Consider the following 115,343-nt stretch of genomic DNA (forward strand, 5'->3'; position numbering starts at 1 on the left):
ACAATGTCCGGCAGACGGGGTATCAACATATCTGGCGTTGATTTTTGGCACGCTGTTGAGTTCTCAAGGAACGGACGCTTCCTTTGTACTCACCCAAGAACTTCTTCTCAGGCTTTCCTCCGGGCAGTTTCCCTTCGGTCTTGCGTTTCCAACCTTACCAGATCCGTTTTCCGTTCCGTTTCCGGTCGGAATTCATTCCCGGTGGCCGCTGGAGGGCCTTGCCTAATTGATTGCCTTGCGGCTTTCTTTCGGCGAGTCCGACTTTATCAGAAGTTTTTGACCGGACTGGCCGGCCGTTCGTTCCGAATCATCGGGTGGGCTCACTCGGGAATTTACTTTCACGAGCGGCCGATAGATTTTCCCTGCGCCCTGGGGTATATCCACCTCTAGGCAACTGTTCTAATCTACCTCCCCACACGCACCGTGTCAACGGCTCTTGTGGGAACGACGAGGAGACTAACAGCCCGGCAGGGGTGGACGCACATCAGGCTGCCGTGGGGACCGTGGCGCTGCGTTCGTGCTCCTCCACATCGCCCGTGTCACCGGCGCGGACGGCACGTCCGCCCAGGACATAGACGTAGGCCAGGAAGGCGAGTTCGGCGAGGACGCCGATGCTGATGCGAGCCCAGGTGGGCAGGCCGGAGGGGGTGACGAAGCCTTCGATGGCACCGGACACGAACAGGACCAGCGCCAGGCCTATCGCCATGCCCAGGGCGGCTCGGCCCTCCTCGGCCAGGGCCACGCGCCGGGTGCGGGGGCCCGGGTCGATGACGGTCCAGCCGAGACGCAGGCCGGTGCCGGCGGCCACGAAGACGGCGGTCAGTTCCAGGAGGCCGTGCGGAAGGATCAGGCCGAGGAAGACGTCGAGTCGGCCGGCCGAGGCCATCAGGCCGATGCCCACACCCAGGTTCAGCATGTTCAGGAGCAGGATCCAGAGGACCGGCAGGCCCAGGAAGATGCCCAGGACCAGGCACATCGCTGCGGCCTGGGCGTTGTTCGTCCATACCTGGGCCGCGAAGGACGCGGCGGGATGGCTGGAGTAGTACGTCTCGTACTGGCCGCCGGGGCGGGTCATCTCCCGCAGGGCGTCGGGAGCCGCGAGGGATGCCTGGACCTCCGGATGGGCGCCGATCCACCAGCCGAGGAGCGCGGCGACGAGTGTGGAGAGCAGGGCGGTGGGGACCCACCAGTGCCGGGAGCGGTAGACCGCGGCGGGGAAGTGGTGGGTCAGGAATCGGGTGACGTCGCGCCAGGAGGCCCGCCGGTTGCCTGTCACCGCGCTCCGCGCGCGTGCCACCAGTCGGCTGAGACGTCCGGTCAGCTGGGGGTCGGGTGCGCTCGACTGGATCAGCGAGAGGTGGGTGGCCGTGCGCTGGTAGAGGGCGACGAGTTCGTCGACCTCGGCGCCGTCGAGCCGGCGCTGGCGGCGGAGCAGGGCGTCGAGGCGGTCCCACTCGGCACGATGGGCGGACACGAAGACGTCGAGGTCCATCGGGTGTGCTGCTCCTCGTCCCTCTGCAAAACCGCGTGTCGGCTTGTCGTACTGGTCTCACTGGTCGTACTGCGGCGCGATCTGTCCTCAGCTTGGCAGACTGGCCACTCTCGGGGCAGGTCAGGGCAGGAAACCGGAAGGACTACGGGTGTGAGTGAGCTGGTGACGGGCGAGGCGGTGGCTCTGGAGCTGCGTCCCGCGAAGCTGCCGAGCCGGGCGCTGGCCGTGCTGCTCGACCTGGTCGTGGCCGTGGTCGTGTATCTGGCGGTGGTCCTGGTCCTGGTGCTGTCGACGGCCGGCCTCGACGAGGCCGCCCAGATGGCGATATCCATCGCGAGCTTCCTGCTCGTCCTGGTGGGTGGGCCGATCGCGGTGGAGACGCTGAGCCATGGGCGTTCGCTGGGGAAGCTGGCGTGCGGGCTGCGGGTGGTGCGGGACGACGGGGGACCGATCCGGTTCCGGCACGCACTGGTGCGCGGTGCGGTCGGGGTGGTCGAGATCCTGATGACGTTCGGGGTCGTCGCGTGCATCGCCTCGCTCGTGTCGGCGCGGGGCCGGCGGCTGGGTGACGTGTTCGCGGGGACGCTGGTGGTGCGGGAGCGCGTACCGGCCGGGCAGACGGCGTTCGTGCCTCCGCCACCGCCCTGGCTGGTGGGGCGGTTCTCCGAACTCGACCTGTCCGCCGTTCCCGACGGGCTGTGGCTGGCCGTCCGCCAGTACCTCACGCGGATGCGGCAGCTGGACCCGCACGTCGGCGCGGCCATGGCGGAACGTCTCGCCACGGACCTCGCGGCGCGTACGGGGGCTCCGCCGCCGTACGGGGTGCCGCCGGGCGCGTATCTGGCGGCCGTGGTCCACGAGCGGCAGGCGCGGGAGGCTCGGCAGGCGTTCGCGGGCACGGCCGGGACGGCGGGCGTGCCGGGGGCGCCGGCCGGTGGGCCCGGCTGGGGTGAGCCGGGGACTCCCGCGGTCGCTCCGGCGTACGCGGCGCCCGGGGGGTACGTGAGCCCCGGCACGACCGCTTCTGCGGCACCGGCGGCCCCCCGGCCACACGCGTCGAACCCGTCGCAGCCGCCCCACCACGTACCGCAGACCCCCGAGACACCGCAGTCACCGCAGTCACCGCCTGCCGAACGGCCCGGCACCGGGTTCGCGCCGCCCGCGTGAGTCCTCCCCCGAGCGCCGTTCCGCTGTCGGCCGCGCGGCGCTCTCAGTCGAACGTCGACGGCGGTGTCTCCAGGTGTTCCAGCTCGATCCCGGGGGCCGCGAGGACGACGTCGCCGGCGAGGTGGACGGTGTGCTGCTCGCCCGTGTCCAGGGCTGTGACCTGGTAGGTGTCCACGGTCAGGGGGCCGTTGTCAGTGGCGTGTGCTTCTCTTTCGATCAGCGCCCAGGACTGGTCCAGGGTGCGGGGGGCCAGGACCGGGTCGGTGAAGGCCACGAGGCGTAGGCGCGTGGCGGGCGCGGAGGGGGTGAGGCGCAGGAGGCGGGCGGTGGCGATCAGGAAGGCGGGGGAGGTTCCGGTGAAGGCGTGGGCGCGGACGTTGCCTTCGGTGGCCTCGGTGCCCGTGGGGTCGGTACGGACCCAGGTGACGCCGTCGAGGGCGGCGCCGCGGACCTGCCAGCTCGCGGCGTGCAGTTCGAGGCGGATGGGGCGGCCGAGTTCGTCGAGGGCGAGGTCGACGGATCCGGCGTGATCACCGGACGGGGTGGTCCGTTGGGAGACATAGCGCCAGCCGGACGGGCCGGGCGCGCAGTGGAAGTGTTCTTCGGCGAGGGGGGTGTGGTCGTGCGGGTCGTGAAGCGAATACCGGCCGCGGGGCATGAGGGTCCTGGGTCTTGACGGGTCGGCCCGGTCCGGTGCGGGGCACGGGCCGAACGGGCAGGCCCCCGGCACGGGGGTGCGGGGGCCTGCCTGGGAGCTTCTGCCGGGACGGGTGCGTCCATGTACGTCCGTGCGCGGACGCACCCGTCGTCGGGCGGATCAGTAGCGGTAGTGATCCGCCTTGTACGGGCCCTCGACGTTCACGCCGATGTACGAGGCCTGCTCGGGGCGGAGCGTGGTGAGCTTCACGCCGAGCGCGGCGAGGTGCAGCCGGGCGACCTTCTCGTCGAGGTGCTTGGGCAGCGTGTAGACCCCGGTGGGGTACTCGGACTGCTTGGTGAACAGCTCGATCTGGGCCAGGGTCTGGTCCGCGAAGGAGTTGGACATCACGAACGACGGGTGACCGGTGGCGTTGCCCAGGTTCAGCAGGCGGCCTTCGGACAGGACGATGAGGACCTTGCCGTCGGGGAAGGTCCACGTGTGGACCTGCGGCTTGACCTCGTCCTTGACGATGCCCGGGACCTTGGCGAGGCCGGCCATGTCGATCTCGTTGTCGAAGTGACCGATGTTCCCCACGATCGCCTGGTGCTTCATCCTGGCCATGTCCGAGGCCATGATGATGTCCTTGTTGCCGGTCGTGGTGATGAAGATGTCGGCCGTCTCGACGACCTCGTCGAGGGTCGTGACCTGGTAGCCGTCCATCGCCGCCTGCAGCGCGCAGATCGGGTCGATCTCGGTGACGATGACGCGGGCGCCCTGTCCGCGCAGGGACTCCGCGCATCCCTTGCCCACGTCGCCGTAGCCGAACACGACGGCGGTCTTGCCACCGATGAGGACGTCGGTGGCGCGGTTGATGCCGTCGATCAGGGAGTGGCGGCAGCCGTACTTGTTGTCGAACTTCGACTTCGTCACGGCGTCGTTCACGTTGATCGCCGGGAACAGCAGGACGCCGTCACGCTGCATCTCGTACAGGCGGTGGACGCCGGTCGTGGTCTCCTCGGTCACGCCGCGGATCTCCGAGGCGAGCTGGGTCCACTTCTGGGAGCCCTCGGTGATGGTGCGGTTGAGGAGTTCGAGGATGACGCGGTGCTCCTCGTTCTCGGCGGTGTCGACGGCGGGAACCTTGCCGTCCTTCTCGTACTCGACGCCCTTGTGGACGAGGAGCGTGGCGTCACCGCCGTCGTCGAGGATCATGTTGGGGCCGCCGGTGGGGCTGTCCGGCCAGGTCAGCGCCTGCTCGGTGCACCACCAGTACTCCTCCAGGGTCTCGCCCTTCCAGGCGAAGACCGGGACGCCCTGGGGGTTGTCCACGGTGCCGTTCGGGCCGACCGCGATCGCGGCGGCGGCGTGGTCCTGGGTGGAGAAGATGTTGCAGGAGGCCCAGCGGACCCGGGCGCCGAGGGCGACCAGGGTCTCGATGAGGACGGCGGTCTGCACGGTCATGTGCAGAGAGCCGGTGACGCGGGCACCGGCGAGAGGCTGTGCCTCGGCGTACTCCTTGCGGATCGCCATCAGGCCGGGCATCTCGTGCTCGGCGAGGGTGATCTCCTTGCGGCCGAACGCGGCCAGGGAGAGATCGGCGACCTTGAAGTCCTGCCGGTTGTCGACAGTCGTCATGAAGAGCTGCTCCTCGGTTTCGGGTCGAGGGTGGTCAGGGCTGGTCTGCGCGGCGGCGGACACAGGGGTGCCCCGAAGAGGACACAGGGATGCCCGCGTGCGCGCAGCGCAGTCCGTCGGAGGCCCTCTCTCCCTCGGCCGGTCCTCGGTGGGACCGCCCGACCGCCATCAGCAGCGACGTCTGGCTCCGTCCCAAGCTACACCGGTCGGCCCTGCCTGCCCCAGTCCGCCCGGGTACGGATTGAGCCGAAGCCGGGGTCGGCACCGGCGGCGTCCGGGGCCGAGGTCCTCGTCCGCCGAGCCCCGGGTGGGGTGGGGCCGGGGACGGGAAGGGCCCGTCGCGCGCGTGCGCGACGGGCCCTTCCCATTGTCTGCCGGCCGGTGTGGCCGGTGGGTCAGTGTCCGGCGGTGGGGGCCGGGCCACCGGGGGCGGCCTCGGGGTCCGCGCCCCGAGCGGCCTCGGTCTCGCTGTAGATGTCGGGTTCGAGGTAGATGACGCGGGCGATCGGGACGGCCTCGCGGATGCGGGCCTCGGCGGCGTCGATCGCGTGGGCGACCTCGGTGGCCGTCTCGTCGTGCCGGACGGCGATCTTGGCGGCGACCAGCAGTTCCTCGGGGCCGAGGTGGAGCGTGCGCATGTGGATGATGGCGGGGACGGTGTCGCCGTCGACGATCGCGGCCTCGATCTTCCTGACCTGCTCCGCGCCGGCGGCCTCGCCGAGGAGCAGGGACTTGGTCTCGGCGGCGAGGATGATCGCGATCAGGATGAGCAGGACACCGATGCAGAGGGTGCCGATGCCGTCCCAGACCCCGTCGCCGGTGAGCAGGGCGAGGCCGACGCCGCCGAGCGCGAGGACCAGGCCGACGAGGGCGCCGAGGTCCTCCAGCAGGACGACGGGCAGCTCGGGAGCCTTGGCGTGACGGACGAACTCGGTCCAGGACTTGCTGCCGCGCAGTCCGTTGGACTCCTTGATGGCGGTCCGGAAGGAGAAGGTCTCGGCGATGATCGCGAAGACGAGGACGCCGACCGGCCAGTACCAGTGCTCGATCTCGTGCGGGTCCTTGATCTTCTCGTAGCCCTCGTAGATGGCGAACATGCCGCCGACGGAGAAGAGGACGATGGAGACGAGGAAGGCGTAGATGTAGCGTTCGCGGCCGTAGCCGAAGGGGTGTTGCGGGGTCGCCTCGCGCTTGGCCTTCTTGCCGCCGAGGAGGAGCAGCCCCTGGTTGCCGGAGTCGGCCAGGGAGTGCACCGACTCCGCGAGCATCGATGACGAGCCACTGAAGACGAACGCCACGAACTTCGCTGCCGCGATCGCGAGGTTGGCGGCGAGTGCCGCCACGATCGCCTTGGTGCCGCCTGACGCGCTCATGTGTCCGAGGTGTCCCTTCGCCTACGCGTGTGTCCGTGCGTGGACATGGGTACCCACGCTTCCGTCCGTCACCGGCCGGGCTTTGCCCGCCTTTTGCAGGGGGCATTGTTGCAGCCCGGCCCGGCGTCGGCGCGCCGGGCCGTGGATTCGGCACGGGTTCACCCCGCTCGGACGGTTCACCCCGCTCGGACGGTGCGGTGCCGCTCGGACGGTGCAGTGCCGCTCGGACGGTTCGGTGCCGCTCAGGCGACGACGGTGGCGCGGAACAGGGTGCCCGGTCCGGACACCTCCGCCTTCTCGTCCGCCGGTACGAAGACGGACTCGCCGGGGGCGAGCGTGTGTCCGCCCGCGCGGACCGACCCGGCCGTGCAGAGGAGGATCTGCGGGGTGGCGCGGGTGAGGTCGTGCGGGGCGGTGGCCTCGGGCAGGACATAGCGGGAGAGGCGGAACTCGTCGATGGGGGTCTCGTAGAGCTCCTCGCCGTCGGGGGACGCCTCGGGACGCAGGACGCCGGGGTCGGTCGCCTCGAAGCGGACGACGCGCAGGAGTTCGGGGACGTCGACGTGCTTGGGGGTCAGGCCGCAGCGCAGGACGTTGTCGGAGTTGGCCATGATCTCGACGCCGAGGCCGTTCAGGTAGGCGTGCGGGATGCCGGCGCCGAGGAACAGGGCCTCGCCGGGCTGCAGGGTCACGTGGTTGAGGAGCATGGCGGCGAGGACGCCGGGGTCGCCCGGGTAGTGGTGGGCGATGTCGGCGTACGGGGCGTACGCGCCGCCGAGGCGGGCGCAGGCGGCCGCGGCCTCGGTGACCGTGTGGGCCGTCTCCTCGGGGTCGGCGCCCAGGATCGCGGTCAACACCTCGCGCAGCGCGGCCTCTTCGGGCTGGGCGTGCAGGAGGTCGACGTACGGCTTGAGGGAGTCGACGTCGAGACCGGCGAGCAGGTCGGCGGCCTGCAGCGGGTCACGGAAGCCGCACAGGCCGTCGAACTCCGTGAGGGCGCAGATGAGTTCGGGCTTGTGGTTGGCGTCCTTGTAGTTGCGGTGGCCGGCGTCGATCGGGATGCCGCGCCGCTCCTCGTCCTCGTACCCCTCCCGGGCCCGTGCGAGGTCGGGGTGGACCTGGAGGGAGAGGGGGGCGCCGGCGGCGAGGAGCTTGAGGAGGAACGGGAGGCGGGGGCCGAATCTGGCGACCGCCCGGGACCCCAGCTCGCGTTCCGGGGCCGCGTCGATCACCTCGGTGAGGGGTCCGCGCCCGGTGCGGGAGGGGGCGCCGGGGTGGGCCCCCATCCACATCTCCGCCTGCGGCTCGCCGGTGGGCGCCACGCCGAGGAGCTGCGGGATGGCCGTGGTCGAACCCCAGGCGTAGGGGCGGACGGTGTTGTCGAGGCGGTCCATGCTGTGAGTTTCTCCGTACGTGGGGAGCCTGCGGGGCCCGGCCGGGGCCGGGCTGCGGTAAGGATCAGGCTCCGGAGGCGAGCGACAGGTAAACGGCGGTGAAATCCGTGATGGCGATCATCTCCGCGAGGGTCTCCAGGTCGCTGCCCTCCTCCGGTTCCAGCTCGCTGATCGCGGTGTCGTGGCCGAGGGCCAGCTCGCGGGCGGCCGGGACGGCGCTCAGCCCACCGGTCGGACGGTCGCGGAGCAGCACCACGCGCGCGTGCATGACGGGTGCGTCCTCGACGCGGTCGCGGAAGAAGTCGTCGGGGTCGGCGTTCGCGGCGAGCGGGCCGCTGAGCAGCACCGTGTGGGCGGCGAGGGCCTCCGGGAGCTGGGCGGCGAGCGCCGGGCGGCCCGCGAGATCGGCGAGCGCGGAGGCGAAGCGGCGGCCCACGGGTCCCGCCGCCTGGCCCTCGGTCCAGATCAGCGGGAGCGAGTCGGCCAGCTCGGCGGCGAGCGTCTTGGCCGGGTTGCCGTAGGTGGCGATGGCCGGGCCGCAGCGCTCGGCGACCTGGTCGAGGCGGTCGGCGACCTTCTGGAGGGCGTCGGGCGGGGCGGTGACCACACCGGTGCGGTCCAGCAGCGCGAGCATCGGCGTGAGCAGGGCCCACAGGACGCCGGGGGCGGCGGCGCCGAGCGGCACCTCCTGCTCGTACGGACTGGTGGCCATCGGTACGAAGAGGCCGTGGGCGCGTTCCATCGCCTCGGCGACGGGGGTGCGGGCCGGGGCCACGGCGACCACCGTGCTGCCTCGGCGGTACGCCTGGTCGACGAGGAGGGAGAGGCCGGGCTCGCTGCCGTCCGCGGTGGCGATCAGGAGGAGGTCGACCGGGCCCGCCCAGCCGGGCAGTTCCCAGCGGAGGGCGCCCGCGGCGGGGGCGACACCGGTGGGATGGAGACGGGTGAGGGGGCAGTTGGCCCCCGCGAGGGCGCCGAGCAGGTCGGCGACGCCCGCGGACGCAATGCCGGGGCCCGCGACCAGGAGGGCGCGAGGACGCCCGTCCGGTTTCAGCTGCGGGATGCCTGCCTCGACGCCGAGCCGGATGGCCGTACGGACCCGGGCGCCTGCCTCGGCGGCGCCGCGCAGCAGGTCGCGGCGGTCGGCCTCCGACAGGGCTTCGGGGGTGTCTAGCAGCGATTCGTCCAGCATGGGCGGCAGCCTCCGATTCGCCGGGTGCCCGGGTACGCCTTGTCGCCTGTTCGCCGGGTTTCCCGGCTCGTGCGGGTCACGCCTCGTGCGAGAGCCTGATCGCGCGGGTCACGCGGGGCGGCGGGCCTCGTCGACGAGGAGTACGGGGATGCCGTCCCGGATCGGGTAGGCGAGGCCGCAGTCCTGGCTCGTGCAGGTCAGCTCGGTGTCCTCCTCCGTGAGGGGGGCGTGGCACGCCGGGCAGGCGAGGATCTCCAGGAGGCCGGCTTCGAGCGGCATGTCGGGTCCCTTCGGGGGCGGATTCGTGCGGTGCGGCCTGGTCAGAGTACCGCCGCGCGGGGGTCGGCGTCGGGGTTGGGGCCGCCTGGCGCCGCCGGCCGGCGCTCACGCCCTGATGATCCCCAGGACCTCGTCACGGATCTTCGCCATCGTCGCCTCGTCCCTCGCCTCCGCGTTCAGCCTCAGCAGCGGTTCCGTGTTGGAGGGGCGGACGTTGAACCACCAGTCGGCGGCCGAGACGGTGAGGCCGTCGAGGTCGTCCAGGGTGACGTCCTCCCGGTCCCCGTAGGCGGTGCGCACCGCGGCCAGGCGGTCCGCCTGGTCGGCGACCGTGGAGTTGATCTCGCCGGAGCCGGCGTAGCGGTCGTACTGGGCGACGAGGGCGGAGAGCGGGCCGTCCTGGCCGCCGAGGGCGGCGAGGACGTGGAGGGCGGCCAGCATGCCGGTGTCGGCGTTCCAGAAGTCGGCGAAGTAGTAGTGGGCGGAGTGCTCGCCGCCGAAGATCGCACCGGTTCTGGCCATCTCGGCCTTGATGAACGAGTGGCCGACGCGGGTGCGCACCGGCGTGCCGCCGTTCTCGCGCACCACCTCGGGGACGGACCAGGAGGTGATCAGGTTGTGGATGACCGTGCCCTTGCCGCCGTGTCTGGCGAGTTCCCGCGCGGCGACCAGGGCGGTGATCGCGGAGGGCGGGACGGGACTGCCCTGCTCGTCGACGACGAAGCAGCGGTCGGCGTCGCCGTCGAAGGCGATGCCGAGGTCGGCGCCCTCCTCGCGGACCCGCTTCTGGAGATCGACGAGGTTCGCCGGGTCGAGGGGGTTGGCCTCGTGGTTGGGGAAGGTTCCGTCCAGCTCGAAGTACAGCGGGACGAGGTCGAGGGGCAGCCCGGCGAAGACCGTGGGGACGGTGTGGCCGCCCATGCCGTTGCCCGCGTCGACGACGACCTTCAGCGGGCGGACGGAGGTCAGGTCGACGAGGCCGAGCAGGTGCGCCGCGTAGTCCTCCAGCGTGTCCCGCCGGGTGATCGTGCCCCGCGTGGCGGCCGGGGCCGGCGCGCCCGACTCGCTCCAGCGCTCCGCCAGTTCGCGGATCTCGGTGAGGCCGGTGTCCTGACCGACGGGGGCGGCGCCCGCACGGCACATCTTGATGCCGTTGTACCGAGCCGGGTTGTGGGAGGCCGTGAACATCGCGCCGGGCAGGTTCAGCGCGCCGGACGCGTAGTACAGCTGGTCGGTCGAGCAGAGGCCGATCTCGGTCACGTCCACGCCGAGCGCGGCCGCACCGCGCGCGAAGGCACGTGACAGGCCGGGCGAGGAGGGGCGCATGTCATGGCCGGTCACGATGGCGTCCGCGCCGGTCACCCGCGCGAAGGCCGCCCCGAAGAGTTCGGCCAGGGTCTCGTCCCACTGGTCCGGGACCACCCCGCGCACGTCGTACGCCTTCACGATCGTCGACAGATCAGCAGCCACGGGCACCTCCTCCATAAGTCCTCACCGGCCACCCAAACTACCCGGCGGCGCCGCCGGTGGGCCGGGTGACCTCCGGGAACACCCGGCCGCACGGCCCGTCGGCGGACGGGGCGGGCCGGACGCGGGAACGGCGACCCCGCGACGTGTGTCGACGGGGACGGCAACGGCCTTGCTCAGGGCGCCTGTTGGCGGAGAAGAGGGTGCTCAGTTGTCGGGGGAGCGCAGTACCCGGAGGTGGCCACGGCGGGCGACCTCCATCGGGTCCGCCGTGCGGGGACCGCCACCGGCCTCCGCGGCGCGCTGCTGCGGGCGGGCCGCCTCGCGCACGGCGTTGGCGAGCGCTTCCAGGTCGTCACCGCTGGGGCGCGCGGGCGCCGAGGCGTCCAGTAGCCGTACGACCTCCCAGCCGCGCGGCGCGGTGAGGCGCTCGGAGTGCTCGGCGCACAGGTCGTAGCAGTGGGGTTCGGCGTAGGTGGCGAGGGGGCCGAGGACCGCGGTCGAGTCGGCGTAGACGTACGTCAGCGTCGCGACGGCGGGGCGGCCGCAAGCGGTGCGCGAACAGCGACGTACAGGGCTCACGATGTTGGACGGTACCGCACTCTTGAGCGGGCCGCGACGACTCTCCACCAGGTCACTCCACCGTGTCGTGCTGTGAAACGCCCCACACCCCCCTCCGAACCCGGCACGTTGACCTGCGAGTAACCCCTCGTCCGGGATGCCGAACAGCGCGGAACGCGGTCAAGTCTACGTACAAACCATGCCAATTGGTGCGAGTTCACCGGTCTCGTAGAGATACGGAATCGAGCCCAACCTTGGCTGGAATGGTCAACCTCCGACACGGCCGACAACCCTCGGAAGACCGTCGCGCGGCGAGCCGGTTGGACGGGCCGAGCCGGCCGTGCCAGGTCAGCGGCGGCGGGCCGGTGGCGGCGCCGGGGGCGTGGAGCCGGGCGGCCGGGCCTCCCGGGGATTACGCTTCACAGGTGATGGACGACCTCGTACCGCCCCGCGCCGCCTTCGCACCCGGGCCCCGCCGCCGAGACCGGCACGGCAGGGGGATGCGCGGGCCCATCGCGCCGCCCCAGGTACCGCTCGCGGCGAGTCGCGCGGAGGTGTTCGCGGATCTGGTGCAGGACTCCGTGGAGCGGCTGGAGCGGCGGTTGCCGCAGCTGGCGGACATCGACTTCCTCGTGCTGGAGGTGCCTCGGCTCGACGGGCCCGGGGACGGGGCGTGGAACGACGAGGCCGTGCCGCTCGGGGGGACCGTCGCGGCGCGGGAGGGGCGGCCGGCCCGGGTCGTGATCTACAGGCGGCCGGTGGAGATCCGCACCAAGGGGCGCGACGAGCGGGCCGCGCTGGTGCACGAGGTCGTGGTGGAGCAGGTGGCCGAGCTGCTGGGGCTCAATCCGGAGACCGTGGACCCCCGGTACGGGGAGGACTGACGCGGAGGGATGTGCCGGGGGGTTCCACCCCCGCCGCCCCCGCGGGCCCCTGCCCGGGTCCGTGTCTGCCCCTGGCGGTCCCTGGCCAGGGGCTGCGCCGCTTCGATCCCCGTCCGCGGGGCCGGCGGGGGCTGTTCGCGCAGTTCCCCGCGCCCCTGGAGAAGCAGGGGCTTCCTCCCTGCTTCTCCACCCTTCCGGGTACTACCTCTGCAGGATCGACAGGTCCTGTCGCGCCTTCGGGACCGCCACCGTTCCCCGGTCGTCCGGGAGGGTCTGGATCGTGAAGGCGGGGACCGTGTCCAGCTTGGATTCGAGGGTGCGGGAGGCGTAGACGGGGGCGCCGGACGTGGATTCGACGGTGAGGGCGTAGGTGCCCTTGAGGCCGCTCGGGGCCGGCATGTCCACGTGCTGGGTGGTGCCCGCCTTGATCGTGAAGGTCTTGGTCGTGGCCTCGCCGCCGCCGCTGCCGGCGGATGCGGTGACCTTGACCTTCGCCGTGCCGGTCGGGGCGGTGAGGGCGAGGGTCGTGCCCTTGGCGCGGTTGTCGGCGACCGTGGCGCGCGCGCCGACCGGACGGGTCGCCGGGATGAAGGCGGTCTCCCGGTTGTCGCCCTTGCCGCGGACCACCCGGAGGGCGGCCACCACCGGGACCGGCCGCCCGGTGGGGGCGAGGAAGAGGGAGCCCTCCTCGCCACGGGTGATCTCGCCCAGGTCGGCCGTGGCGGTCATGCCCGCCTTGATGTGGAGCGTCTCGTTGCCGGCCGGGGTGATCGGACCGTTCGGCGAGGCGAGGCGGAGCTTCAGGTCGGCGTCCGTGTCGCCGGGGGCGAAGGCCACGAGGGTCACGGAGGTCGCGTCCTTCGGGATGCCGGGGAGGACGAGGCTGCCGGCCGGGTCGGCCGCGGTGCCGAGCCAGTCGCCGCCCAGCTTGTCGTCGAGGGCCTGGAGGGCGGCGGCGACCCGGCCGCTGCGGACGCTGACGTGGACCGTGAGGTCGGCCTCCTTCACCGCCGAGAGCGTCGACAGCAGGACCGGCTCGGAGGCGCGCGGCTGGACCGTGATGCCGTCCCCCACCGTCGACTTCAGGACGCCGTCCTTCCCGTACAGCTCGATGTCGACGACGGCCGCCGAGTCGTCCGGGTTGACGAGGTGGACGTAGTCGGTGCGGCCCGCGGCCGTGCTGGCGCCCGGGAACCAGAACTCCGTGTCCGGGGCCGCGCAGTTGACGCCGAGCAGGCCGCGGCCGGTGCCCGCGGCGACCTCGGTGGTCTCCTGGACCGTCCAGCCGGGGGCGAACTTCCCCTCGGCCGTACCGAGCAGCGCGGGGGAGTCGCCGCCGTCGGTGCTGCCGGTGACGGGCCTGCCGGGCTCCTTGGCCTCGATGACGGGCTTGGCGGTCCTGCCCTTGCCGTCCTTGCCGTCCTTGTCGCCCTTGCCGTCCTTGTCGCCCGCGTCCGTCGACTGCCCGCCCGCCGCGACGAGTTCGGCGCCGCCTTCGCCGCCGGTGTCCTTCGTGACGGGAGTGAAGGACGTGTACGCGGTCTCCGCCAGGTCCGAGGTGCTCGGCTGCGGGCAGAGCAGGCTGGTGCGCTGCACGGGCAGTTGGGCGGCCGCCTTCGCGGTGGTGTCACCGCCGGCGGTGTCGGGGCCGCTGATCACGGCGAAGCCGGTGACGGCGGCGAGGGCGGTCGCGCCGGCGATCAGGGACAGGGTCTGGCGGTTCACTGCTGGCTCCCGTCGCGGCGCTCGCTGTCGGCGCCGGTGCCGTGCGACGGGTCGTACGTCGCGTCGTAGCCCTGGGTGTACGTCTGGTCGTACGAGGCCGTGGTGCCCCCGTAGGAGGCGTACGGGTCGTACTGGCCGCCCTGGTAGGGGTCGGACTGATAGTGCTGCTGGTCGTACGCGCCCGCCGGGTACTGCTGCTGGGCGCCCTGGTACTGCTGGTCGTACTGCCCATATCCGGCGCCCGCGTCCGCCTGGGCCTCGGTGTCCCTCCCCCAGGCTCGAACATCCTCGCCCGGGGGAACCCCCATCCCGTACGACTGCTGCTGCGGGACGGGAGCGGCGACCGGCACCTCCTGCGGAGGGACGGGCAGGTCCGGGTCGGTGGGCTGGTCGGCCTCGGCCTCGGCCTGGGCGCGCAGGCGGCGGGCGCGGCGGCCGTCGCCGGTGACGTCCTGGGCGGGGACGGCGACGGGCTCGTCGGGGAGGTCGTCGTCGACGTCCCGGCGGCGGCCCGGCAGGGCGAGGACCACGAGGATGACGGCGAGCGCGCCCTGGGCCCACAGCCAGCCGGTGTGGCTGACGGGGGCGTCGAAGGTGACGTCCAGCCGGCCGCCGTCCACGGGCAGTCGGAAGCCCTGGGCCCAGCCGTCGACCGTGGTCGGGGTGAGCGGCTTGCCGTCGAGGGTGGCGGTCCAGGACTCGTCGGCGGTGTCGGCGAGGCGCAGGACGCGGCCCGAGCCGTCGGCCGGCAGGGTGGTGTGCACCTCGACGGGTCCCGCGGCGACGGCCTTCGGGGCGCCGGAGCCGGTCTCGACGGTGACCCGGGAGACCTGGCGGTCCACCCGCCACAGGGCGCTGCCGTCCTGCTGGCTGAGGCGGCTCAGGCCGGGCGTGGCGTCCAGGACGCGGCTGACCTCGCGGGGGGAGCCGGGGCGGACGAGGACGTAGCGCACGGCGAAGCCGCCGAGTTCGTCGCTCTGGTCGGCGCCGGAGCCTGCGACGAGGTTGGCGACGACCTTGTCGAGCTGCTCGTTGTCCCCCGCGGCGGCCGTGAGTTCGGCGTCGCCGAGGCGGACGCCGGAGCCGCGGACCAGGGTGTAGCCGACCTCGGCGGTGGAGTCGCTGTCGAGGACCAGGGTGCGCGCCTGGTCGCGGGTGCCGCTCTCCTCGGCGACGAACGCGGGCACCTGGACGGGGTCGCGGCGCTCCAGAGGGCCGTCGGCGCCGCCGAGCACCCAGCCCGCGGCGGCCAGCAGCGGGCCGACGGCGGCGGCCAGCGCGATGAGCACGGCGACCGGCTGCCGCCAGCCGAAGCTCTGCTCGGCCACCCGGTGGCGGGCCCCGTCGGCGCCGAGGGTGGCGGCGGCGAGCAGGGCGATGCCGTAGACGAGGGTCGAGGGGCCGGCCCAGGTGGAGCCGTTGGAGAGGACCGCGAGGACGAGGGCCACCAGGGCGGCGGTCCAGGCGGTCCGGATCGCCGGCTGACGCTCCGCGCGGAGCAGGGCGGCCAGCGCGGCGAGGACGACGCCGACGAGGGTCAGCCCGCCGACCGTGCCGGGCCCGCCGGGGCTGATGCCGAGCAGATCGGTCGCCGAGGCCGGGCTCCCGACGTACTCCAGACCGGCCTCCTCGAAGAAGCCGAACGGCAGCAGGGTCAGCGACCAGGGGGCGAGCATCAGCAGCGGGGTGCCGAGCTGGGCGACGAAGCGCGGGCCGTAGGCGGTGATCTCGCGGCGGCGCACGACGAGGACCCCTAGGCCGAGGAGCAGCGCGATGGGCCAGACGACGGGCGTGAACGCGGTGGTGATCGTCAGCAGCAGCGCGTACGCCCAGGTGGCACGCCAGGTGCCGCGCGCCCCTGTGCGGTTGGTGAGGCCGCCGGCCGCGGCGCCCGCGCGGGCGGCGAGCGGCAGCAGGACCGCGAGGACGGCGGTGCCGATGCGGCCGGTCGCGAGCGCGCCGGTGACGGCGGGGAGGAAGGCGTAGACGACGGCGGCCCAGGCCCGCAGCAGCCGGGACTCGACCAGGGAGCGGGAGGCGAAGTACGCGGTGAAGCCGGCCAGCGGCACGGACGCCACCAGGAGCACGGTGACCGCGAGTCCGGCGGAGCCGAACAGGACGGAGCCGAGCATGGCCACGATCGCCAGGTACGGCGGCGCGGCCTCGGAGCCGCCCGCGCCGACCGGGTGCCAGCCGTCCAGGTAGCGCGACCAGAGCGCGGCGGAGTCGGCGGGGGCGGGCAGCAGGGTGCCGCCCGCGAGCGCGCCGCCGCCGAGCAGTTCACGGCAGGCGAGGAGCGAGGCGAGCAGCAGCAGCGCGAACAGCACGGGCCCGGGTGCGCGTGCGACGCGCTTGAGCCGGGCGAACCGCTCGACCTGGAGGAATTCGGCGTCGTCGTCCCCGGGACCCGACTCGACCGCGCCGCCGTGCCGTCCGGCCTGGGAGGTCTCGGCGTCGGAGCTGCCGAACAGGTCGCCGGCGACCTGTTCGACGGTGGCCCGGACGGTCGCGCCCGGGGGCGGGAACAGCGGGCGCAGCTCGCCCTTGTCCAGCCGCGAGCGGCCTCGTGCGCGGCGCCCGGCGATGATCCGCTCGGGCCGCAGCAATGTGCTCAGCAGTCCGCGGATCTCGTCGACGGCCTGTCCGGGGACCTTGCCGACGAGGTACGCGACGGTCCTGAGCAGGGTGCCGAGGACGATGCGCAGCAGCACCCAGGGGAGCTGTGCGGTACGGGAGTTGACGAGGAGGGTGTAGATCGCGCCCGCCTTGTCGACCATGTGCGGGGAGGCGGCGCTGCGGCCCACGCAGTCGACGGTGCGGCGCTCGCGCGAGGCGGCCTCGGCGTGCCGTACGACGGCTTCGGGGGCGACGAGGACGCGGTGTCCGGCGGTGGTCGCGCGCCAGCACAGGTCGATGTCGTCACGCATGAGGGGCAGGCGGCGGTCGAAGCCGCCCAGTTCCTCGAAGACGTCGCGGCGGATCAGCATGCCGGCGGTGGACACGGCGAGGCTGGGCTTGACGTGGTCGTGCTGGCCCTGGTCCTGCTCGCGGCGGTCCAGGCCGGTCCAGCGGCGGCCGGAGTTGGCGATGGTGACGCCGACCTCCAGCAGCTGACGGCGGTCGTACCAGCCGCGCAGCTTGGGGCCGACGACGGCGACGTCGTCGCGGCCCAGCTCGCGTTCGTTCTCCACGGCCCGCAGCAGCTGGGCGAGGGCGTCTGGCTCGGGGGCGCAGTCGTCGTGCAGCAGCCACAGCCACTGGACCGGCTCTCCGTGCGGGAGTTCCGGCATGTCGTACGCGTCGTCGCGCCAGCTGCGGGTCACCGGGTCCCAGCCGCTGGGGCGTCTGAGGTACGCCAGGTCGTCCTCGGTGAGCACGCCCGCGGTGCGGTTGGCCTCCTCGACGGCCTGGCCGAAACCGGTCCGCCGGGCGAGGTGAAGGACGCGGTCCGCGCCGAGGGCGTCGGAGAGGAGCTGGGCGGAGTCGTCCGCGCTGCCTGTGTCGGCCGCCATGGCGCTCTGCACGGGGCGCTCCTGGCCGAGCAGTCCGGCGAGCGCGTCGGGCAGCCAGCGGGCGCCGTCGTGCGCGACGAGGACCGCGGTCACCACATGGCGTGGGAACTCAGGAGCGGCGTCCTGGTGAGCTGAGGTGTGGCTGTGCACGGACATCGAGGTACGGGCCCCGGTTCGATGGACTGCGGTGGACGTCTGTGTCCGGCGGGGACAGCGGGACGTCTCGGACGAGGGCCCACACTAACGGCTGAGCAGCACGGCGGCCCGCCGCCTGTGGACAACCCACGTGCGACGGGCCGTACATGTTCGGTTGTTTCTGTTCGACTGCGCCCGGGACGGGTCGGGTGTTCCGGGACGGGTCAGACGGCGGCCTTCTTCAGCCGGCGGCGCTCGCGCTCCGACAGGCCGCCCCAGATACCGAACCGCTCGTCGTTGGCGAGGGCGTACTCAAGGCATTCGGAGCGGACCTCGCAGGCGAGGCAGACCTTCTTGGCCTCGCGGGTCGAGCCGCCCTTCTCGGGGAAGAAGGACTCGGGATCGGTCTGGGCGCACAGCGCGCGCTCCTGCCAGCCGAGTTCTTCGTCCGCGTCGTCGACCAGCAGTTGCTGCACGAGCTCGGTCATGTGCGCCCCTCGTCCGTCTTTCGCGTCCCCGTCGTGCGGCCGTTACCGATTTCGGCTGAACGACACGAGTGAAATTACAAGTGTGCTGCTACGGGCGAGTCAAGCCGAGATCTGCTATTGAGCCCCTTATTCACTCTGCGGAACCAAGGCTATGCGGAAAGTGTTCAAATCGGCATAAACCCTGACAGCAGCCTGACGGCAGGCGGGAGTTCCGGTGGGGGTTCTCTCTCCCTTACGGGAAGAGACGCCCAGGAGTTCGATCTCGTTCCGACTCGTTCGAGCCGGCCCGCTCCGGACGCGCCCACGACCGCCACGCGCGCGTGCCGACGGCTTGCCCGGTTGGACGCCATGTCTCCCCGAGACCCCGGGCACAAACCTTTCGTCGCGCGGATGCACCGAAAGAGGTGAACCGGCATCCACATACCGGACGGGAAGTTGACAGCGGAGGTGTGAACCGCTGTGCTTGTGGGCATGCTCGCGAACTTGGCACTCACCTCGACCCGCTCCGCCGGGTCCCTCGGTGCTGCTCGCTGTCGCTGTAGCTGTTGCTGTCCCAGCTGTTGAGCCCGACGCGCTCCGGCTGCCACTGAGCCCTCCGGCTCGGCCGCTGTTCCCCCTCGCCCGGAAGACCGGGCCCCCACCCCGCCCGCGACCCACGCGGACGGCAGGTGACACCCCGCCCTCCCCCACGCACTCCGTCGAGGACCTCCCCACTTCATGAACAGCGACAGCGACCTCCAGATCGCCGGCGACCTTCTCGAAGTACCGCACCTCCTCCAGGCGCCGCGCCAACACCCGGTCACCGTGGCCGAGTTCGCCGGACTGGCCCGTTCCCTCGCCGACGACCGCTCCCGGTGGGAGCACCTCGTCGAGTACGACGCGACCACCCGCTGGTACCACCGGCTGCAGACCGGCCCCGGGTACGAGGTGTGGCTGCTGTCGTGGGTGCCGGGGCAGGGCACCGGGCTGCACGACCACGGGGGCTCCTCCGGCGTACTGACGGTGCTCGACGGCACGCTGACCGAGCGCACCGACCGGGGCACGCGCGTGCTCGGCGCGGGCGCGCAGCGCGTGTTCGCGCCGGGTTACGCGCACGAGGTCGTCAACGACACGCTGGAGCCGGCCGTCAGTCTGCACGTCTACTACCCGGGCCTGACGGAGATGCCGATGCACGCGAAGTCCTGCGCGGCGCAGGCGCCGGCCGTCACGGCCTGACCGGGGACCGCGGGAAACCGGCCGTGGTCACGGGCGGGCGACCCGTTGTCGGCCCCGCCTGCGAGACTGCTTCCATGCGCATTGTGGTTCTGGCAGGCGGCATCGGTGGTGCCCGGTTCCTGCGCGGTCTGAAGCGGGCCGCGCCGGACGCGGACATCACGGTCGTCGGCAACACGGGGGACGACATCCACCTCTTCGGGCTGAAGGTCTGCCCGGACCTCGACACGGTGATGTACACGCTCGGCGGCGGCATCGACGAGGAGCAGGGCTGGGGACGGGCCGACGAGACCTTCCACCTGAAGGAGGAGCTCGCGGCGTACGGCGTCGGGCCCGAGTGGTTCGGGCTGGGTGACCGGGACTTCGCCACGCACATCGTGCGGACGCAGATGATCAGTGCCGGGTTTCCGCTGAGCGCGGTCACCGAGGCGCTGTGCGACCGGTGGAAGCCGGGTGTGCGGCTCATCCCGATGACCGACGACCGCGTCGAGACCCATGTCGCCGTCACGATGCCCGACAGCGGCTCGGGCACGGGGTCGGGCTCGGAGTCCGGCTCGGGCTCCGGCGAGCGCAGGGCGATCCACTTCCAGGAGTACTGGGTACGGCTGCGGGCCTCCGTGCCCGCCGAGGCGATCGTGCCGGTCGGCGCCGAGCAGGCGAAGCCGGCGCCCGGGGTGCTGGAGGCCGTGGCCGAGGCGGACGTGATCCTCTTCCCGCCGTCCAACCCCGTCGTCTCCATCGGCACGATCCTCGCGGTGCCCGGCATCCGGGAGGCGATCGCCGAGGCCGGGGTGCCGGTCGTGGGCCTCTCCCCCATCGTCGGTGACGCACCCGTGCGCGGTATGGCGGACAAGGTCCTCGCCGCCGTCGGCGTGGAGTCCACCGCCGCTGCCGTCGCGGAGCACTACGGCTCGGGGCTGCTCGACGGCTGGCTCGTCGACACGGTCGACGCGGGCGTCGTCGAACGTGTGGAGAGCGCCGGGATCCGGTGCCGGGCCGTGCCGCTGATGATGACCGACCTGGACGCGACGGCGGCGATGGCCCGCGAGGCGCTGGCACTGGCGGAGGAGGTACGGGGAGCATGAGCGCGGAGAGCGGGGAAGACCTGGCGCCCGGTGCCGGGTACCGGGTCTGGGCCCTGGAGGGCATCCCCGAGGTGCGCGAGGGGGACGATCTCGCCAAGCTGATCGCCGCGGCCGCGCCGGAGCTGGCCGACGGGGACGTGCTGCTCGTCACCTCGAAGATCGTGTCCAAGGCCGAGGGGCGCGTCGTCGAGGCGGCCGACCGGGAGGCCGCGATCGACGCCGAGACCGTGCGGGTGGTGGCGCGGCGCGGGGCGCTGCGGATCGTGGAGAACCGGCAGGGGCTGGTGATGGCCGCCGCCGGGGTCGACGCCTCCAACACGCCCTCCGGGACCGTGCTGTTGCTGCCCGAGGACCCCGACGCCTCCGCGCGGGCGATCCGGGACGGCGTCCGGGACGCGCTCGGCGTCGAGATCGGCGTCGTCGTCACCGACACGTTCGGGCGGCCCTGGCGCAGCGGGCTGACGGATGTCGCCATCGGTGCGGCCGGTGTGCGGGTCCTCGACGATCTGCGAGGCGGCACCGACGCGCACGGCAATCCGCTGAGCGCCACCGTCGTCGCCACCGCCGACGAGCTGGCCGGCGCCGGCGACCTGGTGAAGGGCAAGGCCGCCGGGCGGCCCGTCGCCGTCGTGCGGGGGCTGGGGCACGTGGTGGCCGAGGACGACGGCGAGGGCACGCGGGGCCTGGTCCGCGGGGCGCGGGACGACATGTTCCGGCTCGGCACCTCTGAAGCCGTCCGGCTGGCGGTGACGCAGCGGCGGACCGTCCGGGCGTTCACGGACGAGCCCGTCGATCCCGGGGCGGTACGGCGGGCCGTCGCCGCGGCGGTGACCGCGCCGGCGCCGCACCACACGACTCCGTGGCGGTTCGTGCTGCTGGAGTCCGAGGAGTCCCGGGTACGGCTGCTCGACGCCATGCGGGACGCGTGGATCGCGGATCTGCGGCGGGACGGCAAGAGCGAGGAGTCCATCGCGAAGCGGGTGCGGCGCGGGGACGTCCTGCGCAACGCGCCGTATCTGGTGGTGCCCTGTCTGGTGATGGACGGGTCGCACTTCTACGGGGACGCGCGGCGGGACGCGGCCGAACGGGAGATGTTCGTGGTCGCGACCGGCGCCGGGGTGCAGAACTTCCTCGTCGCGCTGGCCGGGGAGCGGCTGGGTTCGGCATGGGTCTCGTCGACGATGTTCTGCCGGGACGTCGTGCGGGACGTGCTGGGCCTGCCGGAGGAGTGGGACCCGATGGGGGCGGTCGCCGTGGGACACGCGGCCGTGGCGCCTGCGGCTCGGGGCGAGCGGGACGCGGGGGCGTTCATCGAGGTTCGGTGAGCGGCGGCCTAGGCTCATAGGGCATCGCGACTCTGCTTAGGACCTCCTCTTGGCCGGACGTTTCCCTCAGCGGCCCACCCGTACGACCGTGCGGGGTGGGCATGTCGTCGTGCCCGGTGGGGTTCCTCGGCAGGCCGGGGCCGCGGGGAAGCGGCGGACCTGGGTGCCGGAGGGACCGCTCGATCTGGGGCTCGTGCTGGGGCCGCTTCGGCGGGGACCCCAGGATCCGACCTTCCGGGCCGTGCCGGACGGGTCCGTGTGGCGGACGAGCCGGACGCCGGTGGGGGCCGGGACTCTGCGGGTCGCCGTGCGGGGCGGGGCCGTCGAGGCGGAGGCGTGGGGGCCCGGGAGCGAGTGGCTGCTCGACCGGGTGCCGGCGCTGCTCGGGGCGGCGGACGAGCCGGACGCCTTCGTGCCCCGGCACCGGGTCGTGGCGATGGCCTGGAGGCGGCGGCCGGGGTTGCGGCTGACGCGGACCGGGCTGGTGCTGGAGTCGTTGATCCCGTCGGTGCTGGAGCAGAAGGTCACGACGGACGAGGCGTATCGGGCGTGGCGGCTGCTCGTACGGAAGTTCGGGGAGCCGGCGCCGGGGCCCGTGCCGCCGGGGATGTTCGTGATGCCCTCGGCCCGGGAGTGGGCGTTGATCCCGTCCTGGGAGTGGCATCGGGCCGGGGTCGACGACAAGCGGGCGTCGACGATCCTGCGGGCGGTGCGGGTGGCGGGGCGGCTGGAGGAGGCCGTGGGGATGTCGCCGGTGGAGGCGCGGGCACGGTGGGAGCTGGTGCCGGGGATCGGGCCGTGGACCTCGGCGGAGACGGTGCAGCGCAGTCATGGTGCGGCGGACGCGGTGACCGTGGGAGATCTGCATCTGCCGGGGATCGTGGGATTCGTGCTGGCGGGGGACCGGGATGCGGACGACTCGGTGATGCTGTCGTTGCTGGAGCCTTATGCGGGGCAGCGGCATCGGGCGGCCCGGTTGATTCTGTTGTCCGGGCGGGGGCCGGCTCGGCGGGCGCCTCGGATGCCGCGGGGGGATATCGGGCGCCTGTAGTGGTTCGCCCCCGCCGCCCCTACCCGTCCCATCCCCCAGGGGCTGCGCCCCTTCGCCCCCCGTCTGCGGGTCCGGTGGGGGGTGTTCGCGCAGTTCCCCGCGCCCCTGGAAAGCAGGGGCTGCGCCCCGTGCGTTTCAGGCCCGCCGCCGGTCACGCTCTCAGGGCCACGGAGGGCCTGGGCTTTTAGGGGCGCGGGGAACTGCGCGACCGGCCCCACACGCCCGCGCCCGACGAACTCCCGGCGGTCACTGGTCCGACGAGAAGCGGAGCGCTCCCGTGGGGATCTGGGCGTCGCACCAGATCCGGACTCCCGTGCGGAGTTCGTTGTCGGCGCCGATGACCGCGCCGTCGCCGATGACCGCGCCGGTGAGGACGGAGCGTTCGCCGATGCGGGCGCGGGCGCCGATCAGGGAGTCGGTGATGACGGCGCCGGGTTCGACGACCGCGCCGGCCAGGACCGTGCTGCCGTAGACCCGGGCGCCCTCGCCGACGAACGCGCCCTCGCCCACCACCGTGCCGCCGGTCAGCTTGGCGTCGCCCGCGACCCGGGCGGTGGGCAGGACGAGGCGGTCGCCGCAGCGGCCGGGCACGGCGGGGGACGGGGCGCGGCCGAGGACCAGGTCCGCCGAGCCGCGGACGAAGGCCGCGGGGGTGCCGAGGTCCAGCCAGTACGTCGAGTCGACCATGCCCTGCAGATGCGCTCCCGCCGCCAGCAGGTCCGGGAACGTCTCCCGCTCCACCGAGACCGGGCGGCCCGCCGGGATCGTGTCGATGACCGAGCGGCGGAAGACGTACGCCCCCGCGTTGATCTGGTCGGTGACGATCTCCTCGGGGGTCTGGGGCTTTTCGAGGAAGGCGAGCACCCTGCCCGTCCCGTCGGTGGGGACGAGTCCGTAGGCGCGGGGATCGGTCACCTGGGTCAGGTGGAGGGAGACGTCCGCGCCGGTCGTCTCGTGGGTGGCGACCAGGCGGCGGATGTCCAGGCCGGTGAGGATGTCGCCGTTGAAGACGAGGACCGGGTCCTCGGGGCCGGAGTGGAGGTGCGAGGCGGCGTTGCGGATCGCGCCGCCCGTGCCCAGGGGCTCCTCCTCCGTGACGTATTCGAGGTGGAGGCCGAGGGCGGAGCCGTCGCCGAAGTGGGGTTCGAAGACCTCGGCGAGGTAGGAGGTGGCGAGGACTATGTGGTCGACACCCGCGGCTCTGGCTCTCGCCAACTGGTGGGTGAGGAAGGGGACTCCGGCCGCCGGGACCATGGGCTTCGGAGTGTGCACCGTGAGCGGACGCAGCCGGGTGCCTCTGCCGCCGACCAGGAGGATCGCTTCTGTCACCTGTCGTCTCTGCTTCCTGCCGGGACCGGCCGAACTGTCATTCGACCGGCCAGTGTATGCAGACCGTTCCACTGCGCCTTCGCGGCCGTGCGCCGGGCCGTCGGCGTGCGGCGAGGCGCGCCGGCGGCGGAGTTGCGTCGAGGGCGCGGCGAGCGCGCCCTCGGGTCGTGCTGTCTTCCGGGTGCGGGGGCCTCCGGCCGGCCACCGGATCTCCGCCGGGGCTCGCACCCCGGCCTCCCCTGCGCCCTGTGGCCGCGCTATCGGCCCTGATAGCGGGCGGCCTCCGTGCGGGCCGTACCGAGCTTTCCGTAGAGGCGTCCCCCCGGGCACTCGGTCGCGAACCCGTCCCGGTGACCGGAGATCACATGCAGTTGTACCTTCTTGCCCTTTGCGTAGAGATTGCCACCGCCCGAGGTGAGGTAGGTCTTGCCCTTGGGGTTCGCACCGTAAAGACCGAGTTTCCAGGCGGTTAGTTGCGCGATTCCCTTGACCGCCACCGCGGGCGGCTTGGTGGTGCCGTAGCTGCCGAGGACCGCGACGCCCATGCTGTTCGTGTTGAAGCCGAGGGTGTGCGCGCCCATGACGGGCTTCGCGACGCCACCCGCGCGCCCCTCGTAGATGTTTCCGCACTTGTCGACGAGGAAGTTGTAGCCGATGTCCCGCCAGCCGCTGCTCACGACGTGGTAGCGGTAGATACTGCGGATGACCGAAGGGGCCTGCGCGCACTTGTAATTGTTGCCGGACGCCGTGTGGTGCACGAAGGCCGCGCTGACCCGTGTGGTGTAGCGGAAGTCACGCTCGCGCAGCTTCTCGTCCGCGCCCCAGCCGGCGCGCGTGACGATGCGGGGGCGCGGTCCGATGTACGGCTTCACCCCGGGCGCCACGTTCGCCAGCCGCTCCTCGGTCTCCTTGCGCGACAGCGCCGGGATCGCGGTGGCGCCGAGCGGCGCGAGGTCGGCGTTGACGGCGGAGGCGGCGGCCGACTCGGCGGTCAGGGTGCCCAGCCGCGGCGCGTCCGCGGGGGTGCCGACGGGCGGGGGGTCGGCCGCGTGCACGGCGTTCGGCCCCGCGGCGCCCTCCAGGGTGCCGGAGCCCGGGTCGACCAGTTCGAGGCGTAGGCCGTCCGGGAGCATCTGGACGCCCGGCGCGGTCGTACGGCCCTGGGTCTCGGCGCGTACGCGCACCTCGACGCCGTCGGAGTCGCCGACCCACAGCGGGGCGGTGGAGCCGCGCACCCGGCCCGAGGCGCGCTCGGCGGTGTCGGGGTCGGCGGCGTGCTCGTGGTTGTGCGTCTCCACGTCCTGCCAGCCGGACCAGCGGGTGGTGTCCCGGGCGCGGGTGCGGACCTGGACGCGACCCTGGAGTTCGGTGTCCGGGTCGTCCCAGACGACACCGACCAGGGAGAAGGACCGTACGTCCCGCTTGCCCAGGCCCTGTTCGGCGGCGGCCGGGCCGAGGCTGCGGTCCGCGCCGAGAGGGAGGAGGGGGAGGGACTGGGTGCTGCCGGGCGCGGGCGCGAGCGCGAGCGGGGCGGTCGGGGCCGGGGTCCGCGCCGGGTTCAGGGCCGCCGTGGAGGACGAGTCCGTCGGGGTCGCCGCGGAAGCCGTCGCCGGAAGTGCCGCCGGGAGGGCGAGTGCCGCCGCGCAGGTGACGCCGATCGAGGACGCGAGGAATCGTGATCTACGCATGCGTCCGATCCTGGACATAGTCATACGTATCTGTCCATTGCGGAATTGACGGGCCGTCGGCTGCGCTCCGCCGAACCGGTGGCGATTGCCGTCCGCCCGGGGCCGCGGGCGGACGGGTCCCCGCGTACGCTTACACGGGTGAACGCCACCGACCGCACCCCTGCCGACCTGCTGCGATCCGCGCTGGCCGCGGATCCCGCGCGCCCTCTGGTGACCTTCTACGACGACGCCACCGGCGAGCGGGTCGAATTGTCCGTGGCCACCTTCGCCAATTGGGTGGCCAAGACCGCGAATCTCCTTCAGGGCGAGCTGTCGGCGGAGCCGGGTGACCGGGTCGCGCTGCTGCTGCCGGCGCACTGGCAGACGGCGGTGTGGCTGCTGGCCTGTTCGTCCGTGGGGGTGGTCGCCGAGATCGGCGGGGACCCGGGGGCGGCCGACGTCGTGGTGAGCGGGCCGGACACGCTGGACGCGGCTCGGGCGTGCTCCGGGGAGCGGATCGCTCTCGCGCTGCGGCCGCTCGGGGGACGGTTCCCGCAGGTTCCGGCCGGCTTCGCCGACTATGCGGTGGAGGTGCCCTCACAGGGGGACCGGTTCGTGGCGTACGCGCCGGTGGATCCCGAGGAGGCGGCGCTGATCGTGGCCGGTCGGGAGTTCAGCGGGGCGGAGGTCGTGGAGCGCGCCCGGGCGGAGGCGGGGGGTCTCGGGCTGACGGGGCCCGGGTCCCGGTTGCTCTCGGGGCTGGGGTACGACACGTGGGAGGGGCTCTCGGCGGGGTTGTACGGGCCGCTCGCGAGCGGCGGGTCCGTGGTGCTGTGCCGGCATCTCGGGGAGCTGGACGAGGACGCGCTCGCCAAGCGGGTCGAGAGTGAGCGGGTCACTGCGACCGCGCGGTGATGCTGCGCGGCTGTGCGGCATGGCGTGACTCGGTCCTTGGCATGCGGCCCTCGGTGACGGGGCTCTCCGTGACGCGGTGACGCCGTTGGGGTGCGGTGGTCGGGCGGCCACAGGGGGTGGTGGGTTGCTCGCGCAGTTCCCCGCGCTTCTTTCGGGCGCGGCTGCCGCTCGGGCAGCGCGGCCCTCCCGCCGCTCAGGGCGCCGAGCAGCCCACCCCTCCCCCTCAACCACCCCAAAGACCCCCTCCCCCATTCGGCCCAGCCCCGGCCGCCTCCAGGACCCTCTCGCGCCATCGTCGTAGGTACAGCGACTCGCTCGTACGCCGTGAGGGGTGGCCGGAAGTGGACGACGTCGGAGGCAGGGCGGTGGGGCTGGGTCCCGGTGCGGGCGGATCGCCCACCGGGGTCGGGCCCCGGCGTCGGCGTCGGCGGTGGGTGCGGTGGGTGGCGGGCGGGGCGGGGCTGGTGGTCCTCGGGGCCGTGGGCGTGGGGTGGGCGGCGTACCGGAAGCTGGACGGGAACATCACGTCGGACCGGACGGCGGCGGACGAGCTGGCGCGGTTCGAGAAGGAACGGCCGACGGCGCTCGTGCGCGGCGCGCAGAACATCCTCGTGATCGGGTCGGACTCGCGGGCGGGGAACGGGAACGGCGAGTACGGGCGCGATTCGGGGACCGAGCGGTCGGACACGACGATCCTGCTGCACCTCGCGGCCGACCGGCGGAGCGCGACCGCCGTGTCGCTGCCGCGGGACCTGATGGTGGACGTGCCGAGCTGCCGGCGGGCGGACGGACGCCGTTCCGAGCCGGCGTTCACCATGTTCAACCACGCGTTCCAGGTGGGCGGTTCGGCCTGCACCATCCGGACGGTCGAGCGGATGACCGACATCCGGATCGACCATCACGTCGTGGTGGACTTCAACGGCTTCAAGGAGATGGTCGACGCCGTCGACGGGGTCGAGGTGTGCCTCGCCGAACCCATTCACGACGAACAGGCCGATCTGCGGCTGCCCGCGGGCAGGGTGAAACTCAGCGGGGAACAGGCACTCGGGTATGTGCGGGCCCGTAAGTCGCTCGGGGACGGCAGCGACACGGAACGGATGGACCGCCAGCAGCGATTCCTCGGGGCGCTGGCCGCGAAGGTGCGCGGCAATGACGTCCTGCTGAATCCGGTGAAGCTCTATCCGGTCCTGGACGCCGCCACGTCGTCGCTCACCACGGACCCGGGGCTGGCGAGTCTGCGCGGGCTCTACGACCTTGTGCGCGGTCTGCGCACGATCCCTATGGAAAAGGTGCAATTCCTGACCGTTCCCAGGAAGTCGTATGCGTACGACGCCAATCGTGATGAGCTCGTCGAACCGGCGGCACGGAGACTTTTCGCACGGCTACGTGCCGACGAACCCCTGGCGATCGCCCGGGAACTGCCCGGCGGGAAGCGGGAAGCGCGCGCGGAACGGCTTTCGGGAAGCCTGTCCGGGACGCCGGATCCGGTGCCGACTTTCCGCGGGAGTACGGCCGCGGAGGAGGACTGCGTGTGACCTCGAAGCGGTTCCGCAGGTAAAGCGCGCGTCAACACCAGGAACAAATGCTCTAGGAAATGGGCAGATTGCCCAGGTGTAGGGACGTGCAATTTGTCACCGCCGTCGCTTGACGCCTGATCGGGCGGCTAGTGTGAGCGATCCGGTGCGTCAGGCCTTCGGTCGCGCACCAGTTGTATCGAGACCCGAGCGTCCTTTGAGGGGGAAGGCGCCGCGTGGCCCCGACGGAGGAATCAGACAACCGTGGACGCGCAAGGCCGTGGGCGGGCGGACGACATCGACCCCGCAGACCAGTGGGTACTCAACCCGAGCACCGGTGAATACGAACTGCGACTGAGTCCTTCCGCACCGCAACCGGCGGTGCCGAGGCCACGCCGGGCGGCGCCCGCCACGGCGGGGGCCAGGGCGACGGCGGGCGCCTCCGCGCCCTCCGCGTCGGCGGGCACGGACACCCGGGAGATCCCCGACACCCTGCCGGGACCCCGGCGCCGTCGGGGCACGCCCGAGGAGGACCCGCTGCCGGGCCGCCGGGGCGGCCGGGGCAGGACCAAGGCCAAGCCCAAGAAGTCGAAGGGCAAGCGGATCCTGGTGTGGACGGGTGGCACGCTGGCCTTCGTGCTGGTCGGGGTGAGCGGCGCGGCCTACCTCTACTACCAGCACCTCAACAGCAACATCCAGAAGATCTCGGACGACGGCGCGGGCACCGGCGGCTTCAGCAAGGACCGGGCGATCAACCTGCTGGTGATCGGCACGGACAAGCGGACCGGCGCGGGCAACGGCAGCTACGGCGACAAGGACAGCGTGGGCCACGCCGACACCACGATCCTGCTGCACGTCTCCAAGGACCGGACGAACGCGACGGCGATGAGCATCCCGCGCGACATGATCGTGGACATTCCGGAGTGCCCGACGACGCAGGAGGACGGCTCGACGAAGGACATTGCGGCCACGCCCAACGTCCGGTTCAACACGAGCCTCGGCCAGTACGACCGCACCCCGAGCTGCACGATGCGCACGGTCACCGAGCTGACCGGCATCAAGCCCGACCACTTCATGGTGGCCGACTTCAACGCCGTGAAGACGCTCTCCACGGCGATCGGCGGCGTCGAGGTCTGCCTCGCCAAGCCCATCAAGGACTCCAAGTCCAAGCTCGACCTCTCCGAGGGCAAGCACACCATCGAGGGCGAGCAGGCGCTGGCGTTCCTGCGCACCCGCTACAGCGTGGGCCTCGGCAGCGACCTGAGCCGGATCGAGCTGCAGCAGCAGTTCCTCAGCTCGATGATCCGCCAGATGAAGTCCGAGGACACGCTCACCGACCCGACGAAGGTGGTGAATCTCGCTGAGGCCGCCACCAGCGCGCTGTCCGTCGACTCCAAGATCACCGACATCAAGAAGCTGGCCTCGCTCGGCCAGGAGGTCGGCAAGGTGAAGACGAAGAACATCACCTTCACCACCGTCCCGGTCGTCGACAACACCGACGGCGCGACCGTGCTGCCCATGCCGCAGAAGGCCGAGCAGCTGTTCTCGACGATCCGGAACGACATCTCGCTCACCGAGGTGAAGAAGCAGAAGAAGGAGAAGGAGGCGGCGAAGCTCAAGGGCGAGCGCGCCGACGCCTCCGAGGTCCGGGTCAGCGTCTACAACGGCGGTGCCGAGGCCGGCAGCGCACAGGCCACTCTCAGCTGGCTGCAGAATGATGTCGGCGTGACCAAGTCGAGCCAGCTCGGCAACGCCGACAAGACGTTGTCGAAGACGACCCTCGCGTACGACCCCGGCCAGGCCGACCAGGCGCGGAAGCTGGCCGACCTCATGGGTCTGTCCGCGTCGGCGCTGAAGCCCGGCAAGGGCAACAGCGAGACCAACGCCCAGGGGCTGCCCTCGATGGTGCTGACCCTCGGCAAGGACTTCCAGGGAGCCGGGGTGCCGCTGGACGCGACGTCCGCGGCGGATCTGGACGTCGAGAAGAACACCGCGGACAAGGAAAAGTGCGCCAGTTGATGACCTGAGGGGGTCATGGCGCGTCCTTCAGGACGCAAGTGCGGTCGAGAAGTCGGTGACTCACCGGGCGGGCGCGGGGACGCGCCCGGCCGGTCGGTTCTGATGTCGTCGTGATGCCTTGGGCGGCCCGTGCCGCCGTACCGACCCATGTCCGCGTGTCATCCGGTCGGAACGCATGACGCGTTCAACAGAACATGAGTACATCCGAGTCGGGGTCTCGACAGTCCAACAGGAGGCGGGGGCGGCCCCGTCACAGCAGGGTGGGGAGGGGCAGGGAGATGGTACGGAGTGACGTGCGCGGGGACGGGGGGCGACCGCGCGTCGAGGAACCCGGCGACCAGGAAGGGGACCTGGAGCCGCGGGGCGGCTCGGACGGCTCGGACGGCGACGCGGACGTCAAGGTCCCGCAGCAGCGCCGGGGGAACCGCGGCGACGGCGGTGGGCGGGGGCGCGCGAAGACGAGCGCGAAGCCCCGGCGCAGACGGGTGCTGCGCTGGTCGGCGACGGTCCTGGCGGTCGTGATACTCGGCACCGCGGGTGCCGGCTATCTCTACTACCGGCACCTCAACGGCAACATCAAGAAGGAGAAGCTGAACCTCGGCGACACGAAGATCGCCGAGCCCACGCCGAACGCGGCCGGGCAGACCCCGCTGAACATCCTGCTCATCGGCTCGGACGCGCGGGACACCCCGGAGAACCAGAAGCTCGGCGGCGCCCGGGACACCTTCGACGGCCCGCCGCTGGCCGACGTCCAGATGCTGCTGCACCTGTCCGCCGACCGCAGCAACATGTCGGTCGTCAGCATGCCCCGGGACACCCTGCTCGACATCCCCAAGTGCACCGACCCGGACAGCGGCGAGGTGTACGGGGCGCTCACCCATGTGATGACCAACCAGTCGCTGGAGCGCGGTGGCCCCGGCTGCACGGTCGCCACCTGGGAGAAGCTGACCGGCATCCGTGTCGACCACTTCATGATGGTCGACTTCTCCGGTGTGGTGTCGATGGCCGACGCGATCGGCGGTGTGCCCGTGTGCGTGAGCGCCAACATCTACTCGCACACCAGCGAGGGCAAGGGCTCGGGGCTGAAGCTGGAGAAGGGCACCACGTACATCAAGGGCAAGCAGGCCCTGCAGTGGCTGCGCACCCGGTACGGCTTCGAGGACGGCAGCGACATCGCGCGGGCCAAGGCCCAGCACCAGTACATGAACTCGATGGTCCGTGAGCTGCGCGAGAACGCCACGATCACCAACCCGAACAAGCTGCGCAGGCTCGCCGAGAAGGCCACCGAGTCCCTCACCGTCGACGAGGGCCTGGGTGACGTCGCCAAGCTCTACGACCTCAGCACGGAGCTGCGCAAGGTCGAGCCGGCCCGGATCACGATGACGACGATGCCGTTCACGTACGTCGGCGCGCGCGTCGTGCCGAAGGAGGGCGACGCGGAGAAGTTGTTCCGGCTGGTGCGCGAGGACATCGCGCTGGACGGCAAGGACAAGAAGAAGACCGCCATCGCGGAGGCGGCCTCCGACGACCCGGCGGCGGCGAAGGACGAGATCGGCGTGCTGGTGCGCAACGGCACCATGACCTCCACCCTCGCTCCCGTCAGCGGCCGTGCGCACACGGTGTCGCAGCTCCTCCTCAAGGAGGGCTTCGCCAAGTCCACGTCCGACGCGACCACCGCGGTCGTCGAGGACAAGACGGTCGTGCGCTATCCGAGCGCGGAGCTGGAGGGCGACGCCCAGGAGGTCGCCAAGGCGCTCGGCGTCCCGCTGGGCCAGGTGGAGAAGTCCACCGACGTCACCGGTGTCACGCTGATCGTCGGCGCCGACTGGCGCGAGGGCGACACGTACAAGGCCGAGAAGACGGACGACAGCACGCCGAAGTCGGCGGACGCGCTGAACGGGGCGAAGACGGACGCCTGCATGGAGGTCAGCCCGGGCTTCACCTGGTAGAGCCCGCACACGCCTCGGGCCCCTCGCGCGAAAGGGAGGGGCCCGAGGCGTACGTCCGTCGTGCTCAGCTCTCGGCGAGCACCGCCGGGCGGCGGGAGGCGATGACCTTGCGCGCCAGGGACCTGGGGCTGGTGAGGAAGCCGAAGCCCCAGGACATGTGCATGGTGGCGAGGGCTACGGGGATCTGCAGGCGGGCCTTGAGCGGCAGCCCCTTGCCCGCCGGGACCGACCCGGCCACGATCGCGGCGAGATAGCCGCCCGGAACGACGAAGCCCAGCGGGGTCAGCAGAGCGCCGACCAGGACACCGGCCGCGATCGCGCACACCGCGGCCGGCGGGGCGAGATAGCGCAGGTTGATGGAGCCCTCGTGGTAGCGGGCGACGACATGCCGCCAGCGCCCGTAGTCCTTGTACTGCTTGGCGAGCGCCTTCACGCTGGGCCGGGGCCGGTAGGACACCCGCAGCTCGGGCGAGAACCAGATGAGGCCGCCCGCCTCCCGGATGCGGAAGTTCAGCTCCCAGTCCTGGGCGCGGATGAACTCCACGTTGTAGCCGTCCTGCCGCTCCAGCGCCTCGCGCCGGAAGACGCCCAGGTAGACGGTCTCCGCCGGGCCTGCCTGACCGCCCGTGTGGAAGGCCGCGTTGCCGACACCGATCTTCGAGGTCATCGCGGCGGCGACCGCGTGCTCCCAGTCGTTCTCGCCCTCGGCGTGCATGATGCCGCCGACGTTCTGCGCGCCGGTCTCCTCCAGGAGCCGTACGGCGGTGGCGATGTAGTTCGGCGAGAGGATGCCGTGGCCGTCGACACGGACCACGATCGGGTGGCGGGATGCCTTGATCGCGGCGTTGAGCGCGGCGGGCGTACGCCCGGTGGGGTTCGGGACGGTGTGCACGCGCGGGTCCTCGGCCACGAGCTGAGCCGCGATCTCGTCCGTGCGGTCCGTGGACGGACCCAGGGCGATCACGACCTCCATCTCGCCGGCGTACTCCTGCGCGAGGATCGCTTGGACGGCTCCGCGCAGATGCCGCTCCTCGTCGAGGACGGGCATGATCACGGACACGGCGGGGAGCGGCACGTCGGGCTTGGCGTTCATAGAGGGCTCACGTTACCGCGAACGGGGGACACCGACGCGCGCCGCCCGGTCGCGTGGACGGGCCACCGATCCCGGGGCCCTACGGTGCTCACGGTTCCCTGACTCCCCTCACCGGTCTCGCGGAGGTGTCCCCCCGTGTCCACACCGCCCCGCCGCCCAGCCAGCCCGCAGCAGCCCCGACCTCCCGTGCCACCGCGGCGGCGGAGCTGGGCCATGCGGGCGGTGACCACGCTCTCCGTGGTGGTGCTGGCCGCCGCGGGCATCGGGCACGCGGTGGTGACCCGCCTGGACGGCGAGATCAAGCGGGTCGACGCCTTCAAGGACATGAAGAACCGCCCCGAGGCGGGCCACGGCATGAACGTGCTGCTGGTCGGCACCGACGGCCGCGACCGGATCAGCGAGGAGGAGCGGCGGAGGTACCGCCTCGGCGGCGCCCCCTGCCACTGCACGGACACGATGATGATCGTGCACATCTCGGAGGACCGGGAGCGCGCGAGCGTCGTGAGCCTGCCGCGCGACTCGTACGCCGAGACGCCCGCGCGGACCGACCGCGCCACGGGCAGGACCCACAAGGGCCACCCGATCAAGCTGAACGCGGCCTACGCGGAGGGCGGCCCGCAGCTGACCGTGCGCACGGTCGAGCACATGACCAGGGTGAAGATCGACCACTACGTCGAGGTCGACTTCACCAGCTTCATGCGCACCGTCGACGTCCTCGGCGGTGTCCGGATCTGTACCGCCCAGCCCCTCAAGGACTCCTACACCGGCCTCGACCTCACCGCCGGCACCCACGAGCTGGACGGCGGCCAGGCCCTGCAGTACGTCCGTTCCCGGCACGCCGACGGCTCCTCCGACCTCGGCCGCATGAAGCGCCAGCAGCGTTTCATGGCGTCGCTGATGTCCCAGGCCACCTCCTCCGGCGTCCTGCTCAACCCGATGAAGTTCCGGGACATCACACAGGCCGTCCTCGGCTCCGTCCGCGCCGACAAGGAGTTCGGCACCGGCGAGCTGATCGACCTCGGCCGCGCGCTGCGGAACCTCACCCCGGCCTCCTCCGAGTTCACCACCGTGCCCATCGGGCGCATGGGGTACGCCGTGGAGGGCATCGGCTCGACCCTCAAGTGGGACGACGCGAAGGCGGCCCGTCTGTTCGAGGCCCTGCGCGACGACCGCCCCCTCGCCCCCTACAAGGCGCGCGGCGGGCACGCCCTCGTCGAGGTCGCCCCCCAGCAGATCCGCGTCCAGGTCGAGAACGGCACGGCCCTCCCCGGCCTCGGCAGGAAGGTGGACCGCCAGCTGGCCGCCACCGGCTTCCGCACCACGAAGGCCCCGGTCAACGCCCCGCGGCAGGACGTCCGCCGTACGGTCGTCGTCTACGACCCCCGCTGGGACCGTTCCGCCCACTCCCTCGCGACCGCCCTCCCGGGCTCGGAACTGCGCCCGGTCCGCGCCCAGGGCCCCACCCTCCGGGTCGTCGCCGGCACGGACTTCCAGCAGGTGCGCAAGGTGCGGGCGGAGAACCCCGGGCAGGGCGAGTCGGGCGTGGTGCGGGGCGACCAGGTCTCGTGCCCCTGAGCCCCGCGATCGTCCGAAGCGCCTGGTCCCCTACAAAACCGTGCAATTTGTGTCGGCTTCGCAACAGCCCTGCCTTTGTTTTTCATCGACCCTTGTAAAGGGCATGGCCGGACCCGGCACACTTGGGCGCATGAACGATTGGCCCGAGGGATGGTCCGGCAACAACCGCGGCGGCGACTTCGCCCAGCCCGACGGTCCGCGTGTGATGCGCCAGGTCCGTCGCGGCCCGTCGGCACCCCCTCAGGGTGGTGTGCCCCAGCAGCCGTCGTACGGCGACGCCTACGGCAACAGCGGCCCCGACCAGTACGGCAGCGGCTACACCAGCGACTACAACACCGGCCAGGTCTACGGCGCCGGCGGTCCGGGCGGCCCCGGCGGCGGCCGGGGCGACCGTCCCGCGCCTGACTGGCGGCGTCGCATCAAGCTGACGGCGATCACGGTCACCGTGGTGGTGCTCGCGACGACGATCGGCACGTACTTCTGGGCCGACTCCAAGCTGAACCGCGAGGTCGACCTGTCGAAGGTCATCGACCGGCCGGAGGCGGGCGAGGGCACCAACTACCTGATCGTCGGCTCCGACAGCCGTGAGGGCCTGTCCGCCGACCAGAAGAAGGAGCTCCACACCGGGTCCGCCGACGGCAAGCGCACGGACTCGATGATGATCCTGCACACCGGATCGAACGGCCCGACGCTGGTCTCGCTGCCCCGTGACTCGAACGTCACGATCCCGACGTTCGTCGGCTCCGAGTCCGGCAAGACGTTCAAGGGCACCGGCCGCCAGGTCAAGCTGAACGCGGCCTACGCGGAGGACGGGCCCGAGCTGCTGGTCCGCACCGTCGAGGCCAACACGGGTCTGCACATCGACCACTACGTGGAGATCGGCTTCGCGGGCTTCGCGAACATCGTCGACGCGGTCGGCGGCGTGGAGATCGACATCCCCAAGGGCGGCCTGAAGGACACCAAGTCCGGCGCCAACTTCGAGGCGGGCAAGCAGACGCTGAACGGCGAGCAGTCCCTCGCCTTCGTCCGCACCCGCTACGCCCTCCAGCGCAGCGACCTGGACCGTACGAAGAACCAGCAGAAGTTCCTCGCGGCCCTCGCCAGCCAGACGGCGACGCCGAGCACGATCCTGAACCCCTTCAAGCTGTACCCCACGATGAGCGCGGGCCTGGACACCCTGATCGTCGACAACGACATGAGCCTGTTCGACCTGGCCGACATGTTCTGGGCGATGAAGGGCGTGACCGGCGGCGACGGCAAGTCCATGAACATGCCGATCTCGGGCAACGCCGGCAACGGCAACCTCCAGTGGAACACCGAGAAGGTGAAGCAGCTGGTGCAGCAGTTGAAGAACGACGAGACGGTGACGGTGTCGGACGGCTGACCCCTGCGACCGCGTGAGCGAGGGGCACCCCGTGGCGGGGTGCCCCTCGGCCGTGTGCCGTGCGGGTCAGGCGGTCGCGCCCGCCATCGTCCGGCACGTCTCGGAGCAGCGGCGACACGCCTCGGCACAGCGCATCATCTGCTGATCGTCCGGCATGGACATACACGCCTCCGCGCACATGTCACAGGCGCGGGCGCACATCGCGCACATCTCGGCGGACAGCGGCGAGCGCCGCATCATCATGTCCGCGCACATACGGGTCATCTCTGCGCAGTCCATCAGGGCGCGCATGATCTGCATCTGGGCCTGGCCGCCGGCCTGCATGCAGGAGCTCATGGTCTCCTCGCACATGCTGTGGCACGTCATGCAGGCGTTGACGCACTCCTGCATCTCCTTGCTCATGGTGGTCATGGCTCCGGCGTGCTGCGTCATGGCTCCTCCTGGGGGTGGGAGCGGGGTCCGGGGCGGACCCCGTGCACTTCCGTCCTACGCCCGACCGCCCCCGTCCGCCATCGGGCGGACGGAAACGATCCGCCCCTTTCGCCCCGGAAGGCGACAGCCCCCGGCGGGGTGCCGGGGGCTGTGTACGCGCTGCACCGAAGGGGTTACGGCAGGTTGCGGGCCATCACGATGCGCTGGACCTGGTTCGTGCCCTCGTATATCTGCGTGATCTTGGCGTCGCGCATCATGCGCTCGACCGGGTAGTCGCGGGTGTAGCCGTAGCCGCCGAGGAGCTGGACGGCGTCCGTGGTGACCTCCATGGCGACGTCGGAGGCGAAGCACTTGGCCGCGGCGCCCTGGAAGGTGAGGTCCTTGTCGCCGCGTTCGGACTTGGCGGCGGCCTGGTAGGTCAGGGCGCGGGCGGCCTCGATCTTCATGGCCATGTCGGCGAGCATGAACTGGATGCCCTGGAAGTCGGCGATCGGCTTGCCGAACTGCTTGCGCTCCTGGACGTAGCCCTTGGCGTAGTCGAGGGCGCCCTGGGCGACGCCGAGGGCCTGGGCGGCGATGGTGATCCGGGTGTGGTCCAGGGTCTTCATCGCCGTGGCGAAGCCGGTGCCCTCCTCGCCGATCATGCGGTCGGCGGGGATGCGGACGTTGTCGAGGTACACCTCGCGGGTCGGGGAGCCCTTGATGCCGAGCTTCTTCTCCGGGGCGCCGAAGGAGACGCCCTCGTCGGACTTCTCGACGACGAAGGCGGAGATGCCCTTGGAGCGCTTCTCCGGGTCCGTGACGGCCATGACCGTGTAGTAGTCGGAGACGCCCGCGTTGGTGATCCAGCGCTTCACGCCGTTGAGGATCCAGTGGTCGCCGTCGCGGACCGCGCGGGTCTTCATGCCGGCCGCGTCGGAGCCGGCGTCCGGCTCGGAGAGGCAGTACGAGAACATCCCGTCGCCCTTGGCGAGCGGGCCCAGGTACTTCTTCTTCAGCTCCTCGGAGCCGGAGAGGATCACGGGCAGGGAGCCCAGCTTGTTGACGGCCGGGATCAGGGAGGACGACACGCAGGCGCGGGCCACCTCCTCGATCACGATGACCGTGGCGAGCGCGTCGGCGCCGGCGCCGCCGTACTCCTCGGGCACGTGCACGGCGTGCAGGTCGTTGGCGACGAGCGCGTCCAGCGCCTCCTGGGGGAAGCGGGCCTCCTCGTCCACGGCGGCGGCGTGGGGCGCGATCTTCGCCTCGGCGAGGGCACGGATCGCGTCACGGAGCATGTCGTGCTCCTCGGACGGGCGGTACAGGTCGAAATCAGCCGATCCGGCCAAGGTCTCTCACGCTCCTGACGCTAACTACCGTTAAGTAACCCAATTTTAGTGGTCCGCCCACGCGAGTGATACGTGAGCTTGACGACAGGCCGCCACCCCGGGAGATCTGCCCGGTGAAGGGCTCGAACACGCCCCGACTATGCTCGTGCAGCGCCACGACAGAGCATGTGCGACACATGTTCGACACCCCCGGCCGCCGGACATCCCAGGAGCACCCCATGGCCCTCAAGATCACCGTGATCGGCACCGGCTATCTCGGCGCGACCCACGCCGCCGCCATGGCCGAGCTGGGATTCGAGGTGCTCGGGCTGGATGTCGTCGAGGAGAAGATCGACATGCTCCGGCGGGGCGAGGTCCCGATGTACGAGCCGGGGCTGGAGGAGCTGCTGCGCAAGCATGTCGCGGGGATCGAGGGGTCCACCGGACGGCTGCGCTTCACGACCGACTACGCCGAGGTCGCGGCCTTCGGTGACATCCACTTCGTCTGTGTGAACACCCCGCAGCGGCACGGCGAGTACGCCTGTGACATGTCCTACGTCGACGCGGCCTTCGCCTCGCTCGCCCCGCATCTGACGGGCCCGGCCCTGGTCGTCGGCAAGTCGACGGTGCCGGTGGGGTCCGCCGACCGGCTGGCCGCGTATCTCACGGAGCACGCGCCCGCCGGGACCGACGCCGAACTGGCCTGGAACCCGGAGTTCCTGCGCGAGGGCTTCGCCGTGAGCGACACGCTGCACCCGGACCGGATCGTGGTGGGTGTGCGCAGCGAGCGGGCCGAGAAGCTGCTGCGTGAGGTCTACGCGACGCCGGTGACCGAGGGGTCCCCGTTCGTCGTCACCGACTTCCCGACCGCCGAGCTGGTGAAGACCTCCGCGAACTCCTTCCTCGCCACCAAGATCTCCTTCATCAACGCGATGGCGGAGGTGTGCGAGGCGGCCGGGGGCGATGTCGCCAAGCTGGCGGAGGCCATCGGGCACGACGACCGGATCGGCAAGAAGTTCCTGCGGGCCGGGATCGGGTTCGGTGGCGGCTGTCTGCCGAAGGACATCCGGGCGTTCATGGCCCGCGCCGGAGAGCTGGGTGCCGACCAGGCGCTCACGTTCCTGCGGGAGATCGACTCCATCAACATGCGGCAGCGCGGTCAGATGGTGGAGCTGGCCCGCCAGGCGCTGGGCGGCGGCTCGTTCCTGGGCCGGCGGGTCGCCGTGCTCGGCGCGACCTTCAAGCCCGACTCCGACGACGTACGCGACTCCCCCGCCCTCAACGTGGCCGGGCAGATCCACCTCCAGGGCGGCCAGGTCACCGTCTACGACCCCAAGGGCATGGACAACGCCCGGCGGCTCTTCCCGACGCTCGGGTACGCCGACTCCGCGCTCGCGGCCGTGCGCAACGCCGACATCGTGCTGCATCTGACGGAGTGGCGCGAGTTCCGCGAGCTGGACCCGGCGGCGCTGGGCGAGGTCGCGGCGACCCGGCTCGTGCTGGACGGCCGGAACGCGCTCGACCCGCAGCTGTGGCGGCGGGCGGGCTGGACGTACCGGGCGATGGGCCGGCCGACGGCGTAGGGCCGTATCCCGGCCCGGCCACGGAGTCCCGAGGACAGGACGGGGCGACGCCGCTCCGGCCGAGGCTCAGTCGGCCGGAACGGCGTCTTCCCGCATTCTCCACGGTTCCGGGGGCCGGTGGGGGCGAAGCGCTTACTTCGCGCGGTAGCGGCGCATCTTCGCGCGGGCGCCGCACACCTGCATCGAGCACCAACGGCCCCGGCCGGCCGGGCTGCGGTCGTAGTACGCCCAGTGGCAGTCGGGGGCCTCGCATGCCTTGAGACGCTGCCAGGTGCCCGCCGTGAGGGCCTCGGCGACGGCCGCGGCGACGCGGGAGACGAGGGGCGCCGGGTCGGTGGCGGGGCGCAGGGCCGCGGAGCCGTCCTCGGCGGAGACCACGACGATCAGGGGCGCGGTGGCCAGCAGCGCCCCGAGCGGGGTCACCGGGCCGTGCGGCGCGTGCCCGGCGTGGGCCAGCAGCGTCGCCCGCAGGGACTCCCGCAGCCCGCGTACGGCGGTGAGGTCCTCGTCGGACGCCAGGCCGAGGCGGACGCGGCTCTCCGGGGTGTCCAGCACGTCGGCGCCCGTCTCCAGGTCCAGCGTGTTGACCAGGCTCTCGACGAGGGCCAGGCCGCCGGGGGCGGACGCTCTCGCACTCATACCGGGGACGTTACCTCTATTCGGCATGCATGAGGTAACCGTTACTGGTTACTCTCCTCTACAGGTAACCAAGTTCACGCGCAGCAACGAGCAGGGAGAAGGCCATGGCCATCGCCGAGCTGGATGTCGTCGTTCTGGACTGTCCCGACCCGGCCGCGCTCGCCGGGTTCTACGCCGAGGTGATCGGCGGGAAGGTCAGCGGGGAGGGGGACTGGGTGGATCTGGAGGTGCCGGGCGGGGGTGTGCGGCTGGCGTTCCAGCAGGCGCCCGGGTTCGTGGCACCGCAGTGGCCCTCGGCCGAGCGGTCGCAGCAGTTCCACCTCGACCTGAACGTGACGGACATGGACGCGGCGGAGAAGGAGGTGCTGGCGCTGGGGGCGACGGTGCTGGACGCGGAGGACCGGGAGCGGGGGTTCCGGGTGTACGCGGACCCCGCGGGGCATCCGTTCTGTCTCTGCCGCAGCTGAGTCTCGCGGTAGGGGGAGGGGGTGCGGGGAGCTGAACGCCGCGGGTCGTTCGCGGCTGGTCGCGCGGTTCCCCGCACCCCTGACGGGGGCGCGGCTGCCCCCGTCAGCCGTCCAGGTCGGTGATGCTCGCCGTCGAGGCCTCGCGGCGGTCCTTCGCCGCTCTGGCCGTGAAGTCGGCGGTGCGCAGGACCCGCTGGACGTTGCCCCAGGTGAGGAGCGCGAGGTCGGGTTCGGACCAGCCCCGGTGCATGAGTTCGGCGACCAGGCGGGGGTAGCAGGAGGCGTCGGTGAGGTCCTCGGGGTGGGCGGCGCCGGAGTCGTAGGCGCCGGACAGGCCCACGCACTCGGGGCCGGCGATCGCGCGCACGTGGTCGAGGTGGTCGGCGACATCGCGGACGGACGGGCCGGTCTGCTCGGCGGTGAGCGGCACCATGCACAGCCCCCGTGCCTCGCCCAGCGCGGCGAGGAGTTCGTCGGAGAGGTTGGCGGGGTGGGCCCGCAGGGCGCCGGCCGCCGAGCGGGTGCACACGACCGGGGCGCGGGACAGCGCGAGCGCCCGGCGAACGGTCGCCTCGCCGGCGCCGGAGAGGTCGGCGAGGACGCCGATGCGGTTCATCTCCCGGACCACCTCCTCGCCGAACCGGCTCAGCCCCGACTCGCCCGCCCAGGACGCTCCGGCCAGGGTGAGGGCCTTCAGGCCGAGCGCCTGCAGAGAGCGCAGGATGCCCAGGGAGTCGCCGATCGCCGGCGCTCCGGCGGGGCCGAGCAGCACGGCGACGCGGCCGCGGTTGCGGGCGTCGGTGGTCTCCCCCGCGCTGTTCACCAGCCGCAGGCCCTCGGGGTGGGTGTGGACGACCGTCCGGACCAGGTCCAGCTGCTCCAGGGTGGCGTCGACGGGCCGCTCGCCCGCCGGGCCCTCCGGGAGGTGCAGCGACCAGAACAGGGCGCCGATGTGGCCCTTGCGCATCCGCGGCACATCGGTGTCCACGCCGCCCTCGCCCAGCTCCAGGTCGTACCTGGGCAGCTGGCGCAGCACCCAGGGCAGTCCGCTGTAGCCGTCGGCCACCGGGTGGGCGACGAGGAAGGCGTGCGCCTCGGCCAGCTCGTCGGGGGGCTCGGAGGACTCCGAGGACGGCTCCGAGGACGGCTCGGTGGCGCGGCCGGAGTCCTCGGCCCGGCCGCCGTCGGGCCCGGCCTGCCTGCCGCCGGGGTGGCCGCCCGCCGTCCCTGTGTCGCCGGGGGCTATGGGCTCCGCGCCCGGCGGCCGGTGGCCGCGTTTCCCGGACCGGGCGTGGGTGTTGTCGGGGGGCGTGTCGAGTTCGCCGGCCTCCCCCGCGGCGTGCAGTTCGTCCTGCAGATCTGCCATGGCGGACCTCCGTAGCCGTTGGGTGATCGCAGTACTCGTCACCGTGGCACGGAGGCCGTCCGCCTTCCTGGTGGGTGGCGCGTTCGGGTTGTACGGCGGCGCCGGGGCCGCCGTACGCCACCCGGGTGATGCCCGGGCGGCGCCCGGTGTCACCCGTCCAGCTGTTCCGGCGTCGCGTTCGACGGGCCCGTCCGGGCCTGGAGGTCCCGGGCCACGTCCTCCGCCGCGCCCAGCACCCGGACCGCGTTGCGCCAGGTCAGCTTGGCCAGGTCGGGCCGGGACCAGCCGCGGTCGAGCAGCTCGGCGATCAGGTGCGGGTAGCAGGAGACGTCGCCCAGACCGTCCGGGGTGAAGGCCGTGCCGTCGTAGTCGCCGCCGATGCCGAGGTGGTCGACGCCGGCGACCTCGCGCATGTGGTCGAGATGGTCCGCGACCGTGGACACCGTGGCGACCGGGCGGGGATTGCGTTCCTCGAAGGTGCGGTGGACCGCCATGGCCTCGGGCGTGGTGGCGAGGTGGTGCAGACCGTGGACCCGCATGTTCTCGTCGGCGGCGGCCGTCCAGTCCACGGCGGCCTGGAGCACGAACTTCGGCACGAACGTCACCATCGCCACTCCCCCGTTGGCCGGGAGCCGCTCCAGGACGTCGTCCGGGATGTTGCGGGGGTGGTCGCAGACCGCCCGCGAGGAGGAGTGGGAGAAGATCACCGGGGCGACGGAGGTGTCGAGCGCGTCACGCATCGTGGTCGCGGCCACGTGCGAGAGGTCGACGAGCATGCCCTCGCGGTTCATCTCCCGCACGACCGCCCGGCCGAAGGCCGACAGACCGCCGACCGCCGCCTTGTCCGTCGCGGAGTCCGCCCAGGGGATGTTGTCGTTGTGGGTGAGCGTCATGTAGCGGACGCCGAGCGCGTACAGCGCCCGCAGGGTGGCGAGGCTGCTGTCGATGGAGTGGCCGCCCTCGGCGCCCATCAGCGAGGCGACACGGCCCTCGGCGCGGGCCGCCTCCATGTCGGCGGCGGTCAGCGCGGCCCGCAGCTCGGCGGGGTAACGGTCGATCAACTGCCGTACGCAGTCGACCTGTTCGAGGGTCGCGGAGACCGCCGCGGGCAGGAACGCCTCGTTCGAGGGCACGTACACCGACCAGAACTGCGCGCCGACCCCGCCCGCGCGCAGCCGTGCCAGGTCGGTGTGCAGGAACGCGCTCTGGTCGACGGCGATGTCCCGCGCGTCGAGGTCGTAGCGGACCTGTTCGCGCAGCGCCCAGGGCAGGTCGTTGTGCCCGTCCGCGACCGGGAACTCCCGCAGCAGCTCCCGGGCCGCCTCCAGCGATGTCATGGCCATCTCCCCCGTGATCCCCGTCATGTCCGTGATGCCTACTTCCCGAAGCCGAAGCCGCTGCCCGCTCCCTCGACCTTGGTGCGCAGGCGCTTGCCCTTCTCGGTCGCCTGGTCGTTCAGCTCCTGCTGGAACTCCCGCATCCGGCCGAGGAGTTCCTCGTCCTGCGTGGCCAGGATGCGCGCGGCCAGCAGACCGGCGTTGCGGGCCCCGGCGACGGAGACCGTGGCGACGGGCACACCGGCGGGCATCTGCACGATCGACAGCAGCGAGTCCATGCCGTCGAGGTACTTCAGCGGCACGGGCACGCCGATGACCGGCAGCGGGGTCACGGACGCGAGCATGCCGGGCAGATGGGCGGCGCCGCCCGCGCCAGCGATGATCACCTTGATGCCCCGGCCCGCGGCGTCCTCGCCGTAACGGATCATCTCGCGCGGCATCCGGTGCGCGGAGACGACGTCCACCTCGTACGCGATCTCGAACTCGTCGAGGGCCTGCGCGGCGGCCTCCATGACGGGCCAGTCGGAGTCCGACCCCATGACGATGCCTACGACGGGGCTCATTCTGTGATCGTGCCTCTCAGATATCCGGCGGCGTGACGGGCGCGCTCCAGCACGTCGTCGAGGTCGTCGCCGTAGGTGTTGACGTGACCGACCTTACGGCCGGGCTTCACGTCCTTGCCGTACATGTGGATCTTGAGCTTGGGGTCGCGGGCCATGCAGTGCAGGTACGCGGAGTACATGTCGGGGTAGTCGCCGCCGAGGACGTTGACCATGACGGTCCACCTCGCGCGCGGGCGCGGGTCGCCCAGCGGCAGGTCGAGGACGGCCCGTACGTGGTTGGCGAACTGCGAGGTGATCGCGCCGTCCTGGCTCCAGTGGCCGGAGTTGTGGGGGCGCATGGCCAGCTCGTTGACGAGGACGCGTCCGTCGCGGGTCTGGAACAGCTCGACGGCGAGGTGACCCACGACGTCCAGTTCCTTGGCGATGCGCAGGGCCATCTCCTCGGCCCTCAGGGCGAGTGCCTCGTCCAGGTCGGGGGCGGGCGCGATGACGGTGTCACAGACGCCGTTCACCTGCCGCGACTCCACGACCGGGTACGCGACGGCCTGGCCGTGCGGCGACCGCACGACATTGGCGGCCAGCTCCCGCACGAAGTCGACCTTCTCCTCGGCGAGGACCGGGACCCCGGCGCGGAACGGCTCGGCGGCGTCCTCGACGGAACGGACGACCCAGACGCCCTTGCCGTCGTAGCCGCCGCGGACCGTCTTGAGGACGACCGGAAATCCCTCGCCCTCGGCGGCGAACGCGGCCACGTCGTCGGGGTCGGCGACGATGCGGTGCCGTGGACAGGGCACGCCGATCTCCATGAGCTTCGCCCGCATCACCCCCTTGTCCTGGGCGTGCTGGAGCGCGTCCGGGCCGGGGCGCACGGGGATGCCGTCCGCCTCCAGCGCCCGTAGATGCTCGGTGGGTACGTGTTCGTGATCGAAGGTGATCACGTCGCAGCCCTGCGCGAACGCACGCAGCGTGTCGAGGTCGCGGTAGTCGCCGATGACGACATCGCCGACGACCTGCGCCGCGGAATCCTGAGGGGTGTCACTGAGGAGCTTGAACCTGATGCCGAGCGGGATGCCCGCCTCGTGTGTCATACGAGCGAGCTGGCCACCGCCGACCATGCCGACTACGGGGAACGTCACGCCCCCAGGGTATCGGCCATGGAATCGGCCACTCCCGGGTGCCCGTTCTCCCCGCTCGTTTCCCCCCTCGGACCGCCCCGGGACGGCCCCGGGACCTCCCCCGTGTCCCGGCTGTGAGCTTCCGCACAGGCATTGCCCAGGGGGGCTGGTTAGCATGGCGGAACCAGTGGATTTTCGACCGAAGATCAACTCATTTCGGACGGGCAGCGACCGGCCGACCACCGGCACGACACCGACCGGACCGAGCGACGGGGCCGCACACGATGGGACATACCAGCTCGGGGCCTGATACACGGCCCCACGGCGCCCTGCGCCGCCGGATCGACCTGCTCGTACGCGAGGTCGCCAAGTTCGGCGCGGTGGGCGGTGTGGGGCTGCTGGTCAACCTCGCGGTGTTCAACCTCGTACGGCACACCACCGACCTGCAGGTCGTGCGGGCCAGCGTCATAGCCACGGTCGTCGCGATCGCGTTCAACTACGTCGGCTTCCGCTACTTCACGTACCGGGACCGCGACAAGAGCGGCCGTACGAAGGAGATGTCGCTGTTCCTGCTGTTCAGCGCGGTCGGACTGGTGATCGAGAACGGGGTGCTCTACACGGCCACGTACGGCTTCGACTGGGACAGCCCGCTGCAGTCCAACTTCTTCAAGTTCCTCGGCATCGGCGTCGCGACCCTGTTCCGGTTCTGGTCGTACCGCACCTGGGTGTTCCGGACGCTCCCGGCGCGTGAGGCGGTGGCGAGCGCGGAGTCGTTCCTCGAAGCCGAGCCCGCCCACCCGCCCGCGGTCACGGGCAAGCGCCGCTGAAGGGTCCCACGGTCACGGGCAGGAGCCCCCGGCCATTCCACGGTCACGGGCAGTCGCTGTGACGGTCAGCGGACGGGCCGGTCGTCGCCGGACGGTGTGCGTACCGGCGTCCGCGACAGGAAGAGACCGAAGACCGGCGGCTGCGCCTGCAGCATCTCCAGGCGCCCTCCGTCGGCCTCCGCGAGGTCGCGCGCCACGGCCAGCCCGATGCCCGTCGAGTTGCGCCCGCTGATCGCCCGCTCGAAGATCCGCGCCCCGAGATCGGCGGGCACCCCGGGCCCCTCGTCGGTGACCTCGATCACCGCCTGGTTCCCGATGACGCGGGTGCGCAGGGCCACCGTGCCGCCGCCGTGCATGAGCGAGTTCTCGATCAGCGCGGCCAGCACCTGGGCGACCGCGCCAGGCGTGCCCACGGCCTGCAGGTGCCGCTTGCCCGAGCTGACGACGGCCCGTCCGGCGCTGCGGTAGGCCGGCCGCCACTCCTCCAGCTGCTGCTTGATGACCTCGTCCAGCTCGAAGGAGACGGCCGAGCCGTTGCGGGGGTCGCGGGAGTTGGTGAGCAGCCGTTCCACGACGTCCGTGAGGCGCTCGACCTGGGTGAGCGCGATGTGCGCCTCCTCCTTCACCGTGGCGAGGTCGTCGGTGAGGGTGATCTCCTCCAGCCGCATGGACAGCGCGGTCAGCGGCGTACGCAGCTGGTGGGAGGCGTCCGCCGCGAGGCGCCGCTCGGCGGTCAGCATGCGGCCGATGCGCTCGGCGGAGGCGTCCAGGACGTCCGCGACCCGGTCCAGCTCCGGGACGCCGTACCGCTTGTGCCGGGGGCGCGGGTCGCCCGAGCCGAGCCGTTCGGCGGTCTCGGCGAGGTCGGTGAGCGGCGAGGCGAGGCGGTTGGCCTGGCGTACGGCGAGGAGGACCGCGGCGATGACGGCGAGCAGGGCGACCGCCGCGATGATCAGCAGCGTACGGCCGACCTCGCGGCTGACCGCCGAGCGGGACTCCTCGACGGTGACGGTCTCGTCCTTCTCGCCCCTGGCCTCGTGGCGGATGACGTCACCGACGGGCTTCTCGCCGATCTCGATCGTGCTCTGGCCGGGGATCTCGATGCGGGCGTAGCGCTGGTCGCCGACCTGGTCCCGGAGGACCTCGGCGGTGATCCGTTCGTCGCCGATGATGCGGCTGTCCACGATGCTCGTCAGCTGGACCGCCTCGGACTCCACCCGCTCCTGGGCGCTGTTGCTGATCGTGCGGGTCTCGACGATGACGAGGGAGACCCCGAAGACGGCGATGACGACGAGGACGACGGCGAGGGTGGACTGGATGAGACGGCGGCGCACGCTTGCCCTCCGGACGGGGCGGGGTGTTCTGGGACCTTCGGGGCGGAGTGTTCTGAGACCTTCGATTGTGCGGCACCCGGGCGGGCCGCCGGGCCGGGGGCACGGACACCTGCCCGCGCGCGGTCCTCCGGGGAGGACGTATGCGGTTCTCCCGTCAGGGAAGCGGACGTGTGCGGTTCTCCCGGCCGGGGCGGACGCTCACCCGTGTCCGGCTCGTCAGGAGCGCGGACGCCCACCCGTACGCTGCCGCGTCAGGAGCGCGGACGCCCACCCGTGTGCCGCCGCGTCAGGGTGCCCGGGGAACCGCGCGGCCGGCGACGACCCACCGCGGCCGCCGCGGCACACTCCCCCGGGCCGCGGGGCGACCCGGCCCCACCGACCCGCTCAGTTCTTCTCGAACCGGAACCCGACGCCTCGCACGGTCGCGATGTACCGCGGATTCGCCGCGTCGTCGCCCAGCTTCTTGCGCAGCCAGGAGATGTGCATGTCGAGGGTCTTGGTCGACGACCACCATGTGGTGTCCCAGACCTCCCGCATCAGCTGGTCTCGGGTGACGACCCGGCCCGCGTCGCGTACGAGGACCCGCAGCAGGTCGAACTCCTTGGCCGTGAGCTGCAGCTCCTCGTCACCCATCCATGCCCGGTGCGACTCGACGTCGATCCGCACCCCGTGGGTGGCGGGCGGCTGTGCCGGCTCCGCGGCGCCGCGCCGGAGCAGCGCCCGGACACGGGCCAGCAGCTCGGCGAGCCGGAAGGGCTTGGTGACGTAGTCGTCGGCGCCCGCGTCGAGGCCGACGACGGTGTCCACCTCGTCGGCGCGCGCGGTCAGGATGAGGATCGGCACGGTGTGCCCCTCGGCACGCAGCCTGCGGGCCACCTCCAGGCCGTCCATGCCGGGCAGCCCCAGATCCAGGACGACCAGGTCGATGCCACCTTGCATGCCGGCGTCCAGCGCGGTGGGGCCGTCCTCGCGGACCTCCACCTCGTACCCTTCCCGGCGCAGTGCGCGAGCCAACGGCTCCGAGATGGACGCGTCGTCCTCGGCGAGCAGTACACGGGTCATGGGGTGATGGTAGTCCGACCAGAACCGCAGGTGGAGGGTGATCGGCAAGCAGGATTCACACCTTGCCCGAGGGTTCTCTCACCTTCCTCGCGCATGATCCACGGCGGCGGGCGATTCGTCCCGCCACCGGTGAAGATCCACACCACCGCGTGACGCCATGTGAAGAAGGCGCCCCGAGCCGGTGCGGATCGCGCGGGGGGCTCGTGGACATGACGCTCCGACGCCGCCGACACCCGTCCACCACCTGCGTCTACACACCCCGAACCCAGCTGGGACCTTCGAATACATGCTCATGGTTGCGCTCTTACCTGTGATCCGCCTCTCAAGCCCTTCCTTTTCGCGCGGCCTTCTGACGTATGGTGACGGAACGCCTGTAGCAACACGAGGGGACCTTCGGCGGCATATCCGCACGGAAGGTCTCTTTCCCGTGCGTAATGACATGTGCGTAATGACCTGTGGCCGGGCCCCGGACACGCGGGACGCATCGATGCGTCAACGCGCGTAGAGAGGCGTGGATCCCGGTGGTCGCCGTCCGCCGTCCCGTGACCCGGGGTGGACCCCCGCGTGGTGGGGCGGACGTTCCGGCCGTCCGGTGCCGGCCGCCCCACCACCGGGCGCGCGCCCCCACGTGCGCCGTCCCGATCTGCAAGGAACGACCATGGCGTCCAGCCTGACGAAGGACCCGGCCGGCCGGGGAACCCCCGGCACCGAGGCCACCTTCTTCGGCCACCCCCGCGGACTGGCCACTCTCTTCATGACCGAGATGTGGGAGCGGTTCTCCTACTACGGCATGAAGGCCCTCCTCACCGTCTACCTGCTCTCCGGCGGCCCCGACGCCGGCAAGGGGAGCATGGGCGGCGGCCTGGCCATGGACCTGGCCACCACCACCACGATCGTCGCCGTCTACTCGGCGATGGTGTACCTGCTCGCGATGCCCGGCGGCTGGCTCGGCGACCGTGTCTGGGGACCCCGCAGGACGGTGGCGATCGCCGCCGTCACGATCATGTCCGGGCACCTGGTGCTCGCCCTGCCGGGCGGTCAGGCACCGTTCTTCGTGGGCCTGGCGCTGGTCGCGGCCGGTTCCGGTCTGCTGAAGGCCAACATCTCCACGATGGTGGGCCACCTCTACGACGGCCCCGGTGACCCGCGGCGCGACGGTGGCTTCACGATCTTCTACATGGGCATCAACGCGGGCGCCTTCTTCGCCCCGCTGGCCATCGGCACCGTCGGCCAGGAGGTCAACTGGCACCTCGGCTTCGGTCTGGCCGCGGTCGGCATGGCCATCGGTCTCGCCGTCTTCCTCGCCGGCAGCCGGACCCTGAGCCCGACCAGCGACATCGTCCCCAAGCCGCTGGCGGCCGAGGAGCGTGCCTCCTGGCTGCGCAAGGGTCTGCTCTGGCTGGCCGTCGCGGCCGTCTTCTACGGCGCCGTCGGTCTCAGCGGCCACTTCACCCTGAACTGGGCGATGATCCCGCTGACCGTCATCGGTCTCGTCGTCCCGGCGGGTGTGCTGCTGCGCATCAAGCGGGACAAGGAACTGACCACCGCCGAGCAGTCGAAGATGACCGGCTACATCTGGTTCTTCGTCGCCGCCGCCGTGTTCTGGATGATCTACGACCAGGGCGCCTCCACGGTCCAGGCCTTCGGCTCGAACGACCAGAAGGTGGCCGGCTCACTGCTCGGTTTCGAGTTCCCGACCTCCTGGTACCAGTCGCTGAACCCGCTGTTCATCATGGCGCTGGCCCCGGTGTTCGCCTGGCTCTGGCTGTGGCTCAACCGCCAGGGCCGGGAGCCCGGCACGGCCGTGAAGTTCGCGATGGCCCTGGTGCTCATCGGTGTCTCGTTCTTCTTCTTCCTGATCCCGCTGGGCATGGCGGCGAACGGCACCCTGACCAGCCCGATGTGGCTGGTGGGCATCTACTTCATCCAGACCGTCGGCGAGCTGTGCCTCTCCCCGGTCGGCCTGTCGGTGACGACGAAGATGGCCCCGGCCAAGTACGCCGGCCAGATGATGGGCGTGTGGTTCCTCGCGGTCACAGCGGGCGACTCCGTCACCGGCCTGCTCTCCAACCCCGCCGTCGGCGGCTTCGACCTCAGCGGGACCGGCATGGTCGCCGTCGAGGCCACCCTGGCGGTCCTCGCCGGCTTCGCGATCTACATGTACCGCAAGAAGGTCAGGGCCCTCACGGGCGACGTCAACTGACCCCGGCTCCGGCCGATCCGGGCAGGGCCGCCGCACCTCCGGGTGCGGCGGCCCTTTCTCGTCCCGCCCCCTCGGCCGTGCACCCGCCGGTCTCAGGTGGGCGGGTCCTCCGGGGCCGAGGAGAGCGGGGCGCTGCGCGAGGCTGTCGGGGGGACGCCGGCGGTGTCGGGGCGCGTGTCGCGACGTGTGTCGGGGGGCGTGTCGCGACGTGTGTCGGGGATGGTTCCGCGGCCGGTGTCGGGGATGGTTCCGCGGCCGGTGTCGGGGGTGAACCACGGCAGGTTCGGGGCCGATGCCGGGACGGGGACCGTACGTGCGGGGGACGGCGTACGGGGTTGTGCGTGGGCCGCGTTCGAGGGGCTCGGCCGGGGCACCCACGCCGGCAGGCGCCGCCCGCGTCCCCGCCCCTCGGGAGCCGTGCGCGCCGGGCGCACCCGGTCCACCACCGCCATTCCCGTCCGGAACAGCACCGCCGGTACGACGAGGCAGAGCATCAGCCAGAAGAGGGTGACACCCCAGGGTCGGCCCACGGCCCACGGTCGTTCGGCGAGTACCCTCCCGCCGTACTTGAGGGAGACGGTGTAGTCGCCGTGCGCCCCGGCCGCGAGGTCCACGGGCAGCGTGATCCGGGCCCTGCCGCCGGGCCGGATCGTTCCGCGCCACCGCTGTTCCTCCCAGCGCGGGGCGAACACGCCGTGCGAGGTGCCGACCTGGAAGACGGGATTCCTGACCGGCGAGGTGCCGACATTGCCGACGGTGAGGACGAGCTCCCGGGAGGGTGGCGCCCCGAACCAGGTCAACAGCCCGTCGGAGCCCGCCAGTCGAGCGTCCGTCAGCAGCGAGAGCTGTCCGCCGGCGGCCTCCCTCGGCAACGGTTCGACCGAGTGCCCGGCGACCTGGAAGGCCGCGTCCGCCGCCGCCTTCGGGCCCGTGATGGTGGAGACGTGCACGACGCAGGGACACGGCACCGGGGGTTCGGACACCGGCAACTCCCGGCGGAAGCCGCCCTTGTCGTCGGCGGTGACGGCCCGCCCGTCGGCGTTGGCACAGGAGTCGGTGCCGCCGGGCACCCCCCGCGCCGGCGTGGACCGACCGCAGATGAGCACCATCAGGATCGCCTTCGGCCGCCAGCCGCCGCCGGTCACGGTGACCGAACCACCGGTCCCGGCCTGCGACTTGGACAGCTTCACCGTCGGCCCGTCCGCGGCCAGCGCGCTCCCGCCGCCGAAGGGCGCCGCCAGGAGCGCCACGACGAGGACGAGCACCACCGTGAGCGCCGAGGTGCGCGGGGTGGGGGGCTGTGCCGGGTGCGCCGCCGGGACCGGCCGCCTTCTGATCACGTTCCGGCTCCCGTCAGCGACGTACCGCCTGGTTCCTGCGTGTCACCCACAGGGCTCCCGCCGCGCCCGCGAGCAGTACCGTCCCGCCGAGCGTGCCGAGTGCGACCGCCGAGTCCAGGGGCCCGGTCTGCGGAAGCTCGCCGCCCGAGCCGCCAGTACCGCCGGAGCCGCCCGTGGCGGAGCCGCCGCCCGTACCGCCCGAGGCGCCCCCGCCGGCGGCGGTGACGTCGAGGGTGAGCGAGGGGCCGGGATCGTTCCCCGGTGTGCAGGTGGTCACCGTGCCGAGGGCCTTGATGGTGAGGACACCCGCGGTGAAGTCGACCTTGCCGGTCTTCTTCGGGGTGTACGTACCGCTCAGGTCATTGATCTTGATCGGCGTGTTGGGCGGGATCGCCTCCTGGTTCGCCGGCCCGGTCACCGTGAGCGTCCCGCTGTCGGCCCCGCCCAGCTCGATCGTGGCGCTCGGCGTCATCGCGCCCTTGCCCAGCTCGACCGGGCTGGACGACACGCCCTTCTGCCACGACATCGTGATCTTGTAGCCGTCGCCGCTCTCGACGCCCTTGATGTCGATCGGCGACACCGCGGACTTGTCCCCGATCGGCGTCTTGCAGTTGTACTCGACGTCCACGACCTCGGCATGGGCCACCGGGGCGGCCATCAGCACCGCTGAGCCGGCCAGGGCCGCGAGGGACGCGAGCGCGGCGGTTCGTTTCTGGTACGTCCGGTACGACACCTCGGCACCCCACATTTCTGACGGAACATCAGATCGGCGGCTCAAGGTACGCCGGGGCCCGTGGAGAAGGAAGACACACGCAGGTGTCGGATTGAGTGTCGATGCCCCGGGACGACCGCCCACCGACCGACGCGGCGGCCTCCACGGCGACGGCCCGTGGAGCCCGGGCATCGGCTCGTGCTGCACGGCGACGAGCCCGAGGGCGACATGCCGTGGTGCACGGCGCGACTCAACGGCCACGTCGGCTGCCCGTCGATCCATGACAACAAGCCTGCGGCCCCCGGCCCCACGGCCCAGCCCTACGGGCTCTCGGCGGCAGGCACACGGCCCACACCGGCGGGCTCACAGCCCTCACCGACAGCCCGGCGATCCACGACGACCGGGGCGGGGTCCACGCCGGCAGGGCTCACGGACCCGTGCCGACGCTCTCGCCCGGAGCGCCCCAGGGCTCGGAGCACCGCGCATCGGCCCTCACCAACCCGCCGGGGGCGTCGAGCGCCCCCGCTGCGGTCAGGCCGGAGCCCCCAGCTCCGCCCACACCGTCTTCCCGGACGCGCCAGGATCCCGTACGACCCCCCAGTCCAGACACAGCCGCTGCACGATGAACATGCCGTGCCCACCCGGGCGGCCCGCCCGGTGCGGTGTCCGGGGGGCCGGATTCCCCGTCCCCCGGTCGGACACCTCGATCCGCAGCACCTTGTTGTCGCACCCGATCCGCAGCTCGGCGGGTCCCTCGGCGTGGAGGCACGCGTTGGTGACCAGCTCGGACACCACCAGCAGGACGTCCTCGGCCGCCGCCCGCTGGTCCGCGGTCGCGGCCGGCAGCCACCCCCACTCGTACAGCGCCTGGCGGGTGAAGTCGCGGGCGAGCGGCACCACGCCGCTCTCACCCTCGAAGCTGAGCCGACGGGACCGACGCCCCGTGGCGGGGACCGCGGGCGGGTCTCCCCCGGGCGCCCCGGAAGCGCCGCCGGCACCCGGTTCCGGGCCGCGGTCGCCCGGCGAGAAGGGCCGGGTGGTGCTCATCAGCGCTTCACCTCACCGATTCACCAATACACGATTCAGGACTCATCAAGGGTGCGGGACACAGGCCCGCGCCACGTGCTGTTTTCTACTGTCATCCGTTGCGCCATCCGTACTTCCCGTCGCACTTCGCCGAACTTCCGAGTCACCGCCGAGCCGTCGCCGGGTCGCCGCGGCACCGCCGTCGAGCCGCCGCCGAGCCGCTGCAGGACCCGCGCCGTACACCCCACCGCCGTCCACGCCCCGCCACCGGGCTCTCCCGGGCAGCCGGCCCGTTCGCCGGCACGTTCAGGATGTCTCCTGCCCGAGCGAACCGTCAGAACACCCATGTTTTCGGCACAGAAGCTGTGACGCGAACAATCAGCCGGTCGGGCGGGTGCCGGAGACCGTCCCGCGGGCCGGGCGCCAGGCTCGACGGCTGCGCCGACCGGACCGGCGGCTCCCTCGGCGAGGGCCGCGGCCGACGGACACGGACCTAGTCCCCCAAGGCCGCGTCAAGGGTGTCGTGGACGGTGAACACCGCGTCCGCCCCGGTGATCTCGAAGACCCGCGCCACCGCCGGGAGCATGCCCGCCAGATGGACTCCGCCGCCCGCCGCCTCCGCCTTGAGCCGCACGCCCAGCAGGACGTTCAGCCCGGTGGAGTCGCAGAACTCCAGCAGCGAGCAGTCCACCACCAGACGCGCGAAGCCCTTTTCCAGGCAGCTCTCGAGTGGCTCGCGCAACAGATCGGCGGTGTGGTGATCCAGCTCACCCGCCGGTGTCACCACGGCACTGGAGCCCTCTTCCCGCACCTCGACCCGTAGCCGGCCCGACTGTGCGCTGCCGACCGTCCCACGGTCCATGCCGTCTCTCTCCCGACCGTCGTGACTGCTGACTCGGCCTCGAACACTACGCCTTCTCCACACTCTCCGACACCCGAACAATCCCCCGAAAAGGGACATTTCAGTACACCACGCACTTGCGACGACGTCCTGAAACCGGGTAGGGCTAGTAGTGCACCAAACGACACGGCCGGCTTTGGAGGCGCCGCACACCGCAGTGCACGTACAGGCATCGGCGGCCATATGCCGAGAACGATGGAGGACATCATGTCACCCCGGCTCGACGCATCGCATACCCAGAGGGCGACGTCGGCATCCGCCCCGGAAGAGAGTCAGGACGACCTCGCCCACGATCCGGGCGACGGACTCGCCGACCTGCCGGAGATCCCCCCGTACGACGAGGTGGGACCGGTGGACGCGCGGGCGCTGTCCAAGACCCTCTTCGAGCGGCTGGAGTCCCTTGAGGAAGGCACGTACGAGTACTCGTACGTCCGCAACACGTTGGTCGAACTCAACCTGGCTCTGGTCAAGTTCGCCGCCTCCCGGTTCCGCTCGCGCAGCGAGCCCATGGAGGACATCATCCAGGTCGGCACGATCGGCCTGATCAAGGCGATCGACCGCTTCGAGCTGAGCCGGGGCGTCGAGTTCCCCACGTTCGCGATGCCCACCATCGTCGGCGAGATCAAGCGTTTCTTCCGCGACACCAGCTGGTCCGTGCGCGTACCGCGCAGGCTTCAGGAACTCCGGCTCGACCTGGCCAAGGCCGGTGACGAGCTGGCCCAGAAGCTCGACCGCGCCCCCACGGTGGGCGAGCTGGCGGAGCGCCTGGGGCTGACCAACGACGAGGTCGTCGAGGGCATGGCGGCCTCGAACGCCTACACCGCCTCGTCCCTGGACGCCCAGCCGGAGGAGGACGACTCCGAGGGCGCGCTGGCCGACCGGATCGGCTACGAGGACCACGGGCTCGAAGGCATCGAGTACGTCGAGTCCCTGAAGCCGCTGATCGCCGGACTGCCGCCGCGCGACCGGCAGATCCTCTCCCTGCGGTTCGTGGCCAACATGACGCAGTCCGAGATCGGGGACGAACTGGGCATCTCCCAGATGCACGTCTCCCGGCTGCTGTCCCGCACGCTGGTGAGGCTGCGCAAGGGACTGACGCTGGAGGAGTGAGCGGACGGGCGCCGCCGGGCCGTCCGCGACGGTGCCCGTGACGGCGGCGTGGTGAATGGCGGTGACCGTGATGACGGTCACCGTATCGGTGACAGAAGACGGCCGGGTTCGGCAGGAGTTGAGACGACACTCCTCCCGAACCCGGCCGAATCGTTTCCGGCCTGCCGATCTTTCACCGCCTTACCGCAAGAAACCCCTTCCCTTCGGTTCACCTTCCGTCACTATGGTCACGCGCCAGACTGTTCGGTGTTCCAGAAGCCGACTGGCGGTCACGGGGGTGCGAGGAGGCACGAGGATGACTCGGGCTCGGGACGAGCGCCCCGGCGACGACGACAGCCATGAGTACCGGCAGGACACCGGCACGCCGGGCGCACGCCCCGACGACGGGTCCGAGCACCAGCACGCGAACGCGTCGGACGCACGGCTCACCGCGCTGTTGCGCACCGACTCGCCGATCGCGTACACGGCCCTGCGCGAGCTGCGTGAGCGCCATCACCCGTCGGTCCTCGCCTACGCCCGGCTGTGTGCCGCGAGCGAGTCCTCGGCCCTGGAGCTGGCGACGCAGGCGTTCACGACCGCCACCCGGGAGACGGCACGCGGCGCCGAGGCGGCCGTGCCCTGGCGCCACCAACTGCTGCTGCTGACCGTCCGCGTGGCCGCCACCTGGACCACGGACGAACACGCGACCGGCCTCGCCCCCGCCCTGCGCCCCGTGCTGGCCGCGGCGGGCCCCGAGGGCCCCGTCCCGCCCCTGCTCGCGGCGTTCCAGCTCATGCCGCCCCGGCCCCAGGGACTCATCTGGTACGGCGTCGTGGAGGAGGAGCCGGACGAGCGCACGGCCGTGCTGCTCGGCCTCACCCCCGACGACGTGACGTACAAGCGGGAGTCCGCGCTCCAGACCCTGCGCCAGGCGTGTCTCCGCGTGCGTCTCGCCGCCTCGGACGATCCGCGGTGCCAGGACTTCCGCCGGCTGATCGAGGAGTCCGTACGACCGGACTCCCCTCGCCACAGCGCCGATCTGCACGCCCACATGGAGTACTGCGACTACTGCGCCGGCGCCTACGAGGAGCTGTGCGCCCTGCGCGACAGCCCGCGCGCGACGCTGGCGGAGGGGCTGCTGCCCTGGGGCGGTACGGCGTACACGCGCGGCTCACGCGGCGCGCGGGCCGGGGCCGGCGGACGCGTGGGCGGTCGGCCGGGCGCCGGCGTGGAGGGCGCGGAGGACTTCTCGGAGTCGGAGGCCGAGAGGCCGGACGAGGCGACCAGGGCGCCAGGGACGTCCGGGACGTCCGGCGGGAGCTGGGCGGCGAGGACGGGGCCGCGGAGCGGGTCCGGGGCGGGCGCCAGAACGGGAGGGTGGGCCGAGGCCGCCGCCGCGACCGCCGCGGCGGCGGAGGCGTGGGCGGAGTCGGGCCTGGGCGGCGGCCCGGGCAGAGGCTTCCCGCCCGGGCCTGACACGCAGGGAGCATCGGACTCAGGTACGGGTACGGCGTCCGGGTCTGGCTCGGGCTCGGGGTCCGGCATTCGGACCGGGTCCGGCGTCGGCCACGGCGGTACCGGCGTCGACTCCGGTCACGGGTCCCTTCCCGGTTCCGCATCCCCTTCCGTTTCAGCTTCCGGATTCCCTTCCGGTGGCTCCGATTTCGGCTCCGACGGCGAGGATCGTCCCGTGGGCGGGGTCGCAGCGGTGCCTCGGGGCGGGCCCGGGCCGGCCGCCGGGGCCTGGGCGGCGTCGGGGAGCGACAGCGGGGCCGAGGTGCCGGACGGGGCGGCGGGGGCCAGGTGGTCGCGGTCCCGCCGGGTCGTGCTCACCTCGGTGGCCCTCGGAGTGGCGCTGGCGCCGCTGATGGCGTTCCTGGTGTTCTCGGGGTCGGTCGGCTCGTCGTCGTCCGACGACGCGGCCGGTTCCGGCGGTACGCCCGCGCTGCCTCCGTCGGGGGCGGCGACCACCACGGCCCCGCCGAGCCCGACGCCGTCCCCGACCCCCTCGGAGACCGCGAGCCCCTCGAAGCCCCCGCGGAAGGAGAAGCCGACGCGGAGCCCGAGCCCGAGCCCGTCCGACACGGGCTCGCCGACGCCGTCGCCGCCGTACGGAGGGCCGCTGAGCGGTGCCTACACGCAGGTGGTGAACGTCGCCTCGGGGCTGTGTCTGGACATCCGGGGCGAGTTGGCGGAGGGCACCGACGTCGTCACGGCCACCTGTTCCTCGCGCGCCACGCAGCGCTGGCGTCTCGACTCCGGGCGTGCCGCCCTCCAGTCGTTCGCCGATCCCGACCTGTGCCTGGACAGCCGTGGGGCGATCGACGACGGTGTGGGCGTCTGGGAGTGCGACTCGCTCGACGGGGACAACGGCGACAACCTCAGGTTCGAGGTCGACTCCCGGGGGGTGATCCGTCCGGCCATCGCAGAGCGGTTCGCCGTGACGCCGGACGCGCTCGGTTCCGTCGGCTTCGCCTTGGCGTCGGGGCGCGACGGGCAGCGGTGGCGGGCCGGGTCCGGACCGGCCCCTTCCTGAGACCGGCCCCGAACCCCCGGGGATCCGGGGCCGGTCAGACGACGCGGACGCCCCTGCGCCACACGCCCGTGACCAGGGGCACTCCCGGTCGGTAGGCGAGGTGGACATGGCTGGGCGCGTCCAGCAGCGCGAGATCGGCGTACGCGCCCGGCGTGAGCCGGCCGACATCGTCGCGGCGGAGCGCCCGCGCGCCCCCCGCCGTGGCCGACCAGACCGCCTCGTCCGGTGTCATTCCCATGTCCCGTACGGCGAGGGCGACGCAGAAGGGGACGGACGAGGTGAACGACGACCCCGGGTTGCAGTCCGTGGAGAGGGCGACGGTGACACCCGCGTCGAGGAGGCGACGGGCGTCGGGCCACTCGGCGCGGGTGGAGAACTCGGCGCCGGGGAGGAGTGTGGCGACCGTCCGGCCGCTCGCGAGGGCGTCCACGTCGGCATCGGTGAGGTGGGTGCAGTGGTCCGCGCTCGCCGCGTCCAGTTCGACGGCGAGCCGGACGCCGGGGCCGTACGACAGCTGGTTGGCGTGGATGCGCGGATGCAGGCCCCTGGCCCTGCCCGCCGTGAGGATCGCGCGGGCCTGGTCGCCGTCGAAGGCGCCCTTCTCGCAGAAGACGTCGATCCAACGGGCGTGCGGAGCGCAGGCGTCGAGCATCTCGCCGGTGACGAGCGCGACGTAGGCGGCGGGGTCCTCGGCGTGGTCGGGGGACACGATGTGGGCGCCGAGATACGTCACCTCGTCCGTGTGCCGGGCGGCGATGCGCAGGGCCCGTGCCTCGTCGTGGACGGTCAGGCCGTAGCCCGACTTCGTCTCGAAGGTGGTCGTGCCCTGACGGAGGGCCTCGCGGAGGTAACGGGTGAGGTTGGCCTCCAGTTCCTCGTCGGTGGCGGCGCGGGTGGCGGCGACGGTCGTCCGGATGCCGCCCGCGCTGTAGGCCCGGCCGGACATGCGGGCGTTGAACTCCGCGGTCCGGTCACCCGCGAAGACGAGGTGGGAGTGGGAGTCCACGAAGCCCGGAATCACCGCCCGTCCACCGGCGTCGACCCGATTGTCAGTGGCGGGTGCTTTGCTCTGATCACCGGTCCACGCGATGCGTTCACCGTCGATGACGACGGCCGCGTCCTGGATCAGTCCGAGAGGGGAACCGTCGCCGAGAGAGGGGTCGTTGGTGACCAGGGCAGCGATGTTGGTGATGAGCGTGCTGGCGGTGCTCGCCGAGTGGGCGGGGCTGTCGGTCGTCGGGCTGCTCATGGCGTCCTTGGTTGCCTGGTCGGCGGTCGGTTCGGATTCTGGGTCGGGGCGCCGGCTCGGGGGCGGGCCGGCCGGGGTCATCCGCGCAGTGCTGCGACGGCGTCCGCGAGGGCTTTCGGCACATCCGGCACGCGCGTGTGCGCCCCGTCCCGTACGACGTGCCGACCTCCCACCACCGTGTGCGACACGTCCGCTGCCGACGCGGCGAATACCGCCGTCTCCGCGCCGAGCCGTGGCAGCGGCCCCGCTGTCCTGACCGAGTCGAGCGCGATCGTCGTGAAGTCGGCGAGCGCGCCCGTCTCCAGGGTGCCGGCGTCGTCCCAGCCGATCGCCGCGTGGCCGTCGGCCGAGGCCGCCCGCAGGAGGGCCGCCGCCGTCCAGTGACCGCGTGTACGGGTGCGCAGGCGCTCGTTCAGCTCCATCGCGCGCGCCTCTTCGAGCAGGTCGATGACGGCGTGGCTGTCGGAGCCGAGGGAGAGCGGAGAGCCGGCCCGTTGCAGGGCGACGGCCGGTCCGATGCCGTCCGCGAGGTCCCGTTCGGTCGTGGGACACATACAGGTGCCGGTGCCGCTGCCGCCGATGAGGGCGATGTCCTCGTCGGTGAGGTGGGTGTTGTGCACGCCCGTCGTGCGGGGGCCCAGCACGCCGTGGTCGGCGAGGAGCTGGGCGGGGGTGCGGCCGTGTGCCGCGTGGCAGGCGTCGTTCTCCGCCGTCTGCTCCGACAGGTGCACGTGCAGCGGGGCCCGCCGTTCCTCGGCCCAGCGCGCCACGGTCGCCAACTGCCCGGCCGGCACGGCTCGTACGGAGTGCACGGCCGCACCGATCCGCGCGTGATCCCGGTCCTTGAGAACTGAACAGCGTTCCGCCCATGCCTCCGCCGTGCCGTCGGAGAAGCGGAGCTGGTGGTGGTCGGGTGCCTTGCCGAAGCCTGCGGAGAGGTAGGCCGTGTCGAGGAGGGTGATCCGGATGCCCGCCTCGGCGGCGGCCTCGACGAGGGCCTCGCCCATGGCGTTCGGGTCGGCGTACGGGGTGCCGCCGGGGGCGTGGTGCACGTAGTGGAACTCGCCCACCGCCGTGATCCCGGCCAGCGCCATCTCCGCGTACACGGCCCGCGCGAGGGCGCGGTAGGTGTCCGGGGTCAGCCGGTCCGCCACCCGGTACATGACCTCGCGCCAGGTCCAGAAGGTGCCCGAGCCGACCTGCACGGTGCCGCGCAGGGCCCGGTGGAAGGCGTGGCTGTGGGCGTTGGCGAGGCCGGGCAGGGTGAGGCCGCGCAGGACGACCGCGCCCGGCGGCGGGGCGGGCGTGCCGGTGCGCACGGCGCCGACGCGGCCGTCGGTGGTCACCGTGAGGGTCACGCCCGGCTCGACGTGCGTGCCGAGCCAGGCGTGTTCGAGCCAGTAGGTCGTCTCCGTCACCTGCGGGCCAGCCCTTCCAGTACGTCGGCGAGCGCGGTCACCCCGGCCAGGCAGTCGTCCTCGGCGGCGTGTTCGGCCGGGGAGTGCGAGACGCCTGTCGGGTTGCGCACGAACAGCATGGCGGTCGGGACGGTCCCGGAGAGGATCCCGGCGTCGTGTCCGGCACCGGTTCCGAGGACCGGCACCTTCAGGTCGGCCGTGTCCCGGCCCAGGATGCGGGCGATCTCGTCGCGCAGCGCGTGTTCGAACTCGACGACGGGCGTGAATGACTCCCGGACGACGTCCAGCTCGATGCCGTGCTCCTGGGCGTAGTCGCGGGCCGCCTCCTCGATCGCGCCGACGACCGTGTCCAGCGTCGTCTGGTCCTCGGCGCGGGAGTCGAGCCAGCCGCGTACGAGGGAGGGGATGGCGTTGACCCCGTTCGGTTCGACGGAGATCTTGCCGAAGGTGGCGACGGCGCCGGCCAACCGGGCCTCGCGGCGGGCGGCGAGCACGGTCTCCGCGTACGACAGCATGGGGTCCCGGCGGTCGACGAGCCGGGTCGTGCCGGCGTGGTTGGCCTCGCCGCGGAAGTCGAACCGCCAGCGCCCGTGCGGCCAGATCGCGCTGGCGATCCCGACGGCGTCCCCGGACAGGTCCAGGGCCCGCCCCTGCTCGACGTGCAGTTCGACGAAGGCGCCGATGCGCGCGAGGCGTTCCGGGTCGGCCCCGATGCCCTCCGGGTCGTATCCGGCGGCCTCCATCGCCCGGGGGAGGGTGACGCCGTCCCCGTCGGTGAGCCGTCCCGCCTGCTCGGCGGTCAGCTGCCCGGTGGCCAGCCGTGAGCCCACACAGGCCAGCCCGAAGCGGGCGCCCTCCTCGTCGCCGAAGTTGACGATGGCGAGCGGCTTGTCGAACCGGGCGCCCCGGGCGCGGAGTTCGTCGAGCGCGGCGAAGGAGGAGACGACGCCGAGGGGGCCGTCGAAGGCCCCGCCGTCGGGCACGGAGTCGAGGTGCGACCCGGTGACCACGGCGTCCCCGGCGGTGGGGTCGCCGAGCCAGGCCCACTGGTTGCCGTTCCGGTCGACCTCGTGGTGCAGGCCCCGGTCCTCGGCCTGCTCCTCGAACCAGGCCCGGCAGTCGGCGTCGGCGGCGGTCCAGGCGAACCGGCGGTAGCCGCCGGAGCCGGGGTGCCGGCCGATGGGCTTCAGGTCGCGCCACATCTCGTGGAAGGAGGCACCACCGGTGGCGGGGCGGGGGACGCGCTCATGCGCTCCCGCCTCGGTGCTGCCGTCGCGCCCCCCTTCGCGCTGGGTCACGCGTCCTCACCCTCGCGCATCGGCACCCGTACGCCCCGGTCGTCGGCGACGGACTCGGCGATGTCGTAGCCCGCGTCGACGTGCCGGATGACGCCCATGCCGGGGTCGTTGGTCAGCACGCGGCGGATCTTCTCGCCGCCCAGCTTCGTGCCGTCGGCGACCGTGACCTGGCCGGCGTGGATGGAGCGGCCCATGCCCACGCCGCCGCCGTGGTGCAGGGAGACCCAGGACGCGCCGGAGGCGACGTTCACCATCGCGTTCAGCAGCGGCCAGTCGGCGATGGCGTCGGAGCCGTCGAGCATGGCCTCGGTCTCGCGGTAGGGGGAGGCGACGGAGCCGCAGTCCAGGTGGTCGCGGCCGATGGCCAGCGGTGCCGCCAGCTCCCCGCTCGCCACCATGTCGTTGAACCGCTCGCCGGCCTTGTCCCGCTCGCCGTAGCCGAGCCAGCAGATGCGGGCCGGCAGGCCCTGGAAGTGGACACGCTCGCCGGCCATCCTGATCCAGCGGTGCAGGGACTCGTTCTCCGGGAACAGGTCGAGGAGCGCCTTGTCGGTCTTGGCGATGTCGGCGGGGTCGCCGGAGAGGGCGGCCCAGCGGAAGGGGCCCTTGCCCTCGCAGAACAGGGGCCGGATGTAGGCGGGGACGAAGCCGGGGAAGGCGAACGCCCGCTCGTAGCCGGCGAGCTGGGCCTCGCCGCGGATGGAGTTGCCGTAGTCGAAGACCTCGGCGCCGGCGTCCTGGAAGCCGACCATCGCCTCGACGTGCCGGGCCATCGACTCGCGGGCGCGGGTGGTGAAGCCGGCCGGGTCCTTCGCCGCGTAGGACGCCATGTCGTCGAAGTCGACGCCCACGGGCAAGTAGGCCAGCGGGTCGTGGGCGGAGGTCTGGTCGGTGACGATGTCGATAGGGGCACCCGACGCGAGGAGCTGGGGGAGGAGGTCGGCCGCGTTGCCGAGGACGCCGATCGAGAGCGGGCGGCGGGCGTCGCGGGCCTCGACGGCCAGCTGGAGGGCGTGGTCGAGCGAGTCGGCCTTCACGTCGAGGTAGCGGTGCTCGATGCGGCGCTCGATGGCGCGGGGGTCGCAGTCGATGCAGATCGCGACGCCGTCGTTCATGGTGACCGCGAGGGGCTGGGCGCCACCCATGCCGCCGAGTCCGGCGGTGAGGGTGATGGTCCCGGCGAGGGTGCCGCCGAACTTCTTGGCGGCGACGGCGGCGAAGGTCTCGTAGGTGCCCTGGAGGATGCCCTGGGTGCCGATGTAGATCCAGGAACCGGCGGTCATCTGGCCGTACATGGTCAGCCCGAGCTGTTCCAGCCGGCGGAACTCCTCCCAGTTGGCCCAGTCGCCGACGAGGTTGGAGTTGGCGATGAGGACCCGGGGCGCCCACTCGTGGGTCTGCATGACGCCGACGGGGCGGCCCGACTGGACCAGCATGGTCTCGTCCTGCTTGAGGGTCCGCAGCGTGCGGACCATGGCGTCGAAGGAGCGCCAGTCCCGGGCGGCCTTGCCCGTGCCGCCGTAGACGACGAGCTTGTCGGGGTGCTCGGCGACCTCGGGGTCGAGGTTGTTCTGCAGCATGCGCAGGGCGGCTTCCTGCTGCCAGCCCAGGGTGCTGAGTTCCGTACCGCGCGGCGCTCGAACGGGGCGGGGTCCTGACACGGTCTGCCTCCAGCTCTATACAGCAACTATTCACATCCTGACTTGCTGAATAGAGCTAGTCAATACAGCGGTAGGGCCAGCGGCGGCGCGCCGTGGGTGTTTGGCTGGACACACTGGGTCCATGGGCTCGGACGACGACACGACAGCGGGGGACGGGATGGGAGACGTGACGAACGGGACCGGCGGGGAGAGGCCCGCCGCCCGGCACGAGGAGGCGGCCGGGGACGGCGAGCCGACGCTGCGGCTGTACGACACCGACGGCGAGCGGGCCGCCCGGCGGGACGAGGCCGTGCGGGCGGCGGTGGAGCAGGGGCTGCTGTCCCCCGACACCCCGGTCGTCGCCCTCCTCGACGTCACCGGGATCCGGGCCTCGGCGGGAGCGCTGCGGACGGCGTTCGACGCGGTGACGGCGCCGGGGACGCCCGTGCTGCACGCGTTCGCGGTGAAGGCGACGCCGCTGGTGCCCGTGCTGCGGCTGCTGCGCGAGGCGGGGATCGGCGCCGAGGTCGCGAGTGCCGGGGAGCTGGCCCTCGCGCGGGCGGCCGGGGTGCCGCCGAGGCGGACCGTGCTGGACTCGCCCGCCAAGACCCCGGCCGAGCTGCGGGAGGCGCTGGCGCTCGGCATCGCGGTCAACGCGGACAATCCCCAGGAACTGGCCCGGATCGACGCGCTCGTCCGGTCGGCCACCACCCGCTCCCCCGTCGGCATCCGGGTGAACCCGCAGGTCGGCTCGGGCGCGATCGACGCGCTGTCCACGGCGACGGCCACCTCCAAGTTCGGCGTGGCGCTCCGGGACGAAGGCGCCCGGGAGTGGGTCGTCCAGGCGTACCTGGACCGCCCCTGGCTGAGCCGGCTGCACGCGCACAGCGGGTCCCAGGGGATGCCGCTGTCGCTGATGACACGGGCGATCACCGAGACGTACGAACTGGCGGAGGAGATCAACCGGCGGATCGGGCGGCGGCAGATCGACACCATCGACATCGGCGGCGGGCTGCCGGTGAACTTCGCGTCGGAGGCGGCGACACCGACGTACGAGCAGTACGCGCGACTGCTCGCGGAGGCGGTGCCTGGGCTGTTCGACGGGCGGTACGGGCTGGTGACCGAGTTCGGCAGGTCGCTGCTGGCGAAGCACGGGACGATCGTGGCCCGTGTCGAGTACACCAAGAGCGCCGGCGGGCGGGCCATCGCGGTCACGCACGCGGGGGTGCAGGTGGCGACGCGGACGGTGTACGCGCCCGGGTCCTGGCCGCTGCGGATCGCCGCGTACGACGCGAAGGGCCGGGCGAAGCACGGACCGGTGGCGGTGCAGGACGTGGCGGGGCCCGCCTGTTTCGCGGGGGACCTGCTCGCGGAGGGGCGCTCGCTGCCACTGCTGGAGCCGGGCGACTACGCGGCCGCGCTGGACACCGGCGCGTACTACTTCGCGCACCACTACGCGTACAACTCCCTGCCCCGGCCCGGGATCTACGGGTACGCCCCCGGGGACGGCCGCACCCGGTTCGCGGTGGTGCGGCGGGCGCAGACCGTGGAGCAGATCGTGGCCGAGGCGGGGGGAGCGGAGAGGTCGGGGCTGCTGGGGCTCTGACCGGCGCCGTGCGGTCCGGCCCGGTCCGGTCCGGTCCGGTCCGGGGGAACCGTGGTGCGGCGACCGCGGCCACAGGGCGTGGCCGATGGCCCGATGCCCCCCGCGCCCCGGGTCACCAGGGAGCGCCCGGAAGTACCCCTGGGCGCCCGGCCCATGGATGCGCACCACATGCACGCCCCTCGCGCCCCCCAGAATGAGGAACAGCCGGCGCCCCGCCCGCGCCCGGTATGCGGCCCGGCCGCATAGGCGCACCTCAGCGCGTCGGCGTACCGCCCGGCACCCAACAGCGGTGAAAAGCAGGCAAGTCGACCCACCTTAGTCACCTCTCCGCATGTTCCGCTGGAAAATGCCAGATCACTCACTCCTCACGCACACGTTGCGTAGCGTCTGCGTCACTCAACCGAACCGCAGGCAGGAGGGGAGCCACGGTGCCCGGAATCGACGAGTGTCTGGTGGAGGCCATGAGGCTGCCCGGTGCCCTGGGCGCCTCGGTGGTCGACTGGACCAGCGGGCTGGCCCTGGGCACCGTCGGGGACGCACCCGGCGGTGACCACGAGACGACCGCGGCGGAGGCCGCGGAGCTGGCACGGCTGGCGGCGGAGCACCGGGCGTTCGCGCCGGAGGAGGGCTCGGACTGGTCCGGTGCGGATCTGCCGGTCGAGGACCTGATCGTCAGCAACCGGGACACGTACCACGTGCTGCGCTTCGTGCGGACGACGTTCGACAGCAGTGTGTTCCTGCACCTGTGGCTGGCCCGTTCGGACGGCAACCTCGCGCTGGCCCGGATCCGGCTCGGCGAGATGGCGGGACGGCTGGTGTTGGCATGAGCGTGATCACCACACCGGCGCCCCCGCTGCCCGTGCGCGGCGAACACTTCCGGCAGGCCGTCTCACCGATGCTGAGCCGGCTCGCCGCCGAGCGGGCCACCGGCGTACTGCTGCGCGAGAGCGGCTCGTTGTACCTGTCCGAGGGGGAGGTCGTGCATGCCGAGAGCCCCCGCTCCCCGGGCCTCGACGTGCTGCTCGCCACCGGCGGCATCCTGGACCGCGACGGCTGGCGGGAGGCGGTCGACACCGCCGGAGCAGGGCTGCGGGTCGGGCGGTTCCTCGTGGACAGCGGCCGGGTCGCGCGGGGCGCTCTCGAACTGTGCCACGCGGGGGCGCTCTTCGACGCGGCGTACTTCGTGCTCGGCCCGGGCAGCGCGCCGGCCAGCTTCCGTTACGGGGCCGCGCACTGGCTGGGGCCGATCCGTCCGGTGCCGGTGGCCGCCGTGGCGCGCGAGGCCCGGCGCCGCCGCGACCTGCTGCACCGCATCTGGCCCGACGCCGAGACGGACGACGCGCCGCTGACCAGGTCCGCCGACCAGGGTGTGCCCCCGGTCCCGGCCCGCCAGGGAGCCGTGCTCGGCCAGGTGAACGGCCTGCGCACGGCCGCCGAGATCTCCCTCACCCTGGGACGCCCGGCCTTCCACACCCTGGTGGACGTACGGCGGCTGGCGGCCGCGGGGCTGATATCCGCGACCCGGCACTCCCCGGTGAGAACCCCACCGGCGCCGGCCGGCCCGGACCACCACTCCCGGGCCACCCACCCCGAGCACTCCCCCGCCCCGCACCCGGGCCACACCGCCCTGCCGGTCGCCCCGGCCCACACCGCACCACCGCCCGATCCGGGCGCCCTCACCCCACCGGCGGCCCTGGGCCCCCTCATCCCACCGGCCGCTCCGGGCCGCCACTCGGCCGCCGGCCCCGTGAGCGCCGGACCCGTGACCGCCGGACCCGTGACCGCCGGCGAGGTCTCGCCCCTCGCCCCACCTTGGCCGCTCACCACCACAGACCCCGACGTGGCTCTACTGCAAAGGCTCAGGGATGCGCTGGAGGCCCTTTGAGCGGCAGCGGGAGCGTCCCGCCGAGAGGAGACTGCTCATGGCCGCGGAGGCCGAAGTCCTCGACGAACTGCACCGGTTGAGGGCCCGTGTACCCCAGCTGACCGGCGCGCTCGCGGCCAGCGTGGACGGGCTCGTCCTCGCCCACGACACCCCCGGCGTCGAACCGGAGGGCCTCGCGGCACTCACCGCCGCCGCGCTCGGCGTCGCCGTACGGATGACGGACACCGCCGGCCGGGGCGAGCTGCGCGAACTGCTGCTGCGGGGTGACCACGGCTATGTGGCCACGTACGCGGCGGGCTCCTCCGCCGTGCTGACGCTGCTGGCCCAGGACCGGGTCAACGTGGGCCGGCTGCACCTGGAGGGCCGCCGGGCCGGCGGCCGGATAGGGGAGCTGATGGACGCCGTGCCCCGGCCGGACGAGACCGCGGCGGCCGAGGCCCTGCCTGTCACCAGGAACCCGGCCCGTGCGGTGGCGAGGACCACGAGCACGGCCACGCCCACGGCCGCCGCCGCGTCCCCGGCACCGGCCAAGGCCACGGTCAGGTCGACCATGCCCCGCCGCACTCCCCGTGCCACCCCCTCGCGCACCACCCCCCGAACCACTCCCAACGCACCTACCACCAGTGAGAGCTGAAAGGACACCGCACACCATGGCCAACACCGAGACCGCGTTGAAAGAGGCCCTCGCGTCCATCGAGGGCGCGACCGGCGCCGCCCTGGTCGACTACACCAGCGGCATGGCACTGGGCACGATCGGCGGCAGCAAGGGGTTCGACCTCACCGTCGCCGCCGCCGGGAACACCGACGTCGTCCGCGCCAAGCTGCGCACCATGGAGCACCTCGGCCTCAAGGGCGAGATCGAGGACATCCTGATCACCCTGTCCGACGCGTACCACCTGATCCGCCTGCTCACCGGCCGCGGCGGCAACGGCCTCTTCCTCTACCTGGTCCTCGACGCCAAGCGGGCCAACCTGGCCATGGCCAGGCACCAGTTGCGGCGGATCGAGGCGGAGCTGGAGGTCTGACCCGACCGAGACCGGGGCTCCGGCGGCGCACCCCACCCGGGGAGCGCCGCCGAGCACGTTCCCGGCACTGCCCGACCCCGGCCTCCGCCCGCACACTCGTGCGAACGCCGCCCTCCCTCTCCGCTACCGTGTCCGCCCTGGGACCAGGAGAAGAGGACGACGGTGGGCAGAGTGGTACGGGGGACGGTGCTGGCGCAGCTGGCGCTGCTGGCCGGGGTGCTGACGGGGTGCGCGGAACCGGCGGGGGACGGCGGCGGGAAGCCGTCGGCGAGCGCCGGCGGGTCGGCGCAGGAGCCGTCCGGGTCGGGGTCGTCGCAGGACGCCGTCAGGAGCGGCGGCAGCGTGGGCGCGGCCGGTTCCGCCTGCGAGCTTCCGGTCACCTTCGAGACCGCCGAGAAGTGGCGGCCGGAGGCCGTCGAGACCGGGGCACCCGGCGGCGGGAGCGGTTCCGAGGAGGACGAGCTCGCGGCCGAGCTGGCCGAGGGCCTGCTGCACCAGGGCCCGTTCACCGCCGCGTGCGAGATCGACGCCAAGCCGGCCGGGAACATCGGGTTCATCCGCGTGTGGACCGGCGAGGCCGGCGCCAGGGGCGGGGACGCGAAGGCCCTGCTCAAGGAGTTCGTGGCGGCGGAGGGCGACACCGGTGAGGCCGAGTACCGCGCGTTCCGCTCGGACTCCGGTGTCTCCGGCGCCGAGGTCGAGTACCTCTACACCAGCGAGGCCCTGGACGAGACCAAGAAGGAGCGGGCCTTCCTGACGGTCACCCCGAAGGGGCCCGTCGTCGTCCATCTCGGCGGCCTCGACACCCAGGAACACGAGGAGATGCTCCCGGCGTACGAGCTGGCCAGGCGGACCCTGAGCACCGTCTGAGGGGGCGCGCGGCCTACCGCCGTCCGCCCCCGGGTGCCGCGTCGCCCGCGCCGATCCCGGTGACCCGGTACCCGTCCACCCGCTTGCCCGCCGGCCCGCCGCCCCGCGCGGACAGCCGGTCCACCGGGACCCAGTAGAGGTGACCCGCGGTGCGTTCGCGGCGGCCGAGCCGGGCCGCCCTGAGGCGCAGGCCGGTGCCGACTCCGGCGAGGAGCAGACCGCCCGCCGCGGGGAGCACGAGGGACGAGCCCAGGGCGAGCGCGAAGGCGAGGAGCAGCCACCAGCGATGGCCCCGGCGCCAGTTGCGCAGGGTCACGGCACGGTCCTGGAGGACGTCGTGCTTGCCGGCGCGCACGGCCGCGCGCTCCGGCGCGAGGTACCGGCCGCGCCGGGCCCACGCCACCGCGCCGGCGGCGAGGAGGAACAGCGCCGCCCCGGCGAGCACGCCGATCCGCCGCCCGGTCAGCCCCGGCTGCACCGCGCCGGCCCCCGCCGCGACCAGTCCCAGCCACCACGACGGCCCCGCCCCGGCCCGCACCACGACGGCCACCCGAGCGAGCCCCTGCCCTCCGCGCGCCACGCTTGTCCCCTCCCGTGCTCCCGGCGTCGTCACGACGGTCGCGGGCACCGTATCCGGCGAACGTGAAACGCTCCTGAGAATCACCGGGATCTCCCGGCCGGCGGCCCTACTCGACGAACAGGCCCCTGCTCGCCGCCCTCGCGTCGAACTCCTCCAGCCGGGCCTGGGCCTCCGGCAGGTCGTCGCACATGGCCTCCAGGAGCACCCGGCCCAGCAGCATCGGGGCGCAGGCCGTGTCGAAGGCCAACCCGGTGCCGACGGCGGCGGGCAGCAGCAGGTCGGAGACCTTGGCGACGGGCGCGAACGCGGAGTCGGCGACGGTGACGACGAAGAGGCCAGCCTCCCTGGCGTACGCCAGGGTCTCGACGACCTCGCGCGGATGCCGGGGCAGCGCGAAGCAGAGCAGCGCGCTCGCGCCCGCGCGTACGGCCGCGTCGATGCGGTCGTGCAGCATGCTGCCGCCCTCGTGCAGCAGCCGTACGTCCGGGTGGACCTTGGCGGCGAAGTAGCCGAAGCCGTACGCCTGGGAGGCCGCGGCCCGCAGTCCGAGCACCGGGAGCGGGCGGGACGCGGCCAGCAGGCGCCCGGCCCGCGCGACCGGGCCCGGATCGGCGAGCACCTCGGCCAGATGCCGCAGGTTCTCGATCTCGGCCTCCACGGCCTGCTGGTACTCGTTGTACGCGGTGGTGTCCGGGGCCGGCTCGGCGGGCGCGACGTCCCGCAGGTGCCGGCGCAGCGCCGGGTAGCCGTCGAAGCCCAGCGCCACCGCGAAGCGCGTCACGGACGGCTGGCTGACCCCGGCCAGCTCCGCCAGTTCCACACTGGACAGGAACGGCACGTCTGCCGCCCGCCGCACCATGCTGTGGGCGATGCGCCGCTGCGTGGGCGTCAGCCGGTGCCCCTCGAAGAGCGCCTGCAGCCGCGCGGCGGGACTGTCCGTCACGCCCGTGCCCTTGTCCGCGCTCATCACGCGCTCCCCCTCGGTGGGTCAGCCTGGACGTCCGTCCAGATGTCGGTGAACCGGTCGAGCAGTACGGCCGCCGCGCCGACGTCCGCCGTCAGCGGCCGGTCGGCCGGGTCCGCGTCGAGCACGGTCTCGGCCAGTTCCAGCGCCCGCGCGACGGGCAGTCCGGGATCCGGCCGCAGGTCCCGCTGGCGCAACGCCCGCACTGCGGCGACCAGTTCGCAGCCGACGACCAGCCGGTACGGGCCGCACGCCCGCAGTGTCTGCCGGGCGGCGAGCGAGGCGAAGCTGGCCTGTTCCTCGACGCCCCGGGAGAGTACAGCGTGGCCGAGCGACGCGGGCGCCGAGAAGGCCCGCAGATCGCCGAGGGCGGCTCCGGCGGCGTACTCCAGGATCATCACGCCCGAGGAGGCGGGCACGTGGTCGGCGAGGAAGGGGCGCAGCCGGGTGTACGCGGGCTCGTTGAGCGAGGAGAGCCGGGAGGTCGACAGCCGGGCGACCTGGGTCACGGCGAGCCTGAAGTGGTCGAGGGCGAGGGCGAGCTGGGCCTGGTAGAAGCCGCCGTGGTGGTAGGCGGCCAGGTCCTCGGGGCAGATCAGCGGGTTCTCCGCCGCCGCGTTGATCTCGACCTCCAGGACGCCCTCCAGGGCGTCGGCCGCGTCCAGGGCAGGCCCGTGGATCTGCGGCAGGCACCGGAAGCCGTACGGGTCCTGGATCCGGCCCAGCGGGGGCGTGGGCCGGTCGGCCGCCCCGATCAGCCCCCGCATGCGCCGGGCCACTTCGCGCGACCCCCGGTGGGCGCGCGCGACGTGCACGGGCGCCGCGTACGCCTCGTGCGAGCCGTCCACGGCGAGCAGCGACAGCGCGGCCACGACCTGGGTGGCGGCGATCAGCCCCCGCAGCTCGTGGAGCGCGAGCGCGGCCTGTCCGAGCGTGAGCGCGTTGCTGCTGATCAGCGCGAGGGCGTCGTTGTTGTCGAGCGGCTGCGCCTCGGGGACCCCGGTGCCGGCCTCGAACCGCGCCCCGGCCTCCCCGCCGGCGCCCGGCCCCCGCCACGGGTGCTCCCCCGCCAGGGCCAGCCCCATCTGGGCCAGTGCCGCGATGTCGCCCGTCCCGACGGACCCGAACTCGTTCACCACGGGGTACGCCCCGCTCTCCAGCGCCTCGCAGAGTGCGGTGACCACGCTCGGCCGGAGTCCGGCGCCGCCCGCGAGCAGCTGGTTGGCGCGGACGGCGAGCATGGCCCGTACCTGGCGGGCGGGCAGTTCCTCCCCGACGGCACCCGCGTGGCTGCGCAGCAGCCGCAGACCGTGCTCCGCGGCGGCCTCGGTGGGCACGTCCTCGCTGCGGTTGGCGCCGACGCCGGTGGAGCGGCCGTACACGCGTCCGGTCGCCGCGATCTGCCGGGCCGCGTCCCAGGACTCCTCGACCCGCCGCATCGCCTCACTGCCGGGCACGGGCCGCGCGGTCCCGTCGGCGAGCCGGACGACGTCGGCGACCCCGACGGCATGCCCGTCGAGGACGACGAGACCGCCGCGCCCGGCGAGGGCGGCGGCGTCCGACGCACCCACGATCGGAGAGGACATCATCCGCAGCCTCCAGCCCCGCACGGACACCGGTGTTCGGCCACCGGTCGGTCGGCCACCGGTCGGTCGGCCACCGGTCGGTCGGCCACCGGTCGGTCGGCCACCGGATATTCAGACATGGAGAACTCTGCATGAGGCTATGCAGGCAGGGCAAGTGATGCCGCGGGTTCACCGACTCCGGGGACTTCAGCCGTGGCTTCCGCGAGAGGTACGGGGTCACGCCGCACGAGGAGGGGCGTGCGGCCGTGAGACGCGGGAGAACCGGTGCGACAACAGGGGGGCTAACCCCAGTGCCGGGCCGCCCTCGGCTCCCTACCGTGAACAGCATGACCGGTATGGACGCTCGTGACACCCAGCTCGGGGACACCGAGCTGAAGAAGGAACTCGCCGCGACCCTGCACGCCCGCCGAGAGCTGGGCGAGGACTACGAGTCGGCGCTCGTCGACTCGTTCCTGGAGAAGGTCGACCAGCGCATCGACGGCGCGGTGGACCGCAGGGTCCGGCGTCAGGTCGCCGAGCAGCAGATGGTGGTGGCCCGCGGCAGCCGCACTCCCAGGTCGACCGACAGCTGGGGCGAACGCTACGGCTTCGGCGTCGTCTCCCTCGTCGCCGCCATCCCCCTGTCCGGCATCGGCGGCGGCGTGGCCGACTTCCGGGGTCTCTTCGTCACCTGGGCGGGCATCGTGGGTGTGAACCTGGCTTGGGCCCTGCGCGGTTCGTCGGCCCTGCGCCGACTCGGGCGCAGGAGCGGTGACCCGGACTGACGGGGTGCCCCGGACTGACGGGGGGGGTGACCCGGACCGATGGGGGTGACCCTGACCGGCGGGAGTGACCCGCGCGGGGTCCCCGGAAGAGGTGTGCGCGGGGACCGCCGCACCCCCGTGTGACGGGGGGCGGGACGACGGCGGTCCCCGCGGGGACGCGGGCCGGGTCAGGACCGGGCTTGCGCGTCCGTGGCGTCCATGGAGGTCCGGGAGCCGCTCCGGAGGTCCTTGACGCCGTTTCGTCGTCGGCCGGGGCGGGGAGCCGCTCCCGCCCTGCCGACACCCATCAATGTGCCGGACCCGTGTTAAGCGAGTGCTGCGTGGACGTGACGCCCTCGTACCACTTCTGCGAAGCCAAACCCCTGCCTCGCAACAATTTTCGACGCAGGGGGCCCTTTGCGGGCATTTCGTCTCCGTACGCGCGTCCGGCCGGGAGCGCCGCCGGCGCTCCCGCCGCTACGCCCCGCCCTTGGCGAGGAACGCGAGCAGGTCCTGCCGGCTGACGACACCGGTCGGCTTGCCCTCGACCAGCACGATCGCCGCGTCGGCCCTACCGAGCACGGACATCAGGTCGCCCACCGGCTCTCCGGAGCCGACCTGCGGCAGCGGCGCCGACATGTGCTTCTCCAGCGGGTCGTCGAGCGAGGCGCGCTGGGTGAACAGCGCGTCCAGCAGTTCCCGTTCGACGACGGAGCCGACCACCTCGGCGGCCATGACGTCCGGGTGTCCGGCGCCCGGCTTCACGATCGGCATCTGCGAGACGCCGTACTCCCGCAGCACCTCGATGGCCTGGCCGACCGTCTCGTCCGGGTGCATGTGGACGAGGGAGGGGATGGCGCCGTGCACCTTGTCGTTCAGGACGTCGGCGACGCGGGCGCTCGGGCCCTCGTCCTCCAGGAAGCCGTAGTCGGCCATCCACTCGTCGTTGAAGATCTTGCTGAGGTAGCCGCGCCCGCTGTCGGGCAGCAGGACGACCACGACGTCGTCCGGGCCGAGCCGCTCGGCGACCTTCAGCGCGGCGACGACCGCCATGCCGCAGGAGCCGCCCACGAGCAGGCCCTCCTCCTTGGCGAGGCGGCGGGTCATCTGGAACGAGTCCTTGTCGGACACGGCGACGATCTCGTCGGCGACGGTCCGGTCGTACGCGGTCGGCCAGAAGTCCTCACCGACGCCCTCGACGAGGTACGGCCGCCCGGAGCCGCCCGAGTACACGGACCCCTCGGGGTCGGCGCCGATGACCTGGACACGGCCGTCGCTGGCGTCCTTCAGGTAGCGGCCGGTGCCGGAGATGGTGCCGCCGGTGCCCACGCCCGCCACGAAGTGCGTGATCCGCCCCTCCGTCTGCTCCCACAGTTCAGGGCCGGTCGAGTGGTAGTGGGAGAGCGGGTTGTTGGGGTTGGAGTACTGGTCGGGCTTCCAGGCCCCGGGGGTCTCACGCACCAGCCGGTCGGAGACGTTGTAGTACGAGTCGGGGTGCTCGGGGGCGACCGCGGTGGGGCAGACGACGACCTCGGCGCCGTAGGCCCGAAGCACGTTGATCTTGTCGGTGCTCACCTTGTCGGGGCACACGAAGATGCACTTGTACCCCTTCTGCTGGGCCACGATGGCGAGCCCCACGCCCGTGTTTCCGCTGGTGGGCTCGACGATGGTGCCGCCGGGCCGCAGCTCGCCGCTCTTCTCGGCCGCCTCGATCATGCGCAGCGCGATGCGGTCCTTCACGGAACCGCCGGGGTTGAAGTACTCGACCTTGGCCAGGACGGTCGCCTGAATGCCCTCGGTCACGCTGTTGAGCCTCAGCAGCGGGGTGTTGCCGACGAGGCTGATCATCGAGTCGTGAAATTGCACCGTTGTCTCCGGAGCCGCAAAAAGGGATGGTCGTAATGTTCCGCCAGCCTAAGCCCCACCCTCACTCTTCTCCTCCCTGTTCACCCGTCGTCGGGATTGGCCGAGGGCAGGTACGGGGCAAGGAGTGGGTACGGGAACGAGGAGGTGGCGGCGACGCATGACGAGCATGTCGAGAGCACGGGTGGCCCGCCGCATCGCGGCGGGCGCGGCATACGGCGGAGGCGGCATCGGGCTGCTGGGCGCCGCCGCCGTGGGTGTGCTGCTGGCCGAGGTACGGATGGCCAAGCGGGTCGTGGGCAACGGGCACAGCCCGCACCCGCCGAGCGCGGAGGGTGTGTACGGTCACACGCACGGCAGCCGGTACGGCCGCGCGTACGGCTACGGCTCGTACGGCAGTTCGTACGACGTCCCCGACGATCCCCCGCTCCGCCTCGTCATGCTCGGCGACTCCACCGCCGCCGGCCAGGGCGTCCACCGGTCCCGGCAGACCCCGGGCGCGCTGATCGCCTCGGGGCTGGCGGCCGTCGCGGAGCGCCCGGTGCTGCTGCGCAACGTCGCGCTGCCGGGCGCCCAGTCGGACGACCTCGACCGGCAGGTCGCGCTGGTCCTGGAGGATCCGGCCCAGGTCCCCGACGTGTGCGTGATCATGATCGGGGCGAACGACGTGACCCACCGGATGCCCCCGACCCGGTCCGTCCGTCACCTCTCGGCGGCCGTACGGCGGCTGCGGACCGCGGGGGCCGAGGTGGTGGTGGGCACCTGTCCCGACCTCGGCACGATCGAGCTGGTGCAGCAGCCGTTGCGCTGGCTCGCCCGCCGGGCCTCGCGGCAGCTGGCGGCCGCCCAGACGATCGGAACCGTCGAGCAGGGCGGCCGTACCGTGTCGCTGGGGGACCTCCTCGGCCCCGAGTTCGAACAGAACCCCCGGGAGCTGTTCGGGCCCGACAACTACCACCCCTCCGCCGAGGGCTACGCGACCGCGGCGATGGCCATCCTGCCGACGGTCTGCGCGGCGCTGGGCCTGTGGCCGGCGGACGAGGAGCGGCCGGACGTCAGCCGCCGCGAGGGATTCCTGCCGGTGGCCCGGGCGGCCGCGGAGGCCGCGTCCGAGCCCGGCACCGAGGTGACGGCCGCGATGCCGACGGGGCCGCGTGGGCCCTGGGCCCTGCTCAAGCGGAGGCGCCGGCGGCGGGTGCCGGCCACCGACCCGGCGCCGAGCGCTGCCGCGGAGGCGCAGCCGGGCGCCTCGTAGCCCGGGGCTGCCCGTGCGGCCCGGTGGGACTCCTCTCGCTGTTCCCCGCCCCGCAAAGCATCAGGCCCCGCGCCCCCGAAAGAATCGAGCCCTGCGGTCCTGAAAGCATCAGGCCCCGCAGTCCTGAAAGACCACGGCCCTGCGGCCCTGAAGGCGGCGGGGCCGCGGGTCGCACGGGCAGCGGGGCCGCGGCCCGGGAGGCAGCGGGGCTGCGGGTCGCACGGGCAGCGGGGCTGCGGCCCGGGAAGCGGCGGAGCTGCGGGGCGAAAAGCATGGGGCGCAGCGCCTGCTTCTCAGGGGCGCGGGGTACTGCGCGAGAAGCCCCACCGGGCCCCCACCCGCCGACGAACCGCCACCCCCGAGTCACTGGGCGCCCCAAGAAAAAAGCAAGCGCTTAGAAAAGTGCGGTCGGCGTCACACCCGACTACCCGTGACCCCGCCCATACGTACGGGTAACTTCCCCCACAGCCCTGCTTTCCGTCGCATGCCAATGGAGCCGTGATGCCCGAAGCCGTGATCGTCTCAGCCGCCCGCTCCCCCATCGGCCGCGCTTTCAAGGGCTCGCTGAAGGACCTGCGCCCCGACGACCTGACCGCCACGATCGTCGCCGCCGCCCTCGCGAAGGTCCCGGAGCTGGACCCGAAGGACATCGACGACCTGATGCTCGGCTGCGGCCTCCCCGGCGGCGAGCAGGGCCACAACCTGGGCCGTATTGTCGCCGTCCAGCTGGGCATGGACCACCTGCCGGGCTGCACCGTCACCCGCTACTGTTCCTCCTCGCTCCAGACGTCCCGCATGGCCCTGCACGCCATCAAGGCCGGCGAGGGCGACGTCTTCATCTCGGCGGGCGTGGAGGTCGTCAGCAGCACCGCGCGCGGCACCAGCGACATCCCCACCGCCCGCAACCCCCTCTTCGCCGAGGCCGAGGCCCGCACGGAGGCCGTCTCCAAGTCGGTCGGCGCCTCCTGGCACGACCCGCGCGAGGACGGCCTGCTCCCCGACCCGTACATCGCGATGGGGCAGACCGCCGAGAACCTGGCCCGCCAGTGGGGCGTGACCCGTGAGGACATGGACGAGTTCGGTGTCCGCTCGCAGAACCTCGCCGAGGAGGCCATCGGCAAGGGCTTCTGGGAGCGCGAGATCACCCCGGTGACACTGCCCGACGGCACGGTCGTCAGCAAGGACGACGGCCCGCGCGCGGGCGTCACCCTGGAGGCCGTGCAGGGCCTGAAGCCGGTCTTCCGCGAGGACGGCCTGGTCACCGCCGGCAACTGCTGCCCGCTGAACGACGGCGCCGCCGCCCTCGTGATCATGTCGGACACCAAGGCCCGCGAGCTGGGCCTGACCCCGCTCGCCCGGATCGTCTCGACGGGCGTCTCCGGCCTCTCCCCCGAGATCATGGGCTACGGCCCGGTGGAGGCGTCGAAGCAGGCCCTGTCCCGTGCGGGCCTGACCGTCGGCGACATCGACCTGTTCGAGATCAACGAGGCCTTCGCCGCCCAGGTGATCCCGTCCTACCGCGACCTGGACATCCCGCTGGACAAGCTGAACGTGAACGGCGGCGCCATCGCCGTCGGCCACCCCTTCGGCATGACCGGCGCCCGCATCACCGGCACGCTCATCAACTCCCTCCAGTTCCACGACAAGCAGTTCGGCCTGGAGACGATGTGCGTCGGCGGCGGTCAGGGCATGGCGATGGTCATCGAGCGCCTCAGCTGACCCGCAGCCCGCACGCGGAGCCGTGACTGTTCGAACGCGCACCGCGATGCCGTGGCCCGGAGTCCCGATTTCCCAAGGGCTCCGGGCCGTTTTGTGATCCAATCTCCCCCAGGATGTGACCTATCTCCCTTCGGAGAGGGATTTACGCAGCTCAGAGTGGTTTCACTACCAAACATCGGGCCCAGATTCCTGCCCGATTCGTGACGTTACGCACTGACAGCTGGTTAGTCCGCCCTTCAAGCTGATGTAGGAAGTCGGGGGTCGACTTTGAACCGGGAGTACGTCAGTGAGCGCCATGCCGATCGCCTTGCTGCTCACCACGGCCGCCACCGCGGCCGTGGGCGTCGCCGTCCTGCGCACCCTCACGGGGCTGCGCCGACAGGTCACCGCCCTGCGCGCCGAGCTGGCCGAGAGCCGGGCCGCGAGGGTGCGCGTGCCGGTACCGGCCGCCCGGCCGGCCGCCGACACGGAGGAGATACGCGCCGCCGTCGCCGAGGCGCTCGCCGAGGAGCGGGAGCGTGAGCTGGCCGAGGCGAGGGCTTTCTGGGCGGCGCAGGAGTCCCGTGACGTCTCCGACGCGCCTTCCCTGCTGGGGCTGCCCGACAGCGACCTGTTCCTGCCCCGGCAGTCCGACTTCGCGGGTCTGGAGCACCTGGAGCCGGTGATCGAGCCGAGCCTGGAGGGCGACGAGTACGCCCCGGACCCGGCGGAGCTGGCCGCGGCCCGCCGTCGGCACCCCTCGCACCCCGACTTCGTGCCGGTTCAGTCGCCCGTCGCCAACGACCACGAGCGCACGGTCGCCTGCCTGGAGGACCTCGCCGCCTCCCGCACCGAGCTGGCCGACGTCCGTCCGGGCCCCCTCGGCACCCTCGACGTCTACGTCTTCGCCGACGGCACCACGCTCTGTATGACCCCCGGCCACCGCGAGACCGCCGAGCGCCTGGCCACGGCCCTGCAGACCGGTGACACCCCGGTCCTCCTGGGCGGCTCGGGCATCTCGGGCGCGTACACCCTGACGTTCGAGTGCGGCGACGACATGGTCTACATCCTGGCGGACAGGGTGATCGCGTCGCTGTAGAGGCGACCGCGGAATCAGCCGCAGGGGTCACCGTGGGAAGTGGCGGCGCAGGCCCCTCGGACGTCACCGCCGGGCGTCACCCGGACGTCAGCGCCGAGCGCATCGCCGGACGCCACCACGCGTGAACGGCGCGCCCGCGCCCCGGGCTCACACACCGGCCCGCCGCTGAGCCTCCTCCACCAGCGCCACGGCCTCCGCCACCGCGCCCTCGTCACCGAGCACCAGCGCGAGATCGTTCCCGGCGACCATGACCTGATCGGCCGCCGCGAACATCCCCACGTCCGGCATCTCCCGGGCGTCCGTGCCCGGCGCCTCCAGCCCCTGGGCACGCCGTGCCATCTCCCTGGCCAGCGCCAGCGCCTCCGCGGCGGCGCCCCGCTGCAGACGGCTCTGCGGGGCGGCCCGCAGCCGGTCGGCGAAATGATCCACGGCACGGGTCAACGGCGTCGTATCAAGCACGCCGCGAGAGTACGCGCCTCCACCGGACTGTTGCCAACAGCCCGCCACTCAGGCAACGTGACCTGAAGGACCGGCTTACATTCCCTTTCGTCCGGAGGCGCCGATGTCCCAAGTCTTCTCCGAGGAGACCCACCGCAACCTGCTCGCCCGCATCCCTCACTGCACCGGTCGTGAAGTCTCCGACTGGCTCCGCAAAGTCGACGACGGCCCCGCTCTCCACAATTTCGAGGAGAAGGTCAGCTGGCTCCGGCACGAGTACGACCTCGCGTACGGACACGCCAAAGCGATCATTCACGAGTACGACCTGAGGAGGGCCGCGCGGAAGTTCCGCTGAAGCCGCCGAGAACCTACGAAGGGCCCCCGGACCGTGAGGTCCGGGGGCCCTTCATCGCCGGGGCGGGATCACTCCCGTCTCCTGGGCTTCACTCCTAGTCGTCGCCGCTGAAGATGGCGACCAGACGGAGCATCTCGACGTAGATCCACACGAGGGTCATGGTCAGGCCGAACGCGGCCAGCCAGGCCTCCTCGCGCGGGGCGCCGTAGGCGATGCCGTCCTCGATCTGCTTGAAGTCGAGGGTGAGGAAGAACGCGCCGAGCAGGATCGCCAGGATGCCGACGATCGCGCCGAGCGGGCCCATGCTGCGCAGTCCGCCGTCCGGGGCGAGCCCGAAGACGACGAGGAGCAGGTTGACCGCCATGACCAGGACGAACGCGATCGCGATGGTCATACCGATGCGGGCGTACCGCGCGGTGACCCGGATCCAGCCCGCCCTGTAGACCAGCAGCGTGGCGCCGGAGACGGCCATCGTGCCGAGCACCGCCTGGAAGGGCGCGCCTTCCCACTGCGTGTTGAACATCTCGCTGAGCACGCCGAGGAAGACACCCTCGAAGGCCGCGTACGTCAGGATCAGCGCGGGCGACGCCTTGCGCTTGAAGGACTGCACCATCGCCAGGACGAAGGCGATGAGCGCGGCGCCGATGGCCAGGCCGTAGCTCGTGGGCGACACCGGCAGGAGGGCCCAGGCGAGGACCGCGCCGACGACGACCGTGCCGAGCGTCATGGCCGAGCGCATGACGACGTCGTCCATGGTCATGGCGCCCGTGCGGGCCGGAGCCTGCGGCGGGACGCCGTGCTGCACGCCCTGCTGGGCGTACGGGTTCGTCGCGTACGGGTTGCCGCCCTGCTGGGCGTAGGGGTTGCCCTGGGTGCCGACAGCTGCTCCCCCGGCCTGCGGCGCGGTGTTGAAGCCCGCGTAGCCGTTGTCGCGGCTGAACCCCCGTCGCGAGAAGACCGGGTTGCTGCTCCTCATTTCACTCCTCCATGGCCACCCTGCGTGGCCTTGGCTCAAGAGTAATAGGTAGGCAAAGGATTGACTCTAGTGCTTGGGGAGGATCTTTCCCTGCCATGTCATCGAACACGCTACGCGTCTCCGTGATTCCCCGCGCCACACCTCACAACCCCTGACCAACCCGGTACGAGTCCGCGATCGTCCGGAGACCGACCACGATCGCGCCCACACCGTCACGCGCCTCTCGGGGCGCGGCTCGCCCGAGGGCGGCTTGTGAGAGTGTGGGCGAAAATGTTCGAGTTTGGTCGGAGGTGCCCGGAACCGGACTTGAACCGGTACGCCCGCGAGGGGCAGCGAGGTTTAAGCTCGCCGTGTCTGCATTCCACCATCCGGGCAGGCCATGGGCTCCGCGCTGAGCTTCCGAGCCTATCGGGAGGCTTCCCCCGAACAGTCGACCGGCGGACCGATGTTGTCTTATTTTATTGACGTCTGAGGGTGCATCAGCCCACGGAACACGCCATCCGCACTTGCCAATAGCCTTCCGGACGGCACGAACGGGCGTATGCGGAATGACGGAATTTCACCGCCCGAACGAGCGCCCCACCGAGGACACACGCGGTGACGCGGCGACTCTCGACGGTCATCGCGGCCCCGCGAGGGGATCTGACGGTCCCTCGAATCGGACAGGAAGCCTCAGCGCGCCGGCCACGCGGCCCGGCGCACGCCGGTGGTCCCGGCGGCCCGCTCCCCGGTCGTACGCCACCGTCATCCCCAGGTATGACGCACCGCCCGCCCGTCCGTCGGAAGTCTGCCCCCGGAACCGGGACAACGGCTGACTACACGGCGCCCTCGCGTCGGGACGATGGAGACATCCACGAAGCGACCGGCTTCCGGCATGCCGCGCGGTACGACCCGGCGCGCTCCCGGCCGTCTCTGCGCCTCCCGACCGTCGCCGCCCCGCAAGGAGTTCCCACCGTGACCACCACTCCCCTCGCCGACCGGGCCACCGTCGTGGCCGCCCGCGCCACGGAACTGTCGAAGGTCTACGGACAGGGCGAGACCCGGGTGGTCGCGCTGGACCAGGTCTCCATCGACTTCCGGCAGGCCCAGTTCACCGCGATCATGGGCCCCTCGGGCTCCGGCAAGTCCACGCTGATGCACTGCGTGGCGGGCCTGGACACCTTCTCCTCCGGCTCCGTCCGCATCGGCGACACCGAGCTGGGTTCGCTGAAGGACAAGCAGCTCACCAAGTTGCGCCGGGACAAGATCGGCTTCATCTTCCAGGCGTTCAACCTGCTGCCGACGCTGACCGCGCTGGAGAACATCACCCTCCCGATGGACATCGCGGGCCGCAAGCCGGACAAGCAGTGGCTGGACACCGTGATCCGCATGGTGGGCCTCGCCGACCGGTTGAGCCACCGGCCCGCCCAGCTCTCCGGCGGCCAGCAGCAGCGGGTGGCCGTGGCCCGCGCCCTCGCCTCCCGGCCGGACATCATCTTCGGCGACGAGCCGACCGGAAACCTCGACTCGCGTTCGGGCGCCGAGGTGCTGGGCTTCCTTCGCAACTCCGTAAGGGAGTTGGGGCAGACCGTGGTGATGGTGACCCACGACCCGGTGGCCGCGGCCTACGCGGACCGGGTCGTCTTCCTCGCCGACGGACGCCTCGTGGACGAGATCCACGAGCCGACGGCGGACTCCGTCCTCGACCGCATGAAGCGGTTCGACAGCAAGGGCCGTACGAGCTAGGCCGTGTCGGCCCGGGGGAGTTCGGCAGTCCTCCCGGCGGACACGCGCTCGGCCACCCTTCACCCTCACCCCTCCGACCCCTGACAGGGACCCCACTCATGTTCCGTACCGCCCTGCGCAACGTGCTCTCGCACAAGGCCAGGCTTCTCATGACCGTGCTCGCGGTGATGCTCGGCGTCGCCTTCGTGTCGGGCACGCTGGTCTTCACGAACACCATCTCGGACGCGTTGCAGAGGAGTTCGGCCAAGGGCTTCGACCAGGTGGACGTCGCGGTCCGGTCCGGGTACCGGCCGGACGAGGGCGACACCGTCGCCGAGCAGCCGAAGCTGACGCCGGGGCTGCTGAAGAAGGTCGAGGGGGTGCCCGGCGCCGAGTCCGCGATCGGTGTGGTGAGCGGGTTCACCGCCCTCGCCGACAAGGACGGCAAGCTGATCGGCGGCGGCTTCCAGTCGCAGGGCGGGAACTTCTGGGGAACGGACGATCCCCGCTATCCGATCCAGGACGGCGCCGCGCCGAAGGGCACGGACGAGGTCGCCATCGACGCGGAGACCGCGAAGCGGGCCGGGTACCGGGTGGGCGACACCATCCGGCTGTCCGTCGACGGCCCGGTCCTCACCCCGACCGTCACCGGGATCTTCACGACGGACGACGGCAATGTCGCGGCCGGCGGCAGCCTCGCCCTGTTCGACACGGCGACCGCGCAGAAGCTGTTCCACGACGAGGGCGAGTACGACGAGATCGCTGTGACCGCGGCGGCCGGCACCAGCCAGACCCAGCTGCGGCAGGCCATCGACAAGGTCCTCCCCGAGGACACCGCGGAGACGATCACCGGACAGCAGCTCGCCGATCAGCAGGCCACGCAGATCGCCACCCAGATGAGCGGCATGAAGAACGCGCTGCTGGTCTTCGCCGGGATCGCCCTGTTCGTGGGCACGTTCATCATCGCCAACACCTTCACCATGCTCGTCGCCCAGCGCACCAAGGAGCTGGCGCTGCTGCGCGCCGTCGGCGCCTCCCGCCGCCAGGTGACGCGGTCCGTGCTGATCGAGGCGTTCGTGGTGGGCACGGTCGCCGCGGTCACCGGCCTCGCCGCCGGCGTCGGCATCGGCGCCGGGATGCGGGCCCTGATCAGCACCCTCGGCGAGACCGTCCCCGACGGCCCGCTGGTGGTCTCCCCCGGCACCGTCGCCACCGCCCTGCTGGTCGGCGTGCTGATCACCATGATGGCCGCCTGGCTGCCGGGCCGCCGCGCCGCGAAGATCCCGCCGGTCGCCGCGATGAGCAGCGTCCACGCGAAGGCGACGACCAAGTCGCTCGTCGTACGGAACACTCTCGGCGCGCTGCTGGCGGGCGCCGGCGCGGCCACCGTCCTGTACGCCACCACGATGGACGGCTCGGACGGCCAGGCCCCGATGGGCATCGGCGCGGTCCTCCTGATCATCGGTGTCTTCGTCCTCACGCCCCTCCTCTCCCGCCCGCTGATCGCGGCCGTGGCGCCCCTCATGCGGGTCTTCGGGATCTCCGGCAAGCTCGCCCGGCAGAACTCCCTGCGCAATCCGCGCCGTACCGCCGCGACCGCCTCGGCGCTGATGATCGGCCTGACGCTGATCACCGGTATGACGGTGATGGCGGGCAGCCTGCAGCAGGCCATCGCCAGGATGGCCGCCGACGCGATCAAGGCGGACTACGTCGTCTCGATGACCAGCGGCAGCTATCTCTCCCCGGACGTGGAGAAGAAGCTGTCCACCACCGAGGGCGTCACCGCCGTCTCCCCGCTGCGCAACGCCGAGTCCCGCATCGGGGACGAGACCGAGTACCTCACGGGCGTGAACGGCGCGGCCGTCGGCAAGGTCACCGACCTGCCCCTCGACGACGGGACGTTCAAGGTCGGCGGCTCGGACGTCGTCGTGGACGCGGACACCGCCGCCCGGCGCGGCTGGAAGGCCGGCTCGGAGTTCACGGCCGGCTTCGAGGGCGGCGAGAAGCAGAAGCTGACGGTCGCCGGGGTCTACGAGAGCAACGAACTGATCCGGGGCATCCTCCTGGACAACACCACGCTCACCGAGCGGCTGCCGGCGTCCGCCGACCCGGCCGACATGATGGTCATGGTCAAGACCTCGGCGGGTGCCTCCGACGCCACCAAGGACCGGCTGGAGAAGGCCCTCGGCGACAACCCGGCGATCCAGGTCCAGAGCGGACAGGACGTCTCCGACGACATCGCGCAGATGTTCACGCTGATGCTGAACATGCTCTACGGCCTGCTGGCCATGGCCGTGATCGTCGCCGTCCTCGGCGTCATCAACACCCTGGCCATGTCGGTCTTCGAGCGTTCGCAGGAGATCGGCATGCTCCGCGCGATCGGTCTCGACCGGCGGGGCATCAAGCGGATGGTCCGTCTGGAGTCCCTCGTCATCTCCCTCTTCGGGGGTGTCCTCGGCATCGGCCTCGGCGTCTTCTTCGGCTGGGCCGCCGGCGAACTCCTCGCCAGCCGGATGCCGACGTACGAACTGGTCCTGCCCTGGGCCCGGATGGCCGTCTTCCTCCTGCTCGCCGCCACGGTCGGCATCCTGGCCGCGCTGTGGCCGGCCCGCCGCGCGGCGAAGCTCAACATGCTGGCGGCGATCAAGTCGGAGTAGCCGCGCGGGAGAGACGACGACAGGCCGAGGGGCCCCGTTCCGGTGGGGAACGGGGCCCCTCGCGCGCCCTCGTACGGCCGCTCACGCCCCTGTACGGGCGGTCAGGCTCCCCAGGTCCGGGTCCTGAGCGGGAGCCCCGACGCGCCCCCTTCCGAGGGCCGTACGGCCAGCACCTGGTTGACGCCGAGCCGGTTGCGTTCGAAGCCGAGGGCGCAGGCGGCCATGTAGAGGCGCCAGACGCGGGCCCGGCCGGGCCCGACGAGCGCGACCGCCCGGGCCCAGCCCGCTTCGAGGCGGGCGACCCACGCGCGCAGGGTGAGGGCGTAGTGCTCGCGCAGGGCCTCCACGTCCCGGACCTCGAACCCGGCGCGTTCGAGCTGGGTGACGGTGGTGCCGACCGGGGCGAGTTCACCGTCCGGGAAGACGTACGCGTCGATGAAGCCGTCGAGGGAGTAGGTGCTCTCGTCCTGCTGCGGACGGCGTGAGATCTGGTGGTTGAGCAGCCGTCCGCCGGGGGCGAGGAGCCGGTACAGGTCCCTGGCGTACTCCAGATATCTGTCGGCGCCGACGTGTTCGGCCATGCCGATGGAGGAGATGGCGTCGTAGGGCCCGTCGAGCACGTCGCGGTAGTCCTGGACGCGGATCTCGACGCGGTCGGTGAGGCCCTCGTCGGCGACGCGCTTACGGGCGTACGCGGCCTGTTCCTGGGAGAGGGTGACCCCGACGACGTGTACGCCGTACTCGCGGGCCGCGTGCACGGCCATGGAACCCCAGCCGCAGCCGACGTCGAGGAGCCGTGTGCCCGGGGCCAGGGCGAGTTTGCGGCAGACGAGGTCGAGCTTGTCGTGCTGGGCGGCTTCGAGGGTGGCGTCGGGGGCCGGCCAGTAGGCGCAGGAGTACACCATCGACGGGCCGAGCACGATCTCGTAGAAGTCGTTGCCCACGTCGTAGTGGTGGCTGACGGCCCGTCTGTCGGTGCGCCTGGTGTGCCGGTGGCGGGCTCGGACCTCCTCGCGGGGCGGTGCGGGCGGGACCAGGACGGCGGGGCCGGCCAGCCTCAGCAGACCCTTGACGGCCGCGCGGGCCTCCGGGTCGCGCAGGGCCCGGCCCAGGCTCCGGGCGTCCTCGTCCCGCTCCCACACATGGGCGGCCACGAGGTCCAGTACGGCGTAGAGGTCCCCGTCGACGCCGAGGTCACCGGCTACCCAGGCGCGGGCCAGGCCCAGTTCGCCCGGCTTCCACAGCATCCGGCGCAGGGCCCTGCGGTTGCGTACCACCAGGGCGGGGGCCTCCGGTGGGCCTGCCGTCGAGCCGTCCCAGGCCCGCAGCCGGACCGGGAGCGGTTCTCCCGACAGCTGCTCGAACAGGTTCTTCAGCCGCGACGCGGCGTCCTGCATGGCGCACACCTCCGTGACAGGAGATCCCGGAATGTCCAACGCCACGGTAATCACCTGCGGGGCTGTGCCGTATTCCCGCGGGGAGGTGTGTTCTTCGGGTGCGGGTCCGGTGAGGCTCCTCGCGCAGTTCCCCGCGCCCCCGAAAGCCCGGGCCCCCGCCGCCGAAAGCCCGGGCCCTGCGGGCCTGAGAAGCATGGGGCGCAGCCCCTGCTTCTCAGGGGGCGGGGAACCGCGCGACCAGCCCCCACTCACCCGCACCCGCCCACGCACCGAACCCCTACCCCCCCTCACCCCATGCCGTGCACGCCGAAGGGCCCCCCGCACCACGGATGGCGGGAGGCCCTTCGGACGGTGCCAGAGGTCAGGAGGCCTTGGCCTTCTCCGCGGTCTTGCTCGCGGCAGCGACCGGCGCAGGCGCAGGCTTGGCCGCCTCGTAGAACTCCTCGCGAGGAGTCTCGATGGCGCCCAGGGAGACCACCTCACGCTTGAGGAACATCGCGAGGGTCCAGTCCGCGAAGACGCGGATCTTCCGGTTCCACGTCGGCATCGCGAGGCCGTGGTAGCCACGGTGCATGTACCAGGCGAGACGGCCCTTGAGCTTGATCTTCATCTTGCCCATGACGATCATCGCGACACCCTTGTGCAGGCCGAGGCCCGCCACCGCGCCCTTGTTGGAGTGCGCGTACTCCTTCTGCGGGAAGCCCCGCATACCGGAGACCACGTTGTCGCCGAGGACCTTCGCCTGACGCAGCGCGTGCTGGGCGTTCGGCGGGCACCAGGCGTTCTCGACGCCGGCCTTGCGGGCCGCGACGTCCGGGACCTGCGCGTTGTCGCCCGCGGCCCAGATGTAGTCGGTGCCGGTGACCTGGAGGGTCGGCTGGGCGTCCACGTGACCGCGGGGGCCGAGGGGGAGGCCGTAGCGCGAGAGGACCGGGTTCGGCTTGACGCCGGCGGTCCAGACGATCGTGTTGGAGTCGACCTCCAGGCCGTTCTTCAGCACGACGTGGCCGTCGACGCAGGAGTCCATGGAGGTGTTGAGGTAGACCTCGACCCCACGGCCCTCCAGGTGCTCCTTGCCGTAGCTGCCGAGCTTCGGGCCGACCTCGGGGAGGATCTTGTCGGCGGCGTCGACGAGCACGAAGCGCATGTCCTCGCGGGACACGTTCTTGTAGTACTTCGCGGCGTCGCGGGCCATGTCCTCGACCTCGCCGATGGTCTCCGCACCCGCGAAGCCACCGCCCACGAAGACGAAGGTCAGCGCCTTGCGGCGGACGTCCTCGTCGGTCGTGGAGTCGGCCTTGTCGAGCTGCTCCAGCACGTGGTTGCGCAGGCCGATGGCCTCCTCGATGCCCTTCATGCCGATGCCCTGCTCGGCGAGGCCGGGGATCGGGAAGGTCCGGGAGACCGCGCCGAGCGCGATCACCAGGTAGTCGAAGGGCAGCTCGTACGCCTCGCCGACCAGCGGGGCGATCGAGGCGACCTTGCGGTCCTGGTCGATGGTGGTGACCCGACCGGTGAGAACCTCCGCCTTCGGCAGCACGCGTCGCAGCGGGACGACGACGTGCCGGGGGGAGATGCTGCCGGCGGCGGCTTCGGGGAGGAAGGGCTGGTAGGTCATGTACGACCGGGGGTCGACGACCGTGACGGTCGCCTCGCCGTAGCGCATCTTCTTGAGGATGCGCCGAGCTGCGTACAGGCCTACGTACCCACCGCCTACTACGAGGATCCTGGGACGCTCCGTGGTGCTCATGCCATCGAGTATGTACCCGCCATCCGGGGGTCGCTCGTGCGCCCCTTCACAAGCTTCCTCGCCCCCTCTGCTACACTGCGCGACCCCTTTGACCGGCCCCACGGCCCACCAGGGAACCGGCCGGTGGGTTTGACCGTTGTCAAGGCCGCGTGAACTGCCGTTCCGGTCTCCCGAGGGCTCTGGACCACCCCTCGGTTTCACACGGACGAGACCCCCGCGCCGACCCCTCGGGGACGCCCCGTTGACCCGTCGGAGCCCCGGAACGCTCTGCGGAGCCTCAAAACATCGCTCAACTGGGCCGATTCTCTTGTGAAGAACTTCACGAAGTTTCCCGGCGGACGGTCGGCGAGGGGCGCCGGAGCACCCCTCGGACGCGCTCATACGTTATCCGAACAGCTCAAGCGAGGCTACTGGCGAGTAGTAAAACAAGTGTGGTCCGACCTCGGAGCTAGGTGACGGACCAGGCGATTCCGTCCAGAATGTCGTGTTCGCTGACCACGACCTCCGACGCGCCGATCCGCTCCATGATCGAGAGCAGGACCAGGGCGCCCGCGGCGATCACGTCCACCCGCCCCGGATGCATCGACGGGACCGCCTGCCGCTCGGCGTGCGTGGACCGCAGCAGCCACTCGGTGATCTCGCGGACGCGGTCGTGGGAGACCCGGGAGTGGTGGATGGCCGCCGAGTCGTACGCGGGCAGGTCCTGGGCGATCGCGGAGATGGTCGTCACCGAACCGGCGAGCCCGACGAGGGTGTGCGCCTCCCGCAGCGGGACGTCCCGCTCGGCGAGGTCGAGGGCGGCCTCGATGTCGGCGCGGATCGCGGCGATCTGCTCCGGCCCGGGAGGATCGACGACGGCCCCGTCCCGGACGAGGTGCCGCTCGGTCAGCCGTACACAGCCGACGTCCACGGAACGGGCGCCCCGCACGTGGTCGTCCCCGACGACGAACTCGGTGGAGCCGCCCCCGATGTCCACGACCAGGTACGGCCGGGCCAGGTCGGCACGCCCCGTCAGCTCCTTGGTGGCGCCGGTGAAGGAGAACTCGGCCTCCCGGTCGCCGGAGATCACCTCGGGCTCGACACCGAGGATGCCGAGGACCCCGCGGACGAACTCGTCCCGGTTCTCGGCGTCGCGGGACGCGGAGGTGGCCACGAAGCGGACCCGCTCGGCGCCCAGTTCCTTGATGACGGCCGCGTACTCCCGGCAGGCCGCGAAGGTCCGCTCCAGCGCCTCGGGCGCCAGCCGTCCCGTACGGTCCACGCCCTGGCCCAGCCGGACGATGGTCATCCGCCGGTCCAGCTCGACGAGTTCACCGGTGGCCGGTTCGCAGTCGGCGACGAGCAGCCGGATGGAGTTCGTACCGCAGTCGACGGCGGCGACCCGGGTCACTGGCCGTCCTCCTTCGAGGGCTCCGGCGCGGGCACCACGCACGGGCCCTTCGCCCACCACTCGGGCAGCATCGCGATCGCCTCGTCGCCCAGCGGGTTGACGCCGGGGCCGGCGGCCAGCGAGTGCCCCACGAGGACGTGCAGGCACTTCACGCGGTCCGGCATGCCACCGGCGCTCGGGAAGCCCTCCAGGACCTCGATCTCGTCGCGGCGGGCGATGTAGTCCTCGTGCGCGGCCCGGTAGGCGGCGGCCAGTTCGGGGTCCGTCGCCAGCCGCTGCGTCATCTCCTTCATCACGCCGTTGGCCTCCAGCGTGCCGATCGCGGAGGCCGCGCGCGGGCACGTCAGGTAGTACGTCGTGGGGAAGGGCGTGCCGTCCGGCAGGCGCGGGGCCGTCTCGACGACGTCCGGCTGGCCGCACGGACAGCGGTGCGCGATCGCGCGGAGGCCGCGCGGGGGGCGCCCGAGCTGCTGCTGGAACGCCTCGACGTCGGCGTCGGTCGGTTCGGTGCGCTCAGTGGTCGGCGGAGGGGTCTGCATAACCTGCTACTCAAGTCCTCGGTGTGGCTCATCGGTCGACGGTCACGGAGGTGACCGTTCGGCTGTCGGCGGCGTCGGCCTTGTCGACCCCGTCCCAGACATTGGTGTACCAGGGGCGGTCGGCCGCCCCCTGGGTCGTACGGGACTGCTTCGCCGCGTCCGGGTCGATCATGGTGTAGCCGGTCTCGCCCGGCATCACATAGTGCAGCCGCTCCCGGATGCGCTGCTCGGCGTACGCGTCGTCCTGCCAGCGCGCCTTGAGGTCGCGCAACTCCTCGACCCGCTCGCGCGCCTCCTGGCGCTGCCGCTGCATGTCGGCGATCTCGGCGCGCTGGGAGACGTACTGCCTTATGGGATAGGCGAGCGCCACGATCATCGAGCAGAGGACGAGGGCGAGCAGCGCGGCCCGGCCGGTCAGCCGGGAGCGGCGGGCCTGGCGCTTGGTCTGCGAGCGGTAGACCCGGGCGGCCGTCTGCTCGCCGAGCACCTTCAGCCGGGTCGCGGTGGAGAAACGGTCCCGGTCCCGGTCCTTCACGGCCATGTCCCGCGTCCCCTTCCGCTTCTGCCTTCGCCGGCGCGCACGCGCGTACGTCCCCGCACACGGTACGGGACCGGTACGGGGACGTACGTACGACTGGCGCGGGCTGGGCCCTCAACGGGTCAGTCGGCGGCTCAGCCCTTGAAGCGCGGGAAGGCGCTGCGGCCGGCGTAGACCGCGGCGTCGTCGAGGATCTCCTCGATGCGCAGCAGCTGGTTGTACTTGGCGACGCGGTCCGAGCGGGCCGGGGCGCCGGTCTTGATCTGTCCGCAGTTCACGGCGACGGCGAGGTCGGCGATGGTGACGTCCTCGGTCTCGCCGGAGCGGTGGGACATCATGCACTTGAAGCCGTTGCGCTGGGCCATCTCGACGGCGTCCAGGGTCTCGGTCAGCGAGCCGATCTGGTTGACCTTGACGAGCAGGGCGTTGGCCGAGCCCTCCTCGATGCCGCGGGCGAGGCGCTCGGGGTTGGTGACGAAGAGGTCGTCGCCGACGATCTGGACCTTGTCGCCCAGCTTCTGGGTGATGGTGTTCCAGCCGGCCCAGTCGTCCTCGAACAGCGGGTCCTCGATGGAGACGAGCGGGTACGACGCGACGAGGTCGGCGTAGTACTCCGTCATCTCGGCGGCGGAGCGCTCCTTGCCCTCGAAGGTGTAGACGCCGTCCTTGTAGAACTCGGAGGCGGCGACGTCCAGCGCGAGGGCGATCTGCTCGCCGGGGGTGTAGCCGGCCTCCTTGATGGCCTCCAGGATGAGGTCCAGGGCGGCGCGGTTGGACTCCAGGTTCGGGGCGAAGCCGCCCTCGTCGCCGAGGCCGGTGGACAGGCCCTTGGTCTTCAGCACCTTCTTGAGGGTGTGGTAGACCTCGGCGCCCCAGCGCAGGGCCTCGGAGAAGGACTCCGCGCCGATGGGGGCGATCATGAACTCCTGGATGTCCACGTTGGAGTCGGCGTGCGAGCCGCCGTTCAGGATGTTCATCATCGGAACGGGCAGCAGGTGCGCGTTCGGGCCGCCCAGGTAACGGAACAGCGGGAGGTCACTGGCCTCGGAGGCGGCGTGGGCGACGGCGAGGGAGACGCCGAGGATGGCGTTGGCGCCGAGGGAGCCCTTGTTGTCGGTGGCGTCCAGGTCGAACATCGCCTGGTCGATCAGGCGCTGCTCGGTGGCGTCGTAGCCGACGAGCTCCGGGCCGATCTGCTCGATCACGGCGAGGACGGCCTTCTCGACGCCCTTGCCGAGGTAGCGGTTGGGGTCACCGTCACGCAGCTCGATGGCTTCGAAGGCGCCGGTGGAGGCACCGGACGGAACGGCGGCACGACCCGTGCTGCCGTCGTCGAGGCCGACCTCGACCTCGACGGTGGGGTTGCCTCGTGAGTCGAGGATTTCCCGGGCTACGACGACGTCGATGGACGGCACGAGCATCTCCTTCATGGGATGTGACGCTGGTTGCGCGGGGCCGCTTGGGCCTTGCGACTAGAGCCTAACCGCCCCCGGGCCGTCGGCAGCCGACCGACCGTCCCGTGGACAGACAGACCGTACCCATTGTTCCCGTCCGGAACAAAGAGGGGGTGGACAAGAGAAGTCGCCGACGGTGCAAAAAAGCCCCGCCCCGGTGCGTACGGGGGAATGCGCACCGGGGCGGGGAGCCCGTGGGGGCGGGGGGACGGCCCTCACGAGGTCTTCACTATGGAGGACACGGATGTGAGTGGGCTGTGGTTCAGCCGGGGAGCGGCCTGATTTCCGGCCCGGCTGAACCTGCCCCGCCTGCCCGGCCGTGGGGGCGGCCGTGGGGTCGGCAGGCGTGTGGCGGCCGTCGTGGTCGCCGTGGGTCAGCTCAGGTGGAGCTGCTGGCCCGGGTAGATGAAGTCGGCGTCGTCGATGATGTCCTTGTTCAGCTCGAAGAGCTTCTCCCAGCCACCCTTGACGTTCTTCTTCGCGGCGATGGCGCTGAGGGTGTCGCCCTTGACGACCTTGTACTCGCCGTCGCCCTTCTTGACCTTCTTGCCGGTCGGGGTCTCGACGGTGGCGCGCTCGGAGGAGCGGGAGGCGCGGTTGTCCTCGGTGCTCTTCTTGGTGCTCTCCTGCGTGCTCTGCGAGGAGGAGCCGGAGGAGTTGGTGTTGCCGCCGGAGGCGGCGGCACCGTCGTAGGAGGCGCCGGACAGGCCGGTGCCGCAGACCGGCCAGGCACCCTTGCCCTGACCCGCGAGGACCTTCTCGGCGATCGCGATCTGCTGGGCCTTGCTCGCCTGGTTGGCGGTGGAGGCGTACTGCGTACCGCCGTAGGCGGCCCAGGTGGAGGCCGAGAACTGCAGGCCGCCGTAGTAGCCGTTGCCGGTGTTGATGGACCAGTTGCCGCCGGACTCGCACTGGGCGACGGCGTCCCACTCGGAGGCGGTGGCGGCGGAGGCGCTGCCGGCGACCATCAGCGGGGCGGCGACGGCGGCGGCGCCGGTGACGCCGACGACGGCGATGGCGCGAGCGGCCTTGGACGGACGACGGTGCTTGCCCTTGCTGGAGAACAGCATGGAGAGATCCCCTCACCGACGCCTGCGAGGTGAGCTGTCGGGTTCGGGCCGGTTGAGTTGCCCGGCCGCGCACGCTCGCCTCTCGGCTCACGTCGCGCGGCTTCACCCCCAGCCGGTTCCGGTCGTGCGCCCCCGAAGGGCCGCAACCGCCGGACCCGGCACTTACCTTGGGTCCCCCGCTCCTGCCTACGGCGCTTGACGCGACGACTGTTCCTCACGGCCGATGGCAGGATTCGGCGTGCCGACCGGGAGGGCCCGCTGTGGCGAGCGGTCACGACCGTAAACAGGTGATTGCCCGAATTTCAAAGACGATCAGGGGGTCTGTGATTCATCTCCCACGGAGATCAAAACGGGCAATCGGGGTCGAACCATGACCCGAACTGCCGCTACTTTTTGCCCGTTTCGGCACCGACTTCGAGGGTCTGACCGGGAAGGATGAGGTCCGGGTCGGTTCCGACGGTGGTCTCGTTCTCGGCGTACAGCGTCCGCCACCCGCCGTCCAGACCCAGCGAGTTCACGATGCCGGTCAGACTGTCGCCCACATGGACGGTGTAGGCACCCTCCACTCCCTCGCGCGACGCACCGCCGTCCCGTGAGGCGTGCCGACCGGAGGAGGCGCCGTCGGCGCGCGAGCCGTCGCCGGCTTCCGCGCCGGAGCCGGTGTCCGCGCCGGAGCCCTCGTCGGCACTGGCGCCGCGGTGACGGCCCGTACCGCCCTCGCCGTCGTCGGTAGCCGTGGAACCGTCACTCCGGCCTGAATTGTCCGACTTCTCACCGTCGGACTTCCGGGAGTCGCCGTCGCCGGAGTCACCGGAGCCGGTGGAGTCCGCGGAGTCGGAGTCCGTGGCCGCCTTCGCGGAATCGTCGGCCGTGTCCGCGGACGAGTCCGGTGAGGCGGCCGACTTCCGGGATCCGTCGCCGGCATCGGCGTCGCCGTCGGTCGACTTGGCCGAGTCGGTGGAGCCGGCCGAGTCCGGCGAAGCGGAGGAATCCGACGAACCGGATGTGCCGGACTCGCTGCCGGAGTTCGACGAGTCGTCCGCGACGCCCGTGTCCACCTCGGCGGAACCGGCGTCGCCGCCGAGGTTGTGGAGCAGTCCGCAGGTGGACCAGACGCCGACGCCCTGGTCGGCGAGGATCTTCTCGGCGACGGCTATCTGCTGGGAGCGGCTGGCCCGGTCCGCGGTCGTCGCGTAGTCGAGGCCGCCGTACTTCTCCCAGTTGGCCTGGGTGAGCTGGAGGCCGCCGTAGCGTCCGTTGCCGGTGTCCGCGCTCCAGAAGCCACCGCTCTCGCACTCCGCCACCTGGTCCCAGGTGGTTCCGCTCGCCGCACTCGCGCCGGCGGCGCCGAGGAGCGGGATGGCGATGGCCGACCCCGTCACTCCCGCCGCGACGAGGAGAGCCGGAGCCTGACGGGGGCGACGGTGACGACCGTTCCCGGAGAGCATGCGGTTGCCTTTCACACGACAGCGATGGCCTGTGCGACGGGGCGTGATGACCCCTTCGCACTGACGTGTGAACGTATCGGCAGTCGATCAGTTGTCACAAGTTAATGCAGCGCAGATCACGTGAAGATCACAGAGTTGAGAGAGCGTCAACTTCTGGCGCGGAATGGGGTAGTACTACGGGCCGTCGGGGTATCACTACACGCCGCTCATGGCGTGATCATCGTGCACTCATCGCCGCTCCCGTGGGGTGAATTCCACCGGAAGCGTGCGCAATCCCCGCATGATGAGACCTCCTCGCCAGCGCAGATCGGCCGGATCCACGGCGAGTCGCAGATCGGGGAGGCGGGTGAGGAGCGTCGCCAGCGCGGTCTGCCCTTCGAGCCGGGCGAGTGGTGCGCCGAGGCAGTAGTGGATGCCGTGGCCGTAGCCGAGGTGCTGGTTGTCACGGCGTGAGAGATCCAGGGTGTCGGGGTCGTCGAAGCGGGCCGGGTCGCGGTCGGCCGCCGCGAGGACGACGAGGACGGGGTCGCCGGGGGCGACGTCCTGCCCGCCGAGGGTGAGGGGCTCGGTCGCGAAGCGCCAGGTGGCGAGTTCGACGGGGCCGTCGTAGCGCAGGAGTTCCTCGACGCCGGTTTCGAGCAGCCCGCTCTCCCCGGCGTCGAGGGAGGTCTGCAGCCGGGCGCGCTGCCCGGGGTGGGTGAGGAGGGCGTACGTGCCGTTCCCGATGAGGTTGACGGTGGTCTCGAACCCGGCGAACAGCAGGATGAACGCCATCGCCGCGGCCTCGTTCTCGGTGAGGTGCTCACCGTGGTCGGAGGCGCGGATGAGCGCGGAGATGAGGTCCTCGCCGGGGGCGGGGTGCTCGGTGAGCCCCTCCCGCTTGCGGTGGATGAGGTCGGCGAGGTAGCCGCGCATCTTCTTCACCGACCGCGCGACGCCGCCCCGCGGGCCACCGCCGTGCCGGATCATCATGCCCGCCCAGTCCCTGAAGTCGTCCTGGTCCTCCCGGGGGACACCGAGCAGGTCGCAGATCGCGTAGATGGGCAGGGGGAAGGCGAACTCGTGGATGAGATCGGCCTCTCCCCTGTCCGCGAACCCGTCGATGAGCCGGTCGGTCAACTCCTGGACCCGGGGGGCGAACTCGGCGACCCGGCGGGGCGTGAACGCCTTCGAGACGAGGCGACGGAGCCTGGTGTGGTCCGGCGGATCGATGTTCAGCAGATGCGTCATCAACTCGGCCTTGCGCTCACCGGGGATACCCGTCTTCCCCTTGGCGTGCGCGGGCTCGGCGTGATGCGCCGGGTTCTTCGACAGGCGCCCGTCGGCGAGGGCCTGCTTCGCGTCGCCGTAGCGGGTGACCAGCCATGCCTCCACACCGCTGGGCAGCCGTGTCCGGTGGACGGGGGCGTGCTCACGGAGCCAGGCGTACGCCGGGTAGGGGTCGGTGGCGAACTCCCAGGTGAAGAGATCGGGCGCGCCGGTTCCCGTGGGCATGGCGGAGCTGGATGCGGGCTGGTTGGTCACCCGCCGACGGTATCCGGCGCCGACGGGGCGCCCTGCCCGTACCCCGGCTGCCGCGGTGGCGACGGCGGCGGCTGCGGCAGCGACAGCGACAGCGACAGCGACAGCGACAGCAGGTCAGGTTCCGTCCGTCCGCGTGTCCGCGTCGTCTCCCGTCCGGTCCTCCGCCTCCGTCTCCGTCTCCGCCTCGGTCTCGGTCTCGGTCTTCTCGTGGTCGGTCGTCCCATGGTCGGTCGTCTCGCCCGGTTCTGTGTGGATGCCCTCCGCGATCCGGATCGCGTCCCGGTACGCGCGGGCCGCCGCCCGGAGCGCCGCCTCGGGGTCGATGCCGCGGGACTCCGCGTCGGCGGCGAGGGTGAGGAGTGCGTGGCCGAGATCGTCACCGAGGGGTATCGGGACGTCGAGGCCGGCGGTGCGGGCGCGGGAGGAGAGCTTGGCGGCGAGGGCGAGACCGGGCTGGCCGAGGGGTACCCCGTCGGTGACCGACTCGCGCCGCTTCTCGACGGCCTTGGTGCGCAGCCAGTGCGCCTTGACCTCCTCCGGGGTCGTGGCCGTCGCGTCGCCGAAGACGTGGGGGTGGCGGTGGATGAGCTTGGTGACGATGCCGGCGGCGACGTCGTCGACGGAGAAGGGGGTGTCCGGGTCGTCCTCGGCGATACGGGCGTGGAAGACGACCTGGAGGAGGACGTCGCCCAGCTCCTCGCGGAGTTCGTCGCGGTCGCCCTCCTCGATGGCCTCGACGAGTTCGTACGCCTCCTCGATGCCGTACTTGGCGAGGCCCTGGTGCGTCTGCCGCGAGGACCAGGGGCACTCCGCGCGGATCCGGTCCATGACCTGGACGAGGTCGAGGAGACGGGCGCCGGGGAGGTCGTAGGAGGCGGGCAGCAGCTCAAGGGACGGCATCCGGGCCCGGCCGGAGCCGGCGAGGCGGGCCAGGCCGTCGGTGAGGCGGGGTTCGCCCTCGGCGCCGGCCACCACGACCACCGTGCGGCCGCCGGCGCAGTCGTCCACCAGTTCCTCGGCCGTCGGGGCCGTCCGCTCGACCGTGATGCCCGCCTCGCGGAGATAGGGGAGCTGGGGATGCGCCCCGTCCGCGCAGAGAACGCGGTCGGCCCCGTGCAGTGCCTGCCAGGCCGGCCAGGAGAGCAGGCCGGGCGCGACACGGTGGCTGGTGGTGAGCAGGACGACCCGGCCGGGGCCAGGGGTGGGGGCCGTGCTCTCGGAGACCGCGGTGTCGGGGGCCGTGGTCGCGGGGGCCGTGGTGGCGGAGGTGCCGTCGGGGCGGTGTGCGTTCACACCACGAACGTAACCCACGGCACGGACGACCCCCGGAGTTGTCCACAGGCAGGCGCCCGGGGCACCGGCACCACCGCCGTCACGGGCGGCACCGGCACCGGCGCCGCCCCCGAACTCACCCCTGCGCCGGCTCCGGCGTCGCCGCCCGGGTGACCTCCTTCAGCCACGGTGTCTTCGCGTCCACCAGGCCGACCCTGCCGGACGACGGGTCGACGCCCCAGCTGCCGTAGCGGGGGTTGAGGTCCACGTCGAGTTCCTTCGACGCCTTGGAGAGGGCCTTCCAGAAGACGGCGCCGCCCTCCGGGGTGTTGAGGTCGGCGCCGAGGGCGGCGGAGAGTTTCTGGACCTCGACGTCGCTGCGGAGGCTCTCCTCCAGCTGCTCCGGGGCGACGCTGTAGCGCTGCAGGTAGGCCGTCTCCAGGGCCTCGGCCCCGCCGGCCTGCGCTTCCAGGTCGGCCCGGTACTTCTGGACCTCCTTGCGGCTGACGGTCACGCCGGCGTCCTCGAGAGCCTGGTCGAGGACCTTCTCCAGGACCATGCCGTTCAGGGTGTTGCGGGTGAGGGCGCTGCTCTGGGCGACGGCCTGCTGGTACTGGCTGTCGTCCGTGCTGACGGCGCGCTGGGCGGTGCGCACCTCGTTCACCCGGTTCTCCAGCTGCGCGACCGTGATCCGGTCCTGGCCGACGACGGCCGCCGCGCCGGGATGCGCGTCGTTTCCGCAGGCGGTGAGGAGCGGGGCCGCGGCGGCGATCGCTGCGGAGAGGAGGAGCGCGGAGCGACGGCGGCGGTGCAAGTGAGCCTCCCGAGGAGATTGTGCGGCGGTGCACAAAGTCTTGCGGTGATCGATGGTAGGCAGTGGCCCTGCTCTCGGCCAGCCATTCGACCAACGATTCACGCCGACTTCGGGCACCGGCGCTCGGGGAGCGCGCCACCACCGGCCCATTCCCGGCGTCCACGGCGTGCGCCGGGACGCGGCCCACCGCTCAGGACGAACGGCTTCGGCCCGGGCGGCGCGGGAATGAGGGCCGCCGTCCGCCTCAGCCGCGTACCTGCCCCAGCCACTGCAGTGTGCGCCGGACCTCGCCCGCGAGGGGATGGCCGGGGCCGCGCAGCCGTTCCACGTCGAGCAGCAGGCGGCCCAGGGTCTCGTGGGCGGCGCCCCGGTCACCGAGGGCGAGCAGCAGGTGGCCTATGCGGCGGCGGACGTCGAGGGCGAGTTCGGGGTCGCCGCCGACGTACTGGTTCTCGTAGTACGGCAGCAGGGAGCGGTACTCGGCGAGGGCCGCGGCCGGTTCGCCGAGCTGTTCGAGGCACTGGGCGCAGTCGTAGCGCCAGCGCAGGGCCTGGGGGTCTGCCTGGCCGGCCTCGGTGGCCCGCTCGTCGGCGAGGCGGCGCAGCTCGGGCAGGGCGCGGCGGTACTGGCCGTCGTCCATGAGGGTGGCCGCGTACTGCTTGCGCAGGGTGCGGACGACGGGTGAGTGTTCGCCGTGCTGGGCGGCGGCGGCCGGGAGGATCGCGCCGAGGATGTCGACGGCCTGGGTGATGCGGCCCTCGCCGAGCAGCCGCTTGACCTCGTCGACGGCGCCCGCCACATCGGGCTTGTCGACGGCGGGCACGGGGTCGGGCACGGCGGACGGCTGCGGCGCGGGGATACGGGCGCGGTCCGGCCAGGGGGCGTGCGGGCGCAGGAAGGGGCGCGTGGGGTCGAGCGGGGAGCCGGTGGGCATTCCGCGCGCGGGAAGCAGCGGGAGGAGCTGTTCGTACGTCTCCTGCGCGGAGGACGGACGGTGCTGCGGGTCCTTGGAGAGCAGCCGGAGGACCAGGGCCTCCAGGTTCTCGGGGACCTCGGGGCGCAGTCGGCGGACGGGTACCGGCGGCTCGTAGAGGTGGCGGTGCAGGACGCCGAGGGCCGTGGAGCCGGTGAAGGGGACGTTCCCGCTGAGCAGTTCGTGGATCAGCACACCGAGGGCGTACAGGTCGGTGTAGGGGCCGACCGCGCCGCCCATGGCCTGTTCGGGGGCCATGTAGGCGGGGCTGCCGATGGGCGAGCCGGTGTGGGTCAGGCGGGTGGTGTCGGTGTCCATCACGGACGCGACGCCGAGGTCGAGGACGGTGACCGTGCCGTCCTGCTTGACCATGACGTTCCGCGGCTTGAGGTCGCGGTGGATGATCGGCACGGCGTGCACGGCCGAGAGCACGGCGCACAGCTGCGCGGCGACCGAGACGGCCCACGGCCACGGGTACGGGTCGTGCTCGGCGAGGTGGTCGGAGAGGTCGGCCCCGTCGACGTACTGCATGACGAGGAACAGCTCCTCGCCCTCGCTGCCCGCGTCGTGCACGGTCACCAGGCCGGGGTGGTCGACCTGGGCCGTGACGCGGCACTCGCGCACGAAGCGGCGGCGCAGCTCGTCGGCCTCCTGGCCCGCGACCTTGTCCGGGCGCAGCAGCTTCACCGCCACGCGCCGGTCGAGGCGCTGGTCGTACGCCGTCCACACCTGGCCCATGCCGCCCTGACCGATGAGCGTGGACAGTTCGTAGCGGCCGGTGATCAGGCGTCCGGTTCCCTTCCCCTGGGTCACCGGTCTCCTTCGTGATTGCGGAGATAGTCACTGAGCTCGTCCAGCTCGGCGCGCACCTGGTCGATGCGGGCGGGCCCGGGGCGCTGCGGCTCCGGGGCGGTCCGGGGCTGCGGCGGGGGCTGGTGCTGGACGGGCGGCTGCGGGACCGGCGGCGCGGGGGTGTAGGGCTGGGGGACCTGGACGGGCGGGTAGCTGTACCCGCTCTGCTGGGCGTTGTAGCCGCTCTGCTGCGAGTACCCCGTGGTCTGGGCGTACGGCGACAGGTGGGCCGTCCCGGCGCGGCTGAAGTGGCGTATGTCCGCGTACAGGTAGTACGCGACGATCGCCGCGAGTCCGCCGAAGAGCAGTCCCATGCCGACGTCGCCGCGCCAGGTGGTGAACTCCTCCTCGCCCGGGTCGGTGCCGATGATGTACAGCGTCACGAAGATGTGGACGATCGACAGGGCGAACAGCCACCAGTCGCGGGGCCTGCGGGTCACCGAGGCGAGCCGCACCAGGCACGCCCAGGCGAGCAGGCCACAGCTCATGACCGCGACCACCACGAAGATCACACGGAGTGTGACCTGGCCCCCCTGGTCGGGGCCGGGGGGCGGTGTCGGCGCATAGCCGTGGCCTTGCATGGCTGCTCCTGAGGGCCTGGTGAGAGTGAACGCGCGATGTCGTCCCGAGGGTATCGGTCGACCACGACATGAGGTCCAGGGATGTGGACAACCGTTGTAGTACCGCAGTGCTGGTCACGCCGCCACGGGCGGAGCGGTTCCGTCCGTTAGCCGGGAACGTGGCGGGAGTTGGCGGGCCCGGGGCGGGAGTCGGCGGGCCCGGGCGGGCGCCCAGCGGTCTGCCGGGCGGTCTGGCGGCGGTCTGCCGAGCGGGGTTCAGTCCGGGGCGACGGTGCCGTCCGTCAGTCCGTCGTACATGCCCCTCACCAGGCGTTCGCCCAGGCGGCCGGCCTGGCGCAGGGCGTCCTCGAAGGCGGCGAGGGCGCGGAAGCGTTCGCCGTAGCGGCGCTGCTGGTCCAGGGGCAGCCGCGGCAGTTGGAGGCGCCGTACGTCGAGGCGGGTCGCGGTGGAGGCGTAGCTGCTGGCCTGGCGGCTGTTGGCGGTGCCGCGCAGGAATCCGGCGACGAACCACGCGTCCAGCGCGGCCCGGTCGGGGCGCAGCAGGGTGAGGTTGCGGCCGAGGGCGGCGCCCGCGGTCTCCTCGTCGATCACCCGCGCGACCCCGCCGCCGCCGAGGACGGGGACGACGATGTCGCCGGGTTCCACGAGCACGGGGTCCTCGCCCGTCCCGGGCAGGGTTCCCGAGGGTGCCGTGCCGGCCAGGACGTCGTGGTCGGTGAGCACGCGCGCGTGGGGGCCGCTTCCGCCGGTGCGCAGCACCAGGGCTCCCCCGCGCGCGAGTTCACCGACCGTGGTGAGCGGCCAGCGCGCGGGCCCCGCCTCCCCGGCGAGCGGGGGCGTGAGGTCAGCGGTCAGGCGGAGCGTCTCGCCGAGGCGCTCGCGCACGGCGGTCAGCTGCTCGGCGCCGCCGCCCGCCGCCGGGGGCGGCAGATGCCGGGCGGGGGCCAGGTCCACGTCGTCGTCGAGGAGTTCGATGACCGGCAGCGAGCGGCTGAGCCCCGGCTGTTCCGCCACCTCGCCGGCCCGGTCGAAGGTCCGCCAGGCGTCGAGCACGGCGGTACGGACCGCCGCCCAGTCGGAGCCGCTGCGCCCCTCGTGGACGAGCCGGCCGGTGTCGACGAGCAGCAACTCGGGCGGCACGGACGCCCTGCCGGGCCTGCGCAGCACCCACAGGTGCAGCGGGATGTTGTACGGGGGTGCCGCGCCGACCGGCAGGGCGATCACGGCGCGCAGCGCGCCCCGGCGCAGCAGGTCGGCGCGGATACGGCGCCCCGAGCGGCGGCTCGCGACGGCCGGCGGCATCAGCAGCACGGCGGTGCCGCCGTGCTCCAGGCGGGCCAGCGCGTGCTGCACCCAGGCGAGTTCGGACTCCGTACGGGCCGGGAAGCCGTACTCCCAGCGGGGGTCGTAGGCCAGTTCGTCATGGCCCCAGTTGCGCTCGTTGAACGGCGGGTGGCACAGGACGGCCTCGGCCCTGAGCCGCTCGTGGGCGTCCGCGCGGAGGCTGTCCCCCGCGGCGGTACGGACCACCGCGTTCCCGGTGCCGAGGGCGAGGCGCAGCGCGGTGAGCGCGGCCAGTTCGCGGGAGCTGTCCTGGCCGTACAGCTGCTGGCCGGGACGGGCGGCGACGGCGTGCAGGAGCGCTCCGGTGCCGCAGGCCGGGTCGAGCACCGAGCGCGCGGGCCCGGCGAGTTCGGCCATCAGCTCGGCGAGGTCGGCCGGAGTGAGCGTGTACTGCCGCGGGTTGGCGTCGAGGTGCCGGGCGAGCAGGAACTCGAAGGTCTGCCGTGCCCCCAGGTCGGCCGCGAGTTCGGTGGCGCCGCGCAGCAGTGGGATCGAGGGCAGCAGTCCGGCGGGCGTCGGCCGGGGCACGACGGACACGCGCGACTCACCCAGGCGCGGGGCGAGGACCTGCCACAGCGGCTCGGCCAGGTCCCGGGCCAGCTGCCCGTCGTCGGGGCAGGCGCTCGACTCCAGCCAGGCCAGGGGCCGGTCGTGGAGGTGGAGCAGGGCGCAGCCCACATGCACCAGGGCGGTGACAGGGCCCTCCGGGTGCCCGGCGACCTGCTGCCAGACACGCTCCTTCAGGGGCACCTCGGCGAGCTTGCCCTGGTGGCGCAGCCACTCCTCGACCTCGCCGAGCGCGAAGGCCGGACTGGTCTCGGTGCCGCCGACCGGTTTGGGGAAGTCGGCATGCCGTCGGCGCCAGTTGCTGACGGCGGCGCGCCCCACGCCGGCGAGCCGCGCGATCTCCGCGGCGGTGACCTCTGTTCCGTTCCCCTGCACGCGCCCGGCTCCCCTCGTACCTGGTGGTGTGACGTCGAGCATACCGACGCACGCAAGATCTACCCCTTCACGTCGTGTACGACCTCAACCTTGTGAACCGTGTTGACTCGGTTCACAGTGTCTGCTCTGATTGACCCATCGAACGGCGGACTGCCTCAACCGGGCAGTCACACGTCGTTCGTGCTGTCACACCGGGGGAAGGCCGCGTCGCTCCGCGCCACGCCACCGTTCGCTCCACGCACCTCACACCGATTTCCCAGGGGGGAACTCCCATGCGTCGCACCGCACTCGCCGCTCTCTGCATCGCCGCCGCGGCCACCTTCTCGCTCACCGGCTGCCTGCCCGGTGAGGACAAGGCGGACGGCCCGTTCGCCGGTCTGACCGGCGGCGAGATCGCCGACAAGGCCGTCAAGGCCACCTCGGGCGCCGACTCGCTCCGAATGAAGGGCGAGATCGAGGACGAGTCCGCCGGCGGCACGGTCCGGATGGACATGGCGATGAACAGGAAGGGTGACTGCGCCGGCACCATGAGCATGGGCGGCGACGGCCAGGCCGAGCTGATCAAGGTCGGCGACACCATGTACATGAAGTACGACGAGGCCTTCCTGCGCGCCCAGTCGAAGGACTCCTCCAAGGAGGAGGCCGACATGGTCGTCGACATGCTCGCCGGCAAGTGGACCAAGACGTCCGCGACCTCCGCGGACTCCAAGGACATGGCGAGCTTCTGCGACCTCGACACCGTCCTCGCCGACTTCAAGGACGTGAACTCCGACGCCACGCGCGGCAAGACCGCCGAGGTCGAGGGCACCCCCGCGATCGTCCTGAACGAGAAGGACGGCAAGGACAGCTACACCCTGTACGTCGCCACCAAGGGCGAGCCGTACCTCCTGCGGGTCGTCAGCAAGTCAGCGGAGGAGCCCGGCGACCTGGTCTTCACCGACTTCGACGAGCCGGTTCCGGCCAAGGCCCCCAAGGGCAAGGTCATCGACATGGACAAGGACTTCGGCTGACCCGCCGTGCCGCGCGGCGGCACCCCGAAGGCCTCAGTCCGCGTGGAAGCGGGCCGGGGCCTTCGTCGGGTTGCCGCCGGTGGGCAGCTTCTGCTGCGGACAGGCGCTCAGGACACGCTTCATGGCGGCCTGTTCGGCGGAGGTGACCCACAGGCCGTACTTCGTCTTCACGGCGACCTGGGCGGCCACATAGGTGCAGCGGTACGCCTTGTTGGGCGGGAGCCAGGTGGCCGTGTCACCGTCGCCCTTGCCGCGGTTGGTGCCGGAGTCGACCGCGAGCAGGTTGAGCGGGTCGTTGGCCAGGGCTATGCGCTTGCTGTCGTCCCACTTCTGGGCGCCCTTCTGCCAGGCGTCGGAGAGGGCCACCATGTGGTCCACGTCGATCTTGCTGCGGCCCCGTACGTACGGCACGTCCTTCCCGGTGTACGGGTCAGGGTCGAGCATCCCGGAGACCACCGTGCAGTCCCCGTCCCGGAACTTCACGTCGTCCAGGTCGCGTTTGAGTATGTCGTCGCGGGTGTCGCAGCTGTTGGAGTCCGTGTCGGCCCAGGCGCTGCCGAACTCGCCGCGGTCGTAGTTGTTCTTGGGCGCCCGCCCCTTGACGGTCAGCGCCTCCGCGGCGGCGTACGCGGCGCCCCCGCCCCCGGCGGGGTTCTCCTGCGGTCCGGCCGAACCGCCCGTGCTGTCCAGTTCGCAGCCGGTCGCGGCGGCCAGCACCAGAGCGACGACGGCGCCCCCACCCCTCAGACGTACCACGCGACACCCCTTCCCTCGTTGTGCGGCTCTTCGGCGGTCCCGCTCGGGGTTCCCCGTCCGGCCTGCTCGACACCGTAGCGGCCACCGGACGCACCGAGGACGGTGGCCCGGGCGGCACTCCCTGCCGCGCCGGGCCACTGCGCCCTTACGCCCTTACGCCGTTACGCCGTTACGCCGTTACGCCGTTACGACCCGAGGATCGAAGCCAGGAACTCCCCGGTCCACCCCAGCAGATCCCGGCCGAGCAGCGGCTTCCCGCCCACCTTCGCCGTCTTCGGGCGGGGCACCAGCACCTGGTGGGCGGCCGGCTTGATCACCGTGCCCGGATACAGGCGCTTCAGGCGCAGCTCCTGCGACTCGCGCAACTCCACGGGCGCGAAGCGGATGTTGGTGCCCTGGAGGACGATCTCGCCGACACCGCAGGCCCGGGCGAGCATGCGCAGACCGGCGACGAGCAGCAGGTTCTCCACCGGCTCGGGCAACTTGCCGTAGCGGTCGACGAGTTCCTCGCGCACCGCGGCGATGTCGGCCTCGGTGTTGACGGAGGCGATCGCCCGGTACGCCTGCAGCCGCAGCCGCTCGCCCGGCGCGTAGTCGTGCGGGACGTGCGCGTCGACCGGCAGCTCGATCTTCACTTCCAGCGGCGGCTCCTCCTCGATCCCGCCGCTCTCCAGCTGGCGCCGGTAGTCCGCGACCGCCTCGCCGACCATCCGCACGTACAGGTCGAAGCCGACCCCCGCGATGTGGCCGGACTGCTCGCCGCCCAGCAGGTTGCCCGCGCCCCGGATCTCCAGGTCCTTCATCGCCACGTACATGCCCGCGCCCATCTCCGTGTGCTGGGCGATGGTCGCGAGCCGCTCGTGCGCGGTCTCCGTCAGCGGCTTCTCGGGCGGGTACAGGAAGTACGCGTAACCGCGTTCCCGCCCCCGGCCGACCCGGCCGCGGAGCTGGTGCAGCTGCGACAGGCCGAAGGTGTCCCCCCGCTCCACGATCAGCGTGTTCGCGTTGGAGATGTCGATGCCCGACTCCACGATCGTCGTGGAGACGAGGACGTCGAACTTCTTCTCCCAGAAGTCGACGACGACCTGCTCCAGCGCCTGCTCCGACATCTGTCCGTGGGCCGTCGCGATCCGCGCCTCGGGGACGATCTCCCGCAGCCGGGCCGCCGCGCGGTCGATGGACTCCACCCGGTTGTGGATGTAGAAGACCTGGCCCTCGCGCAGGAGTTCACGGCGGATCGCCGCGCCGATCTGCTTCTCCTCGTACGGGCCGACGAAGGTCAGGACCGGGTGGCGCTCCTCCGGGGGTGTGGTGATCGTCGACATCTCGCGGATGCCGGTGACCGCCATCTCCAGGGTGCGCGGGATCGGGGTCGCGGACATCGTCAGCACGTCCACGTTCGCGCGCAGCTTCTTCAGCTGCTCCTTGTGCTCGACGCCGAACCGCTGTTCCTCGTCGACGATGACCAGGCCCAGGTCCTTGAACTTGGTCTCGGAGGAGAACAGACGGTGGGTGCCGATGACGATGTCGACCGCGCCCTCGCGCAGCCCCTCCAGGGTGCCCTTGGCCTCGGTGTCCGTCTGGAAGCGGGACAGGGCCCGGACGTTCACCGGGAACTGCGAGTACCGCTCGCTGAAGGTGCCGAAGTGCTGCTGCACCAGGAGGGTCGTGGGCACGAGCACGGCGACCTGCTTGCCGTCCTGGACGGCCTTGAAGGCGGCCCGGACCGCGATCTCCGTCTTGCCGTAGCCGACGTCGCCGCAGATCAGGCGGTCCATGGGGACCGTCTTCTCCATGTCCTCCTTGACCTCGGCGATCGTCGTCAGCTGGTCGGGCGTCTCCGCGTACGGGAAGGCGTCCTCCAGTTCGCGCTGCCACGGGGTGTCCGCCCCGAACGCGTGGCCGGGCGCCGCCATCCGGGCGCTGTAGAGCTTGATGAGGTCGGCGGCGATCTCCTTGACCGCCTTCTTCGCGCGCGCCTTGGTCTTCGTCCAGTCGGCGCCGCCGAGGCGGTGCAGGGTCGGGGCCTCGCCACCGACGTACTTGGTGATCTGTTCGAGCTGGTCGGTGGGGATGTAGAGGCGGTCGCCGGGCTGGCCGCGCTTGGCGGGCGCGTACTCCACGACCAGGTACTCGCGGGTCGCGCCCTGCACGGTCCGCTGGACCATCTCGATGTAGCGGCCGACACCGTGCTGCTCGTGGACGATGTAGTCGCCCGCCTCCAGGGTGAGCGGGTCGATGGTCTTGCGGCGGCGGGCGGGCATCCGGGCGCCGTCCTTGCCGGCCGCCTTCTGGCCGGAGAGGTCGGTCTCGGTGAGGACCGCCAGCTTCAGGGTCGGGTCGATGAAACCGTGGTCGATCGAACCGCACACCACCTGCACGACCGACGGGGAGATCTCCCCCAGCTCGGCCTCCAGCCGGGCCGGGACGCCCTCGCCGCCGAGGACCTCGACCGTGCGGGCGGCCGGGCCGTGGGCCTCGGTCACGAAGACCGTGCGCCAGCCGTCGGCGAGCCAGCCCTTGGTGTCGGCGAGGGCCTTGGCCGTGTCCCCCCGGTAGGTCTCGGGGGCGTGCATACCGAGCTTGAGGGTGTCGGAGTCCAGCTCCTCGTCGGCCGCGAACGGCGACACCGACCACCACATCATGTCCAGCTCACGGGCCCGGTCGCGGACGTCCGCGATGGACCGCAGGGAGGCCGCGCCGACGTCGATCGGCGCCTCGCCGCCCCCGGCGGTCGCCGCCCAGGACGCCTGCAGGAACTCCTGCGAGGTGGCCACCAGGTCCGCCGCCCGCGTCCGCACCCGCTCCGGGTCGCACACGATCGTCATGGCGCCCTTGGGCAGGACGTCGATCAGCAGTTCCATGTCGTCGACGAGGACCGGGGCGAGGGACTCCATGCCCTCGACGGCGATCCCCTCGGCGATCTTGTCGAGGAGTTCGCCCAGCTCGGGGTGGCGTTCGGCCAGGGCGCGGGCGCGGGCGCGCACGTCGTCCGTGAGGAGCAGCTCACGGCAGGGCGGCGCCCACAGGCCGTGCGCGGCGACCTCCAGCGATCTCTGGTCGGCGACCTTGAAGTACCGGATCTCCTCGACGTCGTCGCCCCAGAACTCCACCCGCAGGGGGTGCTCCTCGGTCGGCGGGAAGACGTCCAGGATGCCGCCGCGCACGGCGAACTCGCCGCGCCTCTCGACCAGCTCGACCCGCGAGTACGCGGCTGCCGCCAGGGCCTCGACCGTACGGTTCAGGTCGGCCGTCCCGCCCGTGCGCAGGGCGACCGGCTCCAGGTCGCCGAGGCCCTTGACCTGCGGCTGGAGGACCGAGCGGACGGGAGCGACGACGACCGAGACGGGGCCGGTCTCCGGGTCGTCCGGGCGCGGATGGGTCAGACGGCGCAGGACGGCGAGGCGGCGGCCGACGGTGTCACTGCGCGGGCTGAGGCGCTCGTGCGGGAGCGTCTCCCAGGCGGGGTACTCCACCACGCCGTCCGGGGGCAGCAGCGAGCGCAGGGCCGCCGCCAGGTCCTCGGCCTCACGGCCCGTCGCCGTCACGGCGAGTACGGGGCGGCCGGCGTCCCGCGCGAGGGCGGCCACGGCGAAGGGGCGGGCCGCCGGAGGGCCCACCAGGTCGATGTGGGTGCGGTGGCCGTCGGATGCGGCCCTGATCGCTTCCGCGAGGGGGGCGTCCTTGACTACGGCGTCTAGCAGGCCGTGGAGGCTCATTCGGGGCGTTTCCCGTCCGGGTGGGCAAGGGGTGGAGTCGAGGGTGGGGCTTCGGGTGGGGCGAGGTCTGGGGCAACACGAACGCCCGGACTCGTGTGACGGGCCGGGGGTGTCCAGGGTACGACGGGTGGTGCGGGGGCCGTGGACGACTTTTCCCGCCCCCGGCGCCCCTGCCCGTCCCAGGCCGGGGGCCGCGCCCCTTCGACGCCCCCGTGCGGGTCCGTGGGGGCTGGTCGCGCAGGTCCCCGCGGCCCCGAAGAAGCAGGGGCTTCGCCCGCTGTCTTCTCGGGGCCGCCTAATCTCTATGGGCGCCCCCTGTCCCCACAGGCGCCTCCTGTCCCCTGCCGAACGTGAGCCCCCATGGCATCGAGCGCCCCGTCCACGAGGCCGTCGGAACCGTCGCTCATACCGGAGCCGGTCACGGCGGCCGCCCCGCCCCGTGACCGGCGTCTCTCCCTCGTGGGCCGGGAGCCGTACGTGCTCGCGGTCCTGTTGTTCGCGGCGTACACGGCGGTGTCGGTCGGGCGGTACCTGCGGATGGGGACCCGTTCCTACGACCTGGGCATCTACGAGCAGACCGTGCGGGCGTACGCGCACCTCCAGGCGCCGATCGCCGAGCTGAAGGGGCCGGGGTACAACGTGCTCGGGGACCACTTCAGCCCGGTCACCATGCTGCTCGCGCCGTTCTACCGGGTGTTCCCCTCACCGATGACGCTGCTCGTCGCGCAGGCGGCGCTGTTCGCGCTGTCGGCGGTGCCGGTGACGCGTGCGGCCGCACGGGCGCTGGGGCGGGCACGGGGGCTCGCCCTGGGGGTGGCGTACGGGCTGTCGTGGGGGCTGCAGAACGCCGTCGACTTCGACTTCCACGAGATCTGTTTCGCGGTTCCGCTGATCGCGTTCTCCCTGGATGCGCTGCTCGCCCGGCGGTGGCGCGCCGCGCTGCTCTGGGGACTCCCCCTGGTCCTGGTCAAGGAGGACCAGGGGCTGACGCTGGCGGTCGTCGCGACCGTCGTCGCCCTCCGGGCCCGGCGGCACGGAGCGCCCCGGGTGGTGCCGTACGCCCTCGCGGTCGCGGCGTTCGGCGCGCTCGCCACCCTGCTCGCGTTCACCGTGGTCATCCCGGCCTTCAACACCGCCGGAACCTCCGACTACCTGGCGAAGGTCGGCGGCGAGGGCCCGCTCGACGGCCTGGACGTCAAGATCCGTACCGTCCTGTGGCTGCTGATCCCGACCAGCGGGCTGCTCGCCCTGCGCTCCCCGCTCGTCCTCGCCGCCCTCCCCACCCTGGGCTGGCGGTTCGTCGCCTCCGACCACAACTACTGGGGCACGGCCTGGCACTACAGCGCCGTCCTGATGCCGATGGTCCTTCTCGCGCTCGTCGACGCGCTCCCCGGCGCCCGTCACAGCCTCCGCCCGTGGCTGCGCTCGTACGCGCTGCATCTGCCCGCCGCCGTCCTCGCGGCCTCCGTCGCGCTGACGCCCTCGCTGCCCCTGGGCACCCTCACCGAGGGGTCCGCCTACCGTGTCCCGGCCGAGGTCGGGGCCGTGGAGAGACTGCTGGGCACCATCCCGGACGGAGCCACCGTCGAGGTCAACATCGGCCCCATCAGCCGGCTGACCTCCCGCTGCCGCGTCTTCTGGATCGGCCGGACCGGGGGCCTCGCGCCCGACTACATCGCCTTCAACAACCGCACGGGCTGGGTGAAGGACGTCCCCGCGTACGCCCGTCAGCTCCATCCGCGCGACACATATGTGCTGCGGGGCGTCATCCAGGGGTTCGTCCTGCTGAAGCGCACGTCCCCCGAGCGAGGGCCGGCCCAGGGCTCGGCCTCCTGAAGCCCCGTCCTGCCGGCGGCGTCCCCGGAACAGCCTCCCCTGAACGTCCTACGACGCGTGGAGCCCGGCGCCCGGAAGCCTCCGCTTCCGGGCGCCGGGCCCTCCCCCGGTTTCCCCCGTTCCCCCCGTTCCCCGGGCCCCCGTGCCCGGTGGCTACTCGGTGGCGATCGCGTTCAGGACGTTCATGCGGCCCGCCCGGAACGCCGGGACCAGCGCGGCGAACAGGCCCACGAAGGCCGAGCTGATGAAGACCCCGATGATCGTCGGCCACGGGATGTCGAGGACCTTCATGCCCTCCAGGGCGAGGAGCTGCTGGGCGGTGGCGCCCCAGCCCATGCCCAGCCCCAGGCCGAGAAGCGCGCCGAAGAGGGCGATGACGACCGACTCCAGGCGGATCATGCGGCGCAGCTGGCGGCGGGAGAGGCCGATGGCGCGCATCAGACCGATCTCACGCGTCCGCTCGACCACCGACAGGGCCAGCGTGTTCACGACTCCCAGGATCGCGACGATGATCGCCAGGGCGAGCAGGCCGTAGATCATGTTCAGGAGCTGGTCGATCTGGCCCTTCAGGGCCTCCTTGTAGTCGGTCTGGTCGCGGACCTCGTACTGCGGGTAGTCGTGCAGCGCGTCCTTGAGGGACGTGTACGCGGCCGCGTCCTGACCGTCCTTCGCCGAGGCGAAGAGCAGCTGGTCGAGGGGCATCTTGTCGGCGGGGACGTACGTGGCCATCGTGTCGATGGAGGTGTACATCGCGCCGGCGTCGATGACGACGTCACTGCTGGTGATCGCGCGGACGGTCAGGTCGGCCGTGCGGCCGTCCTTGAAGGCCACGGCGATCTTCGAGCCGAGCTTGATGTCGTGGTCCTTGGCGAACTTCTCGTGGACGGACATCGAGTCGGGCTTGTAGGCGTCCGGCAGCTTGCCCGCGACGACCTCGGTGGCGAGGTCGGTGGCGTAGCTCGGGTCGGCGGCGGTGATCGCCGTGTCCTTGAGCGTCTTGCCGTCGGGGGTGGTGAAGTCGGCCTGGGTCCACTTGTACTCGGTGAAGCTCTTGATGCCCTTCGCGGAGCGCGCGGCCTCGACGGCCTGCGGAGTGATCAGCTCACCGCGGTCGGACTGGATGATGAAGTCCGTGCCGACCGTCTTGTCGAGCTGCTCGGTGGCCGAGGCGACCATGGAGGAGCCGACGACGGACAGGCAGGCGACCAGGGCGAGGCCGATCATCAGGGCGGCACCGGTGGCCCCCGTGCGGCGGGGGTTGCGCAGCGCGTTGCGCTCGGCCATCCGGCCGACCGGGCCGAAGGCCCGCAGGACGACCGCGCCCAGCACCCGCACCACCGCGCCGGCGAGCAGCGGGCCGATGACGACGAAGCCGATGAGGGACAGGACGACCCCGCCGCCCAGCCACATCGAACCCTCGCTCGCCTTGGCGGCGGTGGACGCCAGGTACAGGCAGGAGCCGCCGGCACCGGTCAGCACGAGGCCGATCACGGCCCGGACGACTCCGGCCTTGGCGTCCAGCGGGGCTCCGGCATCGCGCAGGGCGGCCATCGGGGAGACCTTGCCGGCGCGCCGGGCGGGCACGTAGGCGGCGAGGACGGTGACGACGATGCCCAGGAGCAGGCCGACCGCCGGGGTGGTCCAGGCGATGGTGAGGTCGTCGGTGGACAGGTTCATGCCGGTGGCGCTCATCAGCTTCATCAGCCCGATGGCGAGGCCGACACCGCCGGCGACACCGAGGACCGAGCCGAACACGCCCAGGAGCAGCGCCTCGACGAGGACCGACCGGTTGACCTGGCCGCGGCTGGAGCCGATGGCCCGCATCAGCCCGATCTCGCGGGTCCGCTGCGCGACCAGCATCGAGAAGGTGTTGATGATGAGGAAGATGCCGACGAGGAAGGCGATCCCGGCGAAGCCGAGCATGGCGTACTTCATCACGCCCATGAACTCGCCGACGTCCTTGGCGTTGGCGTCCGCGACCTCCTTGGCGGTCTGCACCTTGTAGCCGCCGCCCAGTTCGGCGGAGACGTTCTTCTTCACCTGCGCGTCCGTGAAACCGGCGGCGGCGGTGATGTTGACGTTGGTGTAGACACCGGTCTCGCCGACGAGGGCCTTCTGCGCGGTGGCGGTGTCGAGGTAGAAGATCGCGGCGCCCGGGTTGGTGACCTGGAAGTCGGCGATGCCGGAGACCTTCGCCTCGTGCGTGCCGACCGCGCTGATCACGCCGATCTCGTCGCCGAGCTTCAGGTCGTGCTTGTCGGCGGTGTCCGCGTCGACCATGATCTGGTCCGGGCCACGCGGCGCCTCACCGGAGGAGATCTTCATGGTGCGGGCGTCGTTGGCGTTCCAGTTGCCGACGATGGTCGGGGCGCCGCTGGTGGGCGAGAGGCTGTCCTTGTCGGCGTCGACGACGGTGACCGAGGTGGAGAAGACGGTGCCCTCGGCCGACTTCACGCCGTCCGCGTCACCCGCCTTGTCCACGACGGAGGCGGGCATGACCGGCGGCTTGCCGGTGTCGGACCGCGTCTCCCCGCTGTCCGAGGCGCCCTTGGCGCTGACCGTGACGTCGGAGGAGGTGGCCGCGAACAACTTGTCGAACGTGGTGCCCATCGTGTCGGTGAAGACCAGGGTCCCCGTCACGAACGCCACCGACAGCATGACCGCGATGGCCGAGAGCGCCATCCGCCCCTTGTGCGCGAAGAAGTTGCGCATGGAGGTCTTCATGACAGTCATGACGTACGCCCCCGGGCGTCGAAGTCCTTCATGCGGTCCAGCACGGTGTCGGCGGTCGGCTTGAGCATCTCGTCGACGATGCGGCCGTCCGCCAGGTACAGCACCCGGTCCGCGTACGAGGCGGCCACCGGGTCGTGGGTGACCATCACGATGGTCTGGCCCAGCTCGTCGACCGACCTGCGCAGGAAGCCCAGGATCTCGGCGCCGGCCCGGGAGTCCAGGTTGCCGGTCGGCTCGTCGCCGAAGATGATCTCCGGCCGGGCGGCCAGCGCCCGGGCCACGGCGACGCGCTGCTGCTGTCCGCCGGAGAGCTGGGTGGGCCGGTGCTTGAGCCGGTCGCTCAGGCCGACGGTGTCGACGACCCGGCCCAGCCACTCCTTGTTCGGCTTGCGCCCCGCGATGTCCATCGGGAGCGTGATGTTCTCTATCGCGTTCAGCGTGGGCAGCAGGTTGAACGCCTGGAAGATGAAGCCGATCCGGTCCCGGCGCAGCTGCGTGAGCTTCTTGTCCTTGAGGCCGGTGATCTCGGTGTCGTCGAGGTGGATCTGGCCCGACGACACGGTGTCGAGTCCGGCGAGGCAGTGCATGAGGGTGGACTTGCCGGACCCCGAGGGGCCCATGATCGCGGTGAACTGCCCCCGCGCGATGTCCACGTCCACATGGTCGAGGGCGACGACACGGGTCTCCCCGGACCCGTACGCCTTGACGACCTGCCGCGCCCGCGCGGCAACGGCCGTAGTCCCTCCAGTACCCCCGTGCCTGGTGATGGTCACAGCCGATGTCACGGTATGTCTCCTAAGTCGGGCAGCGGATGGTTCCGTTGCTCAGTGGACGAGCCGTACGAAGCGTGGTGCCGGGCCGTACGCGGTGCTGTGCTGCTGAGTCTGGCCTGCGGAGGGGGCCCGGCGCGCTGGTGCCCAGCGCAGTCTTCTGCTGGGGAAAACCCCACCCCCACCGGTCCGGTACACCGCCCCCCAGCGGCGTAAAGCCAGGTTAAGGACGGCAGGTGCCCGATCTCCTCCTCCGCCGGTACGAACCCGCCCCCAGCCGTAGTGCGGAGGTACCCCTAGGGGTTGTCGCCCGCCGGGAGGAGACGGTCTCGGGGTCGACCTCCTCCCCGTGGTCCGACCATGCTGCACCCTGCCGCGGCGTGAGGGTCAATGGCATGGTGGTCGGCGGCAGATAGGTGCAAGGGGAAGGCATCCGGTGGACGACAGGTCGGCGGGCGGACATCCGACGGACGGCAACCCCTTGGGCGGCGATCCCCTGGGCGCCGCTCACTTGGGCGCCGCTCACTTGGGCACCGACCCCTCGGGCACCGATCCCTCGGGCGGCCGTCCGGCGGACGACGATCCGGTGGACGACGATCCGGTGGACGACGGTCCGGTGGACGACGGTCCGGTGGACTCCGCAGCGGTGGACTCCGCACCGGCCGCGAGACCCGCACGACCCATACGGCCCGCACGATCCATACGGTCCGTACGCCCCAGACGGTCCGCGCGCCCCGAGATTCGCGACGCGGCCCCGCGGGAGGCCGGATCCGGCCGTCGGAAGGCCGTCACCGCCGCCCTGATGCTGGCCATGGGCCTGGCGGCGCTGGACTCCACGATCGTCTCGACCGCCGTACCGCAGATCGTCGCCGACCTCGGCGGCTTCTCCGTCTTCTCCTGGCTGTTCTCCGGCTATCTGCTCGCCGTCACCGTCACCCTGCCCGTCTACGGCAAGCTCTCCGACACCTTCGGCCGCAAACCGGTGCTGGTCGTGGGCGCGGTCCTGTTCCTGCTGGGCTCCCTCCTGTGCGCGCTGGCCTGGAACATGGGCTCCCTGATCGCCTTCCGCGTCGTCCAGGGCCTGGGCGGCGGGGCGCTGCAGGGCACGGTCCAGACGCTGGCGGCCGACCTCTACCCCCTGGAGGAGCGGCCCAGGATCCAGGCCAAACTGTCCACGGTGTGGGCGGTGTCGGCGGTGGCGGGCCCGGGCGCGGGCGGCGTCCTGGCGGCGTACGCGGACTGGCGGTGGATCTTCCTCATCAACCTCCCGCTCGGGGCGGCGGCGTTGTGGCTGCTCGTCCGTCATCTCCACGAGCCACGGCGGGAGTCGACGGGCCGGCCCCGGGTGGACTGGGCGGGCGCGCTGACCGTCTTCGCCGGCGGCGGGGCGCTGCTGCTGGCGCTGGTGCAGGGCGGCGTGGCCTGGGACTGGCTGTCGCTGCCCTCGATCACCCTGCTGGGCACGGGAGCCGCCCTGATCGCCCTGCTGGTGCTGATCGAGCGCCGGGCCGCCGAACCGATCATCCCCGGCTGGGTGTGGCGCCGTCGCACGATCGCGGCGGTGAACCTGGCGCTCGGCGCTCTGGGGCTGCTGATGGTCGCGCCGACGGTGTTCCTCGCGACCTACGCGCAGTCGGTGCTGGGCCTGGCGCCGGTGGCCGCCGGGTTCGTGGTGTCCGTCTGGACGCTGAGCTGGCCGGTGTCGGCGGCCCTCAGCCAGCACGTCTACCGCCGTATCGGCTTCCGGAACACGGCGCTGCTCGGCATCGCCGCGGCCGCGGCACTCCTCTTCGCCTTCCCGTTCCTGCCCTACCCGGG

The 115,343-nt window shown here is 72.1% G+C and carries 91 protein-coding genes, 1 tRNA gene and 1 riboswitch (1 of these 93 running past the window's edge); of the genes, 35 read left to right on the top strand and 57 right to left on the bottom strand.

Going from position 1 to position 115,343, the window contains the following annotated elements; genetic code table 11:
* Positions 1 to 226, top strand: a 226-nt coding sequence (locus ACZ6BB_RS32495) for a hypothetical protein (RefSeq protein WP_471618701.1), incomplete at its 5' end; no start/stop codon positions are given.
* 258 nt (positions 227 to 484) lie between these two features.
* Here ACZ6BB_RS32495 and ACZ6BB_RS32500 read toward each other — a convergent pair.
* Complete coding sequence (locus ACZ6BB_RS32500) at positions 485 to 1,492, bottom strand: stage II sporulation protein M (protein ID WP_471618702.1); 1,008 nt, start codon at positions 1,490 to 1,492, stop codon at positions 485 to 487.
* A 150-nt stretch (positions 1,493 to 1,642) separates the two neighbouring features.
* Here ACZ6BB_RS32500 and ACZ6BB_RS32505 point away from each other — a divergent pair, with 150 nt between their 5' ends.
* Positions 1,643 to 2,659, top strand: a complete 1,017-nt coding sequence (locus ACZ6BB_RS32505) for an RDD family protein (RefSeq protein WP_471618703.1) — start codon at positions 1,643 to 1,645, stop codon at positions 2,657 to 2,659.
* A gap of 43 nt (positions 2,660 to 2,702) precedes the next feature.
* On the opposite strand, the gene ACZ6BB_RS32510 is transcribed toward ACZ6BB_RS32505, so the two are convergent.
* The 8 genes from ACZ6BB_RS32510 to ACZ6BB_RS32545 form a co-directional block, all read right to left on the bottom strand.
* Positions 2,703 to 3,317 carry a hypothetical protein gene (locus ACZ6BB_RS32510; protein WP_471618704.1) on the bottom strand — a complete coding sequence of 205 codons (615 nt, stop codon included), beginning with the start codon at positions 3,315 to 3,317 and terminating at the stop codon, positions 2,703 to 2,705.
* A 159-nt stretch (positions 3,318 to 3,476) separates the two neighbouring features.
* Positions 3,477 to 4,934, bottom strand: a complete 1,458-nt coding sequence (gene ahcY / locus ACZ6BB_RS32515; protein WP_471618705.1) for an adenosylhomocysteinase — start codon at positions 4,932 to 4,934, stop codon at positions 3,477 to 3,479.
* Between the two features lie 395 nt (positions 4,935 to 5,329).
* On the bottom strand, positions 5,330 to 6,307 hold the full coding sequence (locus ACZ6BB_RS32520; RefSeq protein WP_471618706.1) for a cation diffusion facilitator family transporter: 978 nt from the start codon (positions 6,305 to 6,307) through the stop codon (positions 5,330 to 5,332).
* Positions 6,308 to 6,549: 242 nt separating this feature from the next.
* The gene (gene manA, locus ACZ6BB_RS32525; RefSeq protein WP_471618707.1) at positions 6,550 to 7,701 is read right to left on the bottom strand and encodes a mannose-6-phosphate isomerase, class I; all 1,152 of its coding nucleotides are present in this window, start codon (positions 7,699 to 7,701) and stop codon (positions 6,550 to 6,552) included.
* Positions 7,702 to 7,765: 64 nt separating this feature from the next.
* Positions 7,766 to 8,893: an SIS domain-containing protein gene (locus ACZ6BB_RS32530; RefSeq protein ID WP_471618708.1), complete on the bottom strand. Its 1,128-nt coding sequence runs from the start codon at positions 8,891 to 8,893 to the stop codon at positions 7,766 to 7,768.
* 108 nt (positions 8,894 to 9,001) lie between these two features.
* Positions 9,002 to 9,172 carry a Trm112 family protein gene (locus tag ACZ6BB_RS32535; protein ID WP_005485663.1) on the bottom strand — a complete coding sequence of 57 codons (171 nt, stop codon included), beginning with the start codon at positions 9,170 to 9,172 and terminating at the stop codon, positions 9,002 to 9,004.
* Between the two features lie 105 nt (positions 9,173 to 9,277).
* Positions 9,278 to 10,642, bottom strand: a complete 1,365-nt coding sequence (locus ACZ6BB_RS32540; protein ID WP_471618709.1) for a phosphomannomutase/phosphoglucomutase — start codon at positions 10,640 to 10,642, stop codon at positions 9,278 to 9,280.
* A 204-nt stretch (positions 10,643 to 10,846) separates the two neighbouring features.
* Positions 10,847 to 11,269 (bottom strand): DUF3499 domain-containing protein, encoded by a 423-nt coding sequence (locus ACZ6BB_RS32545; protein WP_059079841.1) that lies wholly within the window; start codon positions 11,267 to 11,269, stop codon positions 10,847 to 10,849.
* A 359-nt stretch (positions 11,270 to 11,628) separates the two neighbouring features.
* Here ACZ6BB_RS32545 and ACZ6BB_RS32550 point away from each other — a divergent pair, with 359 nt between their 5' ends.
* Entirely contained in the window at positions 11,629 to 12,084 is a 456-nt protein-coding gene (locus ACZ6BB_RS32550; protein WP_471618831.1) for a metallopeptidase family protein, read from the top strand.
* A 201-nt stretch (positions 12,085 to 12,285) separates the two neighbouring features.
* Here the strand turns inward: ACZ6BB_RS32550 and ACZ6BB_RS32555 are convergent, their stop codons facing one another.
* From ACZ6BB_RS32555 to ACZ6BB_RS32565, 3 genes are all read right to left on the bottom strand, one after another.
* Positions 12,286 to 13,809, bottom strand: coding sequence for a DUF5719 family protein (locus tag ACZ6BB_RS32555; protein ID WP_471618710.1), 1,524 nt, complete (start codon positions 13,807 to 13,809; stop codon positions 12,286 to 12,288).
* A complete protein-coding gene (locus ACZ6BB_RS32560; RefSeq protein ID WP_471618711.1) occupies positions 13,806 to 17,477 on the bottom strand; it encodes a glycosyltransferase family 2 protein in 3,672 nt (1,223 codons plus the stop codon). Before ACZ6BB_RS32560 ends, ACZ6BB_RS32555 begins: the two co-directional genes overlap by 4 nt.
* 203 nt (positions 17,478 to 17,680) lie before the next feature.
* Complete coding sequence (locus ACZ6BB_RS32565) at positions 17,681 to 17,944, bottom strand: WhiB family transcriptional regulator (protein ID WP_003975777.1); 264 nt, start codon at positions 17,942 to 17,944, stop codon at positions 17,681 to 17,683.
* A 717-nt stretch (positions 17,945 to 18,661) separates the two neighbouring features.
* Between ACZ6BB_RS32565 and ACZ6BB_RS32570 the strand changes: the two genes are divergently transcribed.
* The 4 genes from ACZ6BB_RS32570 to ACZ6BB_RS32585 all read left to right on the top strand — a co-directional run bounded on the left by ACZ6BB_RS32570 (position 18,662) and on the right by ACZ6BB_RS32585 (position 22,617).
* The gene (locus ACZ6BB_RS32570) at positions 18,662 to 19,159 is read left to right on the top strand and encodes a cysteine dioxygenase (protein WP_471618712.1); all 498 of its coding nucleotides are present in this window, start codon (positions 18,662 to 18,664) and stop codon (positions 19,157 to 19,159) included.
* Between the two features lie 74 nt (positions 19,160 to 19,233).
* Entirely contained in the window at positions 19,234 to 20,241 is a 1,008-nt protein-coding gene (gene cofD, locus ACZ6BB_RS32575) for a 2-phospho-L-lactate transferase (protein ID WP_471618713.1), read from the top strand.
* On the top strand, positions 20,238 to 21,566 hold the full coding sequence (locus tag ACZ6BB_RS32580) for a coenzyme F420-0:L-glutamate ligase (RefSeq protein ID WP_471618714.1): 1,329 nt from the start codon (positions 20,238 to 20,240) through the stop codon (positions 21,564 to 21,566). The genes cofD and ACZ6BB_RS32580 overlap by 4 nt, the downstream gene beginning before the upstream one ends.
* A 49-nt stretch (positions 21,567 to 21,615) precedes the next feature.
* Positions 21,616 to 22,617, top strand: a complete 1,002-nt coding sequence (locus tag ACZ6BB_RS32585; RefSeq protein ID WP_471618715.1) for a DNA-3-methyladenine glycosylase family protein — start codon at positions 21,616 to 21,618, stop codon at positions 22,615 to 22,617.
* 246 nt (positions 22,618 to 22,863) lie between these two features.
* Here the strand turns inward: ACZ6BB_RS32585 and manB are convergent, their stop codons facing one another.
* Positions 22,864 to 23,946 carry a mannose-1-phosphate guanylyltransferase gene (gene manB / locus ACZ6BB_RS32590; RefSeq protein ID WP_471618716.1) on the bottom strand — a complete coding sequence of 361 codons (1,083 nt, stop codon included), beginning with the start codon at positions 23,944 to 23,946 and terminating at the stop codon, positions 22,864 to 22,866.
* Positions 23,947 to 24,203: 257 nt separating this feature from the next.
* On the bottom strand, positions 24,204 to 25,652 hold the full coding sequence (locus ACZ6BB_RS32595) for a peptidoglycan recognition protein family protein (RefSeq protein ID WP_471618832.1): 1,449 nt from the start codon (positions 25,650 to 25,652) through the stop codon (positions 24,204 to 24,206).
* A gap of 120 nt (positions 25,653 to 25,772) precedes the next feature.
* Between ACZ6BB_RS32595 and ACZ6BB_RS32600 the strand changes: the two genes are divergently transcribed.
* The 4 genes from ACZ6BB_RS32600 (at position 25,773) to ACZ6BB_RS32615 (ending at position 32,010) form a co-directional block, all read left to right on the top strand.
* Positions 25,773 to 26,528 (top strand): TIGR03089 family protein, encoded by a 756-nt coding sequence (locus ACZ6BB_RS32600; RefSeq protein ID WP_471618717.1) that lies wholly within the window; start codon positions 25,773 to 25,775, stop codon positions 26,526 to 26,528.
* Between the two features lie 341 nt (positions 26,529 to 26,869).
* Complete coding sequence (locus ACZ6BB_RS32605; protein WP_471618718.1) at positions 26,870 to 28,063, top strand: LCP family protein; 1,194 nt, start codon at positions 26,870 to 26,872, stop codon at positions 28,061 to 28,063.
* Positions 28,064 to 28,306: 243 nt separating this feature from the next.
* Entirely contained in the window at positions 28,307 to 30,061 is a 1,755-nt protein-coding gene (locus tag ACZ6BB_RS32610; RefSeq protein ID WP_471618719.1) for an LCP family protein, read from the top strand.
* Between the two features lie 278 nt (positions 30,062 to 30,339).
* Positions 30,340 to 32,010 (top strand): LCP family protein, encoded by a 1,671-nt coding sequence (locus ACZ6BB_RS32615; RefSeq protein WP_471618720.1) that lies wholly within the window; start codon positions 30,340 to 30,342, stop codon positions 32,008 to 32,010.
* Between the two features lie 64 nt (positions 32,011 to 32,074).
* Here ACZ6BB_RS32615 and ACZ6BB_RS32620 read toward each other — a convergent pair whose 3' ends face one another.
* Entirely contained in the window at positions 32,075 to 33,103 is a 1,029-nt protein-coding gene (locus tag ACZ6BB_RS32620; protein WP_471618721.1) for a glycosyltransferase family 2 protein, read from the bottom strand.
* 135 nt (positions 33,104 to 33,238) lie between these two features.
* On the opposite strand from ACZ6BB_RS32620, the gene ACZ6BB_RS32625 reads away from it, so the two are divergent.
* Both ACZ6BB_RS32625 and ACZ6BB_RS32630 read left to right on the top strand, forming a co-directional pair.
* Positions 33,239 to 34,678 (top strand): LCP family protein, encoded by a 1,440-nt coding sequence (locus ACZ6BB_RS32625; RefSeq protein WP_471618722.1) that lies wholly within the window; start codon positions 33,239 to 33,241, stop codon positions 34,676 to 34,678.
* 130 nt (positions 34,679 to 34,808) lie between these two features.
* Positions 34,809 to 36,062: an LCP family protein gene (locus ACZ6BB_RS32630; protein ID WP_471618723.1), complete on the top strand. Its 1,254-nt coding sequence runs from the start codon at positions 34,809 to 34,811 to the stop codon at positions 36,060 to 36,062.
* Positions 36,063 to 36,128: 66 nt separating this feature from the next.
* Here the strand turns inward: ACZ6BB_RS32630 and ACZ6BB_RS32635 are convergent, their stop codons facing one another.
* Together ACZ6BB_RS32635 and ACZ6BB_RS32640 are read right to left on the bottom strand one after the other, a co-directional pair.
* Positions 36,129 to 36,494 carry a four-helix bundle copper-binding protein gene (locus tag ACZ6BB_RS32635; RefSeq protein ID WP_383886854.1) on the bottom strand — a complete coding sequence of 122 codons (366 nt, stop codon included), beginning with the start codon at positions 36,492 to 36,494 and terminating at the stop codon, positions 36,129 to 36,131.
* Between the two features lie 173 nt (positions 36,495 to 36,667).
* Positions 36,668 to 37,825 carry an acyl-CoA dehydrogenase gene (locus ACZ6BB_RS32640; RefSeq protein WP_471618724.1) on the bottom strand — a complete coding sequence of 386 codons (1,158 nt, stop codon included), beginning with the start codon at positions 37,823 to 37,825 and terminating at the stop codon, positions 36,668 to 36,670.
* A 218-nt stretch (positions 37,826 to 38,043) separates the two neighbouring features.
* Between ACZ6BB_RS32640 and ACZ6BB_RS32645 the strand changes: the two genes are divergently transcribed.
* Positions 38,044 to 39,387, top strand: a complete 1,344-nt coding sequence (locus ACZ6BB_RS32645; RefSeq protein WP_471618725.1) for a UDP-glucose dehydrogenase family protein — start codon at positions 38,044 to 38,046, stop codon at positions 39,385 to 39,387.
* Positions 39,388 to 39,519: 132 nt separating this feature from the next.
* Here the strand turns inward: ACZ6BB_RS32645 and ACZ6BB_RS32650 are convergent, their stop codons facing one another.
* Positions 39,520 to 40,026: a CGNR zinc finger domain-containing protein gene (locus ACZ6BB_RS32650; protein WP_471618726.1), complete on the bottom strand. Its 507-nt coding sequence runs from the start codon at positions 40,024 to 40,026 to the stop codon at positions 39,520 to 39,522.
* Between the two features lie 104 nt (positions 40,027 to 40,130).
* Here ACZ6BB_RS32650 and ACZ6BB_RS32655 point away from each other — a divergent pair, with 104 nt between their 5' ends.
* The gene (locus ACZ6BB_RS32655; RefSeq protein ID WP_471618727.1) at positions 40,131 to 40,493 is read left to right on the top strand and encodes a VOC family protein; all 363 of its coding nucleotides are present in this window, start codon (positions 40,131 to 40,133) and stop codon (positions 40,491 to 40,493) included.
* Between the two features lie 103 nt (positions 40,494 to 40,596).
* Here the strand turns inward: ACZ6BB_RS32655 and ACZ6BB_RS32660 are convergent, their stop codons facing one another.
* From ACZ6BB_RS32660 to ACZ6BB_RS32675, 4 genes are all read right to left on the bottom strand, one after another.
* Positions 40,597 to 41,859, bottom strand: a complete 1,263-nt coding sequence (locus tag ACZ6BB_RS32660) for a dipeptidase (protein ID WP_471618728.1) — start codon at positions 41,857 to 41,859, stop codon at positions 40,597 to 40,599.
* 149 nt (positions 41,860 to 42,008) lie between these two features.
* The gene (locus tag ACZ6BB_RS32665; RefSeq protein ID WP_471618729.1) at positions 42,009 to 43,196 is read right to left on the bottom strand and encodes a dipeptidase; all 1,188 of its coding nucleotides are present in this window, start codon (positions 43,194 to 43,196) and stop codon (positions 42,009 to 42,011) included.
* A gap of 38 nt (positions 43,197 to 43,234) precedes the next feature.
* Positions 43,235 to 43,759 carry a 5-(carboxyamino)imidazole ribonucleotide mutase gene (purE, locus tag ACZ6BB_RS32670; protein ID WP_471618730.1) on the bottom strand — a complete coding sequence of 175 codons (525 nt, stop codon included), beginning with the start codon at positions 43,757 to 43,759 and terminating at the stop codon, positions 43,235 to 43,237.
* Complete coding sequence (locus ACZ6BB_RS32675; RefSeq protein WP_471618731.1) at positions 43,756 to 44,895, bottom strand: 5-(carboxyamino)imidazole ribonucleotide synthase; 1,140 nt, start codon at positions 44,893 to 44,895, stop codon at positions 43,756 to 43,758. The genes purE and ACZ6BB_RS32675 overlap by 4 nt, the downstream gene beginning before the upstream one ends.
* A 263-nt stretch (positions 44,896 to 45,158) precedes the next feature.
* Between ACZ6BB_RS32675 and ACZ6BB_RS32680 the strand changes: the two genes are divergently transcribed.
* Entirely contained in the window at positions 45,159 to 45,701 is a 543-nt protein-coding gene (locus ACZ6BB_RS32680) for a GtrA family protein (protein ID WP_471618732.1), read from the top strand.
* Positions 45,702 to 45,766: 65 nt separating this feature from the next.
* Here ACZ6BB_RS32680 and ACZ6BB_RS32685 read toward each other — a convergent pair whose 3' ends face one another.
* Both ACZ6BB_RS32685 and ACZ6BB_RS32690 read right to left on the bottom strand, forming a co-directional pair.
* Entirely contained in the window at positions 45,767 to 47,035 is a 1,269-nt protein-coding gene (locus tag ACZ6BB_RS32685) for an ATP-binding protein (protein ID WP_013003091.1), read from the bottom strand.
* 384 nt (positions 47,036 to 47,419) lie between these two features.
* A complete protein-coding gene (locus tag ACZ6BB_RS32690; RefSeq protein ID WP_037726315.1) occupies positions 47,420 to 48,097 on the bottom strand; it encodes a response regulator transcription factor in 678 nt (225 codons plus the stop codon).
* A gap of 658 nt (positions 48,098 to 48,755) precedes the next feature.
* Between ACZ6BB_RS32690 and ACZ6BB_RS32695 the strand changes: the two genes are divergently transcribed.
* Positions 48,756 to 50,300 (top strand): peptide MFS transporter, encoded by a 1,545-nt coding sequence (locus ACZ6BB_RS32695; protein WP_471618733.1) that lies wholly within the window; start codon positions 48,756 to 48,758, stop codon positions 50,298 to 50,300.
* Between the two features lie 92 nt (positions 50,301 to 50,392).
* Here the strand turns inward: ACZ6BB_RS32695 and ACZ6BB_RS32700 are convergent, their stop codons facing one another.
* From ACZ6BB_RS32700 to ACZ6BB_RS32715, 4 genes are all read right to left on the bottom strand, one after another.
* Positions 50,393 to 51,640, bottom strand: coding sequence for a hypothetical protein (locus ACZ6BB_RS32700; RefSeq protein ID WP_471618734.1), 1,248 nt, complete (start codon positions 51,638 to 51,640; stop codon positions 50,393 to 50,395).
* Positions 51,641 to 51,653: 13 nt separating this feature from the next.
* Positions 51,654 to 52,388, bottom strand: coding sequence for a peptidase (locus tag ACZ6BB_RS32705; protein ID WP_471618735.1), 735 nt, complete (start codon positions 52,386 to 52,388; stop codon positions 51,654 to 51,656).
* A gap of 495 nt (positions 52,389 to 52,883) precedes the next feature.
* Entirely contained in the window at positions 52,884 to 53,399 is a 516-nt protein-coding gene (locus ACZ6BB_RS32710) for an ATP-binding protein (RefSeq protein WP_471618736.1), read from the bottom strand.
* 472 nt (positions 53,400 to 53,871) lie between these two features.
* Entirely contained in the window at positions 53,872 to 54,240 is a 369-nt protein-coding gene (locus tag ACZ6BB_RS32715; RefSeq protein WP_471618737.1) for an STAS domain-containing protein, read from the bottom strand.
* A 234-nt stretch (positions 54,241 to 54,474) separates the two neighbouring features.
* On the opposite strand from ACZ6BB_RS32715, the gene ACZ6BB_RS32720 reads away from it, so the two are divergent.
* Entirely contained in the window at positions 54,475 to 55,389 is a 915-nt protein-coding gene (locus tag ACZ6BB_RS32720) for an RNA polymerase sigma factor SigF (RefSeq protein WP_471618738.1), read from the top strand.
* Between the two features lie 295 nt (positions 55,390 to 55,684).
* The gene (locus ACZ6BB_RS32725; RefSeq protein WP_471618739.1) at positions 55,685 to 57,904 is read left to right on the top strand and encodes a ricin-type beta-trefoil lectin domain protein; all 2,220 of its coding nucleotides are present in this window, start codon (positions 55,685 to 55,687) and stop codon (positions 57,902 to 57,904) included.
* Positions 57,905 to 57,938: 34 nt separating this feature from the next.
* Here the strand turns inward: ACZ6BB_RS32725 and hutI are convergent, their stop codons facing one another.
* Genes hutI through hutU form a run of 4 tightly spaced genes read right to left on the bottom strand, consistent with a single transcriptional unit; the run spans position 57,939 to position 63,530 of the window.
* Positions 57,939 to 59,234, bottom strand: coding sequence for an imidazolonepropionase (hutI, locus tag ACZ6BB_RS32730; protein WP_471618740.1), 1,296 nt, complete (start codon positions 59,232 to 59,234; stop codon positions 57,939 to 57,941).
* Entirely contained in the window at positions 59,231 to 60,571 is a 1,341-nt protein-coding gene (locus ACZ6BB_RS32735) for a formimidoylglutamate deiminase (RefSeq protein WP_471618741.1), read from the bottom strand. Before ACZ6BB_RS32735 ends, hutI begins: the two co-directional genes overlap by 4 nt.
* Positions 60,568 to 61,869, bottom strand: coding sequence for an allantoate amidohydrolase (locus tag ACZ6BB_RS32740; protein WP_471618742.1), 1,302 nt, complete (start codon positions 61,867 to 61,869; stop codon positions 60,568 to 60,570). Before ACZ6BB_RS32740 ends, ACZ6BB_RS32735 begins: the two co-directional genes overlap by 4 nt.
* The gene (gene hutU, locus ACZ6BB_RS32745; RefSeq protein WP_471618743.1) at positions 61,866 to 63,530 is read right to left on the bottom strand and encodes a urocanate hydratase; all 1,665 of its coding nucleotides are present in this window, start codon (positions 63,528 to 63,530) and stop codon (positions 61,866 to 61,868) included. The genes ACZ6BB_RS32740 and hutU overlap by 4 nt, the downstream gene beginning before the upstream one ends.
* Before the next feature lie 121 nt (positions 63,531 to 63,651).
* On the opposite strand from hutU, the gene ACZ6BB_RS32750 reads away from it, so the two are divergent.
* The 6 genes from ACZ6BB_RS32750 (at position 63,652) to ACZ6BB_RS32775 (ending at position 68,895) form a co-directional block, all read left to right on the top strand.
* Positions 63,652 to 65,115, top strand: coding sequence for a type III PLP-dependent enzyme domain-containing protein (locus tag ACZ6BB_RS32750; protein ID WP_471618744.1), 1,464 nt, complete (start codon positions 63,652 to 63,654; stop codon positions 65,113 to 65,115).
* 428 nt (positions 65,116 to 65,543) lie between these two features.
* Positions 65,544 to 65,942 carry a hypothetical protein gene (locus ACZ6BB_RS32755; protein WP_471618745.1) on the top strand — a complete coding sequence of 133 codons (399 nt, stop codon included), beginning with the start codon at positions 65,544 to 65,546 and terminating at the stop codon, positions 65,940 to 65,942.
* A complete protein-coding gene (locus ACZ6BB_RS32760; protein WP_471618746.1) occupies positions 65,939 to 67,000 on the top strand; it encodes a hypothetical protein in 1,062 nt (353 codons plus the stop codon). The genes ACZ6BB_RS32755 and ACZ6BB_RS32760 overlap by 4 nt, the downstream gene beginning before the upstream one ends.
* A 37-nt stretch (positions 67,001 to 67,037) precedes the next feature.
* Complete coding sequence (locus ACZ6BB_RS32765) at positions 67,038 to 67,634, top strand: roadblock/LC7 domain-containing protein (protein ID WP_471618747.1); 597 nt, start codon at positions 67,038 to 67,040, stop codon at positions 67,632 to 67,634.
* 16 nt (positions 67,635 to 67,650) lie between these two features.
* Positions 67,651 to 68,025 (top strand): roadblock/LC7 domain-containing protein, encoded by a 375-nt coding sequence (locus tag ACZ6BB_RS32770; protein WP_159768319.1) that lies wholly within the window; start codon positions 67,651 to 67,653, stop codon positions 68,023 to 68,025.
* Positions 68,026 to 68,187: 162 nt separating this feature from the next.
* The gene (locus tag ACZ6BB_RS32775; RefSeq protein WP_471618748.1) at positions 68,188 to 68,895 is read left to right on the top strand and encodes a lipoprotein; all 708 of its coding nucleotides are present in this window, start codon (positions 68,188 to 68,190) and stop codon (positions 68,893 to 68,895) included.
* 13 nt (positions 68,896 to 68,908) lie between these two features.
* Here the strand turns inward: ACZ6BB_RS32775 and ACZ6BB_RS32780 are convergent, their stop codons facing one another.
* The 3 genes from ACZ6BB_RS32780 to ACZ6BB_RS32790 form a co-directional block, all read right to left on the bottom strand.
* Positions 68,909 to 69,475: a hypothetical protein gene (locus ACZ6BB_RS32780; RefSeq protein ID WP_471618749.1), complete on the bottom strand. Its 567-nt coding sequence runs from the start codon at positions 69,473 to 69,475 to the stop codon at positions 68,909 to 68,911.
* 106 nt (positions 69,476 to 69,581) lie between these two features.
* Positions 69,582 to 70,442, bottom strand: a complete 861-nt coding sequence (locus ACZ6BB_RS32785) for a MurR/RpiR family transcriptional regulator (RefSeq protein ID WP_037724962.1) — start codon at positions 70,440 to 70,442, stop codon at positions 69,582 to 69,584.
* Positions 70,442 to 72,025: an aromatic amino acid ammonia-lyase gene (locus ACZ6BB_RS32790; RefSeq protein ID WP_471618833.1), complete on the bottom strand. Its 1,584-nt coding sequence runs from the start codon at positions 72,023 to 72,025 to the stop codon at positions 70,442 to 70,444. Before ACZ6BB_RS32790 ends, ACZ6BB_RS32785 begins: the two co-directional genes overlap by 1 nt.
* Positions 72,026 to 72,360: 335 nt before the next feature.
* Between ACZ6BB_RS32790 and ACZ6BB_RS32795 the strand changes: the two genes are divergently transcribed.
* Positions 72,361 to 72,789: a hypothetical protein gene (locus tag ACZ6BB_RS32795; protein WP_471618834.1), complete on the top strand. Its 429-nt coding sequence runs from the start codon at positions 72,361 to 72,363 to the stop codon at positions 72,787 to 72,789.
* A gap of 456 nt (positions 72,790 to 73,245) precedes the next feature.
* On the opposite strand, the gene ACZ6BB_RS32800 is transcribed toward ACZ6BB_RS32795, so the two are convergent.
* Positions 73,246 to 74,634: a cystathionine beta-synthase gene (locus tag ACZ6BB_RS32800; protein ID WP_471618750.1), complete on the bottom strand. Its 1,389-nt coding sequence runs from the start codon at positions 74,632 to 74,634 to the stop codon at positions 73,246 to 73,248.
* A 157-nt stretch (positions 74,635 to 74,791) separates the two neighbouring features.
* Here ACZ6BB_RS32800 and ACZ6BB_RS32805 point away from each other — a divergent pair, with 157 nt between their 5' ends.
* The 3 genes from ACZ6BB_RS32805 (at position 74,792) to ACZ6BB_RS32815 (ending at position 78,683) form a co-directional block, all read left to right on the top strand.
* Positions 74,792 to 75,886, top strand: a complete 1,095-nt coding sequence (locus ACZ6BB_RS32805) for an SGNH/GDSL hydrolase family protein (protein ID WP_471618751.1) — start codon at positions 74,792 to 74,794, stop codon at positions 75,884 to 75,886.
* A 501-nt stretch (positions 75,887 to 76,387) separates the two neighbouring features.
* Complete coding sequence (locus tag ACZ6BB_RS32810; RefSeq protein WP_471618752.1) at positions 76,388 to 77,605, top strand: acetyl-CoA C-acetyltransferase; 1,218 nt, start codon at positions 76,388 to 76,390, stop codon at positions 77,603 to 77,605.
* Between the two features lie 295 nt (positions 77,606 to 77,900).
* Positions 77,901 to 78,683 (top strand): hypothetical protein, encoded by a 783-nt coding sequence (locus tag ACZ6BB_RS32815; RefSeq protein ID WP_471618835.1) that lies wholly within the window; start codon positions 77,901 to 77,903, stop codon positions 78,681 to 78,683.
* A 147-nt stretch (positions 78,684 to 78,830) separates the two neighbouring features.
* Here ACZ6BB_RS32815 and ACZ6BB_RS32820 read toward each other — a convergent pair whose 3' ends face one another.
* The gene (locus ACZ6BB_RS32820) at positions 78,831 to 79,142 is read right to left on the bottom strand and encodes a hypothetical protein (RefSeq protein ID WP_471618753.1); all 312 of its coding nucleotides are present in this window, start codon (positions 79,140 to 79,142) and stop codon (positions 78,831 to 78,833) included.
* Positions 79,143 to 79,245: 103 nt separating this feature from the next.
* On the opposite strand from ACZ6BB_RS32820, the gene ACZ6BB_RS32825 reads away from it, so the two are divergent.
* Positions 79,246 to 79,476: a DUF4287 domain-containing protein gene (locus ACZ6BB_RS32825; RefSeq protein WP_471618754.1), complete on the top strand. Its 231-nt coding sequence runs from the start codon at positions 79,246 to 79,248 to the stop codon at positions 79,474 to 79,476.
* Between the two features lie 94 nt (positions 79,477 to 79,570).
* On the opposite strand, the gene ACZ6BB_RS32830 is transcribed toward ACZ6BB_RS32825, so the two are convergent.
* Entirely contained in the window at positions 79,571 to 80,452 is an 882-nt protein-coding gene (locus ACZ6BB_RS32830) for a Bax inhibitor-1/YccA family protein (protein WP_471618755.1), read from the bottom strand.
* Between the two features lie 291 nt (positions 80,453 to 80,743).
* A tRNA-Leu gene (locus ACZ6BB_RS32835) sits at positions 80,744 to 80,826 on the bottom strand.
* Between the two features lie 580 nt (positions 80,827 to 81,406).
* Here ACZ6BB_RS32835 and ACZ6BB_RS32840 point away from each other — a divergent pair.
* Both ACZ6BB_RS32840 and ACZ6BB_RS32845 read left to right on the top strand, forming a co-directional pair.
* Entirely contained in the window at positions 81,407 to 82,177 is a 771-nt protein-coding gene (locus ACZ6BB_RS32840) for an ABC transporter ATP-binding protein (protein ID WP_275458020.1), read from the top strand.
* Positions 82,178 to 82,275: 98 nt separating this feature from the next.
* Positions 82,276 to 84,813: an ABC transporter permease gene (locus ACZ6BB_RS32845; RefSeq protein ID WP_471618756.1), complete on the top strand. Its 2,538-nt coding sequence runs from the start codon at positions 82,276 to 82,278 to the stop codon at positions 84,811 to 84,813.
* A 101-nt stretch (positions 84,814 to 84,914) separates the two neighbouring features.
* On the opposite strand, the gene ACZ6BB_RS32850 is transcribed toward ACZ6BB_RS32845, so the two are convergent.
* From ACZ6BB_RS32850 to ACZ6BB_RS32915, 14 genes are all read right to left on the bottom strand, one after another.
* Positions 84,915 to 86,210 (bottom strand): class I SAM-dependent methyltransferase, encoded by a 1,296-nt coding sequence (locus ACZ6BB_RS32850; RefSeq protein WP_471618757.1) that lies wholly within the window; start codon positions 86,208 to 86,210, stop codon positions 84,915 to 84,917.
* 361 nt (positions 86,211 to 86,571) lie between these two features.
* Positions 86,572 to 87,960, bottom strand: a complete 1,389-nt coding sequence (locus ACZ6BB_RS32855) for an NAD(P)/FAD-dependent oxidoreductase (protein ID WP_471618758.1) — start codon at positions 87,958 to 87,960, stop codon at positions 86,572 to 86,574.
* 448 nt (positions 87,961 to 88,408) lie between these two features.
* The gene (locus ACZ6BB_RS32860) at positions 88,409 to 89,350 is read right to left on the bottom strand and encodes a Ppx/GppA phosphatase family protein (protein ID WP_471618759.1); all 942 of its coding nucleotides are present in this window, start codon (positions 89,348 to 89,350) and stop codon (positions 88,409 to 88,411) included.
* Positions 89,347 to 89,889 carry a DUF501 domain-containing protein gene (locus ACZ6BB_RS32865; protein ID WP_013003055.1) on the bottom strand — a complete coding sequence of 181 codons (543 nt, stop codon included), beginning with the start codon at positions 89,887 to 89,889 and terminating at the stop codon, positions 89,347 to 89,349. Before ACZ6BB_RS32865 ends, ACZ6BB_RS32860 begins: the two co-directional genes overlap by 4 nt.
* A gap of 28 nt (positions 89,890 to 89,917) precedes the next feature.
* Positions 89,918 to 90,430: an FtsB family cell division protein gene (locus tag ACZ6BB_RS32870; protein WP_471618760.1), complete on the bottom strand. Its 513-nt coding sequence runs from the start codon at positions 90,428 to 90,430 to the stop codon at positions 89,918 to 89,920.
* Between the two features lie 131 nt (positions 90,431 to 90,561).
* Positions 90,562 to 91,842, bottom strand: a complete 1,281-nt coding sequence (gene eno / locus ACZ6BB_RS32875; protein ID WP_471618836.1) for a phosphopyruvate hydratase — start codon at positions 91,840 to 91,842, stop codon at positions 90,562 to 90,564.
* Between the two features lie 413 nt (positions 91,843 to 92,255).
* The gene (locus ACZ6BB_RS32880) at positions 92,256 to 92,951 is read right to left on the bottom strand and encodes a transglycosylase family protein (RefSeq protein WP_471618761.1); all 696 of its coding nucleotides are present in this window, start codon (positions 92,949 to 92,951) and stop codon (positions 92,256 to 92,258) included.
* A 4-nt stretch (positions 92,952 to 92,955) separates the two neighbouring features.
* Positions 92,956 to 93,155: riboswitch (cyclic di-AMP (ydaO/yuaA leader) on the bottom strand.
* 182 nt (positions 93,156 to 93,337) lie between these two features.
* On the bottom strand, positions 93,338 to 94,399 hold the full coding sequence (locus ACZ6BB_RS32885; RefSeq protein WP_471618762.1) for a LysM peptidoglycan-binding domain-containing protein: 1,062 nt from the start codon (positions 94,397 to 94,399) through the stop codon (positions 93,338 to 93,340).
* A 228-nt stretch (positions 94,400 to 94,627) separates the two neighbouring features.
* On the bottom strand, positions 94,628 to 95,893 hold the full coding sequence (locus ACZ6BB_RS32890; RefSeq protein ID WP_471618837.1) for a cytochrome P450 family protein: 1,266 nt from the start codon (positions 95,891 to 95,893) through the stop codon (positions 94,628 to 94,630).
* A 144-nt stretch (positions 95,894 to 96,037) separates the two neighbouring features.
* Complete coding sequence (locus tag ACZ6BB_RS32895) at positions 96,038 to 97,216, bottom strand: nucleoside triphosphate pyrophosphohydrolase (RefSeq protein WP_471618763.1); 1,179 nt, start codon at positions 97,214 to 97,216, stop codon at positions 96,038 to 96,040.
* Between the two features lie 115 nt (positions 97,217 to 97,331).
* Entirely contained in the window at positions 97,332 to 98,009 is a 678-nt protein-coding gene (locus tag ACZ6BB_RS32900; RefSeq protein ID WP_471618764.1) for a SurA N-terminal domain-containing protein, read from the bottom strand.
* A gap of 244 nt (positions 98,010 to 98,253) precedes the next feature.
* Positions 98,254 to 99,747 carry a protein kinase domain-containing protein gene (locus ACZ6BB_RS32905; RefSeq protein WP_471618838.1) on the bottom strand — a complete coding sequence of 498 codons (1,494 nt, stop codon included), beginning with the start codon at positions 99,745 to 99,747 and terminating at the stop codon, positions 98,254 to 98,256.
* Positions 99,748 to 99,791: 44 nt separating this feature from the next.
* Entirely contained in the window at positions 99,792 to 100,415 is a 624-nt protein-coding gene (locus tag ACZ6BB_RS32910; protein ID WP_471618765.1) for a hypothetical protein, read from the bottom strand.
* 255 nt (positions 100,416 to 100,670) lie between these two features.
* On the bottom strand, positions 100,671 to 102,701 hold the full coding sequence (locus ACZ6BB_RS32915; protein ID WP_471618766.1) for an N-6 DNA methylase: 2,031 nt from the start codon (positions 102,699 to 102,701) through the stop codon (positions 100,671 to 100,673).
* A gap of 272 nt (positions 102,702 to 102,973) precedes the next feature.
* Here ACZ6BB_RS32915 and ACZ6BB_RS32920 point away from each other — a divergent pair, with 272 nt between their 5' ends.
* On the top strand, positions 102,974 to 103,711 hold the full coding sequence (locus tag ACZ6BB_RS32920; protein ID WP_471618767.1) for a hypothetical protein: 738 nt from the start codon (positions 102,974 to 102,976) through the stop codon (positions 103,709 to 103,711).
* A 33-nt stretch (positions 103,712 to 103,744) separates the two neighbouring features.
* On the opposite strand, the gene ACZ6BB_RS32925 is transcribed toward ACZ6BB_RS32920, so the two are convergent.
* Both ACZ6BB_RS32925 and mfd read right to left on the bottom strand, forming a co-directional pair.
* Complete coding sequence (locus ACZ6BB_RS32925; protein ID WP_471618768.1) at positions 103,745 to 104,467, bottom strand: HNH endonuclease family protein; 723 nt, start codon at positions 104,465 to 104,467, stop codon at positions 103,745 to 103,747.
* A gap of 185 nt (positions 104,468 to 104,652) precedes the next feature.
* Positions 104,653 to 108,186: a transcription-repair coupling factor gene (gene mfd, locus ACZ6BB_RS32930; protein ID WP_471618769.1), complete on the bottom strand. Its 3,534-nt coding sequence runs from the start codon at positions 108,184 to 108,186 to the stop codon at positions 104,653 to 104,655.
* Between the two features lie 360 nt (positions 108,187 to 108,546).
* Between mfd and ACZ6BB_RS32935 the strand changes: the two genes are divergently transcribed.
* The gene (locus tag ACZ6BB_RS32935) at positions 108,547 to 110,022 is read left to right on the top strand and encodes a DUF2079 domain-containing protein (RefSeq protein WP_471618770.1); all 1,476 of its coding nucleotides are present in this window, start codon (positions 108,547 to 108,549) and stop codon (positions 110,020 to 110,022) included.
* A 153-nt stretch (positions 110,023 to 110,175) separates the two neighbouring features.
* Here the strand turns inward: ACZ6BB_RS32935 and ACZ6BB_RS32940 are convergent, their stop codons facing one another.
* A complete protein-coding gene (locus ACZ6BB_RS32940; RefSeq protein WP_471618771.1) occupies positions 110,176 to 112,755 on the bottom strand; it encodes an ABC transporter permease in 2,580 nt (859 codons plus the stop codon).
* Positions 112,752 to 113,540 carry an ABC transporter ATP-binding protein gene (locus tag ACZ6BB_RS32945; RefSeq protein WP_471618772.1) on the bottom strand — a complete coding sequence of 263 codons (789 nt, stop codon included), beginning with the start codon at positions 113,538 to 113,540 and terminating at the stop codon, positions 112,752 to 112,754. Before ACZ6BB_RS32945 ends, ACZ6BB_RS32940 begins: the two co-directional genes overlap by 4 nt.
* 724 nt (positions 113,541 to 114,264) lie before the next feature.
* Between ACZ6BB_RS32945 and ACZ6BB_RS32950 the strand changes: the two genes are divergently transcribed.
* Positions 114,265 to 115,343 carry the 5' portion of an MFS transporter gene (locus tag ACZ6BB_RS32950; protein WP_471618839.1) on the top strand. The gene runs 424 nt beyond the window's last position, so 1,079 of the gene's 1,503 nt are visible here — the first part of the coding sequence; its start codon is at positions 114,265 to 114,267; its stop codon lies off the right edge, out of view.

The sequence above is a fragment of the Streptomyces sp. NPDC041108 genome, from assembly GCF_055592645.1.

Excerpts from the sequence above, each read along its gene's own strand:
- hutI (WP_471618740.1), bottom strand. The coding sequence starts at position 59,234 with ATGACCCCGGCCGGCCCGCCCCCGAGCCGGCGCCCCGACCCAGAATCC.
- ACZ6BB_RS32770 (WP_159768319.1), top strand. The coding sequence starts at position 67,651 with ATGGCCAACACCGAGACCGCGTTGAAAGAGGCCCTCGCGTCCATCGAG.
- ACZ6BB_RS32920 (WP_471618767.1), top strand. The coding sequence starts at position 102,974 with ATGCGTCGCACCGCACTCGCCGCTCTCTGCATCGCCGCCGCGGCCACC.
- ACZ6BB_RS32765 (WP_471618747.1), top strand. The coding sequence starts at position 67,038 with ATGGCCGCGGAGGCCGAAGTCCTCGACGAACTGCACCGGTTGAGGGCC.
- ACZ6BB_RS32615 (WP_471618720.1), top strand. The coding sequence starts at position 30,340 with ATGGTACGGAGTGACGTGCGCGGGGACGGGGGGCGACCGCGCGTCGAG.
- ACZ6BB_RS32565 (WP_003975777.1), bottom strand. The coding sequence starts at position 17,944 with ATGACCGAGCTCGTGCAGCAACTGCTGGTCGACGACGCGGACGAAGAA.
- ACZ6BB_RS32815 (WP_471618835.1), top strand. The coding sequence starts at position 77,901 with ATGCCGATCGCCTTGCTGCTCACCACGGCCGCCACCGCGGCCGTGGGC.
- ACZ6BB_RS32725 (WP_471618739.1), top strand. The coding sequence starts at position 55,685 with ATGACTCGGGCTCGGGACGAGCGCCCCGGCGACGACGACAGCCATGAG.
- ACZ6BB_RS32705 (WP_471618735.1), bottom strand. The coding sequence starts at position 52,388 with ATGTGGGGTGCCGAGGTGTCGTACCGGACGTACCAGAAACGAACCGCC.
- ACZ6BB_RS32710 (WP_471618736.1), bottom strand. The coding sequence starts at position 53,399 with ATGAGCACCACCCGGCCCTTCTCGCCGGGCGACCGCGGCCCGGAACCG.
- ACZ6BB_RS32750 (WP_471618744.1), top strand. The coding sequence starts at position 63,652 with ATGGGCTCGGACGACGACACGACAGCGGGGGACGGGATGGGAGACGTG.
- manA (WP_471618707.1), bottom strand. The coding sequence starts at position 7,701 with ATGGACCGCCTCGACAACACCGTCCGCCCCTACGCCTGGGGTTCGACC.
- ACZ6BB_RS32810 (WP_471618752.1), top strand. The coding sequence starts at position 76,388 with ATGCCCGAAGCCGTGATCGTCTCAGCCGCCCGCTCCCCCATCGGCCGC.
- ACZ6BB_RS32650 (WP_471618726.1), bottom strand. The coding sequence starts at position 40,026 with ATGAGTGCGAGAGCGTCCGCCCCCGGCGGCCTGGCCCTCGTCGAGAGC.
- ACZ6BB_RS32850 (WP_471618757.1), bottom strand. The coding sequence starts at position 86,210 with ATGCAGGACGCCGCGTCGCGGCTGAAGAACCTGTTCGAGCAGCTGTCG.
- ACZ6BB_RS32790 (WP_471618833.1), bottom strand. The coding sequence starts at position 72,025 with ATGTCCTCTCCGATCGTGGGTGCGTCGGACGCCGCCGCCCTCGCCGGG.
- ACZ6BB_RS32660 (WP_471618728.1), bottom strand. The coding sequence starts at position 41,859 with ATGGCAGATCTGCAGGACGAACTGCACGCCGCGGGGGAGGCCGGCGAA.
- mfd (WP_471618769.1), bottom strand. The coding sequence starts at position 108,186 with ATGAGCCTCCACGGCCTGCTAGACGCCGTAGTCAAGGACGCCCCCCTC.
- ACZ6BB_RS32940 (WP_471618771.1), bottom strand. The coding sequence starts at position 112,755 with ATGACTGTCATGAAGACCTCCATGCGCAACTTCTTCGCGCACAAGGGG.
- ACZ6BB_RS32830 (WP_471618755.1), bottom strand. The coding sequence starts at position 80,452 with ATGAGGAGCAGCAACCCGGTCTTCTCGCGACGGGGGTTCAGCCGCGAC.
- ACZ6BB_RS32870 (WP_471618760.1), bottom strand. The coding sequence starts at position 90,430 with ATGGCCGTGAAGGACCGGGACCGGGACCGTTTCTCCACCGCGACCCGG.
- ACZ6BB_RS32570 (WP_471618712.1), top strand. The coding sequence starts at position 18,662 with ATGAACAGCGACAGCGACCTCCAGATCGCCGGCGACCTTCTCGAAGTA.
- purE (WP_471618730.1), bottom strand. The coding sequence starts at position 43,759 with ATGAGCCCCGTCGTAGGCATCGTCATGGGGTCGGACTCCGACTGGCCC.
- ACZ6BB_RS32535 (WP_005485663.1), bottom strand. The coding sequence starts at position 9,172 with ATGCCGCTCGAAGCCGGCCTCCTGGAGATCCTCGCCTGCCCGGCGTGC.
- ACZ6BB_RS32520 (WP_471618706.1), bottom strand. The coding sequence starts at position 6,307 with ATGAGCGCGTCAGGCGGCACCAAGGCGATCGTGGCGGCACTCGCCGCC.
- ACZ6BB_RS32620 (WP_471618721.1), bottom strand. The coding sequence starts at position 33,103 with ATGAACGCCAAGCCCGACGTGCCGCTCCCCGCCGTGTCCGTGATCATG.
- ACZ6BB_RS32595 (WP_471618832.1), bottom strand. The coding sequence starts at position 25,652 with ATGTCCAGGATCGGACGCATGCGTAGATCACGATTCCTCGCGTCCTCG.
- ACZ6BB_RS32760 (WP_471618746.1), top strand. The coding sequence starts at position 65,939 with ATGAGCGTGATCACCACACCGGCGCCCCCGCTGCCCGTGCGCGGCGAA.
- ACZ6BB_RS32550 (WP_471618831.1), top strand. The coding sequence starts at position 11,629 with ATGGACGACCTCGTACCGCCCCGCGCCGCCTTCGCACCCGGGCCCCGC.
- ACZ6BB_RS32580 (WP_471618714.1), top strand. The coding sequence starts at position 20,238 with ATGAGCGCGGAGAGCGGGGAAGACCTGGCGCCCGGTGCCGGGTACCGG.
- ACZ6BB_RS32825 (WP_471618754.1), top strand. The coding sequence starts at position 79,246 with ATGTCCCAAGTCTTCTCCGAGGAGACCCACCGCAACCTGCTCGCCCGC.
- ACZ6BB_RS32500 (WP_471618702.1), bottom strand. The coding sequence starts at position 1,492 with ATGGACCTCGACGTCTTCGTGTCCGCCCATCGTGCCGAGTGGGACCGC.
- ACZ6BB_RS32910 (WP_471618765.1), bottom strand. The coding sequence starts at position 100,415 with ATGCAAGGCCACGGCTATGCGCCGACACCGCCCCCCGGCCCCGACCAG.
- ACZ6BB_RS32880 (WP_471618761.1), bottom strand. The coding sequence starts at position 92,951 with ATGCTGTTCTCCAGCAAGGGCAAGCACCGTCGTCCGTCCAAGGCCGCT.
- ACZ6BB_RS32845 (WP_471618756.1), top strand. The coding sequence starts at position 82,276 with ATGTTCCGTACCGCCCTGCGCAACGTGCTCTCGCACAAGGCCAGGCTT.
- ACZ6BB_RS32510 (WP_471618704.1), bottom strand. The coding sequence starts at position 3,317 with ATGCCCCGCGGCCGGTATTCGCTTCACGACCCGCACGACCACACCCCC.
- ACZ6BB_RS32720 (WP_471618738.1), top strand. The coding sequence starts at position 54,475 with ATGGAGGACATCATGTCACCCCGGCTCGACGCATCGCATACCCAGAGG.
- ACZ6BB_RS32680 (WP_471618732.1), top strand. The coding sequence starts at position 45,159 with ATGGGACATACCAGCTCGGGGCCTGATACACGGCCCCACGGCGCCCTG.
- cofD (WP_471618713.1), top strand. The coding sequence starts at position 19,234 with ATGCGCATTGTGGTTCTGGCAGGCGGCATCGGTGGTGCCCGGTTCCTG.
- ACZ6BB_RS32690 (WP_037726315.1), bottom strand. The coding sequence starts at position 48,097 with ATGACCCGTGTACTGCTCGCCGAGGACGACGCGTCCATCTCGGAGCCG.
- ACZ6BB_RS32890 (WP_471618837.1), bottom strand. The coding sequence starts at position 95,893 with ATGCCCACGGGAACCGGCGCGCCCGATCTCTTCACCTGGGAGTTCGCC.
- ACZ6BB_RS32665 (WP_471618729.1), bottom strand. The coding sequence starts at position 43,196 with ATGACATCGCTGGAGGCGGCCCGGGAGCTGCTGCGGGAGTTCCCGGTC.
- ACZ6BB_RS32645 (WP_471618725.1), top strand. The coding sequence starts at position 38,044 with ATGGCCCTCAAGATCACCGTGATCGGCACCGGCTATCTCGGCGCGACC.
- ahcY (WP_471618705.1), bottom strand. The coding sequence starts at position 4,934 with ATGACGACTGTCGACAACCGGCAGGACTTCAAGGTCGCCGATCTCTCC.
- ACZ6BB_RS32935 (WP_471618770.1), top strand. The coding sequence starts at position 108,547 with ATGGCATCGAGCGCCCCGTCCACGAGGCCGTCGGAACCGTCGCTCATA.
- ACZ6BB_RS32865 (WP_013003055.1), bottom strand. The coding sequence starts at position 89,889 with ATGCAGACCCCTCCGCCGACCACTGAGCGCACCGAACCGACCGACGCC.
- ACZ6BB_RS32530 (WP_471618708.1), bottom strand. The coding sequence starts at position 8,893 with ATGCTGGACGAATCGCTGCTAGACACCCCCGAAGCCCTGTCGGAGGCC.
- ACZ6BB_RS32560 (WP_471618711.1), bottom strand. The coding sequence starts at position 17,477 with ATGTCCGTGCACAGCCACACCTCAGCTCACCAGGACGCCGCTCCTGAG.
- ACZ6BB_RS32715 (WP_471618737.1), bottom strand. The coding sequence starts at position 54,240 with ATGGACCGTGGGACGGTCGGCAGCGCACAGTCGGGCCGGCTACGGGTC.
- ACZ6BB_RS32805 (WP_471618751.1), top strand. The coding sequence starts at position 74,792 with ATGACGAGCATGTCGAGAGCACGGGTGGCCCGCCGCATCGCGGCGGGC.
- ACZ6BB_RS32785 (WP_037724962.1), bottom strand. The coding sequence starts at position 70,442 with ATGAGCGCGGACAAGGGCACGGGCGTGACGGACAGTCCCGCCGCGCGG.
- ACZ6BB_RS32885 (WP_471618762.1), bottom strand. The coding sequence starts at position 94,399 with ATGCTCTCCGGGAACGGTCGTCACCGTCGCCCCCGTCAGGCTCCGGCT.
- ACZ6BB_RS32795 (WP_471618834.1), top strand. The coding sequence starts at position 72,361 with ATGGACGCTCGTGACACCCAGCTCGGGGACACCGAGCTGAAGAAGGAA.
- ACZ6BB_RS32655 (WP_471618727.1), top strand. The coding sequence starts at position 40,131 with ATGGCCATCGCCGAGCTGGATGTCGTCGTTCTGGACTGTCCCGACCCG.
- ACZ6BB_RS32630 (WP_471618723.1), top strand. The coding sequence starts at position 34,809 with ATGAACGATTGGCCCGAGGGATGGTCCGGCAACAACCGCGGCGGCGAC.
- ACZ6BB_RS32695 (WP_471618733.1), top strand. The coding sequence starts at position 48,756 with ATGGCGTCCAGCCTGACGAAGGACCCGGCCGGCCGGGGAACCCCCGGC.
- ACZ6BB_RS32855 (WP_471618758.1), bottom strand. The coding sequence starts at position 87,960 with ATGAGCACCACGGAGCGTCCCAGGATCCTCGTAGTAGGCGGTGGGTAC.
- ACZ6BB_RS32635 (WP_383886854.1), bottom strand. The coding sequence starts at position 36,494 with ATGACGCAGCACGCCGGAGCCATGACCACCATGAGCAAGGAGATGCAG.